The sequence below is a fragment of the Melghirimyces algeriensis genome, assembly GCF_900182565.1.
In the GTDB taxonomy this organism is placed as follows: domain Bacteria; phylum Bacillota; class Bacilli; order Thermoactinomycetales; family DSM-45169; genus Melghirimyces; species Melghirimyces algeriensis.
Genome location: NZ_FXTI01000001.1, coordinates 57,672 through 173,014, shown reverse-complemented (window position 1 = coordinate 173,014; position 115,343 = coordinate 57,672). Strand labels below are relative to the sequence as shown.

The following is a 115,343-nucleotide window of genomic DNA, read 5'->3' as shown; positions in this document are numbered from 1 at the left end:
CACGAAAGAAATTGCCATTCCCAGTGTTAAAGGTTCTCCAGCGGGAAGAGCATTCAGTTGGTTTCCACCATTACCGGCAAAAGCAAAAACCACAGAGCTGATCAGCAAACCGACCATAAGCGGAACCGACCAAATGCTCAATTTTTCAACCGCGCGGTAGCCGAACACCGCCGTGGTTGTCATAAGAAGCCCACCGACTAACGATAACACGCTCTCCGGTGGAGTAACCCCTGACAACTGTTCCAGCAGGGCACCGGCACTTGCGCCAAAGAAGCCGGCCTGTACTCCAAACCAACCAAACAGCGAAACTCCGATGACACCTGCCACCAGACGAGCACCATATTCCCCGAAAACAAACCGGGAGATCATCGCTGTAGACAAACCCGTCATGGCCCCAACATAGGAACACAAAGAGCTAAAGACGGCCAACACCAAGGAACCGATCACCACAGACAAAAGTGCCTGATCCAAAGGCATTCCAGCTCCCAATTGACCTCCCAGCAGAATGGAGGATAAATCGATACCAATAGCAATCCATACCAAGCTTAAAGACCACCAACGCTTGCGATCAGATAAGGGAACAGGCTGCCTTTCATAATCCTGCCAGTGAAATTTCTTTTCCACCCTGTACACCTCCAAGGATCAAATGATTCCCTGCAAAAAGGAGTTGGTCCAACCTTATTTCTCCGGTAACGGCACATTAGGATCGCGATTTTCAGGTGACTGTGAAGTGGTTGTGTTGTTGGAACTGACCGGGGATTCACTCGTATGAAAATACTGTTGTCCCCAAATAAATCCAAGCAAGGTTACTGTTACAATCAGTAACGTCAACAGCTCCTGTTTCCTTCTCCTTCGTTTCTTTTCCTCTGAAAAATCGGAAATACCTTTTTTGTAAGCGTCCAGCAAGTACTCAACGGCATCCAACATGGATTCCATTGTCATATCCGGCTCCAACCCTTGTTCAATCAACTCCTTCAGCGATGTTGGCAAGTCGGAATGTTGCAGTCCTCCCTCCATCCGAGACCTTTCTTCCATTCGATAACCTGTCAACAAAAAGTACAAAAGATATCGCCACTGTTCATCATCTTTTAGTTTAGCGAAATTTCGAAAACCAAAGAGGATAAAATAAGGTCGATTGCCATGAATCATAATGTTTAAAGGGTCCAATGAAGCAGTCAAGGGCAGGGCAAGATTGGACATCCAGATGGCTCCTCGCAATAACTTACGATAAAGAGTAAGTGCCGCATACGGGTCCATTCCTTTTCCTGGATGAACCAGCTCTGATAACGGGTCACCAGCAAGCGGCGGATGAACCATCACTAAGCGGTCCATCTCTTCGCGAACATCCAGCACAGGTGGAAGGCATTCATGACAAAGATGCAGAAAAACTTCTGAAGCCCCAGGAGGAAGGGGTCTCTTCAATTGTACTTCCTGCAAAAACACATGTGTACCCTCAGCAGATCGCCCCAAAGCCAATCGGGTGGAATAAATATGAACAACGTCCTGATCCGAAACTGGGTCATCCATCAACTCCCCTGTTTTCTTGATCAACTCCCAACCCCTCCCTTGCATGTAATGGATAATTAAGGCTGAAAATTAACTTACCGGAAGTATACCATATAATAGAAATATAGAATACGATATTTTATAGCAAAAATACATTTTTTAATGTTGAATACAGCAAAAAACCTCGTTTTATAGAAGAAAACGAGGTTTCAAGGGCATTGTCATGCATTTACTTTTTGTTTAGCCAAATTGGCCAGCTCTGAGAATGCTTTTTTATCATTAACAGCCAAATCAGCCAGCATTTTACGGTTAACTTCCACACCGGCCTGCTTCAAACCATGCATCAGCTTATTGTATGAAAGTCCGTTCATACGAGCTGCTGCATTGATCCGGCTGATCCATAAACGGCGAAAGTCACGCTTTTTCTGACGCCGATCGCGATAGGCATAAGTGAGTGACTTCATCACTTGCTGTTTGGCTGTTTTGAAAAGCGTCCGTTTCGAACCAAAGTATCCCCGGGCCAACTTTAACACTTTTTTGCGACGACGGCGAGTCACATACCCACCTTTAACACGTGCCATAATCCATTCCCTCCAACTCAGCGCTTATATATTTCCCGTGTCAGACCCACATGCATAGGGGGGTCTTACTTATAGGCAATCAGTTGTTTGATGCGTTTGACATCTGATTTGCTCACCGTAGTGGACTTACGCAACTTGCGTTTTGCCTTTTTCGGCTTGTGTTCCAGCATGTGGTTCATAAAAGCATGATTCCGTTTGATTTTACCGGAGCCGGTTTTGCTGAAACGCTTGGCAGCAGCGCGGCGAGTCTTCATTTTCGGCATCTCAAGTCCTCCTGACTGTCAATTGTTTTTTTCCTTTTTCGGCGACAGGATCATGATCATATGGCGGCCTTCCATCTTGGGTTGCCGCTCCACATCACTGATATCCTTCACTTCCTCCGCCATGCGGACGAGGATCTGCCGACCCAAATCCTGGTGTGTAATCTCCCGACCGCGGAAACGGATCGTCAATTTCACTTTGTCGCCCTTGTTAAGAAATTTTTTCACATTACGAAGCTTGGTGTTTATATCATGTTCTTCAATGGAAGGGCTGAAGCGGATTTCCTTAACTTGAATGGTCTTTTGCTTTTTCCGGGCTTCCTTTTCCCGCTTGCTTTGCTCGTAACGGTATTTACCGTAATCCATAATCCGGCATACCGGTGGTTTGGCCTTGGGAGCCACATTCACAAGATCCAGGTCCGCCTCCTGGGCCAGGCGAAGGGCCTCCCGGAGCGGTTTAATGCCCAATTGGTTGCCATCCTGATCAATCAAACGCACTTCACGGGCTCGGATTGCCTCGTTGATCAGTTGTTGTTCTTTGCTAATAACCTGCCACCTCCGAAGGAGAATTCAATATCAAAAGCAAAAAAGTGCAGGCAGACGCCCACACTTTTTGATCCCGTCATCCAGAACCGATAACCTGTCAACTTCAGCGTCGATCAGGTGAGAAGCGGGGCGCTTCTGCTTAAATACTATTCGAATCCTACCATGAAAGCTGGTTTATGTCAAGATAGAAGGGATCAAGGAAAGGAAAATACATTTCTGGATTTAACGCTTGTCCTCTTTTTCCTTTTGCATCCTTTGAATCAACGCATCTACATCCTGAGCCCCTTGATCACCCTGGACTCGATCACGAACCGCAACCGTTCCCTCTTCTTTCTCTTTTTGACCCACCACCAACATATAAGGCACTTTCTGAAGTTGGGCTTCCCGGATCTTATACCCAATCTTTTCAGAGCGGGCATCCAACTCCGCCCGGATTCCAGCTTTTGTAAGGCGGTCGACTACCTCTCGGCCATAATCGTTGAAAGAATCACTGATCGTCATCACCTTTGCTTGAACCGGAGACAGCCAGAAGGGTAACGCGCCCTTATAATACTCCAGCAAGAAGGCAACAAAACGTTCCATGGTTCCAACAATCCCCCGATGGATCACCACGGGACGATGAGGTTGGCTGTCTTCTCCGATATACTCCAGCTCAAACTGGTTGGGCAAGTGGAAGTCCAGTTGAACCGTGGACAAGGTTTCGTCCTTGCCAAGGGCGGTCTGTACCTGGACATCCAGTTTTGGACCGTAAAAGGCAGCTTCTCCTTCCGCTTCCACATATTCCAACCCCAGCTCATCCATCGCTTTCTTCAACATTTGCTGACTTTTTTCCCACATCTCATCGTTCTGGATATATTTCTTTTTGTCCTCAGGGTCCCGATAAGACAGCCGATACCAAAAATCCTTGATTCCAAAGTCTTTATAGACTTCCTGGATCAGTTGGACCACCCGCGTAAACTCTTCTTTAATCTGATCCGGTCGACAGAAAATGTGGGCATCATTCAAAGTCATCGCCCGAACCCGTTGCAATCCGGACAATGCCCCGGACATTTCATACCGGTGCATCATTCCCAGCTCTGCAATTCTGACCGGAAGGTTCCGATAGCTTTTCAAATCACTTTTATACACCATCATATGATGGGGACAATTCATCGGACGCAAAACAAGTTCTTCATTGTCCAGCTTCATGGATGGATACATATCTTCCTGATAGTGATCCAGGTGTCCGGATATTTTATACAGTTCCTTGCTGGCTAAATGGGGAGTGTAGACGTGATTATATCCCATTCTTTCTTCTTTATCCACAATATACCGCTCAATAATTCGTCGGATCGTCGCCCCATTGGGTAACCAGATTGGCAATCCCTGCCCCACTTCCTGGGAGAGGGTAAAGATTTTCAAATCCTTGCCCAGTTTACGATGATCCCGTTCTTTCGCTTCTTCCAACTGTTTAAGGTACGCTTCCAACTGGGACTTTTTCGGCCAGATGGTTCCATAGACCCGTTGCAGCATCGGGTTGTCCGAATCCCCTCGCCAATAAGCTCCAGCTACGCTCAGCAGTTTAAACGCCTTTAACTTCCCGGTCGAAGGAACATGCGGACCCCGGCACAGGTCAAAAAACTCTCCCTGTTCATAGATCGTGATCTCCTCATCCTCCGGAAGTTCCCGAATCAGTTCCAGTTTCAAATGATCCCCCAATTCTTCATAGATGCGAAGCGCTTCCTTCTTGGAAACCACTCGCCTGCGAATGGGCAGGTTCTCCTTGACGATTTTTTTCATCTCTTCTTCAATTTTAGGAAGGTCTTCCGTTGTCAGTCGGTCAGGAATATCCATGTCGTAATAAAATCCGTTATCGATCACTGGACCGATCCCTAATTTTACGTCAGCGTAAAGACGTTTTACTGCCTGAGCCATCAGGTGGGCCGCACTGTGCCGATAAACTTCCAATCCCTCCGGATCATCCAATGTTAAGATCCGCACCTCTGCCCCATCCGGCACTTCACGGGTTAAATCGACCGTTTGTCCGTCTATCTGCCCTGCAATCGCTTTTTTCATCAAACCACGACTGATGGACTCCGCCACGTCTTCTACCGTCACCTTCTCCTCATAGCTTCTGACTGAACCGTCCGGTAACTTGACAGCCACTCCCATATCTCTTCACTCCCTTTGGCAAAATAAAAAAACACTCTCCCGGAAGGGACGAGCGTTGTTTCGTGGTTCCACCCTTTTTCGACCGCAAGTTCTCCCACCGGGAAAACCTCGATCCTCCATACACATTAACGGTGTGCGAAACCGGCAACTGTTACTTGCCTTTTCCAGGCGTTCCCAGTGCAGCTCAGAGGGGGTCATCAACCACCCAGAGGGTTCAGAGGCTTACAGCCGATGGCCTCTGTTCTCTGGAAACCGTAAGTGGATGATGCTGTCCTCATCATAGCCCACAATTTGATTAAAAAGTTTACGTCATTATACCGCCAACAAATAAGAACCGTCAACCCTTAACAGATGCTTCGTCATCTCCTCAGATGAGGTAAACAGCTGGAACATCCATCACATAAGGTCATTCGCGATTCAAACACCTGTTCTAATGTCCGAATCACATTCTCTTCTGGATTCTGTGTGTGCAAAACCACCTGTTTCGGTGCCACCGTGAGAAGGGTACTGACAATCAGATCTTCATGAGAAAACGGTTGTTCCAACAAATCCTGCGCGATTGAACCCATATCCTTCAGTTGAAGTGGATCGCCTTTTCGGTCCAGTAAGCGAAACTGCCGTTTTTCAATATGAAGGACATGCACCAAAGAGCATTTGGGCTGTTGAATGGAGACAAAATACCGAAGTAGTTCAATAAATTCCCGATACTCCTGTTCCAGCAAAAACTCATCAACAGCATGCTCCACCAACCGGATCAACCCATCCCGATAATGTTTGAGGCGAAAATGAAAGAAGCCATCCACAGCCAAAACATGATGCTGGTTTAAATATCGCATCACTTGCCGTGCCATGCGTTCCTTTCGTTTCCGATAAGGGGGTTCATCTGCTTCAGAATCGTCAAGTAGATGAAGTGCATACTGTTCAATTTTCCGACTGTCGTCTGGATGACGGAAATGAAAAACCCGCTGAATAATTTTTCGAATCACATGAGGTTCATTGACCGTTACAATATACTCTGCAACCGTCATGCCCAGTGATTTCTGAATCTCTTTCTCCCCATTCATTCTCTTCTTTCGATTATGATTGAATAAAAGAAAAACAGTACGGTTTCCCATCCTGATCTCCTCGATATCCCAATCCAGTCCCGTCTGTCCCATTCTTTTCAATTGGGCGCGTAACAGTACCCGCATTTGGTCCGCTTCCCAGCCATTTCTGGGGCCTGGAACTGAGATCCGATAAGAAGGCATAGCCCGCCCCCCTGCTTTGTCCATGATTTACCCTAGTATATGGAAGGATGGGGTACGGTATTCAGGAAAAGCACGGTTACGCTTTCATTGAGGATTCTACTTCCCACCGTTACGTTGTGTTAATCGGTAAACAATCCTTTTAACCCTTCAAGCGACTGGGTAAACGCATCATAGGAAGCATCCTGAAACAGAAGAAAGACTAATGCCATGCATCCCCCATACATCGACACTTTTCCTGTCATCTTGTCAAAATCATCTCCGGTTCGAAGCTTGACTCCAAGGTTTTTCAGCCCAAAACGCTTTTTCCAGGGCCATAAAAGCGGAATTCCTCTCGGTGTACAGGCATCCGCCAACAGATGGGACAAGTATCCGGCTCCCATGGCCCACGCATAATCAGGTGAGGCTAGATATGTAATCCAAGTGGTAATCGTCATGGATAGGAATGAATGCGTAAAACTTCGATGAGGCACAAATGCTACAGACACCGCGTAAATTCCCGATAACAAAATCCATAGATCCAGATTCCTAAACAATGCAAGCAATACAAAAATGACACCAAAGAGAGCTAATGCAACAGAGCGGTAAGGAATCGATCTGAAAAGCAGATTGTTTAATGTACTCCCCTGTTCATCAATATCCGGCAACATGGAACCCAAAGAGGCAATCAGGACCATTGCGGCTGAAGCCGTAACATCGTCCCCACTTCCGGTTACACCAACGGCTACTGCTCCGGCCGCAACACCCAATGATAAATGCGTATTCCCTGTCATATTATTCCTCCTTCCCCATATCCCAACATATGTTTGGTTTATCGATGAAGAAAAAACACCGTTGCATCGCTGCATCCCGGCGCCAGATTTAAAAATATAAATCTGCAAAACATCCAACCCTGAAAAGCTTAAAAACATTCTACCAAAAAATTGCCGGACTTTACATAGAATCAGTGATTCCTGTCTAAGCAAACAAAAACCCTCTCTTCCACTGAGAAGAGAGGGTTTTTTCCTTTGGTACCGAGGGTCGGACTCGAACCGACACGGTGGATCACCCACCCCGGGATTTTAAGTCCCGTGCGTCTACCAATTCCGCCACCCCGGCTTAAATGAACATGGAGCGGATGATGGGATTCGAACCCACGACCCCCGCCTTGGCAAGGCGGTGCTCTACCACTGAGCCACATCCGCTCAAAAGTGGTGGTTCGGGACGGAATCGAACCGCCGACACGAGGATTTTCAGTCCTCTGCTCTACCGACTGAGCTACCGAACCGACTTGTTTTGATGAAGACAAAGAGTATTATAGCATGCCATTTATATAGATGCAAGAGATTTTTGTGCTTTTTTGTGTTAATTGGCTCGTCGATTGTATCCATCTACATAGTATACATCCACAAAGGGACGGATTCGTTCCATGATTCGTTTCGCTTTTACACGTTCCGTCCCACCTTTTTCCGAATGACCCAAGTGATTTTCCAGTTCATTTAAATCCAAATTGGAAGTCATCACTGTAGGGAGCTTATACACCATTCGATATTGCAAAATGGCTCCCAGGATTTCATCCCTTGTCCAAGGTGTGATATTTTCCGCCCCGATATCATCCAAGATCAATACAGTCGCTTTTTTCAATGTCTCCAATTTGTCAGACAACATCCCATCACGAATGGAATCCTTGATTTCCCGAATAAAATCAGGAACATAAACCATCAGAGAGTCGATTCCATACTGAACCAAATATTGAGCCATTGCGCCGGCAATCCGGCTCTTACCGACTCCAAAGGGTCCATAAAAATATAACCCCTTCTTTGGAGAGCCGGTGGCAAACTGATCACAAAAATCCATTGCAGCCTCTATGGCTGCTACACGTCCAGGGTCCCAATTCATTTGATCAAACGTGGCATTGACGATATCTTCGGGGATATAATGACTCTGAATGAGATTCTTTCTTTTTTTCTCCATCTCCAAAGCAATCATTTTCTCACAAGGTGCTAAGCGTAACTCGATATATCCCCCATACCATTGAATATGGGGTTGATGACCTTCCATCAGGTTGGGGCACTTTTCTAAACCGGGGCAATGTTTGCAGTGTTCTCTTTCCCTGACCAGCTGGCGAAGTTGGACCAAAGAACGGTAATAAACCTTTTCAGGCAGATGTGGATGCTGTTTCCGGAACGATTGAACCTCAGGGTGAGAAAGAATTTTTTTTGCTTCCATTTCTGAATCCACCCGCCCGGAGAGACGCTTTTTCAACTGCCCCACGAGCTTATCCATTCGCTCCATCCCTATTCATTCCCCTTTTCATGCATCCTTTGGCTGAGCCGTTCCTGCATTCGATTCAGCTTGGCACGAAGACGCGCCTCCGTTTCCGGGTCCACTTTTTCCACCTTGGGATTTTCCCCTTTTGCCTCTCGCTCCATCGCTTGAGCGACAGCACGGGGAAGCGCTTCTTCCCGCTTTTTCCAATTCCCATCTTTCCGGAAACTCCTTTTTCTGCTTCCTTCTGAACGACGACGTTTCCATTCCCAGTCCAACTCACTTCGTGCCATTTCCCTTGCTTCTTCCACTGTGCGAACATTTTTGCGAGACCAGTGACCAGCGATTTTTTCAACCAAAGCACGAGGAAGTTTATAGTCATTGGAATATAAAACATATTCCAGGAGAACATTGATCACACCCGGAGGCAACCCGTAATTTTGCATCAGATCCTCTACCAGCTCAAGATCAGCTTTGGGAATGGTCTTTCCCCTTTGAAAATGCCTCAGCAATTCCACAGGAGAAAGTTCGTTCAACATTCGAAAATGACGGTCTTCCTCCGTTTCCGGAGAATCCTTCTGTTCAGCCACCCTGTTTTCGGATGGCTGTACCTGGTTTCCCCGTTCGGTCTTTGTGTTTTTTACAGGCGCCGAAGCACCTCCAAAGCGCATGCGATATTGATCACGTACAAAAGCCCGTAGCCGATCGATCGCAATTTTTCCATGCTGGGAAATGGACGGATTTTGAAGCGCCCGAATGAGATCCCAATGATCCAGCTGGTAGAGATCACGGATTTCCATAACTTCCTTCTCCAATGCTTTGGTCCACGCGCTCTCATCTATGACATTACGGAGCTGAACCTTTACCATGGCCAATTCATCTTCCTCACGGAGCGAAAACCTGGAAGGTGCCTCCTCGCCTGAATAACCCTCCGCATTTACACCCGAAGATGACAATTCCTTTTCTACTTCCGTTGCTGACCAGATTTCAGCAGGAGAAATCGAACCAAATACCTGTTGAAAAGACTTTGTCACTTTTTCCCCAACGGATTGATAATACGCCCCTTCTTCCACTTTTATGGAAACCATCTCTTCATGCAACATTCGAAAGCGCTCCTTACCCAGTCGATTCACAAGGGAAGCGCTCAAAACATCACTCTGAAAAAATTGGGAAGGAGACAGGGGAGGAACCAGATCGTACTGAAAAATTTTGCGGTCTTGATCTTGTAATCGAAAGGTATTCAAAAGACCGATTCCTTCCAATCGGTACCTCGCCTGCAGCATCTCTCCCAACGGTACCTGCAACAGTTTCATCAAATCCAGATGGGAATGCATACGGGAAACCCCTGAACGGTGTAGAGGCAACTGACTGTATAAGGTTAAATACAAGCTGACAGCAGTCGCCCCCACCAAGGGTTGATAGAGGTTGACCAAAATGATCTGATCCATCGGTTGAATCGGTTGACAGCTCTGACTACGCCAGCCATCGCGAGGTGTGCATTCTTTCCATACAATCGACATCAACCCATCCTCCCCAACCGGTCTCTGAATAAGTGGACTACTATTGTATCAAGAGAACCGATCTTCCACAAATCGGATGAGCTCTTCACAACTACTTTTCCCCGGACTCTCTTCTCTCGTGCTTCTCATTTGGATCTTGCGTGCGATTTAAGAGATCTTCCAATTCGCTTACAAATACATTGATATCTTTAAACTGCCGATACACGGAAGCAAAACGAACGTAGGCCACCTCATCTACATCTACAAGCCGTTCCATGATCATTTCACCGATTTCCCGTGTGGGAATTTCCGAGTCATTATGTTCCCGTAAATTCCGCTCCACTTCATCCACCAGCACTTCCAGTTTTTCCACGGATACCGGGCGTTTTTCACAGGCCCGGATCAACCCTCTTCGAAGCTTTTCCCGGCTGAATTCCTCCCGGCTGCCATCTTTCTTGATTACGATCAACGGTTTTTCTTCCACGATTTCAAATGTGGTAAAGCGTCTTTCACATGATTCACATTGTCGTCTGCGCCGAATAGATTTCCCTTCATGGGCGGGACGGGAGTCCAGAACACGACTCCCCAGCCAATGGCAATGCGGACATCGCATGGTAATCTACCTCCTCCCCTAACAATCGTTCTAACTATACCACAATCCAGTCAACTTGACTTCTCAAGATGATTTGATGAGCGGCAGTTTCAGCTTTTTTCTGCTGGCAGGAATCGATCAATCTGAAAAACCGTCCCCAGATGTATTGGAGACGGTTCAAGTTTCAAGGTTATACGGTTACTTCCTTCGTCTGTTGATTAGCAGAGAGAAACGGACGACCTACCCATTTTACTAAATCAACGACACGACAGGAGTATCCCCATTCATTGTCATACCACGCAAGCACTTTTACTTGACGATCCCCGATCGACATCGTGGAGAGAGCATCTACAATGGCAGAATGATCATTTCCATTGAAGTCTGAAGATACCAGCGGTGCTTCACAGTACTGTAAAATGCCTTTTAAATCAGTTTTTGAAGCTTTTTCAAGGGAAGCATTGACTTCTTTAGCTGTCACGGGCTGTTTCAAATCAACCACTAAGTCGACCACTGACACATTGGGAGTGGGAACCCGAAGAGCCAGGCCATTCAACCGTCCTTTCAAATCGGGGATCACTTCACCGATTGCTGAGGCGGCACCGGTCTTTGTCGGAATGATCGATTGAGCACAAGCCCGTGCCCTCCGCAGATCTTTATGTGGATTATCCAGATTTTTCTGGTCATTGGTATAGGCGTGAACCGTAGTCATAAGTCCTTGGTCAATACCGAAGGTCTCATGCAACACTTTCACCACAGGCGCCAGACAGTTGGTGGTACAGCTTGCGTTGGAAATGATATGATGACGTTTAAAATCGTAATCTCCTTCATTTACACCCATCACAATCATCGCATCTTCATTTTTTCCGGGGGCTGTAATCACCACTTTTTTGGCCCCTGCTTTTAAATGAAGTCCCGCTCCTTCACGGTCGCGAAACTTCCCGGTTGCTTCCACAACAATGTCAACATCTAAGTCAGCCCAGGGCAGACGGGAAGGATCGCGGTCAGAAACCAGTTTCACTTCCTTCCCATTGACAACCAGCCGATCCTCCAAGGGACGGATATCCTCGTCTACAATTCCGTGAATGGTGTCATATTTTATGAGGTGGGCCAGTGTCTCAGCAGGATAGCTTGCATTTACTGCCACCACTTCAATCTCCTGTTCATGAATCAACTTTCGAAACACCATCCGGCCAATTCGCCCAAATCCGTTAATTGCAACACGCAGCGGCATATATTTCCCCTTCCCTCTATTTGTTACATACAAGTTCACATTACTATTATAATCAGTATGACATATATTGCAATGCGTCACACGGAAAATGGTTTGCAAACTATTGTGGAAGGATGTATGTGTTACGCTTTTTTATCAAATGGGAATAAATAGCACGGTATTTATCATAAAAAAACAATACGCGTTGCACATAATGGCGCGTCTCCCCAAACGGAATCTGGCCGAGATTTTTACGGGTACCGTCCCACCGGCCTTCTTTCAACCATTTGTGCACATTCCCCGGACCCGCATTATAGGCGGCAATTGCAGCTACTCTGTTTCCCTTGAATTCTTTCATCAATCCAGAGATATACCAACTGCCCATATGGATATTGATCGCAGGATCATCGACGGATTCTTTGAACGCTGGGGAAAACTTCCCCCGCTCAACCACCCATTCAACTGTATTGGGTGTCAACTGCATCAGCCCTTTTGCTCCTGCGTGAGATTCCGCATTGGGACTAAATTTGCTTTCCGCCCGGATAATGGCCATTACCAAAAAGGGATCTGCCCCTGTTGTGTCTGCACTGTACAAAATCTTGTCCTCGTAATCCAATGGGTACATCCAACGATTAAATAAGGGAGTGGCCACAATAAGGAAAATGAGGATCAGAAGCAAAGCCAGACCCAGTTTACCTCTGGAAGGAAGAGCCGCTACAGCCGGGCGGAGCCACTTTTGGAGACCGAAGTTTGCCATAAAGCATCAACCTGTCTTTCCGTGTCTGCCCTTGAACCGGAATTATCTATCAGCACATCGGCAAACACTTTTTTATCTTCGATTGGCATCTGGGCCTTGATCATTCGTCTCGCTTCATCAGCGCTAATCCCTTCTCGATCCATTAAACGCTTCAGCTGTAGCTCTTCAGGTATGTATACCACAACAACAGAATCTACCAAATCGGTCAGATTCTCTTCAATGAGAAGTGGAACATCCAAAACGATAGGATGTTTCACATCAGCCTGTTTCCATCGATCCACTTCCTCTTTCATTTTCCGAATAATCAAGGGGTGGAGGATCTCGTTTAAATCTTTGCGCGCGTTCGCGTCTCGGAACACGATTTCCCGGAGAGCCTTCCGGTTTAAAAAACCTTCCGGACCGAATACATCATCACCAAATCGCTCACGCACTTTCCGGTATCCCTCCGTTCCAGGTTTCACCACATCGCGAGCGGTTTGATCTGCATCGATGATGACAGCACCCCGATTTTGAAGCATTCTGGACACGGTGCTTTTTCCTGTGGCAATCCCTCCTGTTAAACCCAGGACCATGTTTCCTCCTCCCTTCCACTGATCTTCGGTTCGGAAAACATGCACAAAAAATTGCTCCTTCGGTCAATCCTGACACTTGGAACAGAAATGAGTGCCTCTACCGGCTACCACAGTTCGCACAATCGGAGTTCCGCAACAATGACAGGGTTCTCCCTTGCGCCCATACACTTTAATTCTCAATTGAAACCTACCCATTTCACCATTTCCGTTTACATAGGACCGAACGGAGGAACCTCCTGCTTCGATCGCTTCTTTCAAGGTGGAACGAATACTTTCATACAAACGTTTCACCTCAGTGGAAGTCAGGGTTGAAACGGAACGTTCCGGGTGGATTCCCGCAGTATAAAGTGATTCATCTACATAAATATTGCCAAGCCCAGTCAGGAATTCTTGATTTAACAGAAGAGCTTTGATCCGGGTTTTCCTACCCGACAGACGCTCGGTAAACTGCTCCAGGGTAAAGGCATCTGACAGGGGTTCCGGACCCAGTTTATAAAGAGGGGGGCGATCCAGCTCTTCGCCTTTCGGCCAAAGATGCATTGTTCCAAACGTACGAACATCCCGGTATCTCAATTCGGTTCCGTCTGTAAAGCCAAAAATGACATGCGTATGCTTTTCCTTTGGCTGATCCTGAAGTTCCAAGCTGTACCGACCCTCCATCCTCAAATGGGACACCAATACCCAAGGGTCAAAAAAGATAAGGAGAAACTTCCCGCGTCGTCCCACCCCGGTTACTGTTCGACCCTTCAACATTTCCCGGAACGCTTCCGGTTCCGGTTCCTTAATCAACCTGGGCAAAAAAATGGACACATCCTCCACAGTTTTACCGACAATCAACGTTTTCAACGTTTCTTTTACCGTTTCCACTTCTGGCAGTTCTGGCAATGTTCGTTCTCTCCCTGTTCTTACTTGGCTTCATACCATGTATTTCCTGTACTGACATCTACTTTGAGAGGAACAGAAAGCGTGACGGCTCCTTCCATCACTTCCCGAACCAGATCGGACAAAGTCTCTGAGTCCTCTTTCGGCACTTCAAAAATCAACTCATCGTGAACCTGAAGAAGGAGACGAGCGCTCATATTCCTTTTTTCCAATGCTTCGTCCATCCTTAACATTGCCTGTTTAATAATGTCGGCAGCTGTACCTTGGATGGGTGTGTTCATCGCTGTCCGCTCCGCAAAGCTTCTGCGGTTGAAATTTCGCGAATGAATCTCCGGCAAGTGCCGACGGCGATGAAACATCGTTGTGACATACCCGTCTTCCCTGGCTTTTTTCACGGTTTCATCCATATACACCTTGACACCTGGATAGCTTTCAAAATAACGGTTAATAAATTCTCCCGCTTCCTTGCGGGAAATATTTAGATTCTGGGATAAACCGTAGTCACTGATTCCATAAACAATCCCAAAGTTTACCGCTTTGGCTTGTCGCCTCATCAGAGAATTCACTTCATTCTCGGAAACTCCAAACACATCCATGGCTGTTTTTGTATGAATGTCCATATCTTTTTGGAAAGCCTCAACCAGACCATGATCCCCGGATAAATGAGCCAGGACGCGAAGTTCAATCTGCGAATAGTCAGCCGATAGGATTTGCCATCCGGGTTTCTCCGGAATAAATACTTGTCGTAGCCGTCGACCCTCTTCCAGTCGAACCGGAATGTTTTGCAGGTTGGGGTCTGAACTGGACAGACGTCCGGTTGTAGTAATCGCTTGGTGAAACCGGGTATGAATCTTTCCTGTGGAATCAAAAACTTCTTTGAGAAGGCCTTCAACATATGTGGAAATCAATTTGCCCACTTGACGGTAACGTAAAATCTCTTCCACGATTTCATGTTGTGGCGCCAGTTTTTCCAATACATCTGCACTGGTGGAATAACCCGTTTTGGTTTTTTTCAACACAGGCAGACCCAATTTGTCAAACAGGATTTCTCCCAGCTGTTTGGGTGAATTGATATTAAACGTGGTTCCGGCCAGATCATATATTCGCTCCGTCAACCCATTCAAGCGCTCCTGAAGCTCTTTGCCCAGAGCTTGCAGTCTATCTTTGTCCACTTTGACTCCGTTCCATTCCATGCGGGCAAGAACGTGGGTTAAAGGCAACTCCAGATCGAAGAAAAGGGCATCGAGATCATATTCTTTTAACTCCTTTTCCAATACAGGACAGAGCTGGTAGATCCGATTCACCTTACGGGCCAAATGCTCGGACAGCTCTTGCTCTCCCAGTTGACGACGTTTGGCCCCCTTTCCATAAACCACATCATCAGCAGGAAGACCTCCTCCCAACTTTCGTTCAACAATATCTGAAAGGTCATGTCCCGATTCGGAAGCATTGATTAAATAGGAAGCCAACAATATATCAAACATAAAACCTTCCGACTCAAGATGATGCCGTTTAAAAACAATCCAAGTCGCTTTGACATCATAGCATATTTTCTTTCGATCCGAATCCTGAAGCCATTCCTGAAATGCAGGCCAGCGTTTGGCTGTCTCCCAATTCAAAAACAGTTGCTGTTTTCCATCCGATAATACGATCGCCAAAAGATCGGCCCGATGATAATTTTCATGATTCCTTTCCACAAAAAGGGCGATGCGATCCTGCTTCAGAAAGTCCTCCCATTTTCCGTTATCCTCCGACTCAACTCTCTCCACCGAAATCTTCTCCGGTTCCGGCTGATCCGTCTCAGATTCATCCCCTTGAATGCGTTCCAACAACGTTTTAAATTCCAGTTTTTTAAGCAAAGGGATGATCCGGTCTGCATCAAATCCCTGATAGATTAAATCATCCAGCCCAAAGTCAAGGGGAACATCACACATAATCGTCGCCAAATCCTTACTCAAGATAGCATCTCTTCGGTTTTCTGCCACCCGTTCCTTCAACTTTTTGCCGGGCAGATCATCAATGTGGGCCAGAACCTCTTCCACACTGCCAAACTGGTGTAGAAGCTTCAATGCTGTCTTCTCCCCCACTCCAGGAATGCCCGGAATGTTATCGGACGGGTCCCCCATTAACCCTTTAAGGTCAATAATCTGTTTCGGTTTCAGACCGTACTTCTCATTTACTTTCTCCACATCATAGCGATCGGCATCGGTGACACCTTTTTTCGTCATCAGAAGCTCAACCTTCTCTGTGACAAGTTGCAGCAAATCTTTATCCCCTGTGACGATGGTAACAGGCATTCCTTTCCGATCCGCTTCCTTGGCAATCGTTCCGATGATATCATCCGCTTCAAACGATTCCAGCTCAAAGTGTCGAATCCCAAACGCATCCAGAAGTTCTTTGATCAAAGGAATCTGCTCAGAGAATTCACCAGGCGTTTTGTCCCGCTTCCCTTTGTATTCTTTATAGTCCCGGTGTCGAAACGTGATTTTTCCGGCATCAAAAGCCACCAAAACATGGTTTGGCTTCTCCTCTTCCAGGACTTTCATCAACATCATGGCAAATCCGTATACCGCATTGGTATATGTGCCCTTATTATTCTGAAGCAACGGCAGGGCGTAAAACGCACGAAATGCAATGCTATTTCCATCGATTAAGACCAGTTTGTCCATATTGGACCTCCACACTCCTAAAGTTCCGCGCCTGTAAATGTTGTCAACGGCAGTCCTCAAAGATACAATAACGTTGACAGCGGACGGTATCAAACAAACAGATACCTCTATTTTACCATGGCCCAGTCGCCTACTTCCAGCAAGCCTTTTGACCCAAACATTAGAGGGAGGGAATCATGATCTCTCATCGTCCGCCCATCCATCCTTACGTAACCTTGGCAATCGGAGTTCTGTTTATCTCCTTTTCAGCAATCCTTGTAAAATTGGCTGATGCTCCATCCACTGCGGTTGCCGCCTGGCGGCTTCTGCTGGCCACAGGACTCATGACCCCCCTGTGGGTGTGGAAACACCGGAGCGAAATCGGTATCCTGAAACTGAAGGATTGGTTTTTCGCCATACTTTCAGGTGTTTTTCTCGCCCTGCATTTTGCCCTTTGGTTTGCTTCACTCTCCTACACCAGTGTGGCCAGCTCTGTCGTTCTCGTTACACTTCAACCCCTATTTGCCTTTGTTGGTGCTTACTTTCTATTCAAAGAACGTATGCGGTTCCCAGCCCTCGCTGGAACGAGCATCGCTGTCCTCGGTGGAATCCTCCTGAGTTGGGGAGACTTTGCTTTGGGAGGCACAGCCTTATTCGGTGATTTTCTCGCCTTGATCGGTGCAGGAATGGTAACGGCATACTGGTTGACAGGGCAACATCTCAGAAAGCGTATCTCTCTAATCACATATACCTATATTGTTTATGGAACAGCGGGAATCCTTCTCGCTACAGCCTGTATCCTCATGGGAGAGCCTCTTTTTACTTACCCGGTCCGGGATTGGCTCATTTTTCTTTTGCTAGCCTTGTTCCCCACCCTTTTGGGACATAGCCTGCTCAACTGGGTAATCCGTTGGGTGCCTGCCACAACGGTCTCTGTCAGTATTCTTGGGGAACCAGTGATCGCTACCATCCTGGCCTTTTTCCTGTTTGGTGAACAACCCGGACATATGCAATGGGCAGGTGGCCTAGCGATCATCCTTGGCGTCTATACGTTTATTCGCTTAAAGGATGCTCCGGGTTCGAAGGCATTGATTCAGCAAGAGGTTGTCGGAAAGTAGAATCCCTTATTCTTCCCTGCAATGATGGGTTTGCAGGGGACTTTTTTTTGTGATAAAATATGAATGCATTCATTTTTGAATGAATTCATATTTCGGTTGGAGGAGCCCATGAGTCTGAGAGAACAGAAAAAGCAACGCACCCGAAAAGCGATTCTTGATACGGCCAGACACATGTTTTTTCAACACGGTTATACGCACACCACCATGGTAGCCATTGCCCAAAAATCAGAGGTGGGTGTCGGAACCATCTACAACTATTTCCCTTCTAAGTCGGATCTATTATTAAATCTGCTGGCTGATGCCCTCTCTGTCTCAGAGATTGACGTAACACCTTATTGCGAACATGATTCTCCCGTTCAATGCCTGATGGATTGGATTCTGGATATCGGTTCATTTATTCAGGATTACCCCAAATCGTTTTGGCAAGAGGTCATGCAGGCAATCGTCGGAAATGTGGATGAAAACTACACATTACGCAGTGGATTGTTTCAATTGGACTTTGGATTTATTGATCAGACGGCTATTTTGATCTCCAAACTTCAATCCCAAAATAAATGGAACCATTCTTTTTCCGCCCAAGAGGCTGCGATGACCCTTTACAGCATCTCTATGGTTCAACTGATGTTTTTCATCTATAACGAAGAGATGTCATTTGAAGAATTTAAAGCTTCCCTCAACCGGCAGATTACCTTTGTTTTCGCTTCAAAAACATCTTAACAAGGAGTCCGAATCCTTATGCATGGAACCTATGAACAATCCCTGAATACCAAAGTCGCATGGTCCTTGATCCACGCTCTCTCTGTACTTGTCGTTGGCTGGGTACTTCTAGGAAATGGGTTGGAAGCCATTCTCAATCCATTCCTATCCGACATTCCCCAAGGAAATCCAACCCGTAACGGGTTATTGTTTTTCTGCTCCATCGTCTTATTTATCCGAATGAATATTACAGGCTTTGTCTTTATCAAGAGACGTTTTGGCTGGAATGAAACCCTTCAAGTGGGGATCTGGCTGTGGATCATTCATCTGACGTTTGCGATTCTCGGGGGACTTCAATCGGCCGCGATCAGTGTATGGGATTGGATCGGATTGGGTCTATTTTTATTCGGATCTTATCTAAATACCGGTTCGGAATGGCAACGGCATCAATTCAAGAAAAAGCCAGATAGCAAAGGACAATTGTTCACAAAGGGTCTTTTTCGATACAGCATGCACATCAATTACTTCGGTGATGTCGTCTGGGCAATCGGCTTTGCTCTTCTCACCCACAATCCTTGGGCTTTTCTCATTCCCTTCATCATGTTGCTCAGTTTTATATTCTTTCATATCCCTGTATTGGACCGCTATTTGAGCAAACGATACGGAAAACAATTTGAAGAATACGCCCAGAGAACGCACAAGTTAATCCCCTTCATCTATTGATGTTGGAATGATTCGGTTCACCCCTATAAAGGAGGCACACCCATGATTCGACTGGAAGGCTTGAGCAAAATTTTCGCTAATGGCAAAGGGGGCTTCGCTTTTGCCTCAATTTTAAAAATCCGGTGAATTTGCTTGATTCACGATCAAACGTTCGTCTCCCAAACTTGACTTTCATGATGTTCCAACAACAGAATAAAACGACAGGGGGTGATCACATGGAAAAAAGGGCATTGCTTCTTTTTGGACTGGCCTTGCTTCTCGGACTGATGGGATGTTCCTCTGAAACCCAGGAAAACGGTCCAACAGAGAACAGGTTGGCGGCATTATCCAAAGAGGCGGAAAACATCCCGGTGCAACTACCGGACTTTGCCTTGCAGGCCCCTCCCCAGGCCCAGGAGGCTTACCGATTGGCCTATGCCCACTCCGATGTGTTAAAACATATGCCATGCTATTGCGGGTGTGGCTCTTCAGGACACAAACATAACGCCCATTGTTTTATCAAGGACAAGGGAGAGGACGGGAATGTCGCTTGGGACCGGATGGGAGCCACTTGAGGCATATGCATCAATATCGCGCGTGACGCGGTGGCCATGAAAAATGACGGAAAGTCTTTGATCGAGATCCGCGAGTATATTGAAGAGCAATACGGGGACCAGGGGATACCCACTCCCACTCCAAAACCGAAAAAATGAGCCATTACGTCGAAACGGATAAAAAAAGAGGCAACTGACAAAAAGCCAGTTGCCTCTTTTTTCAATTTAAATCAACCGTTTTCCCTGTCTCAATGTAAACGATACTTTCCGCAATATTGGTGGCGTGATCGGCAATCCGTTCCAGGTAACGGGCGACAAATGAGAGACGAAGCGCCACTTCAATGAACTGCTGTTGATGAATCATATATTCCAGTAATTCCTTGACAATCGCTTCATACATCTGATCCACTTTGTCATCTGTCTCCGCCAGATCTTTGGATAAATCGATATTCCCGTCAATATAGCTGTTGATCCCATCATGAACCATTTTTTGAGTAATACGAGCCATTTTCGGAATGTCTTCCAGATCTTTAAACAGCTTTAAATTGTTTTCCACCAAATGAATGGTCACTTGGGCGATATTGCAAGCCAGATCTGCCATTCGTTCCATATCAGACCCGATTTTGAGAGCAGCGATCAGTTTGCGCAAATCCTTGGCTACAGGTTGTTGTGTCGCAATCAAAGCGGAGACTTTTTCATCCAGTTGGTCTTCCATGGAGTCAATCGTGGAGTCATTGTTCAGGACATCACGCGCCATATCTGCATCCAATCGCTCCAAGGATTTAACCGCTTTATCAATGGCAACTTCCAATTTTTCACCCATATCCAACAGGAGTTGCTTCACTTCCTGCAAGGATGTATCAAATTGTCGCATTAAAAGTGAGACTCCTTTCCCTATCCAAACCGGCCGGTAATATAGTCTTCCGTCTTTTTATTGGCCGGATTGGAAAACAGAGTGGCCGTATCATTATACTCAATCAATTCACCGTTTAGAAAAAAGGCGGTTTTATCAGAAACACGAGCTGCCTGTTGCATATTGTGTGTGACAATGACAATGGTGTATTTATTCTTCAATTCCTGAAGCAATTCCTCAATTTTTGAAGTAGAAATCGGGTCGAGGGCAGAGGTGGGTTCATCCATCAGAACAATCTCCGGTTCCACCGCCAGGGCTCGTGCAATGCAAAGGCGTTGTTGCTGCCCTCCGGAAAGACCTGTCGCCCGGTCTCTCAGTCGATCCTTTACTTCGTCCCACAAAGCGGCCTGACGCAAGCTTTTTTCCACAATCTCATCCAGTGTTTTCTTGTTTCGAATCCCGTGAATCCGAGGTCCATAGGCGATATTGTCATAAATGCTCTTCGGAAAAGGGTTGGGAGCCTGGAAGACCATTCCCACCTGTTTTCTCAGCATTTCCACATCAATGTTTCGATCATAGATGCTTTCTCCGTGCAAGCGGATGGTCCCCTTGATTTGAACCCCAGGAATCAAGTCGTTCATGCGGTTCAGCGTTCGGAGAAAGGTTGACTTCCCGCAACCGGAAGGACCGATCAAAGCCGTTACAGTGTTTACTTCCACATCCATTGAAACATCGTATAGAGCTTGTTTTTGTCCATAATACAGATCCAGGTTTTCAACCTGAATCGCCGGTTTTGTCAGTACTGTCTGTTCTGCCATCACTCATCCCCCTCAACCGTTTCGTTGTTGATATTTATTCCGAAGGAATATCGCCAGCGCATTCATCGTCAGCAAGATCGCTAAAAGAATAATGATTCCACCAGCAGCGATCTCCTGAAATTCTTCCTTGGGTAACCCCGTCCAACTATAGATCTGAATCGGGAGAACCGTAAAGGCATCAAAGATGTTTCCAGGGGTGAAATAGACAAAGGTGACTGCCCCGACCATGATTAACGGTGCGGTTTCTCCAATGGCTCTGGATAGCGCAAGAATGGTACCGGTTAAGATCCCTGGCATGGAATAGGGCAACACAACCTTGTATATGGTCTGCCATCTTGTCGCTCCCATGGCATAGGAAGCCTGACGCAGAGAAGAGGGAACGCTGTCAATCGCTTCCCGCGCCGCGACAATCACAATAGGAAGAATTAATAATGTCATGGTCAAAGCACCGGTCAGTACCGATTGGCCCAGCCCCCATCCACGGGCAAAAATGGTCAGCCCCAGAATCCCGAAGACAATGGAGGGAACACCCGCCAGATTGCTGATATTTAGTTGGATCAAACGACTGAACCAGTTCTTTTTCGCATATTCTTCCAGATAAATGGCTGTCCCCACTCCAAAGATAAAGGTGAGCGGAGCTGTCACTCCAATCAACCACAACGACCCCCAGAGCGGAGCTTTTACCCCTGACTTCTCCGGAAAACGGGAAGCGAAGTTGTTCAGAAAATCAGCGTCAACCCATTTCCATCCAGTTTGGATAATATCATACAATAATACCCCTAATACAACCACTCCAACCAGAGTAGACAATAAAAACAATCCATGGGCGACATGGTTTAACATGCGACGAAACTGAACCCTGTCCGCCCCCTTTTGTTCAGTATCGGTGGAATCCACATTCGACTGTCCTTTCTGTTGGATCATTGCTTCTTCCGCACTCATCAATATTCCTCCTTAAACCGCCGGGAAATATACTGAGCCAGGAGGTTCATGATCAAGGTAAAGACAAACAATGTCATTCCCACAGCGTAGATTGACTTGTAAACGGTCCCTCCATAGCTGATATCCCCCATCGCAGCTTGAACCATATAAGCGGTCATGGTTTGAATACTTTCCGTAGGATCAAGGGTGAGTTTTGGTGTCGCACCGGCAGCAATGGTTACAATCATCGTTTCTCCGATGGCGCGGGAAATTCCCAAGACAAAAGAGGCAATAATTCCTGAAAGGGCCGCCGGTACCACCACTTTGAGCGAAACTTCCAATCGCGTGGAACCCATTGCATACGCCGCTTCCCGAATTCCCCGTGGAACAGAGCTCATGGCATCTTCACTCAAGGATGCAATCATGGGAATAATCATAATACCGACTACCACACTGGCACTAAGGGCATTAAAGACACCCATCTCCGGGATAAATGTCCTTAACACCGGTGTGACAAATGTAAATGCAAAAAAACCATATACCACGGTCGGAATCCCAGCCAATATCTCCAAGATCGGCTTTAATGTTCGACGAAGTCGATCCGGAGCATACTCACTCAGATAGATAGCGGAGAACAGCCCCAGCGGAATCGCCACCACTGCCGCTCCCATCGTTACCAATAACGTGCCGCTGATCAATGGTAAAATCCCAAACTCCTGCTGTGATTCACTAAACAAAGCGGTCCAATCTGTACCCGTAATAAATTCAATAAAGGGCACATCCTGAAAAAAAGAGGCTGTTTCGATCACCAATGTTAAAACAATACCCACAGTGGTCAGAATGGACACTAAGGCACAGAGAAGAAGAAGTTTAGGTATGATTCCTTCCCAGGAGGTGCGCCATGTCCGTTTCTTTTTAAAGCGACTGACCCCGGTCGACTCAACGGTTTTCAACACATTTACACTCCTTTCTAAAACAAGGGAAAGTGTGGCACAGTCCCTTTGGACGGCCACACAGATTATAAAGATATCCGGAGGAGGGGTGGTTACTCAATTCCAAGCTTTTTGAGGCCTTCTCCATATTTCTCGTCACTCATCTTAATATAACCCACATCCGAAACCAGCTCTTTTCCTTCTGTCAAATAGAACTCCATAAATTGCTTGATGTGTTCTTTCTCCATCGCCTGCTTGCTTGCATAAATGAAGATCGGACGGGAAAGGGGAGCATATTCTCCGTTTTGAATCGTTTCATCGGTAGGCTCAACCGCACCTTTTCCAGCATCCACCTTTACAGCTTTCAGCTTATCTTTGTTTTCAACATAATAGGCATAACCGAAGTAACCCAAAGCGTTTTTATCACCTGCTACCCCTTGCACCAAGGTATTGTCGTCTTCGGATTGCGTATAGTCCGTTCGACTCTTTCCTCCTTCGCCGACAATTTCCTCAGTGAAGTAGTCAAAGGTACCGGAAGCTGTTCCTGGGCCATACAGCTTGATCGGTTCATCGGGCCATTCGGAATTCACATCTTTCCATGTTTTCACTTTGCTATCCGGTTCCCAGATCTTTTTCAGCTGTTCTACTGTCAACTGATCTACAAAATCATTCTCTTTATTCACCACAACGGTGATCCCGTCAAAAGCTACCGGGACTTCAATCGGCTCCAGACCCGCTTCTTCAGCAGCTTTCTTTTCTTCATCTTTAATCGTACGGGAAGCATCGGAAAGGTCTGTTTCTTTTTTTGTCCACTTTTCAAAACCGCCACCCGTTCCTGATTTTGAAACGGTTACTTCTACCCCAGGGTTCTTTTTCATAAATTCTTCAGCGACTGCTTGGGAGACTGGATATACCGTGCTTGATCCGTCAATTTTTATCGTTCCGGATAGACCGTCTCCTCCGTTTTCTCCACCTGCATTCGGGTCGTTGGAGGCGCATCCGACGACCATTGAAAGTGAAAGTACCAAAGCTCCTGCTACTTGCAGACTTTTCTTAAGCATAAAGTCGCATCCCCCTAGAGAAATATAATGAGGTTAATCATGCCCTCGAACACTGTCCACTATAAATCTTAAGTTTTATCCTCAAATAAACGAATTGTTAAGGTTGTGTAAAGAACCGAGTAAACCACCTGTAACAAAAGAAAAAAGCCTAGAGGGGAAAAGAGAGAGTAATGGCTGTACCTTTCCCCACACGGCTTTCCACATGGATTTTACCTTCATGAGCCTCTACCAGATGTTTCACAATGGCAAGTCCCAACCCGGTTCCACCAGATTCGCGGGAGCGAGCTTTATCGACACGGTAAAACCGTTCAAAAATCCTGGGCAAATCTTCTTCCGGGATTCCGATCCCTGTATCAGACACTCGTATCCACCATCTTTTTTCCTCCTTCCCGGCAGACAGGTTGACACTGCCTCCAGTCGGTGTATAGGCCATTGAATTGGACAACAGATTGATCAAAATCTGTGAGAAACGATCCCGGTCCACATGAACAGTAAAGTCTTCTTTCACATCTACCTGGAAATTTAACCCCCGCTTTTTCATCTGTTTTTCCGTTGTTTTCACAATGGTTCGAATCAGTTTTGTCACATCGATTTCCTCAAGATTGAGACTCATTTCGCGAGACTCAATCTTGGAAAGGTCCAGCAGATCACCAATCAACCTTTCCAAACGCAAACTTTCCGCTTGAATGATTTCCAGAAACTCACGTTGCATCTGTGGGTCCTCCACTGCTCCGTCCAACAGTGTTTCTGCAAATCCTCGCAGAGAAGTGACCGGGGTCTTCAGTTCGTGGGAAACATTGGCCACAAATTCCGTGCGCATCCTTTCCAGCTTTCGGATCGCCGTAATATCATGCAACACGGCAACCACTCCCATTCCCTCTCTTTCTCCGTAAATAGGTGTCAAATTCGCTTCCAGCACCCTTTCTTCAGGAAAATAGAGATGAATCTCACCCTGCATTCGCTCACCTGTATGCAGGCATTTACGAATCATCAGATGTAAATCGTGAAAAACCGCCCGCTCCGGAAGGGGTTTGTTCAGCAGCTGGGGTGATTTCACATTGAAAAAACGGTGAATGGCTTGGTTGGCCAATGTAATTTTGCGATTGGAATCCACCATTAATAAACCGCTTTCCATGGTTTCAATGACACTGGTCAAACGACGCTCACTCTTTCGGATCGTCTCCAGCTGATATCGCAGACCGGCAGCCATACGATTAATTGCCGAAGCCAACCGACCGATTTCATCCCGTTGTTGGACGGGAACTCTGCGATGAAACTTGTTTCGTGCAATATCGACCGCTGCCTGCGTCATTTCTTCAATCGGACGTGTAATATTACGGGCGACTCTGGAACCGATCAAAGAGGCAAGGATAAAAGAAATGAGCAGACCACCCACGAGAGACAGCCAAACCTGGCTGAGACTCCCGTTTATCGTTTTCAACTCCATGGTCAGTCTGACAGCCCCCAAAACTTCTGAGGTTTCTCCTTCTTTTTTGATCGCCGGTGTAAAAACATAGAGCTTGTCGTCCTGGGTAACACTGTGATAGCTCCCTTTCATCCGCGATTCAAGAACGCGATTAACTTCTTTGTGATGTCTTAAATTGTCCATCACAACCGGAGATTCAGAGGAGTCTCCCAGCACCTTTCCGTCATTGTTAATCAATGTGACTCGGACACCCAGAGAACGACTGAACTTGTCTGCATGTTGTTGAAAAAGCGCCGGCTGCTCCAGCGCTTCCTCCCAATTCAACGTATTGACAAGGAGTTGTCCTTCTTTTCCCAGACGATCGGTCAAAGAATCCAGATAAGAGGCTTTTACCAACAATGCCACAAAAATGCCTGTCCCCAAAACGGAAATGGCAATCACCATCAAAAACATCATGGTTAATCGATGATGAAGTGACTGCATCATTCTTTCGGTCCTTCAAACTTATACCCGATTCCACGAACGGTTTTAATATAAACAGGATTCCGAGAATCTTCTTCGACCTTTTCTCTCAGATGGCTAACATGAACGTCCACAATTCGCGTATCGCCGATATAATCATAATCCCACACCGCATTTAGCAACTGATCCCGTGAGAGTACTTTTCCTCGATGATTCGCCAGATAGATCAACAGTTCAAACTCTTTGGGAGTCAGATCAACCGGCTCATCTTTCCGTAACACTTCGTATCCGTCTGCATCAATTTGTAAATCACCGATCCTGAATCCCTTTTCCTTAAACGGGCTTTCCACCTCACGGACAGCTTCCATTCGGCGAAAAATAGCTTTCACGCGGGCTACCAACTCTCTGGGGCTGAACGGCTTCGTCATATAATCATCCGCCCCCAATTCCAAACCAAGCACTTTGTCAAATTCCTCGGTTTTGGCAGTAAGCATCAGAATTGGAATGTGACGGCTTTCTTTCCGAAGTTGTTTACAAACCTCCAATCCGTCCACTTTGGGTAACATCAGATCAAGCACCACCAGGTCAGGAGCGATATCTTTTATCTTTTCCAACGCCTTTTCTCCATCGGTAGCCACTTCCACTTGGTATCCTTCTTTTTCCAAGTTGTATTTCACCAGCTTGACAATTGAAGGTTCATCATCCACAACCATCACTGTCTTATCCATCTTCGAACCTCCACTTCTACAAGTTTTTCATGTGCAATACCATTGCAGGGAAAGCCGGCACTGCTTGAACCTTTTTCTGAGAAACGCTTTATCAGGGTATTTCTATGACAAGTTCATCGTACACAAATTTTTCCTTCATTGAAATACCGTTTATTTCTGCCATACAAAAAATCAACGTCCAAGAGGTGGTTTCTCCCTTTTGTCCGCTGACGGCAACCCGCTCTCTTTTAAAGAATGCAATCCTTTTTAATATTGAATTTACATTTGATTGTATAAATGGTTAATATTTACTTGTAACCCTGTAGAAAAACCCGGGCGTGCCCCGGGTTTCGTATTTAATCAAGCAACTTCATTACATTTTGTACAGATTGCGCCGATTGGTCCAATTGTTTCTTCTCTTCATCCGTCAATTCCAACTCAATCACTTTTTCCAAACCATTTCCACCGAGGATCACCGGAACCCCCAGATACATATCGCGATAACCGTATTCTCCCTCTAAGTAAGCAATAGCGGGAAGAATCCGCCGCTTATCTTTCAAAATGGCCTCCGACATTTCAACGAGAGAAGCGGCTGGAGCATAGTAAGCGCTGCCGTTTCCAAGGAGATTGACGATCTCTCCACCACCCTTGCGGGTCCGCTCCACAATCGCATCCAATCGATCCTTGGATATCCATTTTTCCAGTGGGATACCTCCAACATAGGAGTATCGTACCAAGGGAACCATGTCATCTCCATGTCCACCCAGAACAAACCCTGTAACATCTTCCACGGAAACATTTAACTCTTCTGCGATAAACGTACGGAAACGGGCCGTATCCAACACCCCGGATTGTCCAATCACCCGGTGTTTTGGAAAGCCGGAAGTACGATAAACCTCATAGGTCATGGCGTCTACCGGATTGGTCAATACAATAATGGTACAATCAGGGGAATATTTCACAACCTGCTCTGTCACAGAGCGCATGACCTTGGCATTAATGCTGATCAGATCATCCCGACTCATTCCCGGTTTCCGGGCCACACCCGCAGTGATCAGTACAAGATCGGAATCTTTGGTATCCTGATAGTCGACAGTACCTGTAATCCGGGCATCAACCCCTTGTACAGGGGTGGACTCCATCATATCCAAGGCTTTCCCTTTGGTTGGGCCTTCAGCTTGGGGGATATCTACCAGAACAATGTCTCCCAATTCCTTCTGAGCCAGCATGAGAGCCGCTGTTGCCCCTGTAAATCCGCTTCCGATAATGGAAATTTTCCTTCTTTGGATAGACATGATTCTACCTCCGTTCAAAGAACATGGTAAGGATTCCACAGCTTAAACTGCGGAATGCCTGAATTGAAAAACGGCAGTCCGCAACTCTTCATCGCTTCCTCTTAAGTATACAGTGAAAATAGCTCACACTTGCACATTACAAGTTTTCAATCAATTTGGAAGCAAACTCCGAACATTTCAGCTCGGTCGCTCCCTCCATCAAGCGAGCAAAATCATACGTTACGGTTTTTTGAGCAATCGTTTTGTCCATGGCACGGTAAATGCGATCCGCAGCTTCCTGCCAGCCGAGATGCTCCAACATCAACACTCCGGAGAGAATAACGGAACCGGGGTTCACTTTGTCCATTCCGGCATACTTCGGAGCCGTTCCATGCGTGGCTTCAAAAATGGCATGTCCCGTTTCAAAGTTAATATTGGCACCGGGTGCGATTCCAATTCCACCGACTTGTGCCGCGAGAGCATCGGAGACATAGTCCCCATTCAGATTTAATGTGGCAATGACATCATACTCTGCCGGGCGTGTCAAAATCTGTTGCAAGAAAGCATCTGCGATTGAATCCTTTACAATCAGTTTACCGGCTGCTTCCGCATCACCCTGTGCCCGGTTTGCCGCTTCCAGTCCATGTTCGGCTTTTATCTCATCATACTGGCGCCAGGTAAACACCTGATCACTGAATTCCCGCTCGGCTAGCTCATAGCCCCAATTCTTGAACGATCCTTCCGTAAACTTCATGATGTTTCCTTTATGAACCAGTGTGACACTCTTACGACCATGATCTAGGGCATATTGAATTGCAGAACGTACCAGGCGTTCGGTTCCTTCACGGGAAACTGGCTTAATGCCAATTCCGGAAGTCTCCGGGAACCGAATTTTCTTCACGCCCATTTCGTCTTGCAGGAAGCGAATCACTTTTTTAACTTCTTCGGATTCAGCCTGCCATTCAATCCCGGCATAAATATCTTCTGAGTTTTCCCTGAAAATCACCATATCCACCTGTTCCGGCCGTTTCACAGGGGAAGGAACACCATTGAAATAACGAACCGGACGCAGACAGACAAACAGATCCAACTCCTGACGAAGAGCCACGTTCAACGAACGAATTCCCCCACCTACCGGTGTGGTCAACGGTCCTTTAATGGCTACAAAGTATTCCTCAATGGCTTTTAATGTCTCAGCGGGCAACCATTCGCCCATTTGATTGTTTGCCTTTTCTCCGGCGTAAATCTCAAACCATTCAATCTTCCGTTTGGAACCATACGCTTTATCCACTGCAGAATCCAAGACGCGCCGGGCAGCTGACCAAATATCCGGTCCAATTCCGTCTCCTTCAATAAATGGAATAATGGGATGATCGGGAACTTGCAGCTCCCCGTTTTTAAATGTGATCTTTTCTCCGGCTTGAGGTGCTTCATACCGTGGCATAACAACACTCCTTTTCCTCTTTAACGGAGGCCCAACAGGCTTTAACCCGTCTTTTTATCTGTTTTCAACTGGGATATAGGATTGATTGACCGGTCCCGTATACTCCGCACGAGGACGGATCAACCGGTTATCCGAATACTGTTCAAGCACATGGGCAGTCCATCCTGACATACGGCTGATGGCAAAGATGGGCGTGAACAGATTCCGGGGGATTCCAAGATAATGATAGGTGGAGGCCGAGTAAAAGTCCACGTTAGGCTTCAGACCCTTCGTTTCCTCAACCAACTCATTAATTTTTACAGACATCTGATACCACTTTTGATCCCCGTTCAATTCAGCCAGTTGACGGGACATTTCGCGCAGGTGTTTCGCTCTGGGATCGCCATCTTTGTAAACGCGATGACCAAATCCCATGATTTTTTCTTTGTTTTCCAATTTCTGTTTAATCACTTCTTCTACACGATCCAGAGATCCAATCTCTTCCAACATGAGCATAACCCGTTCATTCGCTCCCCCATGCAAGGGTCCCTTTAGGGTTCCAATCGCCGCAGTAATCGCAGAGTACATATCTGTCAATGTGGCTGTGCTTACACGGGCTGCAAAAGTGGATGCATTCAGTTCGTGGTCCGCATGCAGAATGAGTGCCTTGTCAATTGCTGTAACCTCTGTCTCCTCCGGCTCTTTTCCATGCAACATGTAAACGAAGTTCTTTGCATAACCATAATCCGACTTCGGTTCAACCGGGTCCATACCCTTGTTGAGACGATACAAGGCGGCAACGATTGTCGGTACCTTGGCAACCAGGCTAATCGCCTTTCGCCTGTTAACTTCCTGACTGTTATCATCCGCTTCAGGATCAAACATTGCCAGGGACGATACAGCGGTTCTCAAGGCTGCCATGGGGTGAATGTCTCTCGGATAATCCTTCAGGTGCTTTAAAATTCCCTCTGGCAACTGCGCTTGAGAGCCCAACTGTTCTTTTAGTTGGTCCATCTCATCTTGCTTGGGGAGCCTGCCGTTCCACAGAAGAAACATCACTTCTTCAAAGCTGGCCTTCTCGGCAAGCTCATCAATGTTAATTCCCCGATAGGTTAAAACTCCATCCACAATAGAGCTGATCTGGGAAGTAAGAGCTACGACACCCTCTAATCCCTTCGCAACCGACATGGTAATCACTCCTTTTCTACAATGGTGCTCGGGCACTCCCGAAGGCCAGTCTTCACCGAAAGGAATGAAACATTCATCCCGTAAAGTATATTCCCATTAAAACAAAGCCATCTTGAAATCCATATGTTTTCAGATGCCCGCTAAAAATAAGAAATAGAACCGTCATTGATTGGTTCTTCAACCGAACTCCATAATGAAAAAAAGAAAAAATCTGCCTTTGGTGCCCCGAATTCCTCTTACAGTTTACCATAAAAAATAATTGTTATCATCACGATCCATTCCTATAAAGACTTGGTTTCCTTCAAGAGTTGTTTCTTTATCAAAAGATTGGGTTTTGATACCCATTTCCTGTAAAATGGTATGAGAGAGTGTCAAATTATTCAGCGCAACAGGAGGCAACTTCCGGTATAATTCCTTTTATCGACCATCCTCAAGGGGAAAAATCCTCACAACAGGATGTCAGAGATATCTAAAGGAGGCTTTATCGTTTTGAACCGCGAAGCCGTAATCGGCATCTCACTCCGAGCCACACTGGTAACTGTACTGATTGTGGTCACCTACTTTCTTATCACACTCACCTTTCCCTTGATTTATCCGTTTTTGATTGGCTGGATCATTGCCATGATGGCAGAACCTCTCGTTCGCTGGTTGGAACTGCGGGCTCGCTTTCCCCGCTGGGCAGGTGTCTCCCTCACCTTGATTGTCCTCGTTGGAACATTGCTCAGCCTGATTATATTTTTAGTGTCCCGAATGGTGATTGAACTGACAGAGCTGGCCGAGCTCCTTCCCAACTTTTTGAACCAACTGAATCAATATCTGTTAAATACGTTTGTGCATGAAAACAATGAGCTCACCCGAATGATTCACACCATTCAGGAATATATGCAAAAAAATCCTGAACAAAGCTCGGAAATTATCACCAGTATTCGGGACAATCTGGGGGTCATTACCAACAGAGGAACACAGATCATCACCAATATTCTTACAGGTATCGGTGTGTTTTTGGGGAATCTTCCTTACTATGCTACAGTCCTGATCTTTATTATTCTTGCCTCATTTTTCATAGGAATGGACTGGCCCCGTTTAAAACGTAAAACACTCCCAATCATTCCAGATCGTATCCATAAAACCTATATGCTGGTGATTCAGGATCTGCGAAAGGCACTGTTCGGCTTTATCCGTGCACAACTCACCCTAGTTTTCATTACAGGAATGATTGTATGGATCGGTCTGACGATAGCCGGCGTAGAGTACGCTTTGACACTCGCTTTGATTATTGGAGGAGTGGACTTACTCCCTTATCTGGGCGTCGGAGTGGTTATGGTACCATGGTCGGGATATCTGTTCCTTTCCGGCAATATCCCATTCGGCTTGGGAATTGCCATACTTTATGTAGTGATTGTCACGGTTCGTCAATTTATTGAACCGAAACTGGTTGCCACCAATATTGGACTGGACCCACTATTTACCTTGGTTGCCTTGTTTGTAGGGCTGAAATTGATTGGAGTGTTTGGTCTTATTCTTGGACCGGTCGCAGGGATCATCCTGATGGCTCTTCATCGCGCAGGTGTCTTTGTTGACCTGTGGAGCTTTATCATCAATGGATCTGTCAAAGAACGTTCATAAAAAAGACACCTGCTATATGGTGTCCTTGAACAGTATCTTCGCTTTTCATCGACGTACAAACCACCAACGGATGCGTCCATCAACCATCCGAAGAAGCAATCCTTTCAACAGAATTTTGATCATGCCGCGAGTATAGGGAAACAATAACAAAAAACCGATCGTATCAGTAAAAAAACCAGGGGTTAGCAACAATAATCCTCCTGAAAGGATGCAAATACCGTCCAAAACCGCTTCTCCAGGAAGTTCCCGGTTAGACATTTGTACCTGCGCCAGACGGATCGTCTGAAGCCCCTGCCAGCGGGCCAAATATCCTCCTGCCACACCAGTGGCAATGACTGCCAACGCGGTAGGCCACGCTCCAATGGCTTCGCCTACTTTGACCAATCCCCAAATTTCCAACGCGGGAACGACAATCAAAATCAAAACCAATATTCGAAACACGGATTCATTCCTCCGTTTTAGCGGAAAGTGTGTATTGGAGCAATTTTTGAAACAGCTCCGGTTCTTTTTTTTCCAGATTCAACCGTTTCATTTCCCGATTCGTCCATAAATGGATGGTTTCTCCTCGAACAAGCAATTGATCATCCCGACAAACCTCGTAACAAAAGGAAATTTTGGGACCATGGATTTCCTGGATTCCGGTAAGAACCCGGATCTCCTCTTCATACCGCGCTGGTGAAATAAACCGACAATGAAGATCCACAACAGGCAGTAAAATCCCGTTTTGCTCCAATTCACTGTATGAAATGCCGATATCGCGGATCATAGCCGTTCGACCCGCTTCAAACCAAACCGCATAGTTACTGTGATGGACAACACCCATCTGATCTGTTTCTTGATACCGGACGCGAAGAAGCGTTTCATGTTTATTTATTTCCTCCATGGTAAATCCATACACCTCCGATCTCTTATTATAACACGGGAAGCTGAAAAAACCGGAGGATACAAGCTTTCATTCATGTGATTTACATATTTCCGGATTTAATCTCACATAATGTGAATAGCCAAATCTGGTTGTTCGATATACAATGATTATACACAGAGAAAGCTCGTTCTAAATACAATAAACGTATACAACCTACAATCGGAAATCGATATTCAGAAAGGGGGGGATTAAAATGAATCTGCGTCGACGCAAGAAACGGCGCAAAAAACTTCGTTGGTGGATTTATCCCCGTGTTCGTACAATCTGAAACCGCCTTTTAACCCAGTCTTCCACGCAAAAAAAGCGTTGGGGCACTTGATCCCAACGCTTTTTTTGCGTTTATAACACATTGGCTCGTCCAGAATAAATATGTCCCTGTTCCGCATCCACCGTTACTTCCATTCCATCCTTGAATAGATCCATAGCGTCATTCACACCTACAACCACGGGAATTCCCAGACTGAGACCCACCACTGCAGCATGGGAAGTCAATCCTCCTTCCGCCACAATGACGGCGGATGCTTTTTTGAAAGAATCGATCATATCCTTATCCGTCGACTGGGTAACAAGGATCGCCCCATCCTTCATTTTGGAACGGATTTCTGACGCTGTGGTACCGACAACCACTTCTCCTGTCAGGACATCTTTTCCAACTCCTTGTCCTTTGGCCAAAACATCTCCGATCACATGAACTTTCATCAGATTGGTCGTACCGGATTGGCCAACGGGAACTCCGGCTGTAATGACCACTAAATCTCCATGACGGACGATTTCCGAATGAATAGCCGACTCTATGGCTGTATTTAACATTTCATCCGTTGTTTCCACTTTTCCCCCTTTCACTGGACAAACACCCCATACCAATGCCAACTGTCGCATTACTCTGTCATGGGGCGTAACAGCTACAATGGGAGCTTGCGGTCGGTACTTTGAAACCATTCGGGCCGTACGTCCACTTTCCGTCGAGGTAAGAATTGCCGACGAGTTCAGCAGCCCTGCAGTATGAACCACTGCCTGACTGATAGAATCCGGGATACTGACATCCAGTGCTCGAATGCGTTCATGCAAGAGATCCGCATACTGAAGCGAGTCCTCTGCCGTGGATGCGATCCGGTCCATTGTCTCCACTGCTTCAACAGGATATTTCCCGCTGGCGGTCTCCCCAGAAAGCATAATAGCGTCCGTTCCATCAAAGATCGCATTGGCCACATCATTCGCTTCTGCGCGAGTGGGACGGGGAAAGCGTTGCATGGAATCCAGCATTTGAGTGGCAGTAATCACGGGTTTACCCCTGTGATTACATTTTTTAATCATTTCTTTTTGTAAAATAGGAACCTCTTCCGCAGGAATCTCCACTCCCAGATCCCCGCGAGCCACCATCAATCCATCAGATACCTTCAGGATGGCATCCAGGTTCTCCACACCTTCCTGGTTTTCAATCTTGGAGATGATATGAATATCTGCTTGATATTCTTCCAGTATCTTGCGGATCTCCAGAACATCATCCGCTTTTCGAACAAACGAGGCAGCAATAAAATCCACCTGGTGTTCAATCCCAAAACAGATATCCTCGGCATCCTTTTCTGTGATTCCAGGAAGCTTAATGGAAACCCCTGGCACGTTGACTCCCTTTCGATCCTTGAGAATTCCTCCATTTTCAATGTTGCAGTAAATATCCCTTCCTTCGACCTTTTCCACTTTCAGGCTGATCAAACCATCATCCACCAGAATGGTGGAACCGGGAGATACATCTTCCGGCAATTTTTTAAAAGAGACAGATACGCGGGAAGCATCTCCTTCAATCTCTTCAGTGGTTAAAATGATCTTATCCCCTGTCCTGAGCTCCACTTGATCCTGTTTCAGGACACCTGTTCGAATCTCCGGGCCCTTGGTATCCAACAAAATGGCGATTCTTGTCCCCTGCTCCCGCTCCACTTCACGGATGCATTGAATACGTTGTAAATGCTCTTCATGGGAACCATGAGAGAAGTTGAGGCGTGCTACATTCATGCCCGCCCGAACCAACTCCCGAAGGGTCTCCTTTTTCTCACTGGCCGGACCGATCGTACATACAATTTTTGTTCTACGCATCCCTATCTTCCACCTTTCTAATATTCAAGATGGGCGAGAGACCATCCAGTATCATACAAACAAGGAGTCGCACAATGTATTAAGAGACCATTTTCCCCCAGCGATTCTAGACGTTTAAGAAATGTATTGCCTCCAAATACCATTTTCTCGGAAAACATACAAAACCAAACCGTTTGTTTATATCGCCAGAATACTGGCTAAATCATAGATCGACATATCCGGTTGATGTTTCATGGTAAAAGCTTCGTCAAAACGGACCCCTATAATCTCATTCTTCCGACTGGCAACCATCTGATCACTTTCTCCCTGTAACAAAAGATCTACGGCTTTGGAGCCCATCCGGCTTGCCAAAACGCGATCAAAGGCTGTCGGAGTACCTCCACGTTGAATATGCCCAAGAACCGTCACACGGGTTTCAAAGCCTGCTTTGTCTTTGATCTGACGTCCAATCTCAACGCCACTGCCGACTCCCTCTGCTACAATGATGATACTGTGTTTTTTACCGCGTTGGCTGCCCCTTTCCAAACGCTTTACAATTTCATCAAGATCGTAAGGGGCTTCTGGAATCAAAATCGATTCCGCTCCTTCGGCAAGACCTGCCCATAATGCGATATCCCCGGCATCACGTCCCATCACTTCCACTACATAAGTTCGTTCATGAGACGTTGCTGTATCCCGAATTCGATCAATACATTCAATAACCGTGTTGATTGCCGTATCAAACCCAATAGTAAAGTCTGTTCCTGGAATATCATTGTCAATGGTTCCGGGAACACCGACTGCCGGGAAGCCACGTGCAGTCAACGCCTGAGCTCCACGAAAACTTCCGTCTCCTCCAATCACAACCAACCCATCAATCCCATGCTCTTTCAATTTCTCCACTGCTTTATTCTGACCCTCTGGGGTTTTAAATGCTTCACTTCGGGCACTGTAGAGAATAGTTCCCCCCCGGTGAATAATATCTCCAACGGACCCCAAATCCATTGTTTTAAAATCTCCTTGAATCAATCCCGTATAGCCCCGGTAGACACCCACTACATCCAAACCGTAATGATGCCCTTTCCGTACAACCGCACGAACTGCCGCATTCATTCCAGGAGCATCTCCCCCGCTTGTCAACACTGCAATACGCTCCATCGATCTCACCTCACTTTAAAAGTCAACCCCAACCGCCCCAAGGGACTTTTTTTGTCCCGGCGGGACAAAAGAGAATACCGTGGTTTTTATCAATCCACGGTATGATAGACCCCTATTTTCTCAAATTTTTCATGGCGATCATAGACCAACTGGTCTCTGTCCATCTGAAAGAGGGGCTCCAAAGCGGTCCAAATAGCTTCTTTGATCTGCTTTGCCTGAAATACCGGATCTTTATGAGCGCCTCCCTTGGGCTCTGGGATCACCTGATCAATGATGTCCAAACGCTTCAGATCCTGTGCTGTGATTTTCAAGGCCTCAGCAGCTTCTTTCGCTTTCGCCGCATCACGCCACAAAATAGCTGCCGCTCCTTCAGGAGAAATGACGGAATAATAAGCGTGCTCCAACATCAAGAGACGATTCCCCACACTGATTGCCAAGGCTCCACCACTGCCACCTTCACCAGTAACGACACAGACAATGGGAACCTGAAAACCAGCCATTTCCCGAAGATTTCTGGCAATCGCCTCACTTTGTCCCCGCTCTTCGGCTTCCACACCGGGATGTGCTCCCTGGGTATCAATAAAGCAAATGATTGGGCGCCCAAATTTGTCTGCCTGCTGCATCAACCGCAACGCCTTTCGATACCCTTCCGGATGCGGAAGGCCAAAATTCCGGGCCACTTTGTCTTTTGTATCTTTTCCTCTTTCATGTCCAATCACGGTCACCGGTACGCCGTCCAACTTGGCAATCCCGCCGACAATCGCCGGATCATCACCATAGAGACGGTCTCCATGAAGTTCCATGAAGTCCGTAAAGATATGTCTGATATAGTCCATCGTTGTCGGCCGAGACGGATGACGGGCAATCTGCACTTTTTGCCAAGTCGTGAGATTTCCATAAATCTCATGCTCCAAGCGCTTCGCTCTTTCTTCCAATGTGGCAATTTCATCACTGAGATCAATCGATTTTTCCTGTGTGAATTTCTGTAATTCGTTAATTTTCTCCCTTAGTTCCACCAAAGGTTTTTCAAAGGGGAGTTGTCCATTATTGATCGGCACGATCAACCCTCCCGCCGCTGTGTAAGTCCAGAATTTGGATCAGAGTTTCCCTCATTTTCGATCGGTGCACCACTTGATCCAATTGCCCGTGCTTCAGCAGAAACTCAGCCGTTTGAAAGTCTTCAGGTAATTTCTGACGCACCGTCTGTTCAATCACCCGGCGGCCGGCAAAGCCAATTTGTGCTTTTGGCTCAGCAAGGTTAATGTCACCCAAGGAAGCAAAACTAGCGGAAACCCCTCCGGTCGTTGGATGGGTCAATACAGAAACAAACAAAACGGATTCCCGATGCATCTTCTCCAAGGCGGCACTTGTCTTAGCCATCTGCATCAGGGAAAGTGCCCCTTCCTGCATCCGGGCACCACCGGAAGCCGAAAACAAGATAAAGGGATACTTCTTGGTGGCCGCCTGATGAGCCGCTCTGGCGATCTTCTCTCCGACAACTGAACCCATGCTGGCCATACGGAAACGGGAGTCCATGACACCAATCACGGCAGGATAACCTCCAATGGTACCCTCTCCTGTAACCACAGCTTCACTCAGTTTCGTTTTTTCCCGATCCGCTTCCAACTTTTTCGTATAGTTTGGAAAAGATAAAGGATCTGCAGAAGATAGATTGGAATCAAACTCAAAAAAACGCTCTTCGTCCACAACCATCTGAATCCGCTCCGGCGCGGACAAAGGATAGTGATAGTCACAGTTCTTGCAAACCTTCAGGTTTTTTTCCAGCTCTTTGGCAAAGTCGATGTTTCCACATTGAGGACATTTCTTCACAATTCCTTCGGGTATCTCTTTTTTGGCCTGCTCCGAAGGAATGGTCGCGTATTTCTTCTGTTTTCGAAACAAATCTTTTAACACGGTAACACCTCATCCGTGCACATTTTTTTATTTATACCATCATTTACGGGCCCCTGAACGGACCAACTGCGATCAGACATCACTTGAACCTGTTCTGACGGAGTTATCATAGCACACTCCAAAGCAGAGAAGCAACGCAACCCCTTGAGGAAGCTCTGTGACAGGAAAAAACCCGCTAGGGTCAGACGGCTTCCAGCCTCCGTACCGCTTTGCGGGGGTGGCGGCTCCAAACAGTGTTGGATAAACTCCTGATTTTTTTAACTTACAAGAGGGAGGAAACCTCCCTCCCTTGTTCCACAATGAAAAATGTATCCGTAATACAACTGAAAGTTGGTCTATCACTCACAACAATTTTCTTCTTCAAAACCCAGAAAGAATATAACAGACCATTCAACAAGATCTTAAGATTGAGTCATTTGCAATGTTCGCTTATAAATTTCGTCCGGATCTACCTGAATACGAGCGACACCCGTGTTCATTGCTTCACGGGCTACTTCGGCAGCCACTTTCGGCGCCACTTTAGGATTGAAGGGTGCGGGAATCACATACTCCGGTGACAGCTCATCTTTTTCAATCAATCGGGCAATGGCTTGGGCAGCAGCCACTTTCATCTCTTCATTGATTTCACGCGCCCGTACATCCAGTGACCCACGAAAAATGCCTGGAAAAGCAAGAACATTATTCACCTGATTGGGAAAATCCGATCGTCCGGTTCCCACCACTTTGGCGCCTGCTTCATAGGCATCCTCCGGCATAATCTCCGGGGTGGGATTCGCCATTGCAAAGATAATCGGGTCCCGGTTCATGGAACGGACCATTTCTTTTGTGACAGCACCGGCTACCGAAACACCAATAAATACGTCAGATCCTTTCATCGCCTCTGCCAAGTCCCCGCGAATCCCTTCGTGATTGGTCACTCTGGCGATGTTCTCCTTCACACTGTTCATCCCTTCCCGGCGACCTTCATAAATGATTCCTTTGCTGTCACACATAACAATATCTTTGACACCCAAAGAAAGCAACAATTTGATAATGGCGACTCCCGCCGCTCCGGCCCCATTGACCACCACCTTGATATCATTCAACGCTTTATCGACAACCTTTAATGCATTAAAGAGACCGGCCAGGGTGACAATAGCGGTTCCATGCTGATCATCATGAAACACAGGTATATCGACTTCTTTTTTCAATCGCTCCTCAATGATAAAACATCTGGGAGCAGCAATATCCTCCAGGTTCACTCCACCAAAGGTAGGTGAAAGCAATTTAACGGTCTCCACAATTTTGTCAATCTCATTGGAATCTACACAAAGCGGAAAGGCATCCACTCCCGCAAAGGCCTTAAACAACACTGCTTTTCCTTCCATCACAGGCATTGCTGCATGAGGACCGATATTCCCCAGTCCAAGCACCGCTGTTCCATCGGATACAACAGCCACCAAGTTCCCCTTCATTGTATAGTCAAAAACGCTCTGGGGATCGGTATGAATTTCCTTACATGGTTCAGCCACACCTGGTGAATAAGCTAAACTTAAATCATGTGAACTGTTGACAGCTACCTTGGAGTGAACCGTCAACTTTCCTTGTTTTTCTCGGTGCAAATGAAGAGCTTCTTCGCGTAAAGAGGACAATCCTTTCACTCCTTTATATCCGATCACGGCGGTGGTCAGACCACGGATCGATTACCTAGTATTATACCAAAAGCAGGGTTAAGGAGGAAGAGAACTTCCCCTATCACCCTGCCAGAAAATAAATGTTTGATCCCCCCTTGCCCAAGGAGGGATCGCTACAGCGAGCTTTATCGATTGAACCACTATACCAAGCGATTAACCGGAGGGGTTGCCACGTGTCACATTGTCCCACAATTGATCCACCAAATGCTTCAACGCTTCCTTCCTCTTTTCTTCATTCACCTCCAAATCCTTGATCTCCTTTCTCTTCTTATACAACCATTCCAACTGCTTCTCCCAATTTTCATCAAACTGCTCAGCCAGCTCGTCCCGGATCTTACCGGCAAGGTGCGGACTGGCACCACCAGTGGAAACAGCAAGAGTTAAGCGTCCCCGGTTTAACTTCGCCGGAAAACAAAGATTTCCCAAATCCGACTGATCCACAATATTCACCAGCTGGTGGAAACCAGCTGCCTCGGCTACCTCTCGATTGATTTTCGCTGAATCCGTCGCAGCGATAATCATCCAAGCTTCCCAAATATCGTCGGGATCAAAACACTTCTTCTTCCATCCTATCCTCCCTTCATCCTCCAGTGCCTGCAACTCCTCCTTTCCTTCCGGAGCAATCACCGTCACGTTTGCCCCTGCTTCCAACAGCCACTGTACTTTTCGAAAAGCAACATCCCCCGCACCGATTACAATGGCCGGTTTATCTTTTAAATTGATCATGACAGGAACATGGCTCATACCGCTCTTTCCTTTCCCGACAGGTTATCCTCCCAAAACGGAAACAGGTTGCCTTGAAACCGGAACCACTTCCTGTTGAAGCGTTTCCTCAATTTTATAGATCCGTCGCATACATCGGAAAAACTCCTGTTCATTCTTATCTTTCCAACAACTTGCCAAACCCAAATATATTCTCCGTTCCCATCTCAAATCTCCAATTTCCTGAACCGACTTCAGCGCCTCCTGATAATGAAAGATCGCCTTCTCCTCTTCCTTTTTTGAGTAAAGGCAATCCCCCCACGCAGTATGGGCCAAAACCAAAAGCAACGGTTTCTGTGATTCCTGCGCACTGCAAACCGCCTGATCAAAAGCCGTGGCAGCTTTTTCATGTTCTCCGTGGAATGTATAATACTTGCCTGTCAAAATGCAACCCTTCACCTGTTCGTCAGGGGGCACTTCCTCCTGTTGAAGCCGAAACAGCAACCGGATACACCCCTCGGCTCGATCCCACTTCTGCAATCGAATACACCCTTCCGCCAAGGTGCGTGCCAATTCATAGATCCGAATCATCTGACTTTCGGCCACCGCTTTATGTAATCCATCCCATGCAAAGCGGAAAGCATGGTCAAACTCTCCTAAAACAAGATGCAATCGGGCCCGGAGGCGATAAAAGATCAATACCTCGTCCAGGTAGGGAAGCTCCTCAATATCCTTCCATTCTTTCTGCAATGCATTTAATGCCTCCCATGCCCGCCCGGTCTTCCAAAGAAAACGTGCCTGGTTTCGACGGAGAGTCCAAAAAAGACGAAGATTCCCCTTTGCAGGATCATACGAATCCAATCCACTTTCCGTAAACAAAAGGGCTTGCCCCCAATCTTGCCTCTCTCCATAGAGTTCCCCCAAGCTGCAAAAAGCCTCTGCTTCCTCGTTTCCCCCAGGAGACAGAAATGTTTCATGATAGCCCCGGATAGCAGCATGAAAATACCCTTCCGCCTCAGACAGTTTCCCCAATTGTTTCAATGCGTTGCCCTTGATTAAATCATATCGCAACTTAAGGATATCATTCTCCTTGTTTCCGGAATATCCCTCCAGCTCCATCAATGCTTCAGCGGGATAGCCAGCTTTCAGGAGGTTTTCTGCCGCAAAAATCACCGCCTTCATCCCGCTTCGCTTTCCTTTTGTTTTCCCTTCAAACCATTCCTTTTTATCAAGCCCCAATTTTTTCAACAGACAAGCAATCTTTTCACTTCGAACGCGGGGAACACCTCGCTCAATATTGCTGATGGTTGCAGTGGACAAGTCTCCGTCTGCCAAGTCCTCCAATCGGTATCCCCTTTTTTTTCGCACTTTGCGAATCCATCTTCCCAAGTCGACAGGGTGAATGTCTCCAAACCAAAAGCTGTCCCATGTTTTCATTTCCTTCATTCCGCCTCACCATCATAAAAAAGATATTCAATGGAAACCCCATAATATCGAGCCAGTTTTACCTTGATACGATCCCTGGGGATCCGCTGACCATTTTCGTACATCTGTAACGCACTTACACTGATTCCCAATGCCTTTGCCACCTCACTCCGTTTTCTTTTGCCCCGAAGGGCAATCAGCTTGTCCGGTAATAATTGTTTGCCCATTTTCACCACCTGCACCACAATTTGTGCCCCCGAATTTCATTATAAATAACAATTTGTGCACTTTAAACACTTTTTTGTGCAAATTCACACAATTTGTGTTAAATTAAGTGGTAAAAGGAGGACGCGCTATGAATACACTGGGCAAACGGCTCCGTCACCTTCGGATGCGAAAAAAGCTTCGTCAAGATGATGTGGCCCGTGAGTTTGGAATCAGCAAAAGTGCAATCGGCATGTACGAACGGAATGAACGGGAGCCTCCCCTCACTCTGTTGCGACAGATGGCTGACTATTTCCAGGTTACAACGGATTACCTTTTGGGAAGGGAACAGCAAGAATCCATTCAATATCCCCAAATCGATGAGGAATCAAATGATCCATTCAATGGAAACCTGAAAGCCTTTCTGACTCGCAACGATTTGCATTGGGACTGTGTCCCGCTGAAAAGAGAGGAGCTGACAGCCATTCAGAGTCTGATGGAAGTGGTTGTCCGGGAGCGATCCGCAAGGTATGAGGCCGGAAACTCATCAACCCAGCAAAAGAAAGGGATTCCGCCCGACCCTGAACAAAAATGAGAAAATCAACCGTTTGGAAGCAGTTCCCGTTCACACCTGTCGGCCATGTTGTTCATACCAAGCACTTATGCTGATTCCCAATGCTTCTGTCACTTTACCAGCTTTCTTCTTTCCCGAAGAGTAACCAACTTACTCAGTAATAAAATGTTTGCCCATTTTCACCACTTGAGCCACAATATGTGCCTCAAAATCTATTATAAATAACAATTTGTGCTTTTTAAATACTTTTTGTGCAAATTCACACAATTTGTGTTAAATTAAACAATAAAAGGGGGAGGTGCTATGAATACACTGGGCAAACGACTCCGTAACCTTCGGTTAAAAAAGAAGCTTCGTCAAGATGATGTAGCCCGTGAGTTTGGGGTCAGCAAAAGTGCAATTGGCATGTATGAACGAAATGAACGGGAGCCTCCTCTCACTCTGTTGCGACAGATGGCCGATTATTTTCAGGTCACAACGGATTACCTTCTGGGACGGAAACAGCAAGGGTCCATTCAATACTCCCGGATCGACGGGGAAGCAGATGATCCCGATTGTAACGGAAATCTGAAAGCCTTCCTGACTCGCAATGATTTGCATTGGGACTGTGTCCCACTGAACAGGGAAGAGCTGACAGCCATTCAGAGTCTGATGGAAGTGGTTGTTCGGGAGCGATCCGCGAAATATGAAGCCGCAAATTCCTCATCCAAACGAAAGAAAAGGATTCCATCCAACCCTGAGCAAACATGAAGAAAATCGCCGTTGGGAAAAACGGCTCAGGTAATCCAATGATCATACATCTTAAAAAAACGTAGGAGCGGTCTTGTTCAAAAAGATCCGCTCACCGTTTTCATTACCGCCTGATGCTGTTTCTTTTCAAACCAAGAAAGTGTCTCTCTGTACGAAACAACCTCTCCCACAAGAATCAGGGTGGGGTTTTTCACATGATATTGAACGGCCAGCTCAGCCATTCCTTCCAACGTCCCTGTCACTGTCTGCTGTTCATCGGTGGTTCCCCAGTGTATGAGGGCAACAGGAGTATCCGGAGCCTTTCCGTGAGTGAGTAACTGTTTTTGGATGGTGGGGAGGTTCTTGACCCCCATATAAATCGCCAGCGTATCCACACCACGGGCCAAGTGTTCCCACCTCAATTCCTCTTCCCCTTTTTTTCGATGTCCGGTGACAAAGGCAAACGTGGAGGCTTTTTCCCGGTGAGTGACAGGGATTCCGGCATAGGCAGGAGCGGCAATCCCAGCAGTGATGCCGGGAACCACCTCAAATTTCACTCCATGCTTCACCAACGCCTGTGCCTCTTCACCTCCCCGCCCATAAACGAACGGGTCTCCCCCCTTTAAGCGAGTGACCACCTTGCCAGCCAAGGCGTGTTTTACCAAAAATCGATTGATGGTTTCCTGTTTCATCGTGTGGTAGTTGGGCAACTTGCCACAATAGATCAGATCGGCATCTGATCGGGCGCTTTCCAGGAGTTTTCGAGGAATCAGACGGTCGTACAGAATCAGATCCGCTTCCTGAATGCAACGCATTCCTTTCACCGTGATTAACTCCGGATCACCGGGTCCGGCACCCACAAGGTAAACTTTCCCCATCTCCAAACCCTCCCGTTCTCTTCCACGTTACTAAAGATTTTCCCGTTCATGGAGTACATAACCACCCCCCTTTGCAATTCGCTTTTTCTCATAAAGCGTGATGTCGTCCACTTCCGGCATCTTTAAAAAATATTTTTCCAATTCCACATCCACCAACCGAAACGCTTGCTGGTCATCTCCCGCAGCAATTACGACGGGGACAGCTTTCGTATTGACAAGAACCTCAAAACGGTACAGATACATCTTTCCACCTCCTTAGGAAACCACAGGAGGAAGAGCCTGATCCAGAATATCATTCAGCTGGGTCTGCAATTCTTCCAACCCTGTTCGGTGAACAAAATCATAAAAGGATTCACCGGCATATTTTTTCTCCTTGAAATAAAACAAAAATTCTTTCAGAACGACAGGAAGATATGCTGCTTCAATCTTACCCTTCAACTTCTTATTCAGCTCCCCGCCTCCTTCCAATGTTCCGCCCACATGGATCTCAAAGGCCTCCACTAACCCTTTTTTCTCCTTGGACTTCATTTTGATTCCCTGAAGCCCGATATCGGCAATCTGACGTTGGCCACAAGAGTTTGGGCATCCCACCATATGAATGCGTACAGGAACATCGATTTTCACTTCTTCATCCAGATACTCAGCAATTTTTCGCATCCGTTCCTTGGTCTCCACAAGGGCTAAATTACAGTACTCAATCCCGGTGCAGGAAACGGAATAGCCAATAAACGGCGGAGGATCAAGGGTGATTCGTTTAAAAATGTGTTCCTGGAGCAGCTGTTCCACATGTTCATCAGGAATATTGGGAATGATCAAATTCTGGGAGTTGCAGTTTCTGATTTCTCCATTTCCATATTTCTTGGAAATCCGGGCCAGCTCCAATACCTCATCAGCAGACAACCGTCCAACCGGAACATTGAATCCGATATAATTGAGCCCTTTCTGCTTCTGTTGATGCACCCCATAGAAGTATCCGGCATTCCATTCCTTGACCGGTTCCTCTCCCTTTTCCGGCAAGGGTCCCGTATACTCCACAAGCTTCTCCAAAAATGCATCGGGGCCCCAATCAGCCATTAAGAATTTCAGACGGTTTCTCGTTCGTTTTTTCCGATATCCATAATCCCGAAAAATGGTGGTGACAGCGACGGCTACTTCTCTAACCTCTTCGGGTCTGATGAATACATTCAGGGTCTCCGCCAGATAGGGACGGGATGACAAGCCTCCACCCACCTTCAGATGAAACCCTTTCACTTCCTTCCCATCGATCTTTTTCACCGCCGGGGTAAAAGAAACGCAATTAATCTCTGCATTGGAAGCATTTCTCAGATTGGCACTGACAGATAGTTTGTATTTTCTGGGAAGGTTGGAGAAATCGTAGTTATGTTGGAAGAATTGATATAAATCCTTCACAATGGAGGTTGTATCCAACAGTTCATCCGGATCGATTCCGGCCAGAGGATTTCCCACAATATTGCGGGTAATGTCTCCACAGGCACCGGCACTGGAAAGACCCACCCGACTCAGACGATGAAAGATATCCGGGATTTCTTCAATCCGAAGCCAGTGAAACTGGACAGCCTGACGGGTGGTGATATCATAGATTCCCCGCCCGTAATCCTGGGCAATGCCCGCCAGTGTAACGACCTGATCCTGGTTGAGAATCCCCGAAGGAACATTTACCCGCATCATAAAGTAGCCATCTTCTTTTGGCCTCTGCAAATAGAGACCCGCCCATTTAAACATCGCCCACTCTTCTTTGGGAATGGATGAAAATCCTTTTTCAGCATAGTGGTCAATTTTGTCAAAAATATCCAATCCATCCATCTCCAACTTCTGTTTTTCAAAAGGATGGATTGTATCATCATCTGCCCAATGTTTTTTATAGGCCAATGGTTTCTCCTCCTTCTCTCTGTATTAATTGACGCTCTTCACAAAGCTTCAGGATGCTCTCCACAGACTCTTCCACTGTCCACCGCTGTGAATCCACAACCAACTCCGGTGCGAGGGGCTCTTCATAAGGTGCATGGATTCCTGTAAACTCCGGTATTTCTCCTCTGCGGGCTCTTTGATAAAGCCCCTTGGGGTCTCGCCGTTCACATTCCTCCAGCGAACAACGCACATAGATTTCAAGAAACTCCCCTTGACCCAATAATGCCCGTACCTGATCCCGGTCCTCTCTGTAGGGGGAAATAAATGCCGTCAATACCAACTGACCACTCTCCACAAACAGTTTGGCCACTTCCCCGATCCGTCGGATGTTTTCCTTGCGATCTTCCGGAGAAAAGCCAAGGTCTTTGTTCAAGCCATGCCGGATATTGTCCCCATCCAAAACAAAGCTTTTTATTCCCAATTGAGTCAGTCGACGATCCAGAGCATTCGCCAAGGTGGACTTTCCTGATCCCGACAGCCCTGTAAACCAGAGGACCGCACTTCCATGACCGTTTCGATCCCGACGCTCCTTTTTGGTAACAGCCGTATCATGCCATATAATGTTGCTTTCCATCGGTTTCCTCCTTCACCGGGTAACGACGGTTTGCTTTTTTAATCCTTTGATCAAAACCTCTGCCACTTCCGGTCGGCTAAATGTTTTCGGCGGTCGCTCCCCGCGTCGAAGCATTTCTCTTACCTTGGTACCGGAAAGGACCACATGATGCTCTTTGCTATGAGGACAGGTTTTGGTGGACGCCATGTTATCGCATTTCTGACAGTAAAAGCTGTGTTCAAAGAAAAGCGGTGTAATACCCAATTCCTCCGGTGCAAACGCGGAAAAGATGGTTTGGGCATCATAGGTTCCATAATAGTCACCCACCCCGGCATGATCCCGTCCGACAATAAAATGGGTGCATCCATAGTTTTTTCGTACCAAAGCATGGAAAATCGCTTCTCTGGGACCCGCATAGCGCATCGCCGCTGGAAAGACAGCAAGGAAAACCCGATCTGAAGGATAGTAATGCTGAAGAAGAACTTCATAGCTCTCCATTCGAACATCAGCTGGAATATCATCGGATTTTGTCTCTCCAACCAAGGGGTTGAGAAACAGACCATCTACCGTCTCCAAAGCCGTCTTTTGGATATATTCATGTGCCCGGTGCACCGGATTCCGGGTCTGAAAGCCTACAACAGTGTTCCACCCTTTTCTGGCAAAGACCTCACGGGTTTCAACAGGTGTCAGATGGTAGGATACAAACCGTTTTTCCGGACGGTTGAGCAACTCAATTGGACCTGCCAGATAAACGTCCGGCCGCTCAAACAACTTTCTAACGCCTGGGTGGGCCGTCTCCGTCGTCCGGTAAACCTTTTTCGCTTCCCATCGTTTATCCGGGGTATACTTTTCCTGAAGATCAAGCACCCCATAAACGACACCTTCTCGAACCAGCTTGACTTTTTCTCCCACTGGGAGAGCATCCGCCTTTTCTGAAGAGACCGGTAATGTAATAGGAAGGGGCCATGGTAACCCATTGGATAGACGCATGGTTTGAACCACGGACTGATAATCCGCTTCCCCAAGAAATCCTTGAAGTGGGCTAAATGCCCCGATTCCAATCAGTTCCAGGTCACTTAATGCAAATGCGTCCAATTCCACTTCATAACGGATGCCATCGATATTCAAATCGCGATTCTGACGGTTAATCAACCGGCCGCCATGGGGGATACTCCGGCTCATCCTTTCTACCTCCTTTTATGATTTAAATCCCACCTCCATCTTCATGGAGAGACCGTTTCTCTTTTTGAACGGATTGCATCAGACTGATTGAACCCCATGTCGCCAGAAATACACTGATAACAGCGACCATGGAATAAAAATCTTTCATTCCCCCTTTCACCAACCCGTAGGTGATCACCAGTGAAAACAGTGGGGAAACCAACCACACTTTCAACATCTGCTCAATGACCAGCTTCTGTTTCCAGGAAAATCCTTCGCGTGCCATCCCCGTTCCAATAATTGCAGAACTGGTCACCTGGGTAAGAGGGAGCGGGATTCCCATGAGCGAAGCACCAATCACCAGAAAGGCCCCAATCCCCGAAATCGCACATCCTTCCACCATGGAAAGGTGGGTAATCCGTTTCCCGTTGGTCTCCAACACTCTGCCGCCAAGGAGAATGGAACCTAGCGCGACAAAAAAGCCGCCAAACAGAATTCCCTGAGACAGGGAAATCATGCCTGTCCCAACCAAAGGACCCACAGCATTGGCCACATTGTTCATTCCGGCAGAAACAGCTTCCAAAAAACCTGTTAAAACCAACAGAATCGGAAGCCACCGCTTCCCTTTCCACCAATGAAAGTGTTCGAACCGAGGTTTCATGACAGCAATCACTCTCCCCGTGATCCAGGCCAAACCACAGGCTGTTACAGGGATCAATATCCACAATGCTACGATTAAGACCAGATTGGACCAGAAAACGTTGTGAAGAGCGATCCCCGCTCCAACCACAGACCCCACTGTCACCTCACTGGTGGATAAGGGAAGTCCGAGGCGATTGGCAATAAACAGAGAGGTGCAAGCCGAAGCAAGAATGATCACAGCAAGATGGGGCGTTAACATGGAATCGGGGATAATTTCTCCACTGATCGTTTTCGCCACTTCGTCTCCACCAAGCGTCGCTCCCAGAAAAACCCCAACCCCACTGATCCAAAGAGCGACCTTCCGACTGCGCACCGCTCCCGCACCGTAAGCGACTCCCATGGTTGCGGCAGCTCCCCCTGCCCCGATATTCATGGCGAAAAACGATGCAATCAAAAAACTGACACAGATGAGCATCATCATTATTCTTTCTGAGGGGAGCCGCCATGCAGTCCACATTCCGTCTTTTGTAAACCAAACCAACGTCCGGCTCGTATATCTTCTCCCTTCGCCACCGGTCGGGTGCAGGGGGCACATCCGATACTGGGATATCCCCGGTCGTGAAGGATGTTATATGGAAGGTCATGCTCCTTGATATAGCTCCACACATCCTTCCAGCTCCAATGGATCAGAGGACAGATTTTGATGGAGTGAAACCGTTCATCTCTGTTGATAAACTGCGTAAACTGGCGAGTGGGGGATTGGCTCCGGCGAAGGCCAGAGATCCAGGCAGTCGCCCCGGCGAGGGCCCGTTCCAATGGAACGATTTTTCGCAAATGGCAACATTGATCCGGCTTTCGATCCCATAAATTTTCTCCGTATTGCTCAGCCTGTTCTTCCACGGTTAACTCCGGTTGCATAAGCTGGATCTCCAATCCGGGATAGCGATCTTTAACCTTTTGGATCACTTCATGGGTTTCCTTGAAATGTAAACCTGTATCCAAAAAGACCAGACGGACATTTGATCGTACACGCATCATTAAATCGATCAGTGGCATACTTTCAGCTCCAAAACTGCAAGCGTAAACGATATCATCCCCGTAATGCTCCATGGCCCAGGAGAGTACATTGAAGGCCCCCTTGGTTTCATTATCAATAGAAAAAACCGGCTTTTCAGCTTTTTCCCAAGTTTCATAACTTAATGTAAGATCCAATCCCGTCACCTCCTTTTTAGGCAAAAAGACGGTCTACACCACATGGCTCTGTGGTGTAGACCGCCTCCGGTTTCTCCGGTCAACGGACGCATGGTTTTCACTTTAATCGGACTTTTTCGCTCTTTTCCAATTGAATCACTTTTCCATCCTGAATTACCAATGTAAGCGACCCATAACGCATGCCATGCAACATTTCCTTTATTCGATGGATCAGTGCGGCATACTCTTGATCAGATCCCGTTTTCTTTTCCGGCATCGGATAACCCCCTCCTAAATAAAAAACCTTTCCCATTTTGGAAAGTATTGAAAGGCGAGAAGGTATTTTCCTTACCGTCTTATCTTCCAAAATGGTTTCCATTTTGCTGGAATTGGCACCTTACAACATCCATGCAGGTTGCCGGACTTCATCGGGCCATATCCCTCCGTCACTCTGGATAAGATTTAGTTTTATCTTAGTAAGATTGTAAGCAAAAGTCAATCCTTTTTCCCAAGTTTTTTGATCGGATTTTGTATAATTGAAGTGCCCGGCTTATTTTGACCATCCGCCCAAATATTTAAAAAAACCATCATTTGGACACCTGCTGATATCAACATGCCTGTTTGCGACATATTGTACAAGTGGAATAACCGAAAGGAGGAAATCAAATGTCTGGTGGCTATGGTTACGGTTACGGTTTTGGTCTGAAACGTTTGCTGCTCTTCCTGCTGGTGATCGCTACAATTTTCGCTTTGATTGGAGCCTACGGATACGGAGGTTATTAAACTTTGAAGCAAAAAGCAGATCCCGTTCTGATCGGAACGGGATCTGCTTTTTTTCTCTGTTAAAGAAGGGATTTTCTATCTTCATATGGAATGAATTCATTTATGTAGAATCCAGGCCTTCAATTGGAGGGATCACGTTGTATCATGTACCGGAAGTGATTGAACGATGCCAGACATCCCGCGGGGAACTGCAACTGCAACGCAGAAACGGACATTATGAATTGATCAGTAACGGATCTTTTCTCATGGCTACATACAATGGGGATTCAGAGCGGGCTCTTGTTCGCTCCGCTCTTCGCAAAACCCGTTTCCCTCATCATCTTCTGATCGGCGGTTTGGGAGTCGGCTTTTCCCTGGATGAAGCACTCACTCATCCCCAAGTGCAACAGGTAACCGTAGTGGAAATTGAATCTTCGATCATCCGTTGGTACAAAGAATACTTCTGTCACAATTTCCAACATGGGTTGGACGACCCACGAATCCGCTTGATTCGAGGGGATCTGATTGACTGGATTGACAAGACAAAGGAAAAATATGATGTGATCTGCCTTGACATCGATAATGGACCGGATTGGACGGTATATGACCAAAATCAAAAACTGTATACAAAACAGGGGATTCACCAACTGAAACAACGCCTTGCTCCAAATGGAGTTATCTCATTTTGGAGTGCCTCCCCTTCAGAAGGGTTTCATCATATCCTTCAGTCCCATTTCAAAGTGGAGACAGTAACGGTGCCGCACTTCAGAGGAGATCCCGATTACCTGTTTATTGCACAGAAGTGACTGATTTACTGTTTGCTTAACACCAAGATGTATGCGAACCGGCGGGATGCTGCTTCCAAAAGTTCCGGTCCCCGATCCATGGCTGTCTTTAACGACATGGGTCCATCTACAATCGGGAGAATGACAGAAATCCCTTCTTTCTGTGCTTCCATCTGTTCTTCCTCCACTTTACCGGCAAAAACAACTACCGGTACATTATAATCCCTCGCTATTTTAGAAATCCCCATGGGAACCTTTCCATACAGGGATTGTCGGTCCACCTTTCCCTCCCCTGTTATAACCATGTCAGCCTTTCGGATTCTCCGTTCCAATCCTGTCAGCTCGGCAATCAGCTCAAAGCCTCTTTGAAATGTAACATCGAGAAGCGAACGGAGAGCAAAGCCAAAGCCACCGGCCGCTCCGCTTCCCGGATCGGAGCGAACATCCCGCCCGGTCAAATGGATGATCTGTTCTGCAAAACGCTGCATTCCTGCTTCAAAGAATGCGGTCTCCTCCGCCTGCACCCCTTTTTGAGAACCAAAGATGGAAATCGCTCCTTCCGGTCCCAACAAAGGGTTACTCACATCGAAGGCAATCGTCATACGAACCGTTTTCAGTCGAGGGTCCATCCTGGAAACATCCATCCACTCAATTTCTCCCAGGTGACCCCCAGCAGGACGGTTAATCATTCCAGCCCGATTGTAAAAATCAACCCCCAAAGCGGAAAAAAAGCCGACTCCCGCATCCACCGTGGCACTTCCTCCCAAGCCGAGCACCACTTCCTGTGCTCCCCGATCCAACGCTTCCTTGACCAACTGACCTGTACCGAAAGTGGAAGCACGATAAGGGTCTAACTCCTTTTCCGTTAACAAAGAGAGACCGGAAGCGGCGGCCGTTTCAATAACAGCCAACTTTCGGTCTTCACAGTACCCCCATTCCGCCCTCATCATTCTTCCCAGAGGATCTTGAACTGTGGACGGAACCTTGTATCCGCCCGTTGCCGTCAGTATAGCATCCAAGGTCCCCTCTCCCCCATCCGCTACAGGGATTCGCTCACAGGTCCAATCAGGAAACACACTCTGAATTCCCTGTTGAATCCGTTTTGCTGCTTCACTGCTTTTCATGGAACCTTTAAAGCTGTCTGGTGCAATGACCACTCTCACAGGCATCCTCCCCCCGCTCATCAAAAGATAAAAACTTGGCAGGTGAACAGGCACAATCGCAATTACAACATACAATATACCGATTGACAGTAAAAAGGAGTGATCCGGCTTGCAGAAAAGGTTTATTCCCGCACACAAAATAGGAAAGGAGCATATTGGAAAACCGGCAATGATCCGACTGCGTAACGGAGCCGTTCTATACGGAACGGTAAAGAAAGTACGAAACAATGGCATCATTTTTGTCCCCATTCGAAAACATCAACCCAGAAATCAAACCAAGGCCAACTTATTTTTCTTCCCCTTTTTATTTATTCCGTTCTTTTTCTTCGGGGGAGTGATCCTCTTTTTCTGACGACAGGGCCGGCTTTCGGTGGCCCTGAGATTGCTGACATAGATAATAAGAGAGGGTGAAGCGGACTCCTTCCGCTTTTTTGGCTGGAGGAAAGAGATGCGGAAACGGATATCACCCTTCACCACTCTCCAGGGCCAACCTTCCATGGCCCTTTTTATTTTTCATTCCATATTGCTTCGATACCGCTCTATATTCGGGTTCTCATGAGCAATTCGGGCCGACGCCGCTGCCGCGATTCCAGCGATCAGGTCGTCCAGAAAAACGTGAATCTGTCCGTTTTTATTATTTAAATCGCGGATGATCCCTGTTTTTGTCTTATCCAGATAACCAAAGCTTGTCAATCCAATGGTACCGTAAACATTTGTGATGGACAGCGCCAAAATTTCATCAATCCCATACAGCGGTTCATCCACTTCCATAATTTTTTGCAGGAGACCAGGCAGTTTCTTCTCCTCTGCCAGTTCATCCAGAGCCACTCCAGTGATAATCGCATGCTGCACTTCCCGTTTGCGAAGTACCTGTTCTACGCTCTGAAGGCATGTCTCCCATTGCAATTCATCGTTATAGGGGCGTTGAAGTTCATAAGCGATCTCTGCAATATCATCCAGGGTCACCCCCCGTCTCTTCAACAGGTCAACGACATAACGGTAAAACAAGAGCTTCACCTTCTTCAAAAACAAGTCTTGAGATTACCGATACATAAGCCGCAAGTCGACTTCATCAGCAATCTCGAATCATTCTATGTTCTCCGACTGCCACGGGTGCGGGAGGTGGAGTTTTGAACATGGAAAGAGTGCGTGCCCATTATTGCCTGAACCTTTTGCTTCAATTCTCCTGATAAACTCACACCGTATTTCTCCACGGGAAGTTCCACCACCTGCCGTGTCCCTTCATAAAAGAGACGGACTGGAATCTTCCCCTTTTGCGAGGCAAGCACTCGTTTTAACTGATTCAGCATCGGTTTCTCCTGTTTATCGGAAGGAATGCGGATATAGATCATCTGTCTCTCCGCTTCCATAAAGCGCTTCAAATCTTCCACCGTATCAGCCAACAGTTTGATCCCGTTTTCATGTCGATTCACCCGTCCCGACATCCGGACAGGTTGATCTGTCTGTAAGAGTGCCCGGTACTGACGCAACGTTCGGGGGAAGATCACCGCCTCTGTCTGGGAGTGAAAATCTTCCAATGTTACAAAAGCCATCGGTTCCCCTTTCCGTGTTGTAATCGTTTTAACATCTCGAACCAGCCCGGCAACAGAAACTCTTTCTCCCTCACGGCAACGCTCCAATAAATTTAATGTGTGAGAAGTGTGCGCATCGATTGTCTTTCGAAAATCGTCCAGTGGGTGACCCGTCAGGTACAAACCCAAAAGCTCACGTTCCAACCCCAGGATCTCCTGCGGGTGATAAGGCTTCACTCCTTCATAGGAAAAGCGGGTGGGCTGTTTTTCAGGAGGATCAAACAGCTTCAGCTGATCCTCTGATTGCTGTTGTTGGTAGACTCCACCCTGCTCCAGGGCTTCATCCAGCATCGCCAAACGCAAGGCACGATGCCCAGGAAGTGTATCCATGGCTCCACATTGAATCAAGGATTCAATCACCCGTCGATTGCAAGTCCGTAAATTCACCCGTCGACAAAAATCAATCAGATCCCGGTAAGGTCGCTTTTGCCTTTCCTCCAAAATGGATGTGATCGCATGGGTGCCCACATTTTTCACAGCAGCCAAACCCATACGAATCACTCCATTACCTACAGAAAAGTTGCGCTCACTTTCATTGATATCAGGAGGGAGCACAACGATCCCATTCCGCCGGCAGTCTTCGATATATGCGGCCATCTTCTTGTGATTTTCCATTACAGTGGTCAAAAGAGCCGCCATAAATTGGAGCGGATAATTCGCCTTTAAAAAGGCTGTTTGATAGGCCAGCACCGCATAAGCGGCAGAATGGCTCCGATTAAACCCATAGTCGGCAAATCTCACAATCAGATCATAAACCGCATGTCCTGTTTCTTCACTGTATCCCTGATTCATACAGCCTTTGACAAATGCCTTCCGTTGTTCCTCTAGCACTTCGTGCTTTTTTTTGGATACAGCGCGACGCAAAATATCCGCCTGACCCAGACTGAAACCGGCCATTTGAGCGGCAATCTGCATAATCTGTTCCTGATAGACAATGATTCCATACGTATCCTTTAAAATCGGTTCCAGGTTGGGATGCGGATAATGTATGGCTTCCTTCCCATGTTTGGCTCGGATAAAACGAGGGATTTGCTCCATTGGTCCAGGTCGGTACAAGGCAAGAACAGCGATCAAGTCCTCAAACGTATTGGGTTTTAAATCCCGTAACACGTTCCGCATCCCTGAAGATTCCAGCTGAAACACCCCAGTGGTTTCTCCAGTGGAAAGCATTTGATAGGTAGCCGGATCATCGTAGGTGGAACCACTGAAATCAATATGACACCCTGTTGTTTTTCGTACAGACTCAATGGTATGCTCAATCACCGTCAAATATCGAAGACCCAAAAAATCCGCTTTTAACAGGCCTATTTCCTCCAAAGCCTCCATGGGATACTGTGTAAGACGGATTCCCTCATTTCCTCTTTCCAGTGGAACATCCTCTGTGAGATCTCTTTGGGAAATCACCACGCCGGCAGCATGTGTGGAAGCATGCCGCGGGAAGCCTTCCACCTTTTGAACGGTTTCCATCATCCGGGCGATCTGAGCGTTTTCCTGAATCAACTTATCCAAATCCGACCCTTTCTCTTTCACTTGATCCAGGGATCGTCCGGGTCCAGCAGGAATCATCCGGGCCACTTTGTCCACTTCAGCATAAGGAAGCCCCATCACCCTTCCCACATCCCGAACCGCAGCGCGGGGAGCCATGGTTCCAAATGTAATGATCTGAGCCACCCGATTGGCTCCATATTTTCGGGTAACATATTCAATCACTTCATCCCGTCGCTCATAATTGAAGTCTATATCAATATCCGGCATACTGACCCGCTCCGGATTCAAAAAGCGTTCAAACAACAATCGATACCGAATCGGGTCAATATCGGTAATGTTCAATACATAAGAAACAAGACTCCCTGCCGCTGAACCCCGTCCGGGACCTACGGCGATCCCCCGTTCGCGGGCAAAGCGTACAAAATCCCATACAATCAGAAAGTAATCGCTAAACCCCATGTTTTCAATGACCGAAAGTTCAACATCCAGTCTTTGGCGCACCTCAACGGAAGCCTTCCCATATCGCTCTCTTACCCCTTGTTCACATCGTTCACGCAAATAGGAAGAAGCGGTATACCCGTCGGGTAGCGGAAACCGAGGCAAGAGTCGCCCTCCCAACGGGATTTCCACCCGACAGCGCTCTGCGATCCGGCGGGTGTTTTTTACGGCTTCCGGCACATGGGCAAACTGACGCTCCATTTCTTCTGCAGACTTCATGTAAAACTGATCCGTGGGAAAACGCAGTCGGTCTTTTTCAGCCAGTTTTCGATTCGTACCGATGCACAGAAGACAATCATGCATTTCATGATCTGCCTGATCCACATAGTGAACGTCATTGGTCGCCACCAACGGTATATTGAGGCTTTGTGACAGAGAGAGCAAATGCCGATTCACTCTCTGTTGCTCCAGAATTCCGTGATCCTGAAGCTCCAAAAAGAAATGGTTCTCCCCAAAAATTTCCCGATACTCCTGTGCCAACCGTCGGGCTTTATGTAGGTTTCCCTCCAGGATCGTCTGCGGGATTTCACCGGCCAGACACCCACTGGTGGCGATCAAACCCTGATGATGGCGACGAAGTAGTTCCTTATCCACCCGCGGTTTATAGTGAAAACCTCTTAAATGCGCCTCAGACACAATTTTCATCAGGTTTCGATATCCTTCATTTGTTTCCGCCAAAAGGAGCAGATGGTGAATCCGGTTTTCCTGTGGCGTTGGACGAACATCCATCCGATCCGGCGTGAGATAGACTTCACATCCGATGATCGGGCGGATTCCCGCTTTTTTACACGCTTTATAAAAAGGGATGACTCCATACATCACCCCGTGATCCGTAACAGCCAGTGCCTCAAAACCTGCCCTCTTCGCTTGATCAACCAGTTTGTCGATCCGGGCGGCTCCGTCCAGAAGGCTATATTCCGTATGGACATGGAGATGGACAAACGAACCGTTCATGATTTTTCACCCGATATTCACAGGATTCTTTCTTATCATGTCTATTATAACGCATCAAACAAGGAGATACGAACATACCAACCTTTTAACGACTCGTCCACATAAACAATCATGCACTATCATAAAGTGAAACAAGAACATTGATGGACAAAGGCAGGGTTGCGGATGGGAGAGTTCTGGTCAACCGCAGTAATCAACTACTGTATCGCTTTGGGTGTTGTATTGGGCGGGTCCATGCTGGGGGGAATCGGAGCTTTCTTTGGCAATGAACCGCCGATGGATACCATGCTTCACTTATCGGAACAATTGAAGATTTGGGCTCTTGTAGCTGCTTTGGGAGGAACATTTGATACCATCAAATCGTTTGAAATCCATATTCTAGGTGGAGAATTAAATCAGGTATTTCAACAACTCGCCTTTATATTGAGTGCATTTTTCGGAGCACATTTTGGTACCATACTCATCCGATGGTTGATTCAAGGGGACCTTTAAATGAAAACGTCCACTCAAATCCAAGCCTTCCGAATCGCTGTATCTCTTGCCCTGGGGATGATGGCCGGTCTAGCAATCATGAATCTGTTATACGGAGAGAAGCTGGACGCATTGTATCTGGAGCGCAACAACCTGTATTATCGTAACAACGAAAAGTTCAAAAAGATCCAAATGTTGGAGAAAGATTTGGACAAACGAAACGACAATCAATACATTGGACAGGACATCTCTGTGGAGGTCCAACTTCCGGAAAATGAAAGCCGTTTTTATCAAGACCAACTTCGTCAGGAGGTCCAGGAACTGATGCAGCCCTTCGTCGGAAAATCCGTTCATTGGATCAGTGATCATCCTGAAGTCTTGGATTCCATGTTGGGAAAGCGCATCATCCAACTGGAAGGGGATCAGACAGGAACCCACACACCCAAGGTGTTTCATCTGAAATTGAAATATCTCACGTTTGTCGGGTCCAAGCTAAAGATATGGGTCATTGCTCAGGAAAAGACCGGAAAAGAGAAAGAGTAGTTCTTGGTACAAATTTTAAAAAAGATATGTCCATTTTGGGGAAAGGTTCGCAAAAATATCCTTTACGGTGTATCATAGATATAGAAAGGAGGGGATAACATTGATCATCAACCGAAAACGGTTGGCCCGAGCAAAGGTGGAAAAACTGAAACAGGGTTTTTCTGCCTACGCTGAGACAAAGGAAGTGGCCGAGTTGATCGAGAAAGAGTTGGATCATCTGGATCTTCCGGTTTTTGTCGATCGGACACCGATCGGGAATTGGTTTATCCCCGTACAACCTGAATGCAGCAACTCTTCCAATCCAGTAAAACCACCCTGTCCCTAACAGGCGCCCTCCGTCCCAAAGGACGGAGGGTTCCTGACGTTTACATATTTGTTTTGCTTTCTTAAGGAGGATACAGATGCAAATTCTGATGCTTCTATTCGTTGTGATTATCTTGATTACTGGAATCCGTACCTTTTCCAGCAGTACAGCCAGCCACCGAACAGAAGGAATGGAGCGGATCAAACACCGGGCAACGATGAATATCAATATGGGGATAATGTTTATCACATTAGCCCTGATGCAAGGGATTGCAATCAATGAGAGCTGGATCAGTATGATTCTGTTGATCGGGATCGGCGCCGTCGGAATCTACAATGTAATCTTTGGCGTCCGTACCCGACGGTTCCTGCGGGAACAGATGAAACACTGATTCTTAAAAAAAGCCTTCTTTCCAAATTGGAAAGAAGGCTTTTTGATGCTTTACTTCGTCCATGATTTTACTTTATCGGAATTTTCCTTTACCCAGTCCGCTGCAGCTTTTTCCGGATCTTTTCCATCTTGGATATCCAGCATCACGGCTTCCATATCCTCAGTGGTCCAATTGAAGTTGTCCAGGATCTTATAAGCTTCTGGACTGTCTTCTTTCAGACCTTTGACCGCAATTGTATGGATGTTTTCTTCACCCCCATATGTCTTTTTCGGGTCCTCCAGGAATTTCAGGTCGTACTTGGCAAATTTCCAGTGAGGCGTCCAACCGGTAACCACAACCGGCTTTTTGTCATCAATCGCCTTTTTGAGAGTGGCTGCCATTGCTGCACTGGACCCTTCCACCAATTCCAAGTCCAGGTCGTATTCTTTAATGGCCTTTTCCGTAGCCTGCATAATTCCGGCACCGGCATCGATTCCGATGATCTTGCCGTCCAAATCCCCTTTTACCTTATTCAGGTCTTCAATCGATTCAATGTCCATATATTCTGGAACGACCAACCCGATTTTGGTACCTTTCAGATTCGGACCCAGGTCCTCAATTTTGTTTTTATATTTGTCATAGTAATTCTTATGAGTGACCGGCAACCATCCGGCCACCATGGCATCTGCACTGCCGCTTGCCACTCCAGCCCACATCGGTCCGGCTTCCACCTGTTTCAGGTTCACGGTAAAGCCTTCATCTTCCAATATCTTTTTGATGACATGGGTACTGGCTACTTCGGAGTCCCAGTTTACATAGGCAAGTGTAATCTCCTTCTTCGCTTCTTCACCACCCTGATTTGAACAGGCAACGGTAAAGAGCAGGGCAAATATGGAGAAGAATACGGTCAATTGCTTCCAATAACGTTTCAAGCCATTCACTTCCTTTTTCAGGATATTTTTCTTTTTCCATTTCCCAAACTTTGGGTTACACGATCCAAAACAATCGCAATGATTACAATGGCCAATCCACCTTCAAATCCCTGACCCACTTCTAGGCGACTGATCGCTTGCAGTACCACATCACCCAGTCCGCCCGCACCGATCATGGACGCGATTACCACCATCGACAAAGAGAGCATGATCGTTTGGTTCATTCCAGCCATGATCGTCGATTTGGCCAAGGGAAGCTGTACCTTAAACAGTTTTTGAAAAGAGGTGGAACCAAAGGCATCAGCCGCTTCAATCAAGTCTTTCGGTACTTGTCGAATCCCCAGATTGGTCAGTCGAATGGTTGGGGGCATCGCAAAGATGACGGAGGCAATGACTCCGGGAACTGCTCCCAACGCGAAAAAGAAAACAGCTGGGATTAAGTAGACAAATGCCGGCATAGTCTGCATAAAATCAAGTACAGGAGTCAAAATGTTCTGTACCCATTGTTTTCGCGCAGCCAAAATGCCAAGTGGCACACCGATAATCACCGACACTAAAGAAGCCGTCAGAACCAGGGAAATGGTTTCCACACTTTGCTCCCACAACTGAAGATTTACAATTAGCAAAAGACCAACCAATGTAAACAAAGCAACGCTCAATCGACTGGCCAAAAGTACCAACAAACTGATGACTGCAACCGTAATCACCGGTGGAGCCAAAGTTAAGATCATTTGAAAAAAGTCTACCGTTGGCTCAATGATATTGGTAATAAAATCAAAGAGTCCGGAGAAATTTTCCGTTAACCAGGTAACAAAGGTGTCGATCCATTGCTCTAAAGGAATTTTAGGAAGTTGCATCATTATTCACTCCGTTTCCGGCAAGTGCCGCGAACATGGCACCCCGTACGACCACACCGCGCAGTTTCCCTTGCTCATTGGTTACCACAGCGGGATAGGCAAACTGATTTTCCGCCATTTTTGGCAGCAAATCGCTGACCGGTGTATCTTCCTCTACAACCACCGCATCTTTGATCAGCACATCTTCGATCGATTTCCCGTTTTCCGCAACTTCTTTGGCGCCTTCAGCGGTCAAGACTCCAAGGAATGTGCGGTCACGACCGACAACCATGACAGTGGAAGTCCCTTTTTCCCGCATTCTCTTCAGCGCAACACGGGGACCATCTTTACCGAGAACCAGAGCTTCAGACCGTTTCATAATCGAACTGGCAGTTAAAACCTTGGTTAAATTTACATCTTCTACAAATTTCTCAACATATTCATTTGCAGGGTTGGTTAAGATGTCTTCCGGTGTCCCGATTTGAACGATCTTTCCATCTTTCATTAAAGCAATCCGGTCCCCGATCCGAAGGGCTTCATCCAGATCATGTGTAATAAATATAATCGTTTTTTGCATGGAAGATTGCAGATCCATCAGTTCATCCTGCATATCTTTGCGGATTAACGGGTCCAGAGCACTGAAGGCTTCATCCATTAGGAGAATGTCGGGATCATTGGCCAATGCGCGGGCCAGCCCCACACGTTGTTGCATCCCTCCGGACAACTGATCCGGATAGCTGTCCGCATAGTTCTCCAGACCCACTAACCCCAAAGATTCCAAGGCTTTCTTGTTTCGTTCCTGTTTGGGAACCCCTTGAATCTCCAATCCATATTCAACATTCTCACAAACACTTTTGTGCGGAAAGAGGGCAAAGCGTTGAAAAACCATCCCCATCTTTGTCCGGCGTGCCTCTCTCAATTGTTCGGAATTCATTTTGGTAATGTCTTCCCCGTCCAATTTCACGGAACCTTCAGTCGGCTCAATCAGTCGGTTTAACAGTCGAACCAAGGTGGATTTCCCGCTTCCAGACAATCCCATGATGACAAATACTTCACCGGAGTCAACGGAAAAGCTGGCACGGTTCACACCGACGGTCATACCTGTTTCCTTTAAAATCTCCTCTTTTTCTTTCCCCTGACGTACCAATTCCAATCCTTTTACGGGGGAGCGCCCAAAAATTTTCGTCAAATCTTCCACTTCGAATTTTTTCATTTTGACCCCCTGTTTCTCCCTAGCATACAATACTCACCCTAAAACCATACTTATTTTACCCTTTTAGCGCTTTTTCACCCCGCTTAGTTGCAAACAAATAAAACCAAGCTGGTGTATAACCACCAGCCTAGTTCTTTTATCATATCATACCGTAGATTTTGCTGAAAAATCGGATGAGACAGCCTATCGCTCGATCACCTGGGCTGTAACTAGTGCTTTCGCCACTATATGGCTGTCATGGTAAACTTCCACGTCTATTTTACCTATTTTTCTTCCCAATTCGATTACTTGGGGGCGAATCTGGATCTCTCGATCCAGCTGAACCGGCTTTAGGGTGTACAACGTCAGATTGTCCATCACCATATCCCCACGATGCTGCCGACGAATCCGTCGATATGCCACTTCTGTAATCAATGAGGTAAGCACACCTGTAGACAGATTTCCCAGTGAATCCGTCATCTGGGGAGCGACAACTCCCTGGTAAAGGAGTTCGCCATTCTCCCCTTTTACCTCCTCAAATCCCCTGACGATCAGGTCGTTGATGGTTTCCCCTACTTGCGGTTGTTTTTGCATATATTGCAGGGATTTAATCACATCTTGACGACTGATCACACCCAGCAGGTGATGATTGGAATTGACCACCGGAAGCAGTTCAATTCCCTCCCATACCATTTCATGAGCAGCCGCCGCCAATGATGTTTTTGGTGTGACCGTTATGGGGTTTTTCGTCATGACCCGCTCAATCCGTTCATTTGAGTCATGACCTACCACATCTTTAGCTGTCACCATGCCATGCAGTTTTCCATTCTCATCCACTACAGGGTACCGGCTGTGTTCCGTGTTCTGAACCGACTCATGAAAACGGGAAACCTGATCGTCCAATCGAAGGAAAACGGGGGGTTGATCCGGATTCAGCATATCTTCGACAAGCAGAATCTCTTTTTTGATTAAACGGTCATAGATCGCTCGATTGATCATCGCAGCCACAGTAAAGGTGTCATAAGTGCAAGAGATTACAGGGAGCTCCAGATGATCCGCCAATTGTTTGACTTCTTCCGTGGCATCAAAGCCACCGGTGATCAGGACGGCTGCACCCCGTTCCAAGGTAATGCGGTGCGCATTATCCCGGTTTCCAACGATCAGAAGGTTACCCGGCTCCACATACCGAATCATGGCCTCCAGTTTCATGGCCCCAATTACAAATTTATTCAGTTCTTTGTAAAGTCCGGCACTTCCCCCCAATACCTGTCCGTCCACAATATTCACGACTTCGGCAAAGGTGAGACGTTCAATTTTGGAACGGTTTTTCTTTTCAATCCGGACCGTGCCCACTCTCTCCACAGTGGATACAAGCCCCTGGTTCTCCGCCTCCTTAATCGCACGGTAGGCCGTTCCTTCACTTACTTCCAATTCACGTGCAATCTGTCGGACTGAAATTTTGTGTCCCAACTCCAGGTCTTCTATATATGCCAGAATTTTTTCGTGTTTGGTAGACATGAGCTTCACTTCTTTCCCCGTTTTCAATGTCCGTTTTCTTCCACATTATACATGAAAGAAAAACAGATAATCAAAAGTCAAATGGGGAAATCCCCATGATTTTAAAGGGTAAAGAGGGGGTTACTGTCCGGTGACAGTAACCTTATTTTCATCATGAATTCACCATTTCCCTCGTCGTCTGCGGGCAGACCAACTCAAATTCTTTCTCCGCTTCTGCTCTTTCAGCCACCGATTTCTCCGTTGTCTCTCCGCTGTTCTCCGTTTCTCCCGTTCCACTTGAAGCACCATTTTCCAATTGGCCGCAACAATGAAACCGGCAAAAGCCAGCCACGTCCAGGTAAACAGAGAGGAGATGCCCCATTCCATTGACAACGGCAAACGGGAAAGAGCAAAGAAGAGCAACGCCAACGCAACCACTAAATGGATTCCATACTTTGTCTGAAACACACCCAACTCCCCTTTTTGTCCTGTTCTAATCTATTTGTACAGTACAAGCCGGGAAATCATGCAAAAAAAAGAGACGGTGATCTGCACCGTCTCGTTTATAAGGGGGTTTTCATCCTGCTATCATGCTAATTCTTTCATATTACAACCTCGTTACATTGGAATTACAGTTTCTTATCTAATCCAACGTTCAAATTTTGAAGGATTCACCCGGCTGTACGGATTGCCCATGAATATTCACCTTTTTCAATGCGTCAATAAATGCATCGGCGTCCTGTTCAATCAATGGAAATGTATTGTAGTGCATGGGAACAACATGTTTTGCCCCTACCCATTCTGCGGCCAAAAGGGCATCATCTGGGCCCATGGTGAAATTATCCCCGATGGGCAACAAGGCCAAATCCACACCGTTGTTCCTTCCAATCAGTTTCATATCGGAAAAGAGGGCCGTATCCCCGGCATGGTAGATCGTCCGTCCACCTATTTCCAATAAAAGACCAGCCGGCATCCCCAGGTAGATGATCTCTTTCTTTTCCTCATCAACGAATCCGGAACCATGAAGAGCCGGAGTAAGTTTGACACGACCAAAGTCAAAAACATGACTTCCACCGATATGCATCGGATGAACCTGTTGCACACCTTGGAAACTGAACCAATTGGCCAATTCAAAATTAGCGATTACAGTTGCTTGGTTGCGCTGGGCAATTTCCACTGCATCTCCCACATGGTCTCCATGCCCGTGAGTGATCAGGATATAATCTGCCCGAATCTCTTCCGGCGTTGCTTTTGCAAGAGGGTTTCCGTTCAGAAATGGATCAATGATCAATTTGGTCTGTTCATGATGGATTTCAAAGCAACTTTGACCGTGAAAGGTAATACGCATCGCAATCCCTCCATTTATTTTCCGCGTGAGTTTTTGTACAGCTCTTCCACCGGTCCACTTACAATTCGGTTGATATCTGCCATCAGTTGCCCAAACCGCCTCTCCGACTCCAGGTACTTACTCAGGGTTGAGTCCGATTGGATTTTCTGCAAAAGACGGTTCCATTCCTCCCCTTTTTCTTGGCTCGGGTCTTTCCCCTGCATTTGAAGAGCCTGAAGTTCCATAGATAATTCCCGGAATTGCTCTATGTACCGGCGATGTTCAGGATTTTTGTCAACGTCTTCCCAAGTCTTCGCCAGAGCCTTCCACTCCTCTGAGCTTCGGATTGTTCGTGCAAGCTCATGAGCTTTGTCGTAAACATTTTCCTCTGACATAACATCCCTTCCCTTCTCCATACAGACTTCTCCGTGTCCAGTATACAAGTCCTTTCCGGAAATGCGCCACCCTTCCCATTTTTAAAAACACAACTCTTTTATTCACCGCAAAATACATGCCTACATACCTTATATCAGTCACTTTTTGCGGAAGGGGATCCTCATGGGGCATGTAAGAGTTGTCGTTCAACCTCTGCCTGAACACAGTTTTCCTTCTCATACCAATATGATTATCAGTCAGTCCCTTGCCAATCGGCTCCGTCTTCCTGATCATCCCGTTTGGGTGACCTTTGGGACCTTAACAGATACCGCGTATATTTATCGGACTCGAAACCATACCCCTTTGATTCGAATCAGCTCTCGCCTGGCCCACCAATTAAAAATGGAAACCCAGAAAACCCTTCATGTCCGGTATGATTCATCCAATCGGCGCCTTCGTTTTGGTCCCCTTCTGGGCATTCTGATGAACACATCTGTAGAGGGAAACGATCATCATCCATTCGGTTTAATGGCCCGCTTTCTCGAAGAATGTGCTCAAGCGTCACTGGCAAAAGGGATTTGTATGGTTGTATTCTCTCCTGAAAATCTCAACCCTGCCAAAAACACCACCACTGGGTGGGAATATCAAGGAAACCGATGGAGGAGAACGGAGTCCCCTCTGCCTGATGCAATCTATAACCGGATCACATCCCGTCGGATCGAACGGAAGCCGGATCTGCAACAGCGACTTGAACAATTGAAAAAAACCTGTAAGATTCCGGTTTTTAACGAAACGTTTCTAAACAAGCAGCAAGTATATGACCTTCTCGTAAAAGATGAGCAGATGCGCCGTCTTCTCCCGGAAAGTCATCCATACCAGCCAGCCATATTGCGCCATATGCTGAAAAAATACCGAACCGTTTATCTGAAGCCGACAAATGGAAGTCTGGGCCACGGGATTATCCGAGTCATGATTTCTGAAAAAAAATGGGTCATCCAATATTCAGAAGCTGCAAGAACGGTCACCCGGATCTTCTCCAAGCCAAAAGAAGCGATTCGACAACTTCGACGGAAAGTGGTTTCCAGCCGTTACATCATTCAGAGAGGATTGGATTTGATTACGTATGAAGGGCGTCCCGTTGACTTTCGCGTATTGGTACAAAAAAACGGACAGGGAAAATGGTCGGTTACCTCTACTGTCGGGCGAATTGCCAATGATCGAAATATCGTGTCCAACCTGGCGCGGGGCGGAACCCTACGCAAAGCAAGTGAAATCCTGTCGTCTGTGCAACTTGTCAACAAACCCAACCTTCGGCACATCCAAAAGCAAGCCCTTTCCATCGCCGAACATTTCGAATCGCTGTCCCAAGGCCATTTTGCTGAACTGGGTGTGGATCTGGTCTTGGATCAAACCGGCCGTTTATGGTTGATCGAATTGAACTCCAAGCCATCCAAAACCGACGAAACTGTAACCAGCCCTTCAAGGGCCATACGACCCTCTGTCAACCGCTTGATTGAATACGTCACATATATCACAGGTTGGAACCGAAATCCAACGGGAAAAAGCAAAAAGAACACATCCCGATCCAACCGAAACAGGAGGAAAAGGCGATGAGTGCATCGGTCTATACACTGGGGGTGATTACCTGCCACCTCAGTAAAAAAACACCCCCCTTTCAAGAAGCCGGATACATCAAAGAATTGACGGCAGCAGGTGTTCCCTTCGGAATACAACTCATCACCTTTTCACCCATGGATGTGGATTGGAAGACCAGAAAAGTCTCCGCTTGGAGGTATGATCCGAAAGGAAAGCGATGGCATAAGGAGTCTCATCCTATCCCCCATCTGATCTATGATCGTTGTTATTATTTGACTTCAGAACAATATGCGGCTTACAAACCTTACATCTCCCGAATATCCAAAGATTCACAGACACATTTGCTAGGACGCCCACTTGGAGGAAAACTTCATACACATCATATGATCCAGGAAAATCCGGCCCTTCGACCCTACCTTCCACCCACAATCAAACTTCAATCATCTGCAGACATTTTAACAGCCCTGCAAAAACACGCTGCCATCCTTATCAAACCAAACGGTGGGAGCCATGGAAGAGGGGTAGCGGCAATCATCCCGGAAGGGGATTCCTTTCGGGTTTGGGGACGCTCCAAAGCCAACCGGCGTTTTCATCTTCTTTTGCATTCAAGAAAAACGCTATGTCGATGGGCGGAACAATTTACTCAACATTCAAGATATATCATTCAGCCGTATCTGTCTCTGACAACAATGGATGGCCGCCCTTTCGACATCCGAATTCTTGTGCAAAAGGATCGATCAGGTTGCTGGGTTACTACAGGGATGGCCGTCCGGACAGGGCATTTCAGTTCCTTAACCTCCAATCTTCATGGTGGAGGGCATGCCGAAAGAGCTATCCCATTTCTGAAAAAATATTACCCTCCCGGCAAGGTATCAAAAATCTTGAAATCCATTCGCTTTCTTTCTTTAAACATCCCCAAACAAATCGAAAGTCAACATGGAAGACTGTTGGAACTGGGACTGGATATAGGAGTGGACCGAAACGGACATGTTTGGCTGCTAGAAGCCAATTCAAAACCCGGCAGAAGCATCTTTCTCAAGACCGGTGAACAGGATGTTCGGGTACAGTCCGTTCGGTTGCCGATCGAATATGCCCATTCCTTGTTCCAAAGTCTGACAGGAGGGTCTGTATGAACTCCATAATCTGTCGTATTCAGCCTTTACCCTCCGGCAGACAGCAAGCCATCTGGCTCTCTCTGCCCCTGATGAAGGAGTGGAAATGTAAACAAGGGCAATCGATCAAAGTGCGTATTGGTGGAAAAAGTTTGATTACACAAGTGATCGGCTATCGCAAAAAAAGCCGGGAAATCCGTATTCCCCGGTCTATTGCCACCCAATTGAGTCTCCCATTTTACGGAAATACTCGCGCGGTTTATCAAAACCGGCAGTTAAGTCTGGGACCCGTGCTGGCAATCCTGACAACAGGCTGCACCGGTTCTCCGCTCGCTCCCTACCGGACCCGCTCTTTTCTGTTCCGGGAATTCCTGCTCGCATCCAGGGTCGATCATCCCTTTTTTTACGTTTTTTCTCCGGAGATGGTCGACTGGAACAACCGGGTGATCAGGGGATGGTTTTACCGAAAAGATTCTTCCGGACACTACCGTTGGATTCGTAAGACAGCCCCATTTCCCGATGTGGTGTATGAAAGAATTCCCAACCGCAAGGCGGAATCGAATACCCTCGTTCGGGAATGCAGAAAACGGCTGGAAACCATTGAAAATATTCCGACGTTCAATCAGGGATTCTTTAACAAATGGAAAGTTCATGAAGCGCTTTACAACCACCCCATGACACCGGACTGTATTCCTGAAACCCACCTGTCTCCATCATTGGAAACCGTGCAGGATATGCTGGAGCGACACAAGATGGTATACCTTAAACCGAGTGGTGGAAGCCTTGGGCTTGGAATTTTTCGAATCACGCAAAGTCCAAAGCAGGAATATTACTGTCGCTTTCGTAGCGGAGAGCGAAACATTCTGCGACGATATAAATCCCTTAAAATGCTGATGCGTCAAGTTTTTGGGCCACAGATGAAACGTCTTCCTCACTACCTTGTTCAACAGGGAATACGATTGGTCAAGTATCAAGAACGCCCCGTCGACTTTCGCGTTCATATGCATAAGGACCACTCCGGAAAATGGAAAGTGGTCGGAATCGGAGCCAAAGCCGCGGGGATTGGAAGTGTCACCACACATGGACGGACCGGGGGTTCCCTTTTATCCGTTTCCGAAGTGCTGGAACAAAGCTTTCCCGGTCACAGCTCTGAAATGGAAAATCGCATTCAAAATGCATCCATACGAATTTGTTCTGCGTTGGAAAGTCAGGTTGAAGGGCTGTTGGGAGAGCTCGGTTTGGATATCGGAGTGGACCGCAATGGAAAAGTATGGTTATTCGAAGTCAACTCCAAACCCGGACGACACATCTTTAAGCATCCATCATTAGCAGAAGCCAGAAAGCACTCAGCCCACTGTATCGTTCAATACAGCTTAAGGCTTGCAAACTTCTAGAAGGGGGGTAACAAATTTGAATTCTTTGCTCCAATCGGGTTGGCTGGCCATCAACGGAACGGATGGCAAGGCGGTATTCATCCCCCGATACAAAAAAGCAAACCCCTTCTCTTCTTCCACTGTGGCTATGACCGTTGGATCTCGGATGAGGAAAAGGGTACACATCCAACCGCCCGATTACAAACATCCAAGCGGTTATCTATTGCCGGTTCGGCTGAAGCCCATTCGCGACAAAGAATATAAAGCGGGTCCTTTTGTCGCCATTCTAACATCCCCCAGTGGCAACTTCTTCCGGGGGAACCCTTCGAATTTCGCCGATATCATCCAAACTGGACGTCGGTTGGGGGTAACCGTCTTCGTGTTGACACCAAAAGGATTAAACCAGAAAAGTGATACCGTCCAAGGATTTCTTTTGACCACACGTGATGCGAAAAAGCGTTGGATTCCTGCTACACTACCAATGCCTGATATAGTATATAACCGAATCCCCAACCGGATGCTTGAACAACAAATACGGGAGCAAAACGCCCTTTCCTATTTCATGTCCATGCCCGAAATTCATCTGTTCAATCCATCTTTTTTCAACAAATGGACCTTATTTCTTCAGATGAAACGCTCACCCCAATTGGCATCCCTTCTTCCGGACACAAAGCGATGGGACCCAGGAGAACCCTTGACGGCAATGACCCAAAACCACCGCGTGTTCTTTCTTAAACCGATCAATGGAAAAGCAGGTCAGGGGATGATCCGGGTCATCCGAGAGAAGGATGGATACCAGGTCACTTTACAATCCAAACAAGGAAAAATTCATCACTTGGCAAAAAATCCGGACTCGCTCCGAAACATACTATCCTCTTTCACCCAAGATAAATCCTATATCCTGCAACAAGGGATTCCGCTGGCACAGTACAAAGGACGTCCTTTTGATCTTCGTGTTCTGATGCAGAAGGATGGGAGTGGACGTTGGACCCCTACCGGAATCGGAATCCGCGTGGCCGGCAAGGAATCGATCAGTACCCATGTACCTATGGGTGGTTCCATTGCAAATACTTCCAGCGTTCTGAGATCCACTTTTCCCAAACATGATTCTGCGATGAGAAAACACATAGAGCAAACGGCCCAAGCCATCGCTTCCCATATTGAACGGGAAGAAGGAAACAATCTGGGGGAAATGTCTTTGGACCTGGGAATGGAAGCAAGTGGTCGTCTCTGGTTTTTTGAAGCCAACGCCAAACCGATGAAGTTTGACGAACCCAATATTCGAAAACGCTCCCTTCAGAAATTGATTCAGTACTTTCTCTACCTGAGCGGGTTTGTCTTTGGAACACGAAAGGGAGGGTGACTCATTTATGGTTCGCATTTCTGTCATCACCCCTTCTCTCTTTCAACGACTGCGCCCCCATATTCTTCATTTCTCCCGCAGATATGGTGATCGACGGATCACGCATCGGGCCTTGAATTGGATAAAAAAGTTATCAAAGGAAAATATTTCGGAAGGTACGTGGATGGCTGTTGCAGTGGATCAAAAGAAACTGGTCGGTTTTATTCTTTTCGGTCGCTATGGACTGGAAGAGGCATTTATTGTAGTTCATCCCAGCTACCGACGGCGAAACGTGGGCGAATCTCTGTTACAACGTGCACTGGATTCTCTGGATCGCGTCTATACCCGTGTCGCCTATGACAATATTCCCAGCCTAAAGCTCTGTTTTAAATCCGGGCTGGTCGCATTTCAGTTGACTACCGGACCCACTGGAAAACCTACACTCTGCTTGGGTGGCGGCAATTGGGATGTGGAAGAGTTTAAAGAGTCAAACCGTGAATAACCCGCTATGGCGGATTGAGGTTCATGACAAAGTAGGGGGAGGGGAATTTCCGTCCCCGCAGCTCTTACCTCCGCAAAGAGGTGAATGGTCCTCCCCTTAACTTTGTCAGCATTCTCAACCCCGCTATAGCGGGGTTTAACATTTGAAGAAACCCCTCAGCAAAAAGAATGGACTGGAAAAATCTCCTCCCCTGGGGACAACGGATTCACTCATAAAAACCTGCGCACGCATTTTTTCCCATTATAGGAGAATTGCACCGGTTTATCCTGAATAATTGTTTCAATATGGACGGTTCGCCCCCATAAATGATAGACATGGGGCAAGGTTTTTTCAATATACTTGATATCCAGTTCCAGCCCCTCATACCGGTGTTTCAGATAGAGTTCCCCATTTCTTTTGTGATCCCCGTCCTCCACAACAATATACGGATGTCCTCCGTTGATCCGGCTGGCAATCAGTTGATCCCGTACGTTCTCCCAATGTTTGCTTGTTACCGTCCACTCATTGCCTGTCCGTTCAAAGACATAGAGATCCAGCCTTTCCACCAATTCTTCCGTCAAATAATTGCGGATAAAGGATGTATCCATATCCATTTCCCGAACTTCAAATATTTTTTCTCTTCCTTTTCCCGGTTCCCTGCCGTATTGCTCCTGCTCTTTTGGTGTGGGATGGTTCCAGCGTTGTTCAATGTCCTCAAACATCTTCAATCCCAGATAATAAGGATTGATTGAGGTAGATGAAGGTTGAATCACGGAAGCATTCAGCTTGGCAAATTCCAGGGATTCCGCTTCTGAAAGATCCAATTCCCTCAGGATTCGAATGTGCCAATAGGAAGCCCAACCTTCATTCATGATTTTCGTCTCCATCTGCGGCCAAAAATAAAGCATCTCTTCCCGTAAAATGGTCAGGATATCCTGTTGCCAATCCTCCAAGACGCGGTTGTGCTCCATCACAAATCGCAACAAATCCTTGGTTGGCTCTTTTGGAAGCGTTTCCTGCCAGGGTGAAGACAACATACCCTGTTCATTATCATGATCCAGCCTCCAAAGATCATCATACGGCGTATTTTGGGATTGTTCCGATCTCTTTGTCCTGTGTTCTTTTGGATGAATCACACTGGGATCTACATGTTCCTGTACAGCCAACACACTGTCCAGAAACTTTTCCACACGCTCTTTTCCATATTTCAATTCATACTGACGGATTCGTTCCGCACTTAGAGCCATGCTCTCCACCATATCCCTGGAAGTCCGGGAAAATCGGGCATTGTTCTTGAAGAAATCACAATGAGCCAACACATGAGCAACAATCAATTTGTTTTGAATCAAACTGTTTCCTTCCAACAAAAATGCGTAACAGGGATTGGAGTTAATCACCAGTTCATAAATCCGGCTCAGATTGAAATCGTATTGCAGCTTCATTTTATGAAAGGCTTTTCCAAAACTCCAATGGGAAAAACGGGTTGGCATTCCGTAAGCTCCAAAGGTATATATAATATCAGCGGGACAGATCTCGTATCGCATTGGATAAAAATCCAATCCAAACCCTTTGGCGATCTCCGTAATCTCGGCAATGGCATACTCCAGCCCTTTGGTTGGATCGCTCATTTCGCTCTCTCCTTCCCCAGACCTTCTTCTTAAGCATATTCTCCAAGGAGTAAAAATTGTTCATTTACTGTTACGAGCCAACTCAATGGCCTCCACTAAGCTTCTGTTGGTCTGTTAACTTCCGGAAACGGTTGAAACCATGGCTTTGTCGGTTTTTATCCGGTTTCAGCTATAACATTTGGTGTATTTTGACTTCGAATAAACTCGGCTTTTATAGTAATATGGAAGTTGTATGGCTATGGAATCGTATTTTTTGATATATTCTCCACCTGATTCCATTCAATTCAAAAAAATTTAATTGTTGCGAGGTGACCTTATGACTGTGTTGGAAGGACTTATCGGTCAGATCAATAGTATTCTCTGGGACTACCTCCTAATCTACCTTTTGATCGGGCTTGGACTATGGTTTACCATCCGAAGCCGTTTCGTCCAGTTTCGGTTGATCGGGGAAATGGTTCGTCTCCTGGGAGGAAAAGCAGAAACCAAAACCGATAAAAAAGGGGTTTCTTCCTTTCAGGCGTTCTGCATCAGCTTGGCATCACGCGTAGGAACGGGAAACCTGGCAGGGGTCGCCTTTGCCATCTCCGTCGGCGGACCGGGTGCTGTCTTTTGGATGTGGCTCATCGCCCTGTTGGGAGCCGCCTCTGGATTTGTGGAAAGTACATTGGCCCAGATCTATAAGGTGAAAGATGGAGATACCTTCCGTGGCGGTCCGGCCTATTATATGGAAAAAGCGTTAAACAAACGTTGGATGGGGGTTCTTTTCTCCATTTTGATTACGCTTTGCTTTGGATTGGTATTTAACTCGGTACAAGCGAATACCATCGCCCTGGCTTATGAACCCTTCGGTATGGATCGGATGATGATGGGACTGATTCTAGCCGCCGTTGTAGCTGTTATCATCTTTGGGGGTGTGAAACGGATTGCCCAAACGGCCCAAGTCATTGTTCCCATTATGGCTGTTCTGTATATCCTGTTGGCCTTTTATATTCTTGTGAAAAACTTCTCTCAAATCCCTGATGTTTTGGCTCTCATCTTTAACAGTGCGTTTGGTCTAAAAGAAGTAGCAGGCGGCGGAATTGGTGTCGCGTTAAGCGAAGGAATTAAACGCGGTCTTTTTTCCAATGAAGCCGGGATGGGAAGCGCCCCCAATGCTGCCGCTACAGCAAATGTCAGTCATCCGGTAAAACAGGGGTTGATTCAAACGCTTGGTGTTTTCACCGACACCCTGATTATTTGTAGCAGCACTGCATTTATTATCCTCTTATCCGGGCAGCATGCTTCTTCTAGTGACGGAATCCAACTCACCCAAGATGCATTGGCAACGCAAGTGGGGTCATGGGCCGGTGTATTTGTGGCTGTCGCCATTTTGCTGTTTGCTTTTAGTTCCTTGATTGGAAACTACTATTATGGAGAAACCAATATCGAGTTTATCAACACCCATAAAGGTTGGCTCACCGCATACCGCCTAGCTGTTCTTGGGATGATTATTTTTGGCGCTGTAACCAAAATCAATATTGTATGGAGCCTGGCAGATGTATTCATGGGTTCCATGGCTTTGTTAAACCTGATTGCCATTGCCCTTTTAGGACCCATCGCCTTCGCCGCTCTCAAAGATTATCTGCGACAGAAAAAAGAAGGAAAAGATCCGGTCTTTCATGTAACCAACATTCCCCATTTGAAAAATGTAGAATGTTGGGATACAGATGAATCGGAAAACAAAAACAAACAGGCCCAGGCTTGACGCCATTAAACAAAAAGCGCTCCTATAAACGGGAGCGCTTTTATCGTCGCTACTTTTTTTCTGCCAACCAGCCGGCCAGGTTTTTCCGCTCTTTTGGATCAAGGGATACTTGGGCAGGCATGGAGCCAATCCCGCCTTGAATAATCGTCTCAATCTTTTTGGCGGAGTACTTACTGCCCACTTTCTGCAAGCTGGGTCCCTGAGCCCCTTCCAAATCCTGACCGTGACACCCCATACAATTGCTCTGGTAACTCGCTTCCGCTTTCGCTGCATCCACTGTTATCGTTTCATTGCTTTCCCCTTGCGAGGAGTCCGTCTGTGAACCTTGGGAACAACCAACGACTGTTATCGCAACAACCGAAGTCAAAACCACACCTTTCCAACCCGATCGATTCACCTATCTCCCTCCTTCACTTCTATGATGCAAAAAAAAAGCACCCACCAGCACGTGTCCTTCTGAAAATTATGTGAAGAACAGGCAATGGGTGGGTTACTGCCGAAATGGATGCCAAGGTCCTGATTTCCCTTCATAGATGATCTCTAACCGGGGAATGAATCGTCGATAGTGATCCAAATTCGACAGTGGGGGCACACGGGGTCGTTCTTTGCCCATGATTCGAATCGCTCCGACATCCTGTGGATGAACACTCAGACGGACTCCCAGAAATCGGTCACCATTTCGCTTCCATTCACGGATTTCCTCCGTTAAGGAAAGGGAAACCCAATACCGATGGTAAGGATAGCGGGAATCAAGAGAAAATGCGATCTCTTTTTCATGAACTGATACCACTCGTTCTGATTCCTGATCCGGTTGTATGATTTCGTACCGAAGACGCGGATTTCCTTCGGGTTTGGACAGCAGATAAAGATTTAGTTTCGCCGATACCAACTCCAAGGCGGAGGCATTTTCATCCATTAAATCAAACCAAAGGCAAGCCTGAGATTGTAGCCTGGAAGCCGTTTTCCGACTGATCTCCAACCATGATATCTTGTGTGAGTGTGTGGAATCAATTTGATAAGGACGGATCTCCTGCTTCAAACGGGACGAAAGGGAATAGACACGTTTTCCTTTTCGCTTGGAATCCAGCATCTCCGTAACAATCTTATTCATGGTTTGAATACGATGACGGTAAGTGTGTTGTTGGTATACATTTGTTTGTCCGTTCTTGGCGATTCTTTTCCGTTCTTGGGGATGGCTTAGATAGTGCCGCACCAATCTTGCGGTTTCTTCCGGACTCTGTGTGGTGACCAGGTGGGTTCCGGGCTGAAAATGGTGCAAAACCGCCGGTGTATGGGGAGCCAACAGAAACCCCCCGCTCCCCATACACTCCCAGGTCCGGCGGCTTAATATACAGGAATCATTCTGGATGCCCAGCACCACCTTGGCGGATGCATACACCTTGGGAACATCCCGGTACGGTATCGCTCCCCGGATCACCTGTTTGGGAAGGGAGAAGGGAAGATATCGTCTTCCTTCTTCCCATCCCTCACCCCAGATGGATAATGGATACCCCTGTTTGATTACAGGCTCCAACAACAGACGGAGGCTGTTGATTCTGTCACAATCCATCGTGCTATTGGAGAAGTTGGCTACCAATGCAATATCCGATTGATAATCCATCCAGTACTCATCGCTTCGATGGATGCGGGGGTTACAGGCAAAAGGGAGATAGTAGGCAGGAACACCTGTTTCCCGATAGGTTGCGGAAGCACCCAGTGCATGGGTAAATACGACATCCGGCCGTCCTGTCTCAACCATATACATTCCCCAAATATCTGTGTGAAGGGGGTCTTCAAAGGACCAGAATACATGAAGACTGCCAGTCTCATGACAATATTGCCGAATCGCATTTAAATAATCATCCTGATGAAACGGACTCCAGCCACTGGTTAATATGACATCCGGTTGGTGCTCCTTTAAATGCTGAACCCATGCTTTGGGAGAGAGATCCGATTTGGGAAGTATCAATGGAATTCCGTTCGCCTCAAATCCGGAAGGAATCGTTTCAACATAGGCGGGGAGTTTTTCCAAGTAAGCCCATTTCAATGTGACTCCCTCCTGTTTTGCTTTCTACTCCACTTGCATAAACCGATCCCGGTAATGAACAAAGACCGATTGATAGGGCTTTAAGTCCCGGATCATTTCCTCCATTTCGTCTTGTAGGGGGAGCGAAGCACCATCGGGTAACAAATCCTGTAAAAACCCTTCATTTTTCATCTCCATCTGATGGGTTTCATTTTCCTTTCTCGGATTGGGCAAATGCGTCACTTCCGTCTGAATCCCCTGGTTGCCAGTCGCTTTCTGAATCGCCTCCGCCAGTTCTTTGGGACTGGCCAAAACGGTCATCTGATTATACACCTTCATGGTCTTATGCCGGGGGAGTTCGACTGCCTTCACCAAGGAACGTACCGCATCTTCCAGTGAAATCATCGGTTTTCTCTGCTCCCCTTTTCCATAAAGGGTGATGGGGTGTCCCGCCAATGCCTGTGCACAAAAGCGATTGGCTACCACTCCAAAGTAAAAGTCAAAGTCAAAGCGGGTTGCCAGGTCCGGGTCCAAGCGGGTTTCTTTCGTACCTGTACCAAATACAATCGCTGTACGAACATCTGTGACCGTTAGTTCCCATAACCGGGATGCTAGGGAAAGGTTATTGATATCGTGCATTTTACTCATGTGATACCATGAAGTCGCCAACCCCGGATACGGAAGGAGATCCATTCCCTGATCGGTTTTCACTTCGATATAACCTTCCGGAATCGGAAAATTGGGAGCCCCATAGACCCCTGTGGTGGTGGTCTCTACCAGATGTGTATCCTCCTCCATTCCCAGCTCTCTGATTGCCCACAGCAGGTTTCGGCACATGCGATTGTTGTTTTCCTGTGTGAAATTTGCCAACGGTGCATGAACATGGGAATAGGGAGCCGCAGGTTGGGCCGCGGTATGCAAGATCACCCGAGGCCTGAAGGTTTGCAATATCTGACAAACTTTTTCATAGTTTGTTAGATCCTCTTTCACAAATGAAAGGTTGTTCATCCCATGTTTCCGGGCTGATTCCAGCCGTTTCTCCATGGAAGCAATCGGAATCGCACTGACACTCCCGATTTCTTCCACCCATTTGCGACGACCAAAGTGATCCACTCCGACAATCCGTTCATTGGGATAGGTTTTAGACAGTTTTAACATTAACGGCCACCCGACATAGCCATCCGCTCCTGTTACCAGTATCATACTTCTTATCCTCCTTGCATCAATATCCACGGTTTAACGAGTCTGCTTTTGATTGAGCAGTTGATGAATGGTTTCTTTTACAGTCCACATGGGACGGTGATTCAACAATTCTTTTAATCGATGAAGATCACATGTGATATCCTGCGGTTCCCGCTCATGTCCTGTTTGTGCGTTTGGATCCGTAATCACCCGCACCGTTCGGCCTAGCCTTTCTTCTCCGACTTGATTGACCAGCTGAGCCAACTGCCGAATCGAATACGTCTCTTCCCCTGCCAGATTCCAGACCCCTGTAACCGGTGTATCAATCGCCTGAAGATATGCTTCAATCGCATCCTCCAAGTGGATAAAGTTGCGCACTTGCTTTCCGGAGCCATGAATACGGATCTCCCGGTTTTCCAACAGGGACCGGCAGAATGCTTCCAAAACCGTACGTTTGGAAACCAGTCCTTTCCCGCATATATTGGACTGGCGGAAAATGATGGTGTCAAGCGTTCCTTTTCTCTGTTCTGCCTTCAGAAGTTCTTCCGCCCACCATTTCATCTGTCCATAGTAGTTTTGTGGCTGAATGGTTGTCTCTTCTGTAATCGTCGTGCTGTCCGGATCATAGACGGCAAATGAGGATGGAAAGATGATCTTTTGAACCCCTGCGTTTACACCCTCATCAATCAAATATTTGACTGACAAGACATTGGTCAACAACGCCTCTTTGGGATGATTTTGGCATTGGGTGATATCGCTGATCGCTCCCAGATGAACAATGGTGGTAACTCCCTGAACCATCTCTTTTACATCTGTCAACGATGTGAAGTCTTTTTCCCATACCGGAGAGTCATTCACCTTCCGAAGAGTTCCAGTTGTAAAGTTATCTACAGCACGGACGGGTTTCTTTTTGCGGGATAAAGCGTGAACCAGAGCTGACCCCATATATCCTGCCGCACCCGTTACCAAGATCATTGCTTCATCACCTTCTTCGTTTAAGGGATACGAATATAAAAAATCGTCTGAATGATAATCACAATCGTTGTCGGGGGTCCATATCCCGGTGGAAGAGGTGCCACGATGGTGATAGAGAGATCTGTTGCCGACGTCAACTGTCCTTCAATCATTCCGTCTGCCGTAAAAACCTGTATGGTTTGACCAATAAAATCCTGAAGTCGTTCCCCTATTCGCATTTTTTCATTCCTCCTTACGCTGGATTAACAAATGTGATATTTGCATATGGAACCAGGATGATATCTCCACCTGATTCCAGCTCCACGAAATCCTCACCAACATTGGTAACTTCTCCCGTCACATCTCCAAAAGGGGTAAAGATGGTGACAACATTGTTTAAGAGACTCTGGAAGAGCTCCTGTAAACGCGCAAAATCACCGGCACGGGTCAGCTCCAGCCGTTCCTGTACTTCGGCCATTTGCCTTTCCAGCTCACGTACACGGCACAGCAGATCCAGTAACAACTTCTTACACCAGAAGAAAAATTTTGCTCTCACATTATTCAACCTACCTTTCATTGGAATTCCATTGATTCATAGAATATGTGAGTCGATCGGATGTGGTATGGGTGAAAGTGAAGAAAAGAGCAAAAGCATTGATGGCCTACAAATCTATCCAAAAATAAAAACAAGCCACTGTATCCAGGGCTTGAATGGGTCATGTCTTCGATTTATTCCTTGAACCCGTTCCAAACAGCGGGTTGGTCTATGTTTCTCTTTTTCCGATAGACGATCTCCAGTCGGGGCATAAACCTTCGGTAGTGTACCAATCCGGACAAGGGATGGCCGTGAGGCTTTTCTGTTCCCAAGAGTTGGACCATACCCCGGTCTTCGGGATAAATGAACAGACAAAGACCGATCTCTGAACGCTTCCTTTGAATCCAATCCCTTATCACAGAAGTGAGCATCAACGTAGTCATCTGTTTTCGATATGAATCCCTTTCATTGGCGGGGACCGGAATCGGGACTTCCTGAGACGACTCTTTTGAGATTCTTGGCGTTTGTACGCTTTCCCGATTCCGAGATGAGAGAATGGGAGCACATTGCAGACGGAGATTTCCTTTCGGGCGATTGGCAACAAACAGTTTTAATTCAGCGGAATCGACATCCAGATTGGGATGTCCCTCTTCATGCAGCGGAAACCACAGAAAAACCTTGCAATCGGAGGATTCCGTCCGTTCCACTTTCAAATAAGATCCCTGCACCCTGGGCGTTTGGGGGAAGGTAACTGCCTGCACGGGACGAATTTCCCGTTTTAGCAATGAAGGCAAAAGAAACGAAGTCTTCCCTTTTCTTTTTGTCTCCAAAACCTCGGAGGCGATTTTCTTCATCTCTCTTACCCGATGGGCATAGGTATGGTGTTGATGAACTTCCCTTTGCCCTTGCTTGGCAATTGTTCTTCGCCGGCTTTCCATTTTCAAGTACTGATTGACCAATGTCCGGGTTTCTTCCGGACTTTTACTGGTCACCAGATGTACACCGGGAGTGAAATGCCGGAGGATGGCTGAAGTATGGTTGGTGAGCAGAAATCCACCCGTTCCAAGCGACTCCCATGTTCTTCGCGTCAACAGTTGCTGGTGGTTTTGGATTCCCAAAATGATTTTGGAAGAAGCATAAACATAAGCCACATGATGATAATTTAACGGTCCCCGAATCGATTCATCCGGAATACGAAAGGGAAGCTGCTTCTTTTCTTCCTTCCATCCCTTTCCCCAGATGGTGACGGAACGACCTTCCTTCAATAAAGGCTCCAAAAGAATCCGTAAACTGTGAATACGCCAACTTTCCATGGTTACCATGGAGAAGTTGGCAACCAGCGCAATATCGGATTGAAGCTTCGGTCGAAGCGGTATCGTTCGGTGAATTTTGGGATTGCAGGCAAATGGAAGATAGTACGTTGGAATCCCCATTTGCCGATACATCATTGGCGCATTCAACGCATGGGTAAACACCAGGTCCGGTTTTCCAACCTCCATTACATACGTTCCCCAGGTCTCTGTATGGATTGGATCTTCCGTCGACCAGTAGATATGAAGACGGTTTTTATCCTGACAGTACTGCCGAACCACCTTAAAATAGGGTTCACGCAGAAAGGGAGTCCAACCGCTGGTCAAAACAATATCCGGCTGTGAACGCTTGAAATGTTCCGCCAATCCGCTAGGGGTAAGATTCCATTTGGGAAGCGTCAAGGGAATCTTATTTTCCCGGAAGCCTGAAGGAAGGGTCTCGATATAATGGGGTATTTTTTCCAAATAATACCATTTCATAAGACTCCCCCTAATGTTTATTATCATGAATGGATTGAAGATTCCAAACAGAACGGATCTGTTCAATCATTTTCATCACTTCCCAACCATCCTGCAAAGGAACTTCAGGTTTTTGATTGACTTTCACAATATCAATAAAATGACGCATCTCTTCTTGAAGAGGGTTTTTCGGCAAAATATCCACGGTCCGATGCTCCACTTCATCGGAATACAATCCTTTCCGGGTATATTGATGCAACTGCTGATCTAAAAGGTCAGCTACCCATGTCTGGTCGGTTTCTGTCAGAATGATCTCCCGCTTTTTAAGCGCCCCCGTTCGGACAGCGTGAATCACCGCTGTAAACGGTCGATCAAACTGCACTTGAATCAGTCCATGATCCGCCAGTCCGCGGTTCATCTCTTCAGGGTGTACCACCATTCCAGACCCCAGGATTTTTTGCGGCCGGGCATGCATCCGGGAGGAACATGCCAGCATCAAATCAAGGTCATGTACCATTAAGGCAAGCAAAACATCCACATCCAGATTTTTCTTCAAGGGAACATATCGATAAAATTCCGCCATCACCAACCGGTCCATCCGAACCGATTCCAAAAGCTTCCGAACCACAGGATGAAACCGCTCCACATGCCCCACCTGTACCTGTATTTGATGGGTTTTCGCCAATTGATCAATCGCTTCCGCTTCTTTCAGCGTATGCATAAAAGGCTTTTCAACAAAAACATGGCATCCGCATTGAATGGCATGGGATACCACCTCGTAATGGGCCGTGGTAGGAACACAAACGACAACGGCATCCGATTTCTTTAACAATGGTTCCAACTCAGGGGCAGCAGGAACTCCATACTTTTGTGCAATCCTTTCTGCTTGGGAAGCAAGACGATCATACACACCAACCACTGTCACATCCGGAAATGCAATCAGATGTCGAAGATGATTCTCTCCCATAAACCCGCTTCCGATCAAAGAAACCTGAACATTTGTCCCTTTCATTTTCTTACCTCCTATATTCTCCATTTCTGCTGACTTACATAGGCTGTTAAGGAAAGGAGGATGACGAAGTTGATTCCGTTAATGGATATACGGAGACAACACCAAACATTAAAGAAGGATATTGCAAAAGCAGTGGATCACGTTTTGGAAAGCAGTCGATTTGTTCTTGGTGAACATGTGGAGGCGCTGGAATCAGAAATCGCCAAAACGTGTGGTACCTCTTATGCAGTAGCCGTAAACAGCGGAACGGATGCGTTATTTCTTTCTCTTAGAGCACTGGGGATCGGCAAAGGAGACGAAGTGATCACATCTCCTTACACGTTTTTTGCAACCGTGGAGGCCATCATTCAAACCGGAGCCCAACCGGTATTGGTGGACATCGATCCCCAAACATACAATCTGGACCCGAATCAGGTAGAACAGTCGATTACAGACAACACGAAAGCGATTCTCCCGGTTCATCTCTTTGGATGTCCGGCAGATCTGACTGCTTTGCGTTCCATTGCCCAACAATACCAACTGAAGATGGTGGAGGATGCCTGTCAAGCGATTGGTGCCCGGTTTGCCGGGAAAGGTGTGGGATCTTGGGGAGATACAGGATGTTTTTCTTTTTATCCCACCAAGAATTTGGGCGGAAGCGGTGATGGCGGAATGATTGTCACTTCGGACCCAGAGCTTATGGAAGAAATCCGGTTGCTCCGTTCCCATGGAAGCTATAAAAAGTATCATCACTGTCGATTTGCTTATAACAGCCGTTTAGATGAGATCCAGGCAGCCATTCTCCGTGTAAAAAACCAATATCTCCCTTCGTGGAATCAAAAACGGCGAACACTGGCTCAACGATACAATCAAGCGTTTCAAAAACTTCCGTTAAAACCGCAGTGGATTCCTTCTGAAGCAGAGTCAGTCTATCATCTGTATATTGTTCGCACCTCACAGGCCGAGGCATTAAACAATTGGCTAACCCAATCGGGAATCGGGTGTGGAATCTATTATCCACTCCCCTTGCATCACCAGAAAGCGTGGACCGACCAATACCCAGTCCCAGATCTTCCTCAAGCGGAATCGGTCGCCAATACCACATTGGCACTCCCTCTTTTTCCGGAAATGACGGAATCTGAACAAGAAACCGTGATCCAAGCCGTTACCCGATTCTTTGATAAAGGGGAAAGCCACCATGCAACCATATATTGATCCCCAGGCAAAACTGGGAAATGAATTGGAAATTGGCTGTTTTTCCGTCATTGGTCCCCGTGTGACTATTGGCGATCATGTGAAAATCGGTTCCCATGTGGTGATTCATGAGGGGGTTCACATTGAAGGTCAGGTGGAAATCGGAGATCATACGGTATTGGGAAAACAACCCATTCGAAAGAACATTGAGTCACCCACAACCATCAAAGAAGGAACACAGATTGGCAGTGGATGTATCCTGTATCGGGGAGCGATCATTGGAAAAAACGGTCTGGTTGCAGACTTATCCACCATACGGGAGCGGGTGGAAATCGGAGAAGAGACGGTCATTGGCCGGGGCGCGGCAGTGGAAAATGATACCCGGATCGGTAGTCGGGTAAAAATTGAAACCAATGTTTATATCACAGCTTTTTCAGACATTGGTGATGATGTTTTCATCGCTCCTTGTGTAGTGACATCAAATGACCCTTTTGCCGCCCGATCCCCTCACCCCGTTTCCTTTCAGGGCGTTCGTGTCAAAAAAGGCGGACGAATCGGGGCAGGTGCGGTCATTCTTCCCGGCATTACCATTCATGAAGAAGGATTTGCTGCGGCTGGCAGTGTAGTCACCCATGATGTCACCAGCAAAATGATCGTTAAAGGAGTGCCGGCGAAACCGTTTCGTCCGGTTCCAAAAGAACAATGGCTATCTCCCAAAAAGTCATAGTTTGTCATACAATATGTAAACCAGAATGATTCCGTATAGGTACCGACGGAAAACGAATAAAAAAAGCGGAGAGGAGATCCTCATCAATTTTATCTCCGCTTTTTTTACCCTTAATAAAAATAATTTTTGAAAAAATCAGATTTTAATATTGCAAAAACCGAGTGTATCACCCGGTTTTTTCTGTCCACTTATTTTGCTTTTCTTTGTTTCCGCTGTCTCTGCCGTTCAACAGCTGTCCGATTCAGCTCTTTCTCTTCCTCTGTTTCTGGCAATACCGGCGGGACGGGAATCGGTCGACCATCTTTATCAATGGCTACCATCGTAACAAACGATGTGGCGGTCAATTGCTTTTCTCCACCCGGTCCTTTTTCGGACATCACCTTGACATAAACCTCCATCGATGTTCGCCCTGTCCAGGTAACAAACGCCTCCACATTGATGATATCCCCTTCTTTTACCGGTGAAAGAAAGTCCACCGAGTCGATGGAAGCTGTTACAACCGGACTTCTGGAATGGCGCATGGATGCAATCGCAGCCACTTCATCAATATATGCCATCACTTTTCCGCCAAAAATGGTTCCATGATGATTGGTATCCGGCGGTAATACCAGGGAAGTTCGAATGGTTCGGGATTGCTTTACAGGTACCGGTTTCATTGTATGCCTCCTGTTCCATTGTGACAAAAATCGATGATTGCGTCCAAAGTGCATTGTAACCTTTGTCCTATGGGATGACAACTCAACGACGAATCTCATCCGCCATTGGTATCAATTACCGGATGAAATCTCCTACCAAATAAGGTACCCTTAATAGCGTACAGTAGTACACCCAATCCCCATCAGCCCAGCCAACCATGTAGGTTGAATGGGCTATTTTTTGTTTTTATAAAAACGGCTGACACCGATTCACCTTTCATTTGATACAATGAAAAAGTTTCAAACACTATTCGGGAGGGTTGCTGATCATTGAAAAGGTGGATCATTGCAACACTATTGGGGTTGGCTCTCATCATTACAGGAATTTTAGGATCTCTTTGGTTCTCCGTTTCCCAATATGATGGCACAGCACCCGGTTCCCAATCCCGCGATGCGGCACTGATTCTAGGAGCCGCCATGTGGGGAGACAAACCCAGTTGGGCTTTAGAAGAACGTTTGGAGGTTGCCTTGGATCTGTACAAGCAAAATCAGGTGGACAAACTGATCCTATCCGGCGGGATCGGGGATGATGCAATCTCTGAGGCAGAGGGTATGAAGCGCTATCTGACAGAGCGGGGAGTGGATCAGGACGATCTGATTCTTGAAGATCAATCCACCAGCACTGAAGAAAACGTCCGATTCTCCAGATCGCTTATGAAAAAGAACCATATTCAGGACATCTATGTCGTCACCCATGACTATCACATGCACCGGGCACTCCATTACGCCCAAGAGATGAAGATCAATGCCCACCCCGCTCCGGCTCATTCCCGTGTACTGTTTACGCCCTATTGGAAGGCACGGGAATGTTTGGCCTTGATCAAAGAAGCAATTATTTGATAGAGGACTTCCGAAATTCATGAGCAAGCAACCCCATCAGGATCACATCATTGGAATAACGCTTCCCTGCGTACCCCTTCTCGCTGAAAACCTAAACGTTCATAGGCGCGAATGGCCCGTTCATTGAGTATTCGTATATCTTACAAACTGTAACACGCAGAGAGAAAATTGTGGCTCGGTATCCCCCTTGTGGGGATACCGAGCCACGCTACCTTTCATCTTACGATTTATATTTTCCGTTCACGTATGTTAGCAAAATGTTTGCAAACAGGACAATACAAAACGAAAACCCCTGAAAAAACAGGGATTTTAAACTTATCATCCGATACGTTATTATTATCGGAAAAACAAAAAAGAGGGTTAATCTCCCCCTATGGAGTCGCATTTGAAGAATTACAACGAGAGGTTAACAAATCCTTTACCATACACCCATTTTTTATTACTGCAACAATATGATCCGGATTCTCTAACGACTGAATATCCGCGATCGGATCGGTCTTGGAAATGACGATGTCCGCCAATTTCCCGCTTTCAACCGTCCCCAGACGGTCCTCCCAGCCCAGGCAATCAGCCGCCGTCTTGGTAGCAGCAACAATCGCTTCCATAGGATGCATTCCCGCCTGACACATCAGACTTAGTTCCCGCAGATTGATTCCATGGGGAACGACACCGGCATCTGTTCCCATAGATATTTTTACCCCGGCTTGATAAGCCTTGGCAAAGCTTTCGCAGTGTATATCCACCACTTCCTGTGCTTTTCGCAAGGCATGGGCAGGTATATTCCCGCTTTCCTTTCCAACCTCCAGCACCCCGACACCCGCAATCAATGTCGGAACCAGATAAGTTCCGTTTTCCACCATTAACTCAATCGCTTCATCATCCAAAAAAATGCCGTGCTCAATTGAGTGCACGCCTGCCCGGACAGCGTTTTTGACCCCTTCCAACCCCTGTGCATGCGCCATTACTTTCGCTCCTCGCCGAAAAGCCGCTTCCTCGACCATCACCGAAAGTTCTTCCAGGGAAAACTGTGTAAACTCAGGATGATCTGTCGGACTCATAATCCCACCCGTAGCATGAACTTTAATCAGATCCGCTCCGGAACGCAGCACTTCTCTCACCTTTTGACGAACCTGTTCGCGACCATCACAGATCCCATCCGGCATCGTCGGATAAGTCATACACTCCGTAACATCAAGCCCTGAACGCAACCAAAAGTCACCATGACCCCCAGTGATCGTGAGCGGCGTGACACTGATCTGCATCCGCGGTCCCAGGACCCACCCTCTCTCCACCGCTTCTTTCACTCCCACATCCGTATATCCGGCATCCCTTACCGATGTAATCCCCACATCAATCGTACGTTTCATATGCTGGATCGCTTGATAAAACTTCAACGAAAACGGTGCGGACATTAACTCCTGATGATAATTGCCACTCATCATCATATGAACATGCGAATCAATAAAACCCGGAAGGATAAACCCTCCCTGAGCATCGATCACATTAACTTTCTCATTTGGCAACTTCATATCATTCCATCGGCCCACCCATTTAATCCGCTTCTCTTGAATCAATACCGCTGCATCCGAAATCGGAGGGCCTCCGTTTCCATCAATCAACGTTCCATTCTTCACCAATAGATAAGCCAATGCTCTCACTCCCTGAAATGATTTTATCAAGTAACAATATTATTAATCTTTCTCTAATGATATCTTACCAATCATTTCAATATATTTTTATGCTGATTCTATGATTATCCGATATAAGAGGATACAAAAACACCGGTTTCCTTTTGTAATCACCGGTGTTTTTTCGAGCGCTTCGTTTGCCGCAAGGTGCAAAAACGGACCGCTTTTCTCCTCTGTGTAGGTCCTGTTATATGCTGTTAATCACTTTCTTCCAATGATCCGCCCATCAACTCTCCCAAATCTTCCTGAAACTCTTTCCAACAATGACGACAGATTTGATAGCCTTCTTCGCGAGCCGTTTCAATATGTACCTGTCGCGCTTTTCGGTCACCCTTCATAATCGCACTGGATACAGGACAATCATCATCTTTTAAATGAATGGTTTCTCCATGTTCGGTTACCCAACCATATTCACCGGTGTGCAATGATCCAACCTCCCTGTATTCTTTCTAAAAAATATTCTATCATAATCATATAAAATCATGTTAAAACATTTCGTTAAAAATAAAAAACACCCTGATGGGTGCTCAAGGTTTCTTTTTGTACCCTGCCTCTTCTGCATCCTCTGCATTCCAAAAGAAAATCCGTTGTTCAAGAGGAATGTCCGGATAATCCACTGGTTCTACATACTCCTTTGTTTCAAAATTGCCTACATATTTATTCGGCTCTCGGTTTCCCACCCGCAATCGAAACTCAAACGGCATTTCCTCCAAAGGACCATCGGGATTCCAGATTCCACGACCTTCTTTTCGGGCTTGCTGTAACGCTTCCCGAAATGCCTGAAACCGGTCCACATTGGGATAGATAAAGTAGGGAACCGCATACCCCTGGCGAACCATCTCCTCATTGATATCCTGATTCTCTACTTCCAGATAAGCCAGTAACCGACCATAGTCATCTTTTTTCTCTTGACCCAAAACGACTTGAACATCTGTTCCTTCAGGAAGACGCTTCTTGAGATAATCGGTGGCTTCCACTCCATACTTTCCCTGACTTTTCCCTTGATAGTTGACTTCTGGAGCATCCATCGAGAGCATTCGGACTTTGGTGGAACCCAAAACCGGCTCTTTGAGATGAACGGTATCCCCATCCACCACTCGATCAATCTGGGAAGAATAACGATGTTTCCGGTCCTCATCCGCAGGACTCTTTTCAGATGAATCCGGCGAAGGAGACAGATCGGTACAACCAACCAATGACAAACAGGCCAACACCAACGATAAAACACCCACTCGCCTCATCCTTCTCCCTCCCTCTCTTCACTCCTCCTAGCCAACACTTCGTTCCATCGAACTCATATACCTTTCTCAGAGTATATTTGATATGGTTATATTGAAATTCTTAACGGAAAAATATCTGACTCTTCAAACCTTTAACTATATGTACCCCTTTCCCACCCATTCTTAAAACCCATCATATGGAGGAAAGAAACCATGTCAGCAAAACTCTTGCTCGTTGATGACGAAGAAGAAATTCTTCAATTATTAAAGGTTGTCCTTACAAAAGAAGGCTTTACAGATCTTCATACGGCCTCCTCAGCCACAGAAGCTTTAAAAAAGGCACAACAACTCTCTCCCGACCTCATCATTTTGGATGTGATGCTTCCTGATGGAGAAGGGTTTGACCTCTGTCAACAAATGCGACGTTTTTCTACGGTACCCATTCTCTTTTTAACTGCACGGGGAAACGACCTTGACAAGCTGATGGGACTGGGGATTGGAGGAGATGACTATATCACCAAGCCCTTTAACCCTCTGGAAGTGGCAGCTCGCGTGAAGGTTCACTTACGACGACAGCATCAGTGGGCCCATGCTGTGACAGAGTCTGCCCCTGTGGTCCATGCCTTCGGCCCGGTACGTATTATCGAATCAGAAGGAAAGCTGGAAGTAAATGGGCAGGATGTTCCATGTCCAGCCAGGGAGTTTCAATTATTAACCTATCTCGCCAAACATCCCAACCGGCTTTTCAGTAAATCTCAACTCTATGAATACGTGTGGGGAGAAGAAAGCATGGGCGATGATAATACGGTGATGGTCCATATTCGCCGTCTGCGGGAAAAGATTGAACCCAATCCCTCACAGCCACGTTATTTAATCACCGTACGCGGATTGGGATATAAACTGGTTCCATCCGGAGATGACAAGCGATGATCAGCCTAAAAACGCGATTGACCATACGGTTTTTACTGTTACTGATCGCCTGTCTTCTCACCGTTCCTCTCTCCTATCTTATGACGGTGATCATCTACAATGTCTATTATGAAGGGGGAAACAACGAGACCTATCAGGACAATTTCTACGTCGGCGACTGGTTGCGAGAAATCGTCAATGAGACAACCTACAAACAGGAAAAGGCACAGGTTTCCCCCGCCGTCATAAAGCAACTCAAAGAGCGAAATGCCTGGTTACAAATATTGGATCACCAAGGAAGGGAAATCTATCGGTTCGGTGTGCCCCCATCGTGGCCGAAGCGGCTGACCGCAGGACAATTGGCCGAGGAAGAAGCAATGGATCGAGGTTTGTCTACCTGGCATGCCCCCAAAAATGGAGAAGATCTGACTTGGGTACTTCGACTCCAATCCTATATCCATTTAAAATATATGGCTCAAGATGTAAAAAGAAACGGCGAATCGCTTCAACTCCCCCAACAATGGAAAAACCGCCTGCAAAAAGAGAAGGCATGGGTTCAGGTATTAAATGACAAAGGAAAAGAGATCTACCAATTTCATCGCCCCGCCAATCAACCGACACAACTGAGTCCTGGAAAGTTATTGGAAAAGAAACAAATTTTATCGGAAGATTCCCGAAGCCAAATATGGTATGACCCAGATCATAAAGAAACATGGATTTATGGCGTGAATGAAATCGATTTCAAAGAAAAGCTCATTGAAATCGGTCAAATGGGAACCACCGGGATGATGCTGATCTGGATCATCGTTGTCTCCTGGTGGTATGGAAGACAACTGGGGAAACCCTTACTCCATATCATGGGCTGGATTCAATCCCTCGCGCGGGGAGCATATATAGAACCGACTGATAGGGACGGATCGCTCCCAAGCCGTAACACAGATGGAAAACTTACACGCCCCTATCGCATCTACCGGGATGTGATCGAGGCAATGGATCATCTGACCAAAACCCTAAAACAGTCGGAAGTGGAACGCAAACGTCTGGAAACGACACGGGAAGAGTGGATCACCGGAGTTTCCCATGATATGAAGACACCCTTATCCTCCGTCAAGGGCTACGCTACCCTGTTGGAGACCGAACATTATCAATGGACAGCGGATGAAGTGCGCTCCCATGCCCGTGTCATCCGGGAAAAGTCAGAACATATGGAGCGGCTGTTGGAAGATCTCAACCTTACCTATCGGTTAAAAAATGATGTACTCCCGCTTAGCAAAGAACCAACTCAGGTTAAAGAGTTGGTTCGCCGGGTGGCTGTAGATCTGGCCAACCATAAGCTGGCCAAACAGGCGGAAATCCAATTTCACGCCCCGGAAGGGGAACGTCTTCTCTATCCATTGGACCCCCATTGGTTTAAACGAGCCATCGATAACATGGCGATCAATGCTTTGGTACATAATCCCCCCAATACCCAAGTGATATTGGAAGTCAAGGGGGATTCATTCCAGCAAGAACCATCTGTTTTGTATCCCGGCATTTATATCCGCATCCGGGACAATGGACATGGCATGGATGAAGAAACCCAACAAAACCTTTTTAAGCGCTATTATCGTGGCACACACACCCATACCTCGGAAGGAACCGGACTGGGACTGGCGATCGCAGAACAACTGATTCGGGCTCACGGCGGTTCCATCAATGTACATTCGGTTCAGGACAAAGGAACGACCATGGAAATCTATCTCCCTCCCCTTCAAAATTAAGCTTCTGTTAAGATCCTGTTTCACTGGCATATAACAAAACCATTTATGCTAGGAAACGGAGGTGAGGGTTGTGACAAAAACTGTTGTTCAAACGACACAGTTAACACGCAGATATGGCAAAACAACCGTTGTTCAAAACGTAAATTTAAATATTAAACAGGGAGAGATTTATGGGTTTTTGGGACCGAACGGAGCCGGAAAAACCACTACCATTCGTATGCTCCTTGGATTGATTCGACCTTCGGAAGGGGAGATTCAACTCTTTGGCAAGGATCTGCACAAAGAGCGTAAATCCATTTTAAAACGTGTGGGTTCTCTTGTGGAATCCCCTTCATACTATGGTCATCTGACAGGAAAAGAGAATCTGGAAGTGGCCCGTCGCATCTTGGGCGTCCCAAGCAAACGGGTCGATGAAGTGTTGGAAATGGTTCGTCTCACCCAAGCAGCCCATAAAAAAGTCAAGCAATACTCTCTCGGCATGAAGCAACGACTGGGCATTGCAACCGCTCTCTTGGGAAAGCCGGAGTTGCTCATTCTGGACGAGCCGACCAATGGACTGGACCCGTCGGGGATTCAGGAAATGCGGGAATTTATTAAGGAACTGCCACGAGAACACGGGATGAGTGTACTTGTCTCCAGTCACCTATTGAGTGAAATTGAACAAATGGCCACACAAGTAGGAATCATACGCAATGGAAAAATGATCTTTCAAGGCTCCATCACTTCCTTGCAGGAGCAGAGCCGTCCCCGGATGCGTTTCGGTGTAGGCGATGCCAACGTCGCCGCCCAACTGCTTGCCTCAGAGGGTCTGTCTGTTTCCGTCGAAGAGGATGGGATTTGGACGGAATCCCTTAGCCAGCAAGAGACAGCGCATATTGTGGAACATCTGGTCACACACCGTTTTTCCGTCTATCGGGTGGAAGAAGTCAAACAATCTTTGGAAGAAATCTTCCTCGGTTTGACAGAGGAGGGGGAAACACCGTGATCCTGCGCCTGCTTGGAGCCGAGAGACTGAAAATGAAGCGCACCTGGATCATCGCTCTGCTCATCCTGGGTCCCATCGGGATCATGGGATGCATGATGATCAACTTCGGGCTCCGCGGAGACTATTTTGTGAGAAAATACCCGGATGATCTGACGAGTCTGGTGATGGAGTCACGCATGCTGCTCTACTTGGCCATTCCCTTGGCCGGTACACTGTTTGCTTCCTTGCTGGCAGGCATGGAACACCAAGGATCAACATGGAAGTACCTGTTCACCCTGCCCGTCTCACGCTTTCAGATTTACCTGGGAAAAGCCATCCCCCTGTTTCTCCTGATGACCATCTGCGCCGGACTCACCGTACCTGCATTGGGCTTTCTCTGGGTTTGGGCCGATTTATCGGGTACCATCCCGTGGGAGATGATTATCAAAAGTGTTTTGTATCCGACATTGGCGTCCCTACCGGTGTTAGCGTTGCAACTATATTTTTCCATCCAGTGGGATAATCAGGCCTGGCCGCTCACCATTGGCATCGCTGGCATTCTGATCGCCGGCGGAATCTCCAAGTGGCTTCCTTGGGCGTATATTCGCAATGTCATGCCTTTGGACATCGGGGGCGACAATGATCCGCACTTTTGGTTACCGTTCGCCATCTGCCAAGGGGTCATCCTGCTTCTGATCGGAGCAACCATCATCATGCGACGGGAGGTGAGATAATGCGTGACTTTTTTGTCCTGCTGTGTGCTGAATGGAAAAAGTTGCAAAAGGGACTTATCCTCTCCCTGTTGTTGATCGGACCGATCTTATCCACATTGGTTGGGCTCACCTCATTAAGTATGGATATTCCAGCCGACATGCCGAAGTGGATATTTGTCTATCAAATGACAATGAACAATTATGCCTGGCTGTTCTATCCCATAATGACGGGTGTGTTTGCTGCGCTGATCTGTCGTAATGAACATACACAGGGTGCATGGAAACTGCTTTTCACCTGGCCGATTTCCCGTTCCAGCGTTTGGCTGTCCAAGGCTACGATTTTGATGATCCTGACCGCCCTGAGCCAACTGCTCTTTCTGGGTATGTATTATCTCTTGGCGATCACACAGGGATTTGCAGAAAACATAGAGGCAACGGTAGTATGGCGCAGTGCATTTTCCGGGTGGATTGCTGTCCTCCCCGTCGTCGCTCTGCAATTATGGGTATCCCATTTGTGGAAAAGCTTTGGTGTCCCTTTGGTCATCAATATCCTTCTGTCCATTCCCAATATTTTCACCGCACAGTCTGAACAATTCAGCCCTTGGTATCCCTGGTCACAACCATATAGTGCCATGATTCCGGAACCAACGGAGTCAGGGATTCTCTCCATTGAGCCCATGACGTTATGGGTTGTCATCTTTGGGGGCTTTCTACTCGCCTTTGGCGGTGGATGGCTCCACACGACACGCCGGGATTGGACCTAAAAACAGAACAACGGCGAAACCCACATGGGTTTCGCCGTTGTTCTGCTGTTTTATCTGGAAGCCTCCAACATTTTGGCAAGAAACTGCTGGGTCCGCTTTGCTGAGGGTTGGGTAAACAATCGACTGGGGGGACCTTGTTCCACCACCCGCCCCTCATCTATAAACAACACTTCATCCGCCACATCGCGGGCAAATTCCATTTCATGGGTAACAATCACCATCGTCTGCTCCTCTTCCGCCAACGATCGCATGGTTTTTAAGACTTCCCCCACCAGTTCGGGGTCCAGGGCGGAAGTCGGTTCATCAAAGAGAAGAACATCCGGTTCCAATGCGAGCGCCCTGGCAATTGCCACGCGTTGTTGCTGACCGCCGGATAGGGATTCCGGAAATGCATTCTTTTTTTCCGCCAACCCCACTTTATCCAGTAACCGCTCCGCACGTTCCAGCACATGGGCACGCGGTTCCCTTTTTACTGTGATCGGTCCTTCCATCACATTTTGCAGTACCGTTAAATGGGGAAACAGGTGAAACCTCTGAAATACCATCCCTGTTTTGGAACGCAAGGCGCGGATCGCTTGTTCCTTGACTCTTCCCTTTCCAAACTCCAACCGCTCCTGACCGATGCGCACGGTCCCTTCCGTAGGGATCTCCAGGAGATTGACACACCGAAGCAAGGTGGACTTCCCTGATCCGCTCGGTCCAATCACACAATGCACATCCCCTTTTTTCACCTGGAGATCAATCCCCCGAAGCACTTCCGTATCCCCAAAATGTTTGCGCAAACCCGTAACCTCAATCATGGATCACACCTCCTCCTTCAGGCAACATACCGTCCAAAGCGTTTTTCCAGCCGTTCATGCACAATATTGAGCAAGGTACAAATCACCCAATACAATAGTGCCACCAATAAATAAAGGGTCATATAATCAAAGGTGCGTCCCCCGATAATCTTGGCCTGATATAACATCTCAGGAACCGTAATCACGGACAACAGCGATGTATCTTTTACTAGGCTTAAAAACGTGTTGGCCAAGGGAGGCAACGCCACCCGCACCGCTTGCGGCAGGATGATTCTTCGCATCGATTGCCAATGGGTCATATTGATCGATTGAGCCGCTTCCCATTGTCCTTTGGGAATGGCAAGGATCGCTCCGCGAATGGTCTCCGCTGAATACCCGCCCACATTGAGCGACAAGCCAATCACTGCGGCTGTTACAGGCTCCAATGTCAGTCCAATCACCGTCAATCCAAAGTAGAGAATAAATAACTGAACCAATAAAGGGGTTCCCCGAATCACGGAGATATACATCCGGGCCGGATACCGCAACCAATCCCGTTCGGACATTCTTCCCATGGCCGTGATCAATCCTAACACCAAGCCAATCCCCATGGTAATAAAACTGAGAGAAATGGTATACGTCATCCCCTGCAAGACAAAGGGAAGCGATTCCCATGCCAACTGGGCGTCAAATAAATTTTCCCACTGAATCGTCAAAAACGCCATGTTTCCCCTCTTTTCTGTCCATCAAAATCAAAAATGAATTCACATACTCACAGAATGACTGAGACTGCTGGCAAATGTAACAAGAGGGGGTGAAGCGGACTCCTTCCACTTCCTTGTTGGAGGAAAGAGAGGCGGAAACGGAAATCTCCCCTTCACCACTTTGTTATGAACCTCAGAATGATCCCATCAAGAGCCTCTTCGTCTATGATGTCCATATTCAGGGACAAAAGACGGGCATCCCCGTCATTACGAAGATGCCGCGCTCCATTGTTTTATTTGGACACGTCTTCCCCAAACCATTTCTTCGAGATTTTCGCCAATGTTCCATCCTGTTCCATCTCTTTCAACACCCGATCCAACTCTTTTTTCAAGCTTTCATTTCCCTTATTGACGGGAAAGGCCATTTGCGCTTTTTCTGATTCCATTTTCACGGTTTTTAACGGCAGATCCGTTTCTTTCATCATGGCAGCAATCGCCAATCGGTCATTGATACTCAGATCCACACGCTTGGCAGCGACATCCCGCATCGACGTCATCATATCTTCATAAGCGACAATCTTGGCTCCCGCTTTTTTGGCCATTTTTCCATAGTTGCTGGTCGGGGTCTGTCCTGCCCGCTTGCCTTTAATGTCTTCCAGCGATTGAATGGAATCGTTGTCCTTGTGAACAACAATCTGGGAATAAGAAACCGTATATGGGCGGGAATAATCAAATTTTTCCTTCCGTTCCTCCGTAATTCCCACCTGATTGGCAACTGTATCAAACCGTTCGGTCTGCAACCCAGTTAACATCGAATCCCATGGACTTTCCACAAATTCCGCTTTTACACCCATTCGCTTGGCAATCTCTCTGGCCACTTCCACATCATAGCCGGTCAGTTTGTCCGTCTTCTCATCCCGGAAGCTGAATGGTTTATATGTCCCTTCTGTTCCGATGCGCAATGTGCCCCGTTCTTTGATTTCCTGCAGTGCATCGGAATCATTTGCGGTGGATTCATCACCACCACTGCCACAAGCACTCAAAACCACCATGGACATAACAGCCAACAGCATGGCAAACAAACGCTTCATCTACCCCACTCCTATATTTCTTAGTTTATCGGTCGGATTTAATGGAATTAGCTTCTCATTATCTTAGCGGACACCCTTCAATCTGTCAATCACCCATTAAAAAAGCTCCCCGCAGGGAGCTGAATTCATTCACGCATCGTCTTTTTGATCCGTGGCAAGGGTGGCTAGCTTTCTGAATGCTTCATTGAGATTTTCCATCCGATCCTCCACTTTTTTAGCAGCTGAATCCAGTGTGTAGCCTTCCTCCACCAACTCCTGGATCAACAATATTTTTTTGATGTTCAAGTAATTGTATCTTCGGGTTGTTCCTTCGCCCTCTTTCTCCGATTGGATGATGCCTTTTTCTTCCCAATAACGAATCTTTCGTGCAGGTACACCGGTAATCTCGGAAACTTCACCAATACCGACAACCAATTTCTGAAGGAAATCAACATCGAGCAAAACGTTTTCGGTTCCTTTTTTTTGATCCATAAATCGCCCTCCGGATAGATTCTTCTTGTAATGATTTTACGATAAAAGCAAATCAGCTACAAATAAATCAGACGTAACATATTGACTTATATTGTAGATAAGTTACAATATACGATGATATATTACATTAATGAAGCCTGAAGGGATGATGATATGACAAAAAATCCTGCTTTTGAAGAATTTAAGCAAGCATTTCCGGAAACCTCAACCATTTTCGCCCAACTGTATCAATCGGTCAGTTCGAAAGCATTGGATGAGAAAACAAAACAGCTTGTTTATCTTGCCGTATTAACCGCAAATCGGTATACACCTGCGGTTCGCGTCCATATCCGCGAAGCATTGGAGGCCGGAGCCACTCCGGAAGAAATCAAAGAATCCATCATGCTGACCATTCCGGCAGGTGGACTCTGCCCCTTCCTATCCGTGCTCCCAGACATGCTGGAGGAGCTTGACACCACTGAAAAGAAAGGAGAATCCTTTACTCCATATGAACGGACTCGTGAAAGCAAAAAATGATTCCTTGCAAACAGCCATTCTGTTTTGGTGTGGGCTGGTCATCGTTTCCAGCCTCTATGTCACCATTCCTTTGGTTTCCGTATTTTCCGAAACATTTAAGGTAACAACCGCTCAGGCCGCCTGGACCGGAAGCGCATTTTCTCTGTTCTATGCCCTGGGATTTCTGTTCTTTGGTCCCCTATCCGATCGCTTCGGCCGAAAACAAATGATCCTGATCGGGTTGATCCTGCTAACCCTGATCTCCCCCGTACTGGGAATCGTTGATCACTTCATATTGCTGGTCATCCTGCGCAGCCTTCAGGGAATGGCAGCGGCAACATTTGCCCCGGCAGCGCTGGCGTATGTTGTAGAAAGGTTCCCGGTAAAAAAGCGGGTAACCACCATTGGGTTTGTCAGTACCGGCTTTTTAATGGCGGGCATCGCGGGACAGGTATACAGCAGCTTTGTCAGTCAGCAACTGGGCTGGAAGAATGTCTTCTATATTCTTGGAGCCATCTATTTGATGACTTCTGTTTTGGTTGCTTTGATCCTGCACAGAGGGGAAAGACAAGACCAGGATCAAGATTTGCTCGCCCCTGTGAAACAGATGGGAAGAGTCCTAACAAAAAAACCCCTGATTCTGTGTTACCTCATCACCATCACGTTACTGCTAGCTTTTGTGGGAATGTACACCACACTGGGCAATTATTTGGATAAACAGTTTGGGCTGACGAGCCAGCACATTCTAACCATCCGTGCCATTGGAGTGATCGGCATGTTGTTCTCCCCGATGGCCGGTCGATTGGTTGCCCGTTTCGGGATACAGTATGTCCTTCGGGGAGGGTTGACCCTGGCCGTTCTCGGTCTTGCACTTCTGGGATTCAGCTCCACGGTGTGGGTGGTTGGAATCATGAGCGTCCTCTTTGTCACCGGGATCTCCGTCACCGTACCCACACTCATTTCATGGGTGGGTCAACTGGGCGGGGAAGCACGGGGTGTGGCCGTATCACTGTATACCTTTATTCTGTTTATCGGGGCCACACTGGGACCCATCGTCGCCATTTGGTTTCTTCAAACCGGTAGCTACCTCTTCACATTTGAAATGCTGGCACTTGTCCTCAGCATCGGCCTTTTCACGTCTTTCTTTATTCGACCGGATCATGGATAAGCATCGACTTCCACCGTTTTTGTTCAAACGACCCTATCATGAGGTAAAACCCATGGGTAATCATGTTGTGTTAAAGCAAGCCCTGCAACGACTCTGTGCACCCAAAGGTTACAAGTTAAAAGCAATTCGTGACGGAAAACAAAACCAAAAAGACATATGGGTATTTCGTTATGAAAAATCAAGACGGCAAAAATAACGGTTTGGGGGGAGAACACTACTCCTTTTACCATTCAAAAAGAGGACAACAAAATTTTGGGAGCCACTTGGATGGACCCACGCTTTGCATCCAATCAAGTCCTTCCTTCCAAAGCACAAACGGAGAAACTTGCACAATCATTTCTTCACCAAATTGAACCTGGATTATTTGAGCGATTGGAGAACCGCTGGATTCGACCACATAATGAAACCATTAACGTTAACGGTCATCCAACAACCGTAACCGGCATGAAATATAAGTGCTATCTTCCAGAAGAAGATACCTACACTTGGGTGATTGCAGGAGCAAATCAAATCATCACCTTTGAACAAGGAATCAAATGGAAAGAAGGTTGCATGACGGTTGACTGTTATCAAATGAAAACGCGGGCTGAGGTCAGCCTGCGTTTCTCCATTCATAATTGACCCACAAGGTCATAGTGAAATTCCATCTTGAAAAAATCCCTAAAACGCTTTATGATGAAATTAATGCAAACGGTTGCACAAAACACCCTGAAATAGAGAGAGGAATCCTATGAAAACAGCATGGTGGAAGGAAGCAATCGCCTATCAAATTTACCCGAGGAGCTTTTTGGATTCAAATGGGGACGGAGTTGGTGATCTCCAAGGGATCATTTCCAAACTGGACTACTTAAAAGAATTGGGCATTGATGTGATTTGGATTTGCCCCATATACCAATCCCCAAATGATGATAACGGGTACGATATCAGTGATTATCAGGATATCATGGATGAGTTCGGAACGATGGATGACTTTGATCAGTTGTTGAAAGCAGTTCACAACCGTGGGATGAAATTGATTATGGATCTGGTCATCAACCATACCAGTGACGAACACCCCTGGTTTATTGAGTCACGTGCATCCAAGGAAAGCGCTAAGCGGAATTGGTATATTTGGCGTGACGGGAAGTCAGGAAAAGAACCGAATAATTGGGAGAGTATCTTTGGCGGCTCCGCCTGGGAGTATGACGAACAAACCGAACAGTATTATCTGCATGTGTTTTCCAAAAAGCAACCGGATTTAAATTGGGAAAACAAAGAGGTTCGAAACACCCTTTATCGCATGATCAACTGGTGGTTGGATAAAGGAATTGACGGTTTCAGGGTAGATGCCATCAGCCACATCAAAAAGGAAGAAGGGCTGCCGGATCTGCCCAATCCGGACGGATTGAAATATGTGCCTTCTTTTGAGAAGCATATGAATGTAAAAGGCATTCATACGTATTTAGAGGAGTTAAAAAGGAAAACGTTTGCACAATACGATATTATGACTGTTGGAGAAGCCAATGGTGTGAGTGTGGAAGATGCAGAGCTTTGGGTTGGAGAAGGGTCCGGAATATTCAATATGATCTTTCAATTTGAACATCTGAATTTATGGAATCCGGAAACCAAAAAAGACTTGGATATTATCGGTTTAAAAGAGGTCTTGACCCGATGGCAAAAGGGACTGGAAAACAAAGGCTGGAACGCCTTGTTTATTGAAAACCATGACCAGGCCCGTGTGGTATCCACATGGGGAAATGATCGGGAGTACTGGCGGGAAAGCGCCACCTCATTGGCTGCCATGTATTTCTTGATGCAAGGCACCCCATTTATCTATCAAGGGCAGGAAATCGGTATGACCAATGTTCGGTTTCCAAACATCGAATCCTATGACGATGTAGCGGTGAAAAATATGTACCGCCTTAAACGGGAAGAAGGAATCCCTCATTCTGAGATCATGGAACAGATCTGGGCCACTTCCCGTGATAACTCACGAACACCCATGCAATGGTCTGATGAACCCAATGCGGGCTTTACAACCGGTACTCCCTGGCTTGAAGTCAATCCAAACTATCCAAAGATCAATGTAAAAAAACAATGGAACGATCCCCATTCCATTCTTCATTTCTATAAAAAAATGATTGCGCTGAAGAAAAAACACAAGGTGTTTACATATGGCACCTATCAATTACTGTTAAAGGATCACCCGCAAATTTATGCTTATACACGGGAATCCGAACAGGAAAAAATGGTGGTGATCAGCAACCTGACAGCAAAAGACGCCGAATATCATCATCCGGACATTCCATTACACGATTCCAGACTGATGCTTAGTAATTATAAAGTCAACGATCATCCCCCTTTGACACAATTTCAATTAAAGCCCTATGAAACGAGAGTGTATCGCGTCAGATAAGGATCAGATACAGGGAAGATCAGGCAGGCTTTCCCTACCTGTCCATCTCATTCTGCCAATTCACACCCCCATGCTGTGCTTTGGTTCTTCCGTTTTTTGAAATCGATTTCATGAAAGGGTGAGGGAACATGAAATTTACATCCTTTGATTTTTGGCAAAAGTTTGGGAAGGCTTTATTGGTTGTCGTAGCCGTTATGCCTTCTGCCGGTTTAATGATCTCACTCGGCAAGCTCATTGCCATGTCGGGTGGTGATATCGCCTTTGTTGAAACAATCGCAAAAATCATGGAAGATATCGGTTGGGCGATTATTACAAACCTTCATATATTATTTGCTGTGGCCATTGGAGGATCATGGGCAAAGGAGCGGGCCGGCGGAGCGTTTGCTGCACTGCTTTCCTTCATTCTGATCAACCGGGTAACCGGTGTCATTTTCAATGTGGACAATTCCATGTTGCAGGACCCCGAAGCCGTCACCACTTCATTATTGGGAAGCGAACTGATTGTCAAAGATTATTTTACCTCTGTTCTTGGAGCCCCGGCTTTAAATATGGGAGTATTTGTGGGAATTATCTCCGGTTTTTTGGGAGCCAATCTGTTTAACAAATATTACAATTTCAACAAATTGCCAAAATCCCTTGCTTTCTTTAACGGAAAACGGTTTGTGCCGTTTGTGGTAATTGTATATTCGGTTGTATCAGCAATCCTTTTAGCCCTTGTATGGCCCTTTATTCAAGGTCTATTAAACGATTTTGGTGTCTGGATCGCCACATCGAAGGATACGGCCCCCATCCTCGCTCCCTTTGTGTTTGGTACCCTGGAACGTCTGTTATTGCCATTTGGTCTGCACCATATGCTGACGGTGCCGATGAACTATACGGAAATTGGCGGAACCTACACCATTTTAACGGGAGGAAAGGCAGGACAGACCGTCGCCGGACAAGACCCCCTCTGGCTTGCCTGGATCACGGATTTAAATAACCTATTGGCATCAGGGGAACAGGAAAAATATAAAGCATTGCTTTCCGACGTGACTCCGGCTCGCTTCAAGGTTGGACAAGTGATCACATCCACCGCATCGCTGCTTGGAATTGCCCTTGCCATGTACAGAAATGTGGATAAAGACAAACGTAAAAAATATCAATCCATGTTCTTTTCTGCCGCGCTGGCTGTATTTTTAACCGGAGTGACAGAGCCGATTGAGTTTATGTTTCTGTTTGTGGCTCCTGTATTGTATATCGTTTACGCCATTACGACCGGGTTGGCTTTTGCCTTGGCGGATCTCATTAACCTGCGTATTCATGCATTTGGCTTTATTGAATTTCTGACACGGACACCTTTGATGATAAACGCTGGACTATTGCAAGATTTGATCAATTTTGTCATTGTATGCTTTCTGTTCTTTGGAGTAAACTTTACTGTATTCAATATTTTAATTAAAAAGTTTAACTTCCCCACCCCTGGACGCGCCGGAAATTACATTGAATCCGAAGAAAATGGACAAAACGCACAAACAAAGACAGCAAAGCCTGCCCAAAGCGATTCTCTCGCAGCCACCATTATCGATCTTTTAGGAGGGACGGATAATATTGAAGAAGTGGATGCCTGCATGACCCGCCTTCGCGTCACCGTAAAGGATGCGGATCAGGTTCAACCAGAGCAAAAATGGAAAGAAAACGGTGCATTAGGGCTGATCGTTAAAGATCAGGGGGTTCAAGCGATCTACGGTCCAAAAGCGGATGGGATCAAGTCAGATATTCAAGATCATCTGGGGGCTTAATGAAGTGAAACTGCTAACTTTAAACTGCCACTCATGGCAAGAGGAAAATCAGATTGAAAAAATGAAGGTTCTCGCAGAAACCATCAAGGCAAACGACTATGACATCATCGCCTTGCAGGAAGTTAGCCAACCGATCCATGAAACATTACAATTTGACAACATGAAAAAAGACAATTTTGCCCTTTTGCTATTGGCTGAGCTTCAGCAATTAAAGGCACCGCCATATCACTGTATATGGGACCTGTCCCATATCGCTTATGAAACATATGAAGAAGGTGTTGCCCTTTTAACCAAGCACCCCATCCAACAGAAGCATTCGTTTTTTGTATCAAAAAGTCATGAACCCCACCAATGGAAAACACGAAGAATTGTTGGAGCGGATCTTCGTTATTTTGGTGAAACCCTTTCCGTTTATTCCTGCCATTTAGGCTGGTGGGATGATCCAGAAGAACCATTTTCCCATCAGGCAGCGTTGCTTTTGCAACAGATCAACAAAGAAAACACAGTCTTTCTGATGGGGGATTTCAACAATGATGCCAATCAAACCGGAGAAGGATATGAATATTTATTGAAACAGGGCCTTTTTGACACCTATATACTGGCAAATGAAAAAGACTGTGGCACGACCGTCAAAGGAAGTATTGCCGGTTGGCACCACAACAGCAAAGAATTGCGCCTCGATCTGATTTTGACAAATCAACCCGTACCCGTCCGTCGATCCAACGTCATTTTCAATGGCCAGCACTGCAAAATCATCTCCGACCACTTTGGTGTTGAAGTGGAGATCATTCTCGATATAAAAGTCTGCTGAAAAGAGAATGAGAGGGGGATTTCCGGTGGAGCATCCTTTTCGCTGGTTGGAAACGGAAATCTCCCCTTCACCACTTTGTCATGAACCTCAGCCACAAACATTGTGGCTCTTTTTTTATAATTGGAACCATTGACCGACTATCACTCCCAGCATAATAAGGACCAAGGTACCGATCCCTGCGAATGCGATGCTTCGTAACAGTTGGTTTTCCTGTTCAGGAATTTTTCCGATGGATGCAGCCAGTACCACCCGTGAAGGACAGGCCATCGTTAAGTGTGAAGAGCTGGTATTTTGTGCATAGGCAAAAAGGTCAGGAGTCATCTGAAGGTGCTGGGCGGTTTGCAGTTGCAAGTTGATAAACATAGCGTTGGAACCGGTATTGCTCCCCGTCAGAAACCCTCCCAGGCCGCCGATTAGGGGAGAAACATAGAGAAAAGCGGGACCAAAAAAGAGGGCAGCAGAACTGGATAACATTTGGACCATCCCCGCTTCAACCATGATTTGGGACATCACAACAAATCCTACAGTGGACAAGAATACGGGTTGAAACTGCTTTAACGTCTGTTTAATACTTTTTTGAATCGCAGAGCGAGACAGTTTAAAAACGAAGATGGAAAAGATGCAGACCAGGAACAGATAAAAGCCCGGTGAATAAAACAGGGGAAGTGTAAAATCATATCTGGGAAACTGCAATAGACCCGTACTGTTCAGGTAGTGCTCAATCGGAGGGATGATCCGTGTCAAAAATAGAAGAACGATCAAAAGAATATAGGCACTCATCGCTTGAAAAATGGATAAACGCGACTCGGTCATCCCTGTTGCCGTTTCTTGCTTTTGGGAAGCATCCAAATGCCGCTTTTGCATGAAATGAATCCATAGCAACTCCACCGCCAAAGCGGTCATCGCTCCGAATACCCCCGCCAACTCTACACTGACATAGCGATTGAAAAACCAAATAGCCCCCGACAACGAACCGGTAACAGCCAGTACCTCAAAAAAATGCTTCCGTAACGCGTCAAAGCCTCCACTGATGAGGACAATCAGACAAGAGAGATACAAGAAGACAGGAATCGATAATATCGCGCTTCCGGTACCCAAACGTTGCAGGGGAAAGTCCGCCAGGTTCGCTCCAATCACCGTCCCTGTAGCCAACGCTCCCCAGGGTACCACCATCAAGCTAAGTAAGGAAATCAAGGTGGCTTTCAAACGATCGAAACCAAGCGTAATCAGGATCGGTGCAATCACGATCATCGCCAGTCCAAATCCGCTGGCCGATTCTACCAAAGGAGAGAATGCCACAGCCAGGAGAAGAACTTGCCGCGTGGGATGATGTGTCGCTTGAGATACAAAAGCGGCGATTGCGTGAATGGCTCCTGCTTCATTCATCAAATGGAACAGGAGAATACCAAAAATTAAGACATATGCGACGACAGAAGTGATCAGTACTCCCTTGACACCCGCATCAACGAGTTGTGGTATGTTTAAAGAAAATGAAGGTGAAAAAAGCGCCACAATCGCTGCCGTTATACAGGCTACAGCCCCCGCTTCTACGGCCGATCGCTTTAAAATGAACAGTAACATCATGACGATGAAGATGGGCAAGAGGGACAGAGCAAGGCTCATGTTGGTACATCTCCTTACCTTTTTGTATACTATAGGAGATATTTTATTGAAATTATACGTGTATATCGCTGAAAAGTCAAAATAAATTTAACAAAACCTTTGTATACTATAATACTTAGGAGGGGAAAGAATGAATATTGGCCAACGTTTAAAACAGTATCGGTTACAGAAAGGTTACTCCCTGCAAGCATTATCAGATCGATCAGGAGTCAGCCGTTCCATGCTTTCCAAAATTGAAAGAGGAGAAAAGAATCCTACCATCAACTTGTTGTGTGAGATCGTAGAGGCTTTGCAAATCACCGTATCCCAAGTGATTGACGAACCCACGCAACGGGAAGTGATCGTGATCAAAAAGGATCAACGGCCCGTTTTATACGATAAGGACTCCGGATTGGAACGACACTTGCTGTCACCGACATTTCCAAGCAAAGGAATTGAATTTGTGCTGAATGTTCTCCCGGAAGGTCACCGAACAGGGCGTTTTCCCGCCCATCAAAAACATGTCCGTGAGCACATCTTTGTAGAGACTGGAAAACTAAAGGTGATTCTGGGGCGAAACGATCACTATACCCTGGAAGCCGGAGACTCTTTTTACTTTGAGGCAAACATTGAACACGAATTTATCAATATTGGAAAGACAGATTGCCGATACTTTCTGGTTATCGATTCCCATCTCTTTGGAGGATCGTAACTCTACACGTGCATGACTGCCACCACGGCTTACTAAACCAGTTACTGGATGTAAAAACACCCTCAAAGAAATGAGGGTGCTCCCGACAGGACCATCCAGTAACGGACAGGTATCTTGTCCCGGATCAAGAAGTCCGTTGACTCCGTGTTGTATGAAACGGTTTTTATCGCTTGATCTGATTGTCCAGTACAACTTTCACACGAGGTTCAGATACCCGTTCAATCCGGATAGCATCCGCAATGACCACACCGGAAGCCTTGTCAGACAAAATGATTTTCCCCGGAACCCCCGCGTCAAACGAAAACGTCCCCAACAGCTCCCAATTTCCTCCAACCCGTTGATTCTGCGGGAGCAACGTGCGACCCTCTTTGTGCACCACCGTAAACGGAGCGTTAACCGCCCGGTCAAAAGCAGGCGGGTATTTCACGAAAACCCGGTATTGATCGCTTTTTTTCACCTGAAACGTCCACGTAAAGGATTCCAGTCCTTGACCGGGTCGGTTAAATTGATAATTGGGCCCGATATATCCGGGGGAGCTCTGCGAAACCATCCAGTTTCCCTGTACCGTGGTCTTGGCATGGTTTAGAATGAAATCCATCTCTTCCTGCAACGCCTGTTCTTTCACCTGTTCATTTTTGTATTCCTGAATCAATTTCTCCTCTTCAGCACTCAACGACTCTACATGTTTCAATTGAATCATGGCTACCACCACCCCAAGCAAGCAAAACAGCGGTAATACCGTTCGCTTCAACCTTCTCATGATCCCTACCCCCTTTTACCAACCCGTTCGCCAGACCCCGGAACGTCGGGGATCTGCTCCCCCGGTGATTTTTTTGCTCCGGTAATCGATCTTCAAGGTCTGTATTCCGCCGAAATACAGAGGTCCATGGGAGGTATCGACGCGGTACCCCCTTTGACGCAATGCCTGTTGCGCCTTAAGGTCCATCTTTTCTTCCACTGTAATCGTATTTTTTCCAATTTCACCGACACTGCGTGGAGCAGCCATCGCCTGTTCCAACGGCTGTCCGAACAACAGATGGCGGATCACCACCTGGTTGACCATTGCGGGAATCCGGCGCCCCCCCGCACTTCCAATGCCCAGTACCGGCTTTTTGTCCTTGGCAAAAATCGCCGGGGTGGTATAACTGTACGGACGCTTCCCCCCTTGAATCCGATTGGGGGAACTGGCAGACAGACTGAAATTCTTTAGTTGGTTATTCAGGAAAAATCCATCCACATAAATACCGGAACCGAAAAAATGACTGACGGTGTTGGTCACCGAAACCATCATCCCGTTTTTGTCCACCACTACAAAATGAGTGGTATTGTCATGATCTTCTCTGTCCGCTTCGGAATCCAACTCCAGTTTTTCGTTTAACAGCCGATCCGGTGAAATGTCCTTGGCCAGTTCTCTGGCATACGCCGGGTCGGTCCACGTTTGTTCATCAACCTGTACAAATTTGGGATCTCCAACCGTTTTTAAACGATGTTTATACGCTCGTCGGTTGATCTCCCCCATGAGATGATGAAAGGTTGCTGGATCGTTCCGGGTGTCTTCGATCTTCAGGGCTTCCGCCATCTGCAACGATTGAATAAACATCGTTCCTCCGGATGGGGCCGGAGGCGCCAGCACCTCATATCCGGCAAAAGATCCCCGTAACGGCTTCTTTTTTAACACTTGGTATCGTGCAAAGTCATTCATCGTCAATCCATCGACATTCTGCACGATCCGTTTGGCGATTTCTCCCCGATAGAACACGTTGGCTCCGTGTTGCTGAATCTTTCTATACGTCTGTGCCAATTCCTCCTGGCGGATCAACTCACCCTCTTCCACTGGAGCGCCATCCGGATACAGGTGAGGGAGTTGCCGGATCGGCATCCGGTAGGCGGCATTGTTCAGTCGTTGCCGATCAATCCAGTCTGCGTGATATCCTTCTTCTGCCAGACGAACCGCTGGTTCGATCAGTTTTGCAAGGGGTTGGGAACCGAAGTCCTGGTGCACCCGTTCCATCCCCATCACAAATCCGGGCACCCCGACCCCTTTTTCCGGCTTTTGACCGGACATTGGAGCGATTTCCCGGTAATCATAAACGACCGGCTCCCCGTGCTTTCCGGGATGGACCAGCATGGTTCCTCCCCCGCCAACCCCCGACCCGTGCATCTCCACCGTCCCCAAAACATAGGAAACCGCAATGGCGGCATCCACCGCATTCCCTCCGTTTTCCAAAACATCCATCCCCACATTGGCAGCGAGCGGGTGTGCGGCAGCCACACCGTAACTGAGGGACGAGTGGGAAACAAAGGATTTTGCTTCCCCAATGCCGGGTCGTTTCATCAATACATTGTCATACGGACTTTGACTTTTGTACCAAGTGACTCCAGCCATTCCGAAAATCACGACCAATGTCAACATGATATGAAACAGTCGGTTGCTCATTGTACTCCATCCGCCTTTTTCTGTTTCGGCTGAAACGTTCGAACCAGATGTTCACCATTCCGTTTCCAGCGAATGTTCCAGGTATGACTGTACATGGTTTCCTCTGTAAGCTGCATAAACACTTTTTCTCTCCGGTACCGATCCAAAATTCCGGATAAAGGGCGAGGTTGCCCTTTTTCAATCACCATGGGAATGAACTCCAAGGTTCCTTCACCCGTTTTGGACCACTCCACACGGGCAACCACGGTTTCCTTGGTGCGGGACCACCCCTGATCAGAAACAAAGTTTCCCAGGCTGTACAGGATCACTGTTCCTTTGTATATTTCCACCGGTTCCAGTACATGGGGACCGTGACCGATGACAAGGTCCGCACCCGCATCCGCCAGTGCATGACCGATCGACCGTTGGCGGGGATGAACACCGTTGTCATACCCCCGTCCCCAATGCATATGAACAATCACAAAATCGGCATTCTGTTTCGCTTTTTCCACCATCCCCAGAAACAGCTTTGGATCGGCCGGTGCCACTCCCGGACGGTTTTCCCCCGCACGGTATCGTTCGGAGGATCGGTCATTGTATCCCAAAGTGGCCACTCGCTTCCCATTTACCTCCTGATACACAACCTTTTTCGCATCATAGATGTCCCGGCCTGCCCCCACCGTGCGGATTTCCTGTTCACGAAACGCCCGAAGGGTTTCCTGTAAACCGGGTTTGCCGTAATCCAATATATGGTTGTTGGCCAGGCTCAAAGTGGTGAATCCAGCTTTTTTTACCGCTTTCGCCGCTTCTTTTTCCGTTTTTAAGTGAATGTATTTATCATCGATGGGATACGTATTCGGGTCTCCTGTCAAAATCGGCTGACTAAAGTTGCCGGTGACAATATCCGAACCGGCAGTCAGGGGACGGAAGAAACGGAACAGCTCCCCATATCCTTTATGGGACGCGTGTTCTTCGATGTACCGACCCAGCATCACATCCCCCACCGCCAACACGGATAGACGATCCGTCCTGTCCGCCCATTCCTCTTCGGCAGGCGAAGCCAGGTCCAACCGGGTCCAATGCAGACTGAATATCAAGAGGATCGCCAATACAGAAGCAACAGCAGTATGGCGTACCGTTTTTTTCTTATGCTTCTTTACCCACCTTAAAGTCCGCTGTTTGCGGTTTAATGGTGCCATTTAGGGTTTCCCTCCGAGTCAAAACAGATAGTAAACAAACATAATGAGAAATGTGCATCCACTCAATAGCAACGTACTGCCAACCGTAGGCAACAGCCCCTGTTTCTGAATCGTGTTGGCAATCAAACCGGGCACAATCACACCAATCCCTCGAAACTCAAAGATTTCAAAAGGAACCAGTGGGTAGAAGTAATCAAAACCCAATTTCAAAAGAATCCCAACGGTCAGCATTGCCGCAAACTTCCGCCTCCCATACAGGATTGCCATTCGGCTGACCCCTTGTGTAACGATAAAATACGTCATGAAGCTCAGTAACATAATCAATGCCAGATGCATGGGTTGATCAAAGACTAGCGCGAGATAGCCCGGCACCACGAGACCTGCTGGAACAATCCCCGTCTTTTCGGCATAAAGGAGACTAAGAAACACACCAACAACCAATGAAATATACAGATCAGATCCGAACAAGGTTCTTATCCTCCCCATCCATCCCGCAATTTGACTCTTGCCTCCGCTGTTGTTTCAGCCACTCCACCAAGGGCTCAGCCGCTCCGTGAATATTTCCCACACCATAAATCAATCGGTCGTCCAACAGCGGAGTCAATACTTCCATCATCTGTTCCGTCGATTGTTCTTCCAGATTTAGCAAGTGATTGACAGGCAATCGGTTTTGTTCATAAGCCCGTACCAAAGGGCTCGTCGTTTCCCCGACCAGGACCAATGTATCCGCCGGTATATAAGGTAAAACATCCCGTGCAAACTGTTCCGTACGGTCTACCCGATCGGCTCGACAATTCATGATAATCATGGGCTCTTTATGGATGGGGTAACCCAATGCCTGAACACGGTCCCAGATATTTCGGGTGGAAGTGGCATCATTGGCGGCAAATCCATTGACAAAATAGCCTGGGCGTTCGGGATCTCCCACCGGCAAAATCCGCATCGCCCCTGGGTCCGGGGGTGCCTTCAGCATACCGCGAAACGCAGTCTGTTCATCCACCCCGGCCGCTTCCGCCACTGCCAGAGCCAAAGCGGCATTTTCAGGAAAGATCATGTATTCAAACTGACGCAAGTAGGATTCGGAAATCCGGGATGTATCACAGACCCAAACCCTTGTATTCCGCTCCTGGGCAATCCGTTTAAAATACGGAACATACGGACTGTCATTCACAATCAAATGGCCGTTTTCCGGAATGGTCGCTGTAAATGCCTCAGCCACCTCCCGCAGTGTCGGTCCCATCACATCCATGTGATCTTCCAAAACATTCACAATCACACCAATATTGGCTTGCAACATATCCCTTTGAAAGATCACTTGATAATCCGGATTCACCGCCATACACTCACTGACCAGACAATCCGCTCCCAGCTCCGAGCTTTTTTTTATCACCATTTTCTGTTCCCGGATGTTGGGCCCTTCCGGTCGACGCTGGATCGGCTCTTCTTCCGTTTTATTCCAATAAATCATCCGGGCTTGGGTACCCGTTGTTTTGCCGATTGTTCGACGGCCATCTTCCATCATGATTCCGGTGATCAATCGGGTAACCGTCGATTTTCCCCGGATGCCATTGATGTTAATGCGCAACGGAATGCGGTTGACCCTGCGCTGGTGACGAATCCGTTCGATCATTCCCAGAATAAGCAAAATCAAAATCGTTGCCACGATGATGATCACCGTTTGTCCACTCCTTGTCCTTCATCACAGAACGAAAAAACACACCCAGCAGAAAGAAAGAATACACCACGCTATCCCTGTCGGAATCAACTCACAAGGGAGCCCATGGTGTTTCCAGATTCATCGTACCATTGAAATCAAAAATACACGGGAACTTCACAAAAACTTCTATCGGACTTAAAAGAATATTTACAAAAAGGATGGAAAACCAATAAAAAAACGCGCAAATGCGCATTCAACCCGGTCCCGCACCCCTCTCCCGCGCAATCGAACCAAGAAGTGAAACAAATGATCAAACGTCAATCTTTTCAGGACCATCATGAAGGATTTCACCAGCATGCAGAGATGGATGGTTCCTTTAATGTGGATTGCGCCTTTTTGCATATAGCCCCCCTTGGGAAATTCTAATCCCTTCTCCACTCCATCAGACAGCTCTATCTCTATTATGAATTGGCATGATTTTCTTGTCCGTACGCTTTATATTTTGGGCCGATTCTTATTGACAATCATTCTCAATGATTATATGATGTGAACATCATCGAAAACGATTCTCATTATCATATCAGGAGGGGAGAAGCATGCATACATACAAACCATTAAGGATGTTTGCATTGATTCCATTATTATTTACTGTTTTATTAACCGCTTGCTCTGGCGGGAATGAAGCTTCCGTTGCAGAGGAAACAAAAAAGGAAACCCGTGAAATTAAACATGCCATGGGTACAACAACCATCGAAGGAACACCGAAAAGGGTCGTAACCTTATACCAAGGAGCTACCGATACCGCAGTAGCATTTGGCATTCAACCTGTCGGTGTCGTTGAATCCTGGTTGGAGAAACCGATGTACAAGTATCTGCGAGAGGATCTAAAAGAGGCAGAGATCGTTGGATTAGAAACCCAGCCAAACTTGGAAGAGATTGCAAAGCTGAATCCGGATCTGATTGTCGCTTCTAAATTGCGTCATGAAGAAGTATATGAAAAATTGTCCCAAATTGCACCGACAGTGGCCACTGACACGGTTTACGAATTTAAAGATACTGTTCAATTGATGGGAAAAGCGATGAATCAGGAAGAAAAAGCTGAAAAGATTCTGGCGGACTGGGACAAACGCGTCAGTGACTTTAAAACGAAAATACAGAAAAAACTGGGCGATGAGTGGCCTATGGAGGTATCGATCCTGAACTTTAGAGCGGATCATGCTCGCATCTATTTTGACAGCTTCGCCGGTTCCATTCTGAAAGAAGTCGGTTTTACACGTCCTGAAAATCAACAGAGCAACGATTGGGGCATTAAATTGACCGACAAAGAGAGCATCACAGAAATGAATGCCGACGTATTCTACATTTTTATGAGCGATGAGAAAGCGGTTGAAAAAACCTATAATGAGTGGACAAGCCACCCTCTGTGGAAAAATTTAGATGCCGTCAAAAACGACCAGGTATCCAGGGTAGATGAAGTGATTTGGAACATGGGTGGTGGAATCAAAGCTGCCAATTTACTTTTAGACGATTTATATGACCGTTTTGAATTGGAACAGGAATAAAATGTTGAGGGTGGGAGAAATCAATACGGTTCTCCTATCCTTTTTTGTCTATTCTTCTAAAAAAGAAAGAGGAATTCTATGAATGCTTTTTCATCGAGTCAAACAGTCAAAATCTCCGTGTTGATACTAAGTTTCATCGTATTTATCCTATCGTTTGTTCTAAGTGTCGCCTTGGGAAAAACTCCCATTACCTTTCAAACAGCTATAGACGCTTTTACCCATTATGACGGGAACAATAAAGAACATGTAATCATCATGACCTCCAGATTATCCAGAGCCATTATAGCAACCGTGGTTGGAGCCAGTTTGGCTGTAGCAGGTGCGTTAATGCAAGCATTGACCAGAAACCCCCTGGCAGCACCTGATATCTTTGGGATCAATGCTGGCGCTCTGTTTTTTATTGTGGCAGCGGCAACATTTTTTTCAGTTGATTCCCTCGTTCAATATATGTGGATTGGGTTTTTGGGAGCAGCGATCGCAGGGGGATTGGTATACCTTTTAGGCTCCCTTGGAGGAGATGGATTATCACCCATTAAAATCGTACTCGCCGGAGCGGCCATCAGTGCTCTATTTATTTCTTTCACCCAAGGGATGCTTGTCATCGATGAACAAAAAATTCAAAGTATCCTGTTCTGGTTGGCAGGGTCGGTATCAGGAAGAGAGTTGGACATGTTGCTATCGGTCCTCCCCTTTATTGCGGTTGCGGGTATCATTGCTCTCTTTCTGGGAAAACCGGTGAATATATTGATGTCTGGAGACGATGTAGCCAAAAACCTAGGGCTTAATACCCACCTGACGAAAGTGATGATCGGGGTGGTTGTTGTTTTTCTCGCTGGAGGCTCCGTAGCGATTGCTGGTTCAATCGGCTTTATTGGACTGGTTGTACCTCATATCGTAAAAGGTATAACAGGTCCGAACTATCTGTGGATCATTCCCCTTAGCGCGTTGACAGGAGCAAGTCTTTTAATCATGGCTGATCTAGCTGCACGTTTTGTCATTATGCCGCAAGAGATGCCCATCGGAGTGATGACCGCTTTTCTTGGAACCCCCTTCTTCATTTATATTGCCAGAAAAGGGGTGACGAAGCGTGGATAAATATGTAACCCTTCGAAGCAAAACAGGATCGTTTTCATTTCAAGTGGAAAAACGGGCCGCACTGATCCTCGGTGGATTGTTTCTTTGTTCCCTTCTCCTGTTTGTCATTTGCACTTCGCTGGGCAGCAGCTATATACCGCCACTCGCCGTTGTCCAACAATTCCTGGGGATCGGGGAAAAAGAGTACGAGTTTATTCTTCATGTCCTCCGCTTGCCAAGGGTGACGATGGCCTATTTTGTCGGGGCAGCTCTCGGTGTCTCCGGACTCATCTTACAGAGGGTGATTCGCAATCCATTAGGTTCCCCTGATATCGTAGGCGTAACTGGTGGAGCTTCAGGGGGAGCGATTGTGTTCATTGTTTTTTTCATGGGATCGGTTAGTTTACGTTGGCTTCCATTGGCTGCGATTCTCGGCGCAGCCATCGCCACGTTATTCATCTATTCCCTGTCCTGGAAAAAGGGGGTCACGCCGATTCGCCTCATTCTGATTGGAATCGGCATATCTGCCTTAATGAACGCATTCGTTACCATGATGATCGTGATCAGTGAAACCGCTGTGACGACCAAAGCATATTTATGGTTAACAGGAAGTTTCTATGGAACCAATTGGGAAGATGTCTCGCTCATGGTTCCCTGGATCGTTATCTTGATTCCCCTCGCTCTGCTTTTGACGGGAATTGTGAATGTCAAGGAATTGGGAGATGATGTAGCTTTAGGTCTTGGCGTTCGGGTGCAATGGTACCGGTTCATCCTGATTGCCATCAGTGTGGGATTGGCTGGAGTAGCCGTTGCTTTCGCAGGAGGAATCGGTTTTGTAGGATTGATTGCTCCCCATGTAGCCCGCATGCTGTTGGGGCGTTCATTTGCACGCCTTGTGCTCGGCTCCGCCATGATCGGCGGGCTGATCGTTATCCTTGCAGACACGATCGCAAGAACCGCTTTCCTACCGTTAGATATTCCGGCAGGCGTGTTTACAGCCGGCATTGGAGCCCCTTTCTTTATATATCTCCTTTATCGAAACCAACAACGTTTAAAAGGATAGATTAATATGATGCAATCTTACAAAACCATTCATCATTGGAGCCCGTTTCATGTATATCCCCTATCTGAAGATTCATCAGTCACTTCTGTTTTATCACTGATGAATCCACGGTTATGCAACCATTTCCTTCATGAGCAAATGCTCAGCATCCAAGCACCCAATAAAAAAGTGACCGCCTCCTTGATCATGAAAAGGTATGCGCAACTCTATGTCATCCCTCAGTTGCATAGTCTCATTGCGAGAGAGCCAATGATGCGAATGCCAATGGAGGCATGCCATATCGGTTTCAATCGAAAGCTTTATGTGGATCTCACCCAATGTGAATGGTTCGCTGAGGAACCGGAATGGAACACTGTTTTTTCATGGGTTTTCGCAAACCACATCACTCCCATGATCGAGGCTTTTTATCAGACAACAAACGTTTCCAGGCGAATTCTCTGGGAGAATGTGGCGGTCAGAATCAATTCCTACTACCGTAAATCATTGCAGAAAGAAAACTGTGCTGAGAAGATCTTTTCCTTCCTAAGGGAAGCGGATGGGCGTTTGTTTGGCTTAAATGAGAATCCGCTGAAGCCCTTTTTGCATCAAGCAACACCTGCATGTGAAACCGTTACAAGGAAAACATGCTGTTATTTCTATCGGTTGGAGAAAAACAGAGAAGAATTGGAGCATTGCCAAATATGCCCGCTTAAGAACAAGATGGAACTGATGGTAAAGAACAGGTAAACAGTCGAAGCCCCCACCGAATCGGTGGGGGCTTCGACTTAGAACTGTTAGCTCGGTTACCCTATGGTAACTCCCGTAACGATCAGAATATCCGTTACTCCCAACCAAAATAGGAGGTCAGTTTTTCCCAGAATGAACGTTCCTGTTCTGCCTCATGACT

119 protein-coding genes, 3 tRNA genes, 1 riboswitch and 1 other annotated feature (2 of these 124 cut by a window edge) are annotated in these 115,343 nt (G+C 46.8%); of the genes, 40 read left to right on the top strand and 82 right to left on the bottom strand.

Annotated features, from left to right (window positions below):
• From FN782_RS00785 to polA, 19 genes are all read right to left on the bottom strand, one after another.
• Positions 1-624: the 5' end (the start) of a cytosine permease gene (locus tag FN782_RS00785; RefSeq protein ID WP_142503868.1), read on the bottom strand. The gene continues 702 nt to the left of window position 1, outside the view; 624 of the gene's 1,326 nt are visible here — the first part of the coding sequence; it begins with the start codon at positions 622-624; the stop codon falls past the left edge of the window.
• A 54-nt stretch (positions 625-678) separates the two neighbouring features.
• Complete coding sequence (locus FN782_RS00780) at positions 679-1,551, bottom strand: serine/threonine-protein kinase (protein WP_142503867.1); 873 nt, start codon at positions 1,549-1,551, stop codon at positions 679-681.
• Between the two features lie 176 nt (positions 1,552-1,727).
• Positions 1,728-2,087 (bottom strand): 50S ribosomal protein L20, encoded by a 360-nt coding sequence (gene rplT / locus FN782_RS00775; RefSeq protein ID WP_142503866.1) that lies wholly within the window; start codon positions 2,085-2,087, stop codon positions 1,728-1,730.
• 65 nt (positions 2,088-2,152) lie between these two features.
• A complete protein-coding gene (rpmI, locus tag FN782_RS00770; protein WP_142503865.1) occupies positions 2,153-2,350 on the bottom strand; it encodes a 50S ribosomal protein L35 in 198 nt (65 codons plus the stop codon).
• A gap of 18 nt (positions 2,351-2,368) precedes the next feature.
• Positions 2,369-2,893: a translation initiation factor IF-3 gene (gene infC, locus FN782_RS00765; RefSeq protein WP_185955996.1), complete on the bottom strand. Its 525-nt coding sequence runs from the start codon at positions 2,891-2,893 to the stop codon at positions 2,369-2,371.
• Positions 2,894-2,925: 32 nt separating this feature from the next.
• Positions 2,926-3,040, bottom strand: a sequence feature (ribosomal protein L20 leader region).
• A gap of 75 nt (positions 3,041-3,115) precedes the next feature.
• A complete protein-coding gene (gene thrS, locus FN782_RS00760; RefSeq protein WP_142503863.1) occupies positions 3,116-5,044 on the bottom strand; it encodes a threonine--tRNA ligase in 1,929 nt (642 codons plus the stop codon).
• A 359-nt stretch (positions 5,045-5,403) separates the two neighbouring features.
• Entirely contained in the window at positions 5,404-6,291 is an 888-nt protein-coding gene (gene ytxC / locus FN782_RS00755) for a putative sporulation protein YtxC (RefSeq protein ID WP_185955952.1), read from the bottom strand.
• 119 nt (positions 6,292-6,410) lie between these two features.
• The gene (locus tag FN782_RS00750) at positions 6,411-7,061 is read right to left on the bottom strand and encodes a metal-dependent hydrolase (RefSeq protein ID WP_185955951.1); all 651 of its coding nucleotides are present in this window, start codon (positions 7,059-7,061) and stop codon (positions 6,411-6,413) included.
• Positions 7,062-7,296: 235 nt separating this feature from the next.
• Positions 7,297-7,386 (bottom strand) — tRNA-Leu (locus FN782_RS00745).
• Between the two features lie 11 nt (positions 7,387-7,397).
• Positions 7,398-7,472 (bottom strand) — tRNA-Gly (locus tag FN782_RS00740).
• Between the two features lie 7 nt (positions 7,473-7,479).
• Positions 7,480-7,555: transfer RNA gene (locus tag FN782_RS00735), tRNA-Phe, on the bottom strand.
• 77 nt (positions 7,556-7,632) lie between these two features.
• The gene (gene dnaI, locus FN782_RS00730) at positions 7,633-8,553 is read right to left on the bottom strand and encodes a primosomal protein DnaI (RefSeq protein WP_221930152.1); all 921 of its coding nucleotides are present in this window, start codon (positions 8,551-8,553) and stop codon (positions 7,633-7,635) included.
• Between the two features lie 11 nt (positions 8,554-8,564).
• On the bottom strand, positions 8,565-10,055 hold the full coding sequence (locus FN782_RS00725; RefSeq protein ID WP_142503859.1) for a replication initiation and membrane attachment family protein: 1,491 nt from the start codon (positions 10,053-10,055) through the stop codon (positions 8,565-8,567).
• Between the two features lie 91 nt (positions 10,056-10,146).
• Positions 10,147-10,647: a transcriptional regulator NrdR gene (nrdR, locus tag FN782_RS00720; protein WP_142503858.1), complete on the bottom strand. Its 501-nt coding sequence runs from the start codon at positions 10,645-10,647 to the stop codon at positions 10,147-10,149.
• Between the two features lie 169 nt (positions 10,648-10,816).
• Complete coding sequence (locus FN782_RS00715) at positions 10,817-11,857, bottom strand: glyceraldehyde-3-phosphate dehydrogenase (protein ID WP_142503857.1); 1,041 nt, start codon at positions 11,855-11,857, stop codon at positions 10,817-10,819.
• Between the two features lie 100 nt (positions 11,858-11,957).
• Entirely contained in the window at positions 11,958-12,593 is a 636-nt protein-coding gene (locus FN782_RS00710) for a lytic transglycosylase domain-containing protein (RefSeq protein WP_142503856.1), read from the bottom strand.
• On the bottom strand, positions 12,551-13,165 hold the full coding sequence (coaE, locus tag FN782_RS00705) for a dephospho-CoA kinase (RefSeq protein WP_142503855.1): 615 nt from the start codon (positions 13,163-13,165) through the stop codon (positions 12,551-12,553). Before coaE ends, FN782_RS00710 begins: the two co-directional genes overlap by 43 nt.
• Positions 13,166-13,228: 63 nt before the next feature.
• Positions 13,229-14,050 (bottom strand): DNA-formamidopyrimidine glycosylase, encoded by an 822-nt coding sequence (mutM, locus tag FN782_RS00700; protein ID WP_142503854.1) that lies wholly within the window; start codon positions 14,048-14,050, stop codon positions 13,229-13,231.
• Positions 14,051-14,070: 20 nt separating this feature from the next.
• Positions 14,071-16,716 (bottom strand): DNA polymerase I, encoded by a 2,646-nt coding sequence (polA, locus tag FN782_RS00695; RefSeq protein ID WP_142503853.1) that lies wholly within the window; start codon positions 16,714-16,716, stop codon positions 14,071-14,073.
• A 176-nt stretch (positions 16,717-16,892) separates the two neighbouring features.
• On the opposite strand from polA, the gene FN782_RS00690 reads away from it, so the two are divergent.
• From FN782_RS00690 to FN782_RS17100, 4 genes are all read left to right on the top strand, one after another.
• Positions 16,893-17,813, top strand: a complete 921-nt coding sequence (locus tag FN782_RS00690; RefSeq protein WP_142503852.1) for a DMT family transporter — start codon at positions 16,893-16,895, stop codon at positions 17,811-17,813.
• Positions 17,814-17,921: 108 nt separating this feature from the next.
• Positions 17,922-18,530: a TetR/AcrR family transcriptional regulator gene (locus tag FN782_RS00685; protein WP_185955950.1), complete on the top strand. Its 609-nt coding sequence runs from the start codon at positions 17,922-17,924 to the stop codon at positions 18,528-18,530.
• An 18-nt stretch (positions 18,531-18,548) separates the two neighbouring features.
• Positions 18,549-19,232, top strand: a complete 684-nt coding sequence (locus FN782_RS00680) for a DUF1295 domain-containing protein (RefSeq protein WP_142503850.1) — start codon at positions 18,549-18,551, stop codon at positions 19,230-19,232.
• A 215-nt stretch (positions 19,233-19,447) separates the two neighbouring features.
• Positions 19,448-19,924, top strand: a complete 477-nt coding sequence (locus FN782_RS17100) for a PCYCGC motif-containing (lipo)protein (protein ID WP_342778329.1) — start codon at positions 19,448-19,450, stop codon at positions 19,922-19,924.
• 61 nt (positions 19,925-19,985) lie between these two features.
• Here the strand turns inward: FN782_RS17100 and phoU are convergent, their stop codons facing one another.
• The 10 genes from phoU to citZ all read right to left on the bottom strand — a co-directional run bounded on the left by phoU (position 19,986) and on the right by citZ (position 30,830).
• Positions 19,986-20,639 (bottom strand): phosphate signaling complex protein PhoU, encoded by a 654-nt coding sequence (gene phoU / locus FN782_RS00665; protein WP_142503847.1) that lies wholly within the window; start codon positions 20,637-20,639, stop codon positions 19,986-19,988.
• Between the two features lie 20 nt (positions 20,640-20,659).
• Positions 20,660-21,436 (bottom strand): phosphate ABC transporter ATP-binding protein PstB, encoded by a 777-nt coding sequence (gene pstB, locus FN782_RS00660; RefSeq protein ID WP_142503846.1) that lies wholly within the window; start codon positions 21,434-21,436, stop codon positions 20,660-20,662.
• Positions 21,437-21,448: 12 nt separating this feature from the next.
• Entirely contained in the window at positions 21,449-22,279 is an 831-nt protein-coding gene (gene pstA, locus FN782_RS00655; protein WP_246064821.1) for a phosphate ABC transporter permease PstA, read from the bottom strand.
• A 98-nt stretch (positions 22,280-22,377) separates the two neighbouring features.
• Positions 22,378-23,313, bottom strand: a complete 936-nt coding sequence (gene pstC, locus FN782_RS00650; protein ID WP_425462664.1) for a phosphate ABC transporter permease subunit PstC — start codon at positions 23,311-23,313, stop codon at positions 22,378-22,380.
• An 89-nt stretch (positions 23,314-23,402) separates the two neighbouring features.
• Entirely contained in the window at positions 23,403-24,350 is a 948-nt protein-coding gene (locus tag FN782_RS00645) for a PstS family phosphate ABC transporter substrate-binding protein (protein ID WP_142503845.1), read from the bottom strand.
• A 148-nt stretch (positions 24,351-24,498) separates the two neighbouring features.
• Entirely contained in the window at positions 24,499-26,220 is a 1,722-nt protein-coding gene (gene pnpS, locus FN782_RS00640) for a two-component system histidine kinase PnpS (protein ID WP_425462671.1), read from the bottom strand.
• Positions 26,221-26,258: 38 nt separating this feature from the next.
• Positions 26,259-26,966, bottom strand: a complete 708-nt coding sequence (locus tag FN782_RS00635) for a response regulator transcription factor (RefSeq protein WP_142503843.1) — start codon at positions 26,964-26,966, stop codon at positions 26,259-26,261.
• 335 nt (positions 26,967-27,301) lie between these two features.
• On the bottom strand, positions 27,302-28,240 hold the full coding sequence (gene mdh, locus FN782_RS00630) for a malate dehydrogenase (RefSeq protein WP_142503842.1): 939 nt from the start codon (positions 28,238-28,240) through the stop codon (positions 27,302-27,304).
• Between the two features lie 136 nt (positions 28,241-28,376).
• Entirely contained in the window at positions 28,377-29,663 is a 1,287-nt protein-coding gene (gene icd / locus FN782_RS00625; RefSeq protein ID WP_142503841.1) for an NADP-dependent isocitrate dehydrogenase, read from the bottom strand.
• A gap of 54 nt (positions 29,664-29,717) precedes the next feature.
• Positions 29,718-30,830, bottom strand: a complete 1,113-nt coding sequence (citZ, locus tag FN782_RS00620) for a citrate synthase (protein ID WP_142503840.1) — start codon at positions 30,828-30,830, stop codon at positions 29,718-29,720.
• A gap of 489 nt (positions 30,831-31,319) precedes the next feature.
• On the opposite strand from citZ, the gene ytvI reads away from it, so the two are divergent.
• Positions 31,320-32,456, top strand: coding sequence for a sporulation integral membrane protein YtvI (ytvI, locus tag FN782_RS00615; protein WP_185955947.1), 1,137 nt, complete (start codon positions 31,320-31,322; stop codon positions 32,454-32,456).
• A 45-nt stretch (positions 32,457-32,501) separates the two neighbouring features.
• Here the strand turns inward: ytvI and FN782_RS00610 are convergent, their stop codons facing one another.
• From FN782_RS00610 to FN782_RS00565, 10 genes are all read right to left on the bottom strand, one after another.
• The gene (locus tag FN782_RS00610) at positions 32,502-32,897 is read right to left on the bottom strand and encodes an FxsA family protein (RefSeq protein WP_142503838.1); all 396 of its coding nucleotides are present in this window, start codon (positions 32,895-32,897) and stop codon (positions 32,502-32,504) included.
• 4 nt (positions 32,898-32,901) lie between these two features.
• Positions 32,902-33,339 (bottom strand): acyl-CoA thioesterase, encoded by a 438-nt coding sequence (locus FN782_RS00605; RefSeq protein WP_142503837.1) that lies wholly within the window; start codon positions 33,337-33,339, stop codon positions 32,902-32,904.
• Between the two features lie 381 nt (positions 33,340-33,720).
• Positions 33,721-35,472, bottom strand: a complete 1,752-nt coding sequence (gene pyk / locus FN782_RS00600; RefSeq protein WP_142503836.1) for a pyruvate kinase — start codon at positions 35,470-35,472, stop codon at positions 33,721-33,723.
• A gap of 177 nt (positions 35,473-35,649) precedes the next feature.
• Positions 35,650-36,609: a 6-phosphofructokinase gene (gene pfkA / locus FN782_RS00595; RefSeq protein WP_142503835.1), complete on the bottom strand. Its 960-nt coding sequence runs from the start codon at positions 36,607-36,609 to the stop codon at positions 35,650-35,652.
• A gap of 89 nt (positions 36,610-36,698) precedes the next feature.
• Positions 36,699-37,670: an acetyl-CoA carboxylase carboxyltransferase subunit alpha gene (locus FN782_RS00590; protein WP_142504283.1), complete on the bottom strand. Its 972-nt coding sequence runs from the start codon at positions 37,668-37,670 to the stop codon at positions 36,699-36,701.
• Positions 37,654-38,523, bottom strand: coding sequence for an acetyl-CoA carboxylase, carboxyltransferase subunit beta (accD, locus tag FN782_RS00585; protein ID WP_142503834.1), 870 nt, complete (start codon positions 38,521-38,523; stop codon positions 37,654-37,656). The genes FN782_RS00590 and accD overlap by 17 nt, the downstream gene beginning before the upstream one ends.
• Positions 38,524-38,924: 401 nt before the next feature.
• Positions 38,925-40,154, bottom strand: coding sequence for an NADP-dependent malic enzyme (ystJ, locus tag FN782_RS00580; RefSeq protein ID WP_142503833.1), 1,230 nt, complete (start codon positions 40,152-40,154; stop codon positions 38,925-38,927).
• A 195-nt stretch (positions 40,155-40,349) separates the two neighbouring features.
• Positions 40,350-40,940 carry a precorrin-2 dehydrogenase/sirohydrochlorin ferrochelatase family protein gene (locus tag FN782_RS00575; RefSeq protein WP_142503832.1) on the bottom strand — a complete coding sequence of 197 codons (591 nt, stop codon included), beginning with the start codon at positions 40,938-40,940 and terminating at the stop codon, positions 40,350-40,352.
• A gap of 24 nt (positions 40,941-40,964) precedes the next feature.
• Positions 40,965-42,335: a helix-turn-helix domain-containing protein gene (locus FN782_RS00570; RefSeq protein WP_185955946.1), complete on the bottom strand. Its 1,371-nt coding sequence runs from the start codon at positions 42,333-42,335 to the stop codon at positions 40,965-40,967.
• A 5-nt stretch (positions 42,336-42,340) separates the two neighbouring features.
• On the bottom strand, positions 42,341-42,550 hold the full coding sequence (locus FN782_RS00565; RefSeq protein ID WP_142504282.1) for a helix-turn-helix domain-containing protein: 210 nt from the start codon (positions 42,548-42,550) through the stop codon (positions 42,341-42,343).
• A 128-nt stretch (positions 42,551-42,678) separates the two neighbouring features.
• Between FN782_RS00565 and FN782_RS00560 the strand changes: the two genes are divergently transcribed.
• Both FN782_RS00560 and FN782_RS00555 read left to right on the top strand, forming a co-directional pair.
• Positions 42,679-43,122, top strand: a complete 444-nt coding sequence (locus FN782_RS00560) for a helix-turn-helix domain-containing protein (RefSeq protein WP_142503830.1) — start codon at positions 42,679-42,681, stop codon at positions 43,120-43,122.
• 282 nt (positions 43,123-43,404) lie between these two features.
• The gene (locus FN782_RS00555) at positions 43,405-43,851 is read left to right on the top strand and encodes a helix-turn-helix domain-containing protein (RefSeq protein WP_142503829.1); all 447 of its coding nucleotides are present in this window, start codon (positions 43,405-43,407) and stop codon (positions 43,849-43,851) included.
• A 77-nt stretch (positions 43,852-43,928) separates the two neighbouring features.
• Here the strand turns inward: FN782_RS00555 and cobA are convergent, their stop codons facing one another.
• From cobA to FN782_RS17240, 8 genes are all read right to left on the bottom strand, one after another.
• Positions 43,929-44,708 carry a uroporphyrinogen-III C-methyltransferase gene (gene cobA / locus FN782_RS00550; RefSeq protein ID WP_142503828.1) on the bottom strand — a complete coding sequence of 260 codons (780 nt, stop codon included), beginning with the start codon at positions 44,706-44,708 and terminating at the stop codon, positions 43,929-43,931.
• Positions 44,709-44,738: 30 nt separating this feature from the next.
• Positions 44,739-44,951: a DUF3906 family protein gene (locus FN782_RS00545; RefSeq protein WP_142503827.1), complete on the bottom strand. Its 213-nt coding sequence runs from the start codon at positions 44,949-44,951 to the stop codon at positions 44,739-44,741.
• Between the two features lie 12 nt (positions 44,952-44,963).
• Positions 44,964-46,598 (bottom strand): nitrite/sulfite reductase, encoded by a 1,635-nt coding sequence (locus FN782_RS00540; RefSeq protein WP_142503826.1) that lies wholly within the window; start codon positions 46,596-46,598, stop codon positions 44,964-44,966.
• Positions 46,588-47,211 carry an adenylyl-sulfate kinase gene (gene cysC / locus FN782_RS00535; protein ID WP_142503825.1) on the bottom strand — a complete coding sequence of 208 codons (624 nt, stop codon included), beginning with the start codon at positions 47,209-47,211 and terminating at the stop codon, positions 46,588-46,590. The genes FN782_RS00540 and cysC overlap by 11 nt, the downstream gene beginning before the upstream one ends.
• A 12-nt stretch (positions 47,212-47,223) precedes the next feature.
• Positions 47,224-48,372, bottom strand: coding sequence for a sulfate adenylyltransferase (gene sat, locus FN782_RS00530; RefSeq protein ID WP_142503824.1), 1,149 nt, complete (start codon positions 48,370-48,372; stop codon positions 47,224-47,226).
• A gap of 22 nt (positions 48,373-48,394) precedes the next feature.
• On the bottom strand, positions 48,395-49,471 hold the full coding sequence (locus FN782_RS00525) for a sulfate permease (protein WP_185955945.1): 1,077 nt from the start codon (positions 49,469-49,471) through the stop codon (positions 48,395-48,397).
• Between the two features lie 2 nt (positions 49,472-49,473).
• Positions 49,474-50,205, bottom strand: a complete 732-nt coding sequence (locus FN782_RS00520; RefSeq protein ID WP_142503823.1) for a phosphoadenylyl-sulfate reductase — start codon at positions 50,203-50,205, stop codon at positions 49,474-49,476.
• 97 nt (positions 50,206-50,302) lie between these two features.
• A complete protein-coding gene (locus FN782_RS17240; protein ID WP_142503822.1) occupies positions 50,303-50,461 on the bottom strand; it encodes a YezD family protein in 159 nt (52 codons plus the stop codon).
• 76 nt (positions 50,462-50,537) lie between these two features.
• A riboswitch (SAM riboswitch) is annotated at positions 50,538-50,646 on the bottom strand.
• 204 nt (positions 50,647-50,850) lie between these two features.
• Here FN782_RS17240 and FN782_RS17035 point away from each other — a divergent pair.
• Together FN782_RS17035 and FN782_RS00510 are read left to right on the top strand one after the other, a co-directional pair.
• Positions 50,851-50,967, top strand: coding sequence for a sporulation protein YjcZ (locus tag FN782_RS17035; protein WP_221930151.1), 117 nt, complete (start codon positions 50,851-50,853; stop codon positions 50,965-50,967).
• A 137-nt stretch (positions 50,968-51,104) separates the two neighbouring features.
• A complete protein-coding gene (locus FN782_RS00510) occupies positions 51,105-51,752 on the top strand; it encodes a spermine/spermidine synthase domain-containing protein (protein ID WP_142503821.1) in 648 nt (215 codons plus the stop codon).
• Between the two features lie 5 nt (positions 51,753-51,757).
• On the opposite strand, the gene FN782_RS00505 is transcribed toward FN782_RS00510, so the two are convergent.
• Entirely contained in the window at positions 51,758-52,900 is a 1,143-nt protein-coding gene (locus tag FN782_RS00505) for a glycerate kinase (protein WP_142503820.1), read from the bottom strand.
• A 103-nt stretch (positions 52,901-53,003) separates the two neighbouring features.
• Here FN782_RS00505 and FN782_RS00500 point away from each other — a divergent pair, with 103 nt between their 5' ends.
• Positions 53,004-53,246 carry a hypothetical protein gene (locus FN782_RS00500; RefSeq protein WP_142503819.1) on the top strand — a complete coding sequence of 81 codons (243 nt, stop codon included), beginning with the start codon at positions 53,004-53,006 and terminating at the stop codon, positions 53,244-53,246.
• 161 nt (positions 53,247-53,407) lie between these two features.
• Here FN782_RS00500 and FN782_RS00495 read toward each other — a convergent pair whose 3' ends face one another.
• Complete coding sequence (locus FN782_RS00495; protein WP_142503818.1) at positions 53,408-53,902, bottom strand: phosphatidylglycerophosphatase A family protein; 495 nt, start codon at positions 53,900-53,902, stop codon at positions 53,408-53,410.
• Between the two features lie 83 nt (positions 53,903-53,985).
• Positions 53,986-57,426 carry a DNA polymerase III subunit alpha gene (locus FN782_RS00490; protein WP_142503817.1) on the bottom strand — a complete coding sequence of 1,147 codons (3,441 nt, stop codon included), beginning with the start codon at positions 57,424-57,426 and terminating at the stop codon, positions 53,986-53,988.
• Between the two features lie 165 nt (positions 57,427-57,591).
• Between FN782_RS00490 and FN782_RS00485 the strand changes: the two genes are divergently transcribed.
• From FN782_RS00485 to FN782_RS00470, 4 genes are all read left to right on the top strand, one after another.
• A complete protein-coding gene (locus FN782_RS00485; RefSeq protein WP_142503816.1) occupies positions 57,592-57,918 on the top strand; it encodes a YtrH family sporulation protein in 327 nt (108 codons plus the stop codon).
• The gene (locus tag FN782_RS00480) at positions 57,919-58,440 is read left to right on the top strand and encodes a hypothetical protein (RefSeq protein ID WP_142503815.1); all 522 of its coding nucleotides are present in this window, start codon (positions 57,919-57,921) and stop codon (positions 58,438-58,440) included.
• Between the two features lie 100 nt (positions 58,441-58,540).
• A complete protein-coding gene (locus FN782_RS00475; RefSeq protein WP_142503814.1) occupies positions 58,541-58,765 on the top strand; it encodes a YtzJ family protein in 225 nt (74 codons plus the stop codon).
• Between the two features lie 76 nt (positions 58,766-58,841).
• Positions 58,842-59,135 carry a hypothetical protein gene (locus FN782_RS00470; RefSeq protein WP_142503813.1) on the top strand — a complete coding sequence of 98 codons (294 nt, stop codon included), beginning with the start codon at positions 58,842-58,844 and terminating at the stop codon, positions 59,133-59,135.
• A 50-nt stretch (positions 59,136-59,185) separates the two neighbouring features.
• Here the strand turns inward: FN782_RS00470 and FN782_RS00465 are convergent, their stop codons facing one another.
• The 7 genes from FN782_RS00465 to FN782_RS00435 form a co-directional block, all read right to left on the bottom strand.
• Positions 59,186-60,055 (bottom strand): glycine betaine ABC transporter substrate-binding protein, encoded by an 870-nt coding sequence (locus FN782_RS00465; protein ID WP_342778328.1) that lies wholly within the window; start codon positions 60,053-60,055, stop codon positions 59,186-59,188.
• 8 nt (positions 60,056-60,063) lie between these two features.
• Entirely contained in the window at positions 60,064-60,906 is an 843-nt protein-coding gene (locus FN782_RS00460; RefSeq protein ID WP_142503811.1) for an ABC transporter permease, read from the bottom strand.
• Positions 60,890-62,095: a glycine betaine/L-proline ABC transporter ATP-binding protein ProV gene (proV, locus tag FN782_RS00455; protein WP_142503810.1), complete on the bottom strand. Its 1,206-nt coding sequence runs from the start codon at positions 62,093-62,095 to the stop codon at positions 60,890-60,892. The genes FN782_RS00460 and proV overlap by 17 nt, the downstream gene beginning before the upstream one ends.
• Before the next feature lie 183 nt (positions 62,096-62,278).
• Positions 62,279-63,592, bottom strand: coding sequence for a DRTGG domain-containing protein (locus tag FN782_RS00450; RefSeq protein ID WP_142503809.1), 1,314 nt, complete (start codon positions 63,590-63,592; stop codon positions 62,279-62,281).
• Positions 63,593-63,751: 159 nt separating this feature from the next.
• Positions 63,752-64,039, bottom strand: coding sequence for a hypothetical protein (locus FN782_RS00445; protein WP_142503808.1), 288 nt, complete (start codon positions 64,037-64,039; stop codon positions 63,752-63,754).
• 187 nt (positions 64,040-64,226) lie between these two features.
• Positions 64,227-64,919, bottom strand: coding sequence for a metal-dependent hydrolase (locus FN782_RS00440; protein WP_142503807.1), 693 nt, complete (start codon positions 64,917-64,919; stop codon positions 64,227-64,229).
• Between the two features lie 14 nt (positions 64,920-64,933).
• The gene (locus FN782_RS00435; RefSeq protein ID WP_185955944.1) at positions 64,934-65,293 is read right to left on the bottom strand and encodes a YlbF/YmcA family competence regulator; all 360 of its coding nucleotides are present in this window, start codon (positions 65,291-65,293) and stop codon (positions 64,934-64,936) included.
• A 163-nt stretch (positions 65,294-65,456) separates the two neighbouring features.
• Between FN782_RS00435 and FN782_RS00430 the strand changes: the two genes are divergently transcribed.
• From FN782_RS00430 to FN782_RS00410, 5 genes are read left to right on the top strand one after another with little or no spacing between them, the layout of a single operon-like run.
• Positions 65,457-66,887 (top strand): YheC/YheD family endospore coat-associated protein, encoded by a 1,431-nt coding sequence (locus FN782_RS00430; RefSeq protein ID WP_142503805.1) that lies wholly within the window; start codon positions 65,457-65,459, stop codon positions 66,885-66,887.
• The gene (locus tag FN782_RS00425) at positions 66,884-68,002 is read left to right on the top strand and encodes a YheC/YheD family endospore coat-associated protein (protein ID WP_142503804.1); all 1,119 of its coding nucleotides are present in this window, start codon (positions 66,884-66,886) and stop codon (positions 68,000-68,002) included. The genes FN782_RS00430 and FN782_RS00425 overlap by 4 nt, the downstream gene beginning before the upstream one ends.
• Entirely contained in the window at positions 67,999-69,375 is a 1,377-nt protein-coding gene (locus FN782_RS00420; RefSeq protein WP_142503803.1) for a YheC/YheD family endospore coat-associated protein, read from the top strand. Before FN782_RS00425 ends, FN782_RS00420 begins: the two co-directional genes overlap by 4 nt.
• 16 nt (positions 69,376-69,391) lie before the next feature.
• A complete protein-coding gene (locus tag FN782_RS00415; RefSeq protein ID WP_142503802.1) occupies positions 69,392-70,717 on the top strand; it encodes a YheC/YheD family endospore coat-associated protein in 1,326 nt (441 codons plus the stop codon).
• Positions 70,718-70,724: 7 nt separating this feature from the next.
• Positions 70,725-71,198 carry a GNAT family N-acetyltransferase gene (locus FN782_RS00410; RefSeq protein ID WP_142503801.1) on the top strand — a complete coding sequence of 158 codons (474 nt, stop codon included), beginning with the start codon at positions 70,725-70,727 and terminating at the stop codon, positions 71,196-71,198.
• Positions 71,199-71,407: 209 nt separating this feature from the next.
• Here FN782_RS00410 and FN782_RS00405 read toward each other — a convergent pair whose 3' ends face one another.
• A complete protein-coding gene (locus FN782_RS00405) occupies positions 71,408-72,805 on the bottom strand; it encodes a SpoVR family protein (protein ID WP_142503800.1) in 1,398 nt (465 codons plus the stop codon).
• Between the two features lie 316 nt (positions 72,806-73,121).
• Here FN782_RS00405 and FN782_RS00400 point away from each other — a divergent pair, with 316 nt between their 5' ends.
• Positions 73,122-74,549 carry an alanine/glycine:cation symporter family protein gene (locus FN782_RS00400; protein ID WP_142503799.1) on the top strand — a complete coding sequence of 476 codons (1,428 nt, stop codon included), beginning with the start codon at positions 73,122-73,124 and terminating at the stop codon, positions 74,547-74,549.
• A 49-nt stretch (positions 74,550-74,598) separates the two neighbouring features.
• On the opposite strand, the gene FN782_RS00395 is transcribed toward FN782_RS00400, so the two are convergent.
• The 8 genes from FN782_RS00395 to FN782_RS00360 form a co-directional block, all read right to left on the bottom strand.
• A complete protein-coding gene (locus FN782_RS00395; RefSeq protein ID WP_142503798.1) occupies positions 74,599-74,946 on the bottom strand; it encodes a c-type cytochrome in 348 nt (115 codons plus the stop codon).
• A gap of 93 nt (positions 74,947-75,039) precedes the next feature.
• On the bottom strand, positions 75,040-76,596 hold the full coding sequence (locus tag FN782_RS00390; protein WP_142503797.1) for a glycosyltransferase family protein: 1,557 nt from the start codon (positions 76,594-76,596) through the stop codon (positions 75,040-75,042).
• A 24-nt stretch (positions 76,597-76,620) separates the two neighbouring features.
• On the bottom strand, positions 76,621-77,778 hold the full coding sequence (locus FN782_RS00385) for an NAD-dependent epimerase/dehydratase family protein (RefSeq protein WP_142503796.1): 1,158 nt from the start codon (positions 77,776-77,778) through the stop codon (positions 76,621-76,623).
• Between the two features lie 33 nt (positions 77,779-77,811).
• Positions 77,812-78,732, bottom strand: coding sequence for an NAD-dependent epimerase/dehydratase family protein (locus FN782_RS00380; protein ID WP_142503795.1), 921 nt, complete (start codon positions 78,730-78,732; stop codon positions 77,812-77,814).
• A gap of 20 nt (positions 78,733-78,752) precedes the next feature.
• Positions 78,753-78,950, bottom strand: coding sequence for an LSm family protein (locus FN782_RS00375; protein ID WP_142503794.1), 198 nt, complete (start codon positions 78,948-78,950; stop codon positions 78,753-78,755).
• A gap of 14 nt (positions 78,951-78,964) precedes the next feature.
• Positions 78,965-79,267 carry a DUF2642 domain-containing protein gene (locus FN782_RS00370; protein ID WP_185955943.1) on the bottom strand — a complete coding sequence of 101 codons (303 nt, stop codon included), beginning with the start codon at positions 79,265-79,267 and terminating at the stop codon, positions 78,965-78,967.
• A 173-nt stretch (positions 79,268-79,440) separates the two neighbouring features.
• The gene (locus FN782_RS00365) at positions 79,441-81,036 is read right to left on the bottom strand and encodes a CgeB family protein (RefSeq protein ID WP_185955942.1); all 1,596 of its coding nucleotides are present in this window, start codon (positions 81,034-81,036) and stop codon (positions 79,441-79,443) included.
• A 10-nt stretch (positions 81,037-81,046) separates the two neighbouring features.
• A complete protein-coding gene (locus tag FN782_RS00360; protein WP_185955941.1) occupies positions 81,047-82,027 on the bottom strand; it encodes a Gfo/Idh/MocA family protein in 981 nt (326 codons plus the stop codon).
• A gap of 60 nt (positions 82,028-82,087) precedes the next feature.
• Here FN782_RS00360 and FN782_RS00355 point away from each other — a divergent pair, with 60 nt between their 5' ends.
• Both FN782_RS00355 and FN782_RS00350 read left to right on the top strand, forming a co-directional pair.
• Positions 82,088-83,221 (top strand): DegT/DnrJ/EryC1/StrS family aminotransferase, encoded by a 1,134-nt coding sequence (locus tag FN782_RS00355; protein WP_142503790.1) that lies wholly within the window; start codon positions 82,088-82,090, stop codon positions 83,219-83,221.
• On the top strand, positions 83,205-83,927 hold the full coding sequence (locus FN782_RS00350) for an acyltransferase (protein ID WP_142503789.1): 723 nt from the start codon (positions 83,205-83,207) through the stop codon (positions 83,925-83,927). Before FN782_RS00355 ends, FN782_RS00350 begins: the two co-directional genes overlap by 17 nt.
• A gap of 188 nt (positions 83,928-84,115) precedes the next feature.
• On the opposite strand, the gene FN782_RS00345 is transcribed toward FN782_RS00350, so the two are convergent.
• Positions 84,116-84,583 (bottom strand): acyl-CoA thioesterase, encoded by a 468-nt coding sequence (locus FN782_RS00345; RefSeq protein ID WP_142503788.1) that lies wholly within the window; start codon positions 84,581-84,583, stop codon positions 84,116-84,118.
• A gap of 309 nt (positions 84,584-84,892) precedes the next feature.
• On the opposite strand from FN782_RS00345, the gene FN782_RS00340 reads away from it, so the two are divergent.
• Positions 84,893-85,462: a YdcF family protein gene (locus tag FN782_RS00340; RefSeq protein WP_142503787.1), complete on the top strand. Its 570-nt coding sequence runs from the start codon at positions 84,893-84,895 to the stop codon at positions 85,460-85,462.
• 371 nt (positions 85,463-85,833) lie between these two features.
• Here the strand turns inward: FN782_RS00340 and FN782_RS00330 are convergent, their stop codons facing one another.
• From FN782_RS00330 to FN782_RS00320, 3 genes are all read right to left on the bottom strand, one after another.
• A complete protein-coding gene (locus FN782_RS00330) occupies positions 85,834-87,111 on the bottom strand; it encodes a metal-dependent hydrolase family protein (RefSeq protein ID WP_142503786.1) in 1,278 nt (425 codons plus the stop codon).
• Positions 87,112-87,347: 236 nt separating this feature from the next.
• Complete coding sequence (locus FN782_RS00325; protein WP_142503785.1) at positions 87,348-87,575, bottom strand: hypothetical protein; 228 nt, start codon at positions 87,573-87,575, stop codon at positions 87,348-87,350.
• Positions 87,576-87,677: 102 nt separating this feature from the next.
• Positions 87,678-88,391 carry a thermonuclease family protein gene (locus FN782_RS00320; RefSeq protein WP_142503784.1) on the bottom strand — a complete coding sequence of 238 codons (714 nt, stop codon included), beginning with the start codon at positions 88,389-88,391 and terminating at the stop codon, positions 87,678-87,680.
• A gap of 192 nt (positions 88,392-88,583) precedes the next feature.
• On the opposite strand from FN782_RS00320, the gene FN782_RS00315 reads away from it, so the two are divergent.
• The 5 genes from FN782_RS00315 to FN782_RS00295 all read left to right on the top strand — a co-directional run bounded on the left by FN782_RS00315 (position 88,584) and on the right by FN782_RS00295 (position 93,480).
• Entirely contained in the window at positions 88,584-89,300 is a 717-nt protein-coding gene (locus FN782_RS00315; RefSeq protein WP_142503783.1) for a response regulator transcription factor, read from the top strand.
• Positions 89,297-91,039 (top strand): sensor histidine kinase, encoded by a 1,743-nt coding sequence (locus FN782_RS00310; RefSeq protein ID WP_142503782.1) that lies wholly within the window; start codon positions 89,297-89,299, stop codon positions 91,037-91,039. Before FN782_RS00315 ends, FN782_RS00310 begins: the two co-directional genes overlap by 4 nt.
• A 70-nt stretch (positions 91,040-91,109) precedes the next feature.
• On the top strand, positions 91,110-92,024 hold the full coding sequence (locus tag FN782_RS00305; RefSeq protein ID WP_142503781.1) for an ABC transporter ATP-binding protein: 915 nt from the start codon (positions 91,110-91,112) through the stop codon (positions 92,022-92,024).
• Positions 92,021-92,737 (top strand): ABC transporter permease, encoded by a 717-nt coding sequence (locus FN782_RS00300; protein ID WP_142503780.1) that lies wholly within the window; start codon positions 92,021-92,023, stop codon positions 92,735-92,737. Before FN782_RS00305 ends, FN782_RS00300 begins: the two co-directional genes overlap by 4 nt.
• A complete protein-coding gene (locus FN782_RS00295; RefSeq protein ID WP_142503779.1) occupies positions 92,737-93,480 on the top strand; it encodes an ABC transporter permease in 744 nt (247 codons plus the stop codon). The genes FN782_RS00300 and FN782_RS00295 overlap by 1 nt, the downstream gene beginning before the upstream one ends.
• A 50-nt stretch (positions 93,481-93,530) precedes the next feature.
• Here the strand turns inward: FN782_RS00295 and FN782_RS00290 are convergent, their stop codons facing one another.
• From FN782_RS00290 to FN782_RS00275, 4 genes are all read right to left on the bottom strand, one after another.
• The gene (locus tag FN782_RS00290) at positions 93,531-94,280 is read right to left on the bottom strand and encodes an amino acid ABC transporter ATP-binding protein (protein WP_142503778.1); all 750 of its coding nucleotides are present in this window, start codon (positions 94,278-94,280) and stop codon (positions 93,531-93,533) included.
• Between the two features lie 17 nt (positions 94,281-94,297).
• Positions 94,298-94,984 (bottom strand): amino acid ABC transporter permease, encoded by a 687-nt coding sequence (locus FN782_RS00285; RefSeq protein ID WP_142503777.1) that lies wholly within the window; start codon positions 94,982-94,984, stop codon positions 94,298-94,300.
• A 272-nt stretch (positions 94,985-95,256) separates the two neighbouring features.
• Positions 95,257-96,054: a transporter substrate-binding domain-containing protein gene (locus FN782_RS00280; protein WP_142503776.1), complete on the bottom strand. Its 798-nt coding sequence runs from the start codon at positions 96,052-96,054 to the stop codon at positions 95,257-95,259.
• 129 nt (positions 96,055-96,183) lie between these two features.
• Positions 96,184-96,525, bottom strand: coding sequence for a MerR family transcriptional regulator (locus FN782_RS00275; protein ID WP_142503775.1), 342 nt, complete (start codon positions 96,523-96,525; stop codon positions 96,184-96,186).
• A 153-nt stretch (positions 96,526-96,678) separates the two neighbouring features.
• Between FN782_RS00275 and FN782_RS00270 the strand changes: the two genes are divergently transcribed.
• From FN782_RS00270 to FN782_RS00245, 7 genes are all read left to right on the top strand, one after another.
• Entirely contained in the window at positions 96,679-97,041 is a 363-nt protein-coding gene (locus FN782_RS00270) for a carboxymuconolactone decarboxylase family protein (RefSeq protein WP_142503774.1), read from the top strand.
• Complete coding sequence (locus FN782_RS00265; RefSeq protein ID WP_142503773.1) at positions 97,013-98,188, top strand: MFS transporter; 1,176 nt, start codon at positions 97,013-97,015, stop codon at positions 98,186-98,188. Before FN782_RS00270 ends, FN782_RS00265 begins: the two co-directional genes overlap by 29 nt.
• A 52-nt stretch (positions 98,189-98,240) precedes the next feature.
• Positions 98,241-98,384, top strand: a complete 144-nt coding sequence (locus FN782_RS16600) for a hypothetical protein (RefSeq protein WP_185955940.1) — start codon at positions 98,241-98,243, stop codon at positions 98,382-98,384.
• Positions 98,385-98,455: 71 nt separating this feature from the next.
• Entirely contained in the window at positions 98,456-98,809 is a 354-nt protein-coding gene (locus FN782_RS00260) for a hypothetical protein (protein WP_142503772.1), read from the top strand.
• A gap of 109 nt (positions 98,810-98,918) precedes the next feature.
• Entirely contained in the window at positions 98,919-100,583 is a 1,665-nt protein-coding gene (locus tag FN782_RS00255) for a glycoside hydrolase family 13 protein (protein ID WP_142503771.1), read from the top strand.
• Positions 100,584-100,711: 128 nt separating this feature from the next.
• On the top strand, positions 100,712-102,361 hold the full coding sequence (locus tag FN782_RS00250; RefSeq protein WP_142503770.1) for a PTS transporter subunit IIBC: 1,650 nt from the start codon (positions 100,712-100,714) through the stop codon (positions 102,359-102,361).
• Positions 102,362-102,365: 4 nt separating this feature from the next.
• A complete protein-coding gene (locus tag FN782_RS00245) occupies positions 102,366-103,172 on the top strand; it encodes an endonuclease/exonuclease/phosphatase family protein (protein WP_142503769.1) in 807 nt (268 codons plus the stop codon).
• Between the two features lie 114 nt (positions 103,173-103,286).
• Here FN782_RS00245 and FN782_RS00240 read toward each other — a convergent pair whose 3' ends face one another.
• Positions 103,287-104,795: an L-lactate permease gene (locus tag FN782_RS00240; protein WP_142503768.1), complete on the bottom strand. Its 1,509-nt coding sequence runs from the start codon at positions 104,793-104,795 to the stop codon at positions 103,287-103,289.
• A gap of 130 nt (positions 104,796-104,925) precedes the next feature.
• Between FN782_RS00240 and FN782_RS00235 the strand changes: the two genes are divergently transcribed.
• Positions 104,926-105,486 carry a helix-turn-helix domain-containing protein gene (locus FN782_RS00235; protein ID WP_142503767.1) on the top strand — a complete coding sequence of 187 codons (561 nt, stop codon included), beginning with the start codon at positions 104,926-104,928 and terminating at the stop codon, positions 105,484-105,486.
• Between the two features lie 163 nt (positions 105,487-105,649).
• On the opposite strand, the gene FN782_RS00230 is transcribed toward FN782_RS00235, so the two are convergent.
• The 6 genes from FN782_RS00230 to FN782_RS00205 form a co-directional block, all read right to left on the bottom strand.
• Positions 105,650-106,246, bottom strand: coding sequence for a golvesin C-terminal-like domain-containing protein (locus tag FN782_RS00230; RefSeq protein ID WP_142503766.1), 597 nt, complete (start codon positions 106,244-106,246; stop codon positions 105,650-105,652).
• Positions 106,247-106,261: 15 nt separating this feature from the next.
• A complete protein-coding gene (ggt, locus tag FN782_RS00225; RefSeq protein WP_142503765.1) occupies positions 106,262-107,923 on the bottom strand; it encodes a gamma-glutamyltransferase in 1,662 nt (553 codons plus the stop codon).
• Entirely contained in the window at positions 107,920-109,101 is a 1,182-nt protein-coding gene (locus tag FN782_RS00220) for a CapA family protein (protein WP_142503764.1), read from the bottom strand. Before FN782_RS00220 ends, ggt begins: the two co-directional genes overlap by 4 nt.
• A gap of 18 nt (positions 109,102-109,119) precedes the next feature.
• Positions 109,120-109,569, bottom strand: coding sequence for a poly-gamma-glutamate biosynthesis protein PgsC (gene pgsC / locus FN782_RS00215; RefSeq protein WP_142503763.1), 450 nt, complete (start codon positions 109,567-109,569; stop codon positions 109,120-109,122).
• Entirely contained in the window at positions 109,556-110,776 is a 1,221-nt protein-coding gene (pgsB, locus tag FN782_RS00210; protein ID WP_142503762.1) for a poly-gamma-glutamate synthase PgsB, read from the bottom strand. Before pgsB ends, pgsC begins: the two co-directional genes overlap by 14 nt.
• A gap of 189 nt (positions 110,777-110,965) precedes the next feature.
• A complete protein-coding gene (locus FN782_RS00205) occupies positions 110,966-111,160 on the bottom strand; it encodes a hypothetical protein (protein WP_142503761.1) in 195 nt (64 codons plus the stop codon).
• Between the two features lie 194 nt (positions 111,161-111,354).
• On the opposite strand from FN782_RS00205, the gene FN782_RS00200 reads away from it, so the two are divergent.
• The 4 genes from FN782_RS00200 to FN782_RS00185 all read left to right on the top strand — a co-directional run bounded on the left by FN782_RS00200 (position 111,355) and on the right by FN782_RS00185 (position 115,183).
• Positions 111,355-112,320: an ABC transporter substrate-binding protein gene (locus FN782_RS00200; RefSeq protein ID WP_142503760.1), complete on the top strand. Its 966-nt coding sequence runs from the start codon at positions 111,355-111,357 to the stop codon at positions 112,318-112,320.
• Positions 112,321-112,398: 78 nt separating this feature from the next.
• Positions 112,399-113,415: a FecCD family ABC transporter permease gene (locus FN782_RS00195; protein ID WP_142503759.1), complete on the top strand. Its 1,017-nt coding sequence runs from the start codon at positions 112,399-112,401 to the stop codon at positions 113,413-113,415.
• Complete coding sequence (locus FN782_RS00190) at positions 113,408-114,457, top strand: FecCD family ABC transporter permease (RefSeq protein WP_142503758.1); 1,050 nt, start codon at positions 113,408-113,410, stop codon at positions 114,455-114,457. The genes FN782_RS00195 and FN782_RS00190 overlap by 8 nt, the downstream gene beginning before the upstream one ends.
• Positions 114,458-114,463: 6 nt before the next feature.
• Positions 114,464-115,183, top strand: a complete 720-nt coding sequence (locus FN782_RS00185) for an IucA/IucC family C-terminal-domain containing protein (protein WP_142503757.1) — start codon at positions 114,464-114,466, stop codon at positions 115,181-115,183.
• A 94-nt stretch (positions 115,184-115,277) separates the two neighbouring features.
• Here the strand turns inward: FN782_RS00185 and FN782_RS17375 are convergent, their stop codons facing one another.
• Positions 115,278-115,343 carry the 3' portion of a carbohydrate-binding protein gene (locus FN782_RS17375; protein ID WP_342778342.1) on the bottom strand. 273 nt of this gene lie beyond the right edge of the window, so only the last 66 of its 339 coding nucleotides appear in the window; its start codon lies beyond the right edge, outside the window; its stop codon occupies positions 115,278-115,280.

Coding starts and splice junctions, on each gene's coding strand:
- FN782_RS00725 (WP_142503859.1), bottom strand. CDS start 10,055: ATGTCGATTGTATGGAAAGAATGCACACCTCGCGATGGCTGGCGTAGT.
- FN782_RS00605 (WP_142503837.1), bottom strand. CDS start 33,339: ATGGAGGAAATAAATAAACATGAAACGCTTCTTCGCGTCCGGTATCAA.
- pyk (WP_142503836.1), bottom strand. CDS start 35,472: ATGCGTAGAACAAAAATTGTATGTACGATCGGTCCGGCCAGTGAGAAA.
- FN782_RS00350 (WP_142503789.1), top strand. CDS start 83,205: ATGCAACCATATATTGATCCCCAGGCAAAACTGGGAAATGAATTGGAA.
- FN782_RS00430 (WP_142503805.1), top strand. CDS start 65,457: ATGGGGCATGTAAGAGTTGTCGTTCAACCTCTGCCTGAACACAGTTTT.
- FN782_RS00715 (WP_142503857.1), bottom strand. CDS start 11,857: ATGCCGCTGCGTGTTGCAATTAACGGATTTGGGCGAATTGGCCGGATG.
- FN782_RS00230 (WP_142503766.1), bottom strand. CDS start 106,246: ATGAGAAGGTTGAAGCGAACGGTATTACCGCTGTTTTGCTTGCTTGGG.
- rpmI (WP_142503865.1), bottom strand. CDS start 2,350: ATGCCGAAAATGAAGACTCGCCGCGCTGCTGCCAAGCGTTTCAGCAAA.
- ggt (WP_142503765.1), bottom strand. CDS start 107,923: ATGAGCAACCGACTGTTTCATATCATGTTGACATTGGTCGTGATTTTC.
- FN782_RS00240 (WP_142503768.1), bottom strand. CDS start 104,795: ATGAGCCTTGCTCTGTCCCTCTTGCCCATCTTCATCGTCATGATGTTA.
- FN782_RS00420 (WP_142503803.1), top strand. CDS start 67,999: ATGAACTCCATAATCTGTCGTATTCAGCCTTTACCCTCCGGCAGACAG.
- FN782_RS00635 (WP_142503843.1), bottom strand. CDS start 26,966: ATGGATAAGACAGTGATGGTTGTGGATGATGAACCTTCAATTGTCAAG.
- FN782_RS00685 (WP_185955950.1), top strand. CDS start 17,922: ATGAGTCTGAGAGAACAGAAAAAGCAACGCACCCGAAAAGCGATTCTT.
- FN782_RS00450 (WP_142503809.1), bottom strand. CDS start 63,592: ATGTCTACCAAACACGAAAAAATTCTGGCATATATAGAAGACCTGGAG.
- ytxC (WP_185955952.1), bottom strand. CDS start 6,291: ATGCCTTCTTATCGGATCTCAGTTCCAGGCCCCAGAAATGGCTGGGAA.
- proV (WP_142503810.1), bottom strand. CDS start 62,095: ATGAAAAAATTCGAAGTGGAAGATTTGACGAAAATTTTTGGGCGCTCC.
- FN782_RS00480 (WP_142503815.1), top strand. CDS start 57,919: ATGAAAACGTCCACTCAAATCCAAGCCTTCCGAATCGCTGTATCTCTT.
- FN782_RS00565 (WP_142504282.1), bottom strand. CDS start 42,550: ATGGGCAAACAATTATTACCGGACAAGCTGATTGCCCTTCGGGGCAAA.
- FN782_RS00435 (WP_185955944.1), bottom strand. CDS start 65,293: ATGTCAGAGGAAAATGTTTACGACAAAGCTCATGAGCTTGCACGAACA.
- coaE (WP_142503855.1), bottom strand. CDS start 13,165: ATGGTCCTGGGTTTAACAGGAGGGATTGCCACAGGAAAAAGCACCGTG.
- FN782_RS00345 (WP_142503788.1), bottom strand. CDS start 84,583: ATGAAACCGGTACCTGTAAAGCAATCCCGAACCATTCGAACTTCCCTG.
- FN782_RS00460 (WP_142503811.1), bottom strand. CDS start 60,906: ATGATGCAACTTCCTAAAATTCCTTTAGAGCAATGGATCGACACCTTT.
- FN782_RS17035 (WP_221930151.1), top strand. CDS start 50,851: ATGTCTGGTGGCTATGGTTACGGTTACGGTTTTGGTCTGAAACGTTTG.
- rplT (WP_142503866.1), bottom strand. CDS start 2,087: ATGGCACGTGTTAAAGGTGGGTATGTGACTCGCCGTCGTCGCAAAAAA.
- citZ (WP_142503840.1), bottom strand. CDS start 30,830: ATGTCGGTTGCGAAGGGATTAGAGGGTGTCGTAGCTCTTACTTCCCAG.
- mdh (WP_142503842.1), bottom strand. CDS start 28,240: ATGTCTATCCAAAGAAGGAAAATTTCCATTATCGGAAGCGGATTTACA.
- FN782_RS00380 (WP_142503795.1), bottom strand. CDS start 78,732: ATGATCTTGGTAACGGGTGCGGCAGGATATATGGGGTCAGCTCTGGTT.
- pnpS (WP_425462671.1), bottom strand. CDS start 26,220: ATGGTGATTGCCATTTCCGTTTTGGGGACAGGCATTTTTGTGGCATTG.
- FN782_RS00315 (WP_142503783.1), top strand. CDS start 88,584: ATGTCAGCAAAACTCTTGCTCGTTGATGACGAAGAAGAAATTCTTCAA.
- nrdR (WP_142503858.1), bottom strand. CDS start 10,647: ATGCGATGTCCGCATTGCCATTGGCTGGGGAGTCGTGTTCTGGACTCC.
- FN782_RS00355 (WP_142503790.1), top strand. CDS start 82,088: ATGACGAAGTTGATTCCGTTAATGGATATACGGAGACAACACCAAACA.
- FN782_RS00310 (WP_142503782.1), top strand. CDS start 89,297: ATGATCAGCCTAAAAACGCGATTGACCATACGGTTTTTACTGTTACTG.
- FN782_RS00275 (WP_142503775.1), bottom strand. CDS start 96,525: ATGGATCAAAAAAAAGGAACCGAAAACGTTTTGCTCGATGTTGATTTC.
- FN782_RS00470 (WP_142503813.1), top strand. CDS start 58,842: ATGCAAATTCTGATGCTTCTATTCGTTGTGATTATCTTGATTACTGGA.
- FN782_RS00235 (WP_142503767.1), top strand. CDS start 104,926: ATGAATATTGGCCAACGTTTAAAACAGTATCGGTTACAGAAAGGTTAC.
- FN782_RS00400 (WP_142503799.1), top strand. CDS start 73,122: ATGACTGTGTTGGAAGGACTTATCGGTCAGATCAATAGTATTCTCTGG.
- FN782_RS00410 (WP_142503801.1), top strand. CDS start 70,725: ATGGTTCGCATTTCTGTCATCACCCCTTCTCTCTTTCAACGACTGCGC.
- FN782_RS00195 (WP_142503759.1), top strand. CDS start 112,399: ATGAATGCTTTTTCATCGAGTCAAACAGTCAAAATCTCCGTGTTGATA.
- FN782_RS00440 (WP_142503807.1), bottom strand. CDS start 64,919: ATGCGTATTACCTTTCACGGTCAAAGTTGCTTTGAAATCCATCATGAA.
- FN782_RS00525 (WP_185955945.1), bottom strand. CDS start 49,471: ATGATGCTCATCTGTGTCAGTTTTTTGATTGCATCGTTTTTCGCCATG.
- FN782_RS00375 (WP_142503794.1), bottom strand. CDS start 78,950: ATGCGAATAGGGGAACGACTTCAGGATTTTATTGGTCAAACCATACAG.
- FN782_RS00220 (WP_142503764.1), bottom strand. CDS start 109,101: ATGGCACCATTAAACCGCAAACAGCGGACTTTAAGGTGGGTAAAGAAG.
- FN782_RS00265 (WP_142503773.1), top strand. CDS start 97,013: ATGAACGGACTCGTGAAAGCAAAAAATGATTCCTTGCAAACAGCCATT.
- phoU (WP_142503847.1), bottom strand. CDS start 20,639: ATGCGACAATTTGATACATCCTTGCAGGAAGTGAAGCAACTCCTGTTG.
- FN782_RS00255 (WP_142503771.1), top strand. CDS start 98,919: ATGAAAACAGCATGGTGGAAGGAAGCAATCGCCTATCAAATTTACCCG.
- FN782_RS00425 (WP_142503804.1), top strand. CDS start 66,884: ATGAGTGCATCGGTCTATACACTGGGGGTGATTACCTGCCACCTCAGT.
- FN782_RS00280 (WP_142503776.1), bottom strand. CDS start 96,054: ATGAAGCGTTTGTTTGCCATGCTGTTGGCTGTTATGTCCATGGTGGTT.
- FN782_RS00295 (WP_142503779.1), top strand. CDS start 92,737: ATGCGTGACTTTTTTGTCCTGCTGTGTGCTGAATGGAAAAAGTTGCAA.
- FN782_RS00260 (WP_142503772.1), top strand. CDS start 98,456: ATGGACCCACGCTTTGCATCCAATCAAGTCCTTCCTTCCAAAGCACAA.
- FN782_RS00250 (WP_142503770.1), top strand. CDS start 100,712: ATGAAATTTACATCCTTTGATTTTTGGCAAAAGTTTGGGAAGGCTTTA.
- FN782_RS00575 (WP_142503832.1), bottom strand. CDS start 40,940: ATGAGCCATGTTCCTGTCATGATCAATTTAAAAGATAAACCGGCCATT.
- FN782_RS00205 (WP_142503761.1), bottom strand. CDS start 111,160: ATGCAAAAAGGCGCAATCCACATTAAAGGAACCATCCATCTCTGCATG.
- FN782_RS00505 (WP_142503820.1), bottom strand. CDS start 52,900: ATGCCTGTGAGAGTGGTCATTGCACCAGACAGCTTTAAAGGTTCCATG.
- thrS (WP_142503863.1), bottom strand. CDS start 5,044: ATGGGAGTGGCTGTCAAGTTACCGGACGGTTCAGTCAGAAGCTATGAG.
- FN782_RS00690 (WP_142503852.1), top strand. CDS start 16,893: ATGATCTCTCATCGTCCGCCCATCCATCCTTACGTAACCTTGGCAATC.
- FN782_RS00560 (WP_142503830.1), top strand. CDS start 42,679: ATGAATACACTGGGCAAACGGCTCCGTCACCTTCGGATGCGAAAAAAG.
- pfkA (WP_142503835.1), bottom strand. CDS start 36,609: ATGGAGCGTATTGCAGTGTTGACAAGCGGGGGAGATGCTCCTGGAATG.
- FN782_RS00750 (WP_185955951.1), bottom strand. CDS start 7,061: ATGACAGGGAATACGCATTTATCATTGGGTGTTGCGGCCGGAGCAGTA.
- FN782_RS00320 (WP_142503784.1), bottom strand. CDS start 88,391: ATGAGGCGAGTGGGTGTTTTATCGTTGGTGTTGGCCTGTTTGTCATTG.
- FN782_RS16600 (WP_185955940.1), top strand. CDS start 98,241: ATGGGTAATCATGTTGTGTTAAAGCAAGCCCTGCAACGACTCTGTGCA.
- pstB (WP_142503846.1), bottom strand. CDS start 21,436: ATGGCAGAACAGACAGTACTGACAAAACCGGCGATTCAGGTTGAAAAC.
- FN782_RS00645 (WP_142503845.1), bottom strand. CDS start 24,350: ATGCTTAAGAAAAGTCTGCAAGTAGCAGGAGCTTTGGTACTTTCACTT.
- cobA (WP_142503828.1), bottom strand. CDS start 44,708: ATGGGGAAAGTTTACCTTGTGGGTGCCGGACCCGGTGATCCGGAGTTA.
- icd (WP_142503841.1), bottom strand. CDS start 29,663: ATGCCACGGTATGAAGCACCTCAAGCCGGAGAAAAGATCACATTTAAA.
- FN782_RS00710 (WP_142503856.1), bottom strand. CDS start 12,593: ATGGCAAACTTCGGTCTCCAAAAGTGGCTCCGCCCGGCTGTAGCGGCT.
- FN782_RS00485 (WP_142503816.1), top strand. CDS start 57,592: ATGGGAGAGTTCTGGTCAACCGCAGTAATCAACTACTGTATCGCTTTG.
- FN782_RS00555 (WP_142503829.1), top strand. CDS start 43,405: ATGAATACACTGGGCAAACGACTCCGTAACCTTCGGTTAAAAAAGAAG.
- polA (WP_142503853.1), bottom strand. CDS start 16,716: ATGGACAAACTGGTCTTAATCGATGGAAATAGCATTGCATTTCGTGCG.
- dnaI (WP_221930152.1), bottom strand. CDS start 8,553: ATGGATAAGCTCGTGGGGCAGTTGAAAAAGCGTCTCTCCGGGCGGGTG.
- FN782_RS00680 (WP_142503850.1), top strand. CDS start 18,549: ATGCATGGAACCTATGAACAATCCCTGAATACCAAAGTCGCATGGTCC.
- FN782_RS00570 (WP_185955946.1), bottom strand. CDS start 42,335: ATGAAAACATGGGACAGCTTTTGGTTTGGAGACATTCACCCTGTCGAC.
- FN782_RS00545 (WP_142503827.1), bottom strand. CDS start 44,951: ATGTATCTGTACCGTTTTGAGGTTCTTGTCAATACGAAAGCTGTCCCC.
- FN782_RS00270 (WP_142503774.1), top strand. CDS start 96,679: ATGACAAAAAATCCTGCTTTTGAAGAATTTAAGCAAGCATTTCCGGAA.
- pstA (WP_246064821.1), bottom strand. CDS start 22,279: ATGTTAAACCATGTCGCCCATGGATTGTTTTTATTGTCTACTCTGGTT.
- FN782_RS00290 (WP_142503778.1), bottom strand. CDS start 94,280: ATGATTGAGGTTACGGGTTTGCGCAAACATTTTGGGGATACGGAAGTG.
- FN782_RS00185 (WP_142503757.1), top strand. CDS start 114,464: ATGATGCAATCTTACAAAACCATTCATCATTGGAGCCCGTTTCATGTA.
- FN782_RS00385 (WP_142503796.1), bottom strand. CDS start 77,778: ATGATACTGGTAACAGGAGCGGATGGCTATGTCGGGTGGCCGTTAATG.
- FN782_RS00360 (WP_185955941.1), bottom strand. CDS start 82,027: ATGAAAGGGACAAATGTTCAGGTTTCTTTGATCGGAAGCGGGTTTATG.
- sat (WP_142503824.1), bottom strand. CDS start 48,372: ATGAGCCGGAGTATCCCCCATGGCGGCCGGTTGATTAACCGTCAGAAT.
- FN782_RS17240 (WP_142503822.1), bottom strand. CDS start 50,461: ATGCCGGAAAAGAAAACGGGATCTGATCAAGAGTATGCCGCACTGATC.
- cysC (WP_142503825.1), bottom strand. CDS start 47,211: ATGGAAAGCAACATTATATGGCATGATACGGCTGTTACCAAAAAGGAG.
- FN782_RS00405 (WP_142503800.1), bottom strand. CDS start 72,805: ATGAGCGATCCAACCAAAGGGCTGGAGTATGCCATTGCCGAGATTACG.
- FN782_RS00200 (WP_142503760.1), top strand. CDS start 111,355: ATGCATACATACAAACCATTAAGGATGTTTGCATTGATTCCATTATTA.
- FN782_RS00285 (WP_142503777.1), bottom strand. CDS start 94,984: ATGGCGTTTTTGACGATTCAGTGGGAAAATTTATTTGACGCCCAGTTG.
- FN782_RS00365 (WP_185955942.1), bottom strand. CDS start 81,036: ATGAAATGGTATTATTTGGAAAAAATACCCCATTATATCGAGACCCTT.
- FN782_RS00490 (WP_142503817.1), bottom strand. CDS start 57,426: ATGAACGGTTCGTTTGTCCATCTCCATGTCCATACGGAATATAGCCTT.